Genomic DNA, 115,343 nt, shown 5'->3' with positions numbered 1-115,343 from the left:
CATCCCCACCACCGGGGCGACGTTCTTGATGCCGGTGATGATGAACGCGCTGGTTTGCAGGCCAAAACCCCCGATCAGTGCAGCGATGATCGGTAACGCGATCAGCGCAACCAGGGGCGACAGGCGTTTACTCATCACGCAGATGAGCAGACAGAGAATGGTAATGACACCGAGTATGGCGAGCATGGGTGGGTCCTGTTCGGCATTTCTGTCCGCGGTGGCGATGAAATGCGCTGTTGTTGTTTTCACCGAGTATTGGAATTGCCGGTATTCTTTGTAAATTGAAATGTTCGGCTGTCTATGTTCGGAAAAACAAAATGAAGAACTCGATCCAGCACATCCGCGCCTTCCTGGCCGTGGCGCACACCGGCAACTTTGCCAAGGCCGCTGCGGCGCTGAACCTCTCGCCTTCGGCCCTGACCGTGCAGATCCAGCAATTGGAAGATTGGCTCGGCGTCGCGCTGCTCGAACGCAGCCCACGTCACGTGACCCTGACCAGTGCCGGACAGAACAACCTGCTGCCAATGGAAAAGCTGTTGCTGGACCTGGACAACATCGTCAGCGCCTCCCGGGACCTGGCGGCGTTGCGTCGGGGCGTCGTCACCATCGCCGCCCTGCCCTCGCTCTGCGCCGGTGCGCTACCGCCGCTGTTGAAACAATTTCGTGAGCAGTTCCCAGGGATAGAGGTGCGCCTGCGGGACGTGGTGGCGCGTCGAATCGATACACTGGTGCGCGACGGCGAGGTGGACTTCGGCCTCGGCGTTCGAGCACGGACGAGCCATGGGTTGGAATTTCAGTCGGTGTTGGAAGATCGGCTATGTCTGTTCATTCCAGCCGATCACCGCCTGGCCAGTCGACGCAAGGTCAAGCTAAGCGAGCTGACGACACAGCCGATCATTCTCACTGGGCGCGACAGCAGCGTTCGAGAGCTGGTGGAGCAACTGTTCGCCGACGCCAACCTTGCCTTGTCGCCTGGCCTCGAAGCCAATTACATGTCGACGGTCCTGGCGCTGGTACGCCAGGGCCTTGGTGTCAGTCTGCTGCCGGAGTCGGCGGACGAAGGTCGGGAGGGACTGGTCAAAATCCCCGTGAATCATCCGGGCGTAACCCGCCAGATCGGCTTGATCTTCCGCCAGGGCCAGACGATGGCACCGGCAGCCGAACAGTTCATCAAGATGTCCAAAGTTTTTTTTGAGGCGATGTCAAGAGCCTGAGCGGCATGGCTTCAGGTCCGGAACTGGGCAACAGCCTCCTGCAGCTCGTGTTCCAGCCCGGCCAAGTCTTCACAGGCCAGGACCACCTGCTGATTCACCCCGACACAATGCTCGGCCTCATTGCGCACCTGCATGACGTTGCGGCTGACCTCCTCGGCGACGATGCTCTGCTGCTCGGCGCTGGCGGCGTTCTGCTGGTTCATCTGCTCGATCAGTGACACCGCTCCGGTGATGCCAACCAAGGCTGTGCTCACCTGATCGGCCAGCGACACAGTGTCGATCATCAGGCGGCCACAACCCTGGATCTGCCCGACGCTCTGCTGCGAAAGACGTTGCAGTCCGACGATCAGCGTCTCGATCTCGCTGGTCGAGGCCTGGGTTCGCCGCGCCAATACCCGCACCTCATCGGCGACCACGGCAAAGCCACGGCCCTGCTCTCCCGCCCGAGCGGCTTCGATGGCTGCATTGAGTGCCAGCAGGTTGGTTTGCTCGGCAATGGACGCGATTACGTCGGCCACCGTGCCGATGGTTTCGACCTGCCGCTGCAAGGACTCGATGGCCTGTTCGGAAAGAGTCATTTCCGCTGCCAGACGATGAATCTGTTGGCTTGCCATCTGCACCACTTGCTCGCCATTGCGTGCCTGGTGGTCGGCCTCGCCGGCGGCCTGGGAGGCCTGTTCGGCATTTTGCGCTACTTGCGCGACTGTGCTGCTCATTTGCTGCATGGCCGTGGCCGCGTGTTCGGTCTCGACCCTTTGGCGTTGCGCCGCCCCGCTACTTTGCGCGCTCGCGGTGTTCAGGGTCCGGGTCGTTTGCCCCAGTCCCTCGACGCTCAGCCCGATACGCGCCACCAGTCGTCGCAGATTGGTCGTCATCTCTGCAACTGCCACCATCAACTGACCCAGCTCGTCCCGGCGCATCGTCATGCCTTCGGCAGCCTCACTCAGATCGCCCTGGGCGATGCGCCGCGCAATCTGCAGCGCCTGGCGCAGAGGCGCGACGATCAGATGGCGGATAACCAGCGATGCCAACAACGCCAGGACCACGATAATCACTGCTCCCACTGCTTGCAGACGCATCATCGAACGGCCCCGCTCGCTCATCTGCAATTGCCGGTCGGCGGCGGCTTGTTCGACCTGGGTCAGCACAGCCTGGGCCTGAGCGTCCATCTGCGTGGCCGTCTGCTTGCTCAGCGCTCGACTGTCTCGATAGCGCTGGAATGCCTTGCGATATTCGACCAGCGCCGTCCGAGCCGCTGCCAGGGATTCTTCGGAGTTCTCGTCCACCCGGCCTTGAAGCAGTTCCAGCGCGTCACTCATTTCCTCCACTGACTCGGTCCAGCCTTGGAGCGCCTGCGCTGCGCCCTCCTCTACATAGAGAAACTCCCGGTTGCGGGTGACCAGCAGTTTTCGCTGCAACGCCGAGGCCTGTTCCGCGAGGCTCAGTGGATCGCCTTCCAGGGCCTGGCCGCTGTTCAATACGCCACGAACCTGGTCGTACATATCCAGTTCGACAGCCTCGAACTGCAGGCGGGCCTGTTCCGCCTGTTCCTGCATATGGCCCAATGCATCCGCCGCCAGGCGCCGATGATCGATGAAGTGTGCGAATTGGCCTTCATAGCCATCGACGGATTGCTGCATAGCGGTCAGTACCGGCACATCCTTGTTCGATGCGCCCGTCTCCACTTTCTGCAGTTGAGCATCCAGCGCCTGGATCAGCTCCCGCACCTGGCGCATTGCCGAAGGGGTGGGATCGAGCGCGTAGGCTTTTTCCGCATTGCGCATCTGCAGCGTTAGACGATTGATCTCCACCATGTCACCGACCTGCCGGCCGTGTTCAAGGAGGCTGGCGGTGGCATACAAGCCCTGGGCGATGGCGGCCACCGCGAGCAAGGAAACCAGGCCGAAGCCGAGCAGCAGCTTCTGCCCCACCGAACAGTCGGCGAGCAGCCGGGCCGTTTTCTTCAGCATGCTTCTACCGCTCCTCGACCGCCTGCAACACGCCGCACGCCTCAGGCTTTTTTGCAAACAACCTCTGCGGCAACAGGAAGTAAGCCAGCGCCGGCAACAGGATCAAGGCGCCGAGCATGTTCACCAGGAACATGAACGCCAGCAGGATGCCCATGTCGGCCTGGAACTTGATCGGTGACCAGGCCCAGGTCGCTACGGCGATGGCCAGGGTAATGCCGGTCAGCAGCACCACCTTGCCGGTGAACAGCAAGGCGCGGTAATACGCCTCGGACAGCGAGGCACCGGCACGCATGTGCGCCAGGATGATGCTCAACACGTAGAGCGCGTAATCGACGCCGATGCCCACACCGAGGGCGATCACCGGCAAGGTGGCCACCTTGACGCCCATGCCGAGGCCGACCATCAGCGCTTCGCACAGAATCGAAGTGAGTACCAGCGGCAGCACCGCCGCCAGTACCGCGCGCCAGGAACGAAAGGTCACCCAGCACAGCAGGATCACCGCGCCGTAGACCCAGAACAGCATCTCGTGCATGGCCTTCTTCACCACGATGTTGGTCGCCGCCTCGATCCCGGCGCTGCCGGCAGCCAGCATGAACTTCACTTCTGGCAGTTTCTGTTGGGCGATGAACGCTTCGCTGGTCTGCACGACCCGTTCCAGCGTGTCGGCCTTGTGGTCGGCCAGGTACACGTAGAGCGAAAGCAGCGAACAACCCTGGTTGAACAGTTCACGCGGTGCCCGAGTCTGCACGGCGCCCAGGGCACCGTCGTTGGGGATCAACTCGTACCACTTGAAGTTACCCTCGTTGTAACCGGCGGCGGCAACTTTACTCATGGCGGCCATGGAGTTGGTGGATTCCACGCCTGGCAGCTGCTCCAGCTGCCAGGCCAGCGAGTCGACTGCGGCCAGGGTCGGATAGCGGGTGCACTGGTCCTCCGGGGTTTTCACCATGACCACAAAGATGTCCGAACTGGCCGCGTAGTTTTGCGTCATGAACGCCGCATCACGGTTGTAGCGCGAGTCTGGACGCAGCTCCGGGGCGCCGGGATCCAGATCGCCGATCTTCAGGTGCAGGCTGACGGCGAATCCACCAGCCGCCAGGGCCAGGCCGAACAGGCAGGCGGCAATGGCCCAGGAGCGCCGGGTAAACAGGTCGAGAAAGCTCCACAACGGATGCTTGGTGTTCGCGCTCAACTCGGCGGTTTCCGCGCGCAAGCTGCGGGCAGCGGCCTTGGCACCAACGCCGATGTAGCTGAGCAGGATCGGTAGCAGGATCAGGTTGGTGAAGATCAGCACCGCCACGCCAATACTCGCGGTGATCGCCAGGTCCTGGATCACCTGGATCTTGATTACGATCAGCACGGCGAAACCCACCGCATCGCAGAGCAGCGCGGTCATGCCAGCGGCGAACAGACGGCGGAAGGTGTAGCGTGCGGCGACCACCCGGTGGGTACCACGGCCGATGTCCTGCATGATGCCGTTCATTTTCTGTGCGCCGTGGCTCATGCCGATGGCGAACACCAGGAACGGAACCAGCGCCGAGTACGGGTCCAGGTCGTAGCCAAGGGTGGCGAGCAGGCCGATCTGCCAGAGCACCGCCACCAGGGAACAGAGCACCACCAACGCCGTGCTGCGGGCACAGCGGGTGTACCAGTAGAGCACTGCCACGGTCACCAGCACGGCGACGGCGAAGAACAGCATGACTTGGCCCAGACCGGCGATCAGGTCACCGATGATCTTGGTGAAGCCGGTGATATGAATCTGGATGTGCTCGTTCTGGTATTTGTCGCGCAAGGCTTCCAGTTGCCGGGAAAACTCACCGGCGTCCAGCGCCTTGCCGGTGGCTGGGTTGATTTCCAGCAGCGGCACGAAGATCACGCTGGACTGGAAGTTGCCGGCCACCAATTGGCCGATCTCGCCGGAACGGGCGACGTTGGTCCGCACCTCCTCCAGGCTGGCCGGCGAGCCGTCGTAACTGTCCGGAATCACCGTGCCGCCATCCAGGCCGTCTTCGGTCACGGCAGTCCAGCGCGTAGTCGGCGTCCACAAGGACTTCATGTAGGGTTTGTCGACACCTGGCAGCAGGTAGATCTCGTCGTTGAGCCTGGCAAGGGTATCGAGGTAATCCTTGTCGAAAATAGTGCCCTCCTTGACCGCAACGGCGACGCGGATTGAGTTGCCGAGGCCGCTCAGTTCGCTGCGCTGTTCAAGGAAGTTGGCCACGTAGGGATGGGACGTCGGGATGGTTTTCTCGAAACTGGCGTTGAGGCCGATCTTGCTGGCCTGGTAGCCCAGCACCAGGGTCACCAGCAGGCAGAGCACCATGACCCAGGGCCGATGGTTGAAAATCGCCCGTTCGCCGAGGTTGCCGGAGCGCGGATCGAAATCCTCCAGGCGGGCCATCACCACTTGCTGTTCGAGGGAGGAATTATGGTCGTTCACATCGGACTCCAAATACGGCCGCATGGGCTGTGCAAATAGTGCTCTGGCCAGTAGGTTCAGCGTTGCGCCGAGACAAGGGCTTGATCGAGGCGGGTCAACCCGCCCAGGCCGACGCAGATCACGCTGCCATCCGGGGCGGCCACCAGACCTGCGATCGAGGTGCCGGCCGGGCCGGAAAGATGCCGCAGGCGGCTTCCTCGACCGGAACTGAGCAACAGGTCACCGGCCTGGCTGGCCAGGACCAGCGCCCCATCCTTCAGTTGAGTGCCGGCGGACAAGGCCACTTCCAGGCCGGTTTCGATGCGTCGCCAGCTAGTCCCCTGGTCACCCGACCAGAAGGCATTGCCGCGCAGGCCGAAGGCAATGAGTTCGCCGCTGGCACTGCCTTGCAGACCGAAGAAACTGCCGTCATAGGGCGATTCGAGTGCCTGGAAGCTGCTGCCGTTGTCTTTGGAGCGCAATAACAGGCCCCGCTCGCCGACGATGAACAGTTCGCCCCCCATTGCACGAATGCCGTACAGGTTGAGGCCCTCGGGGTTGTCCACCTGCTGCATCCAGGGTTTCCAGGTCCCACCACCGTCCACGGTATGCAGGATCAGGCCATAGGCACCGATCACATAGCCGTTGCGACGGTCGCTGAAGTACAGATCGAGAAACGGCTTGTCCGGCCCGTCCGCGACCAGACGCTCGGCGTCTTCCACATGCTTGGCATCGCCGCCCTGTTGCGCGGCAACCAGCGCCAACTGTGCCGCAGCGACGCCATCGAGTTGCTTGACCCAGGTTTCGCCACCGTCAGTGCTGTGCAGCACCACGCCCATGTGGCCGACGGCCCAACCCTGCTCGTCATCGACGAACTGCACCGCCGTCAGGCTGACACTGACCGGCACCCTTGCCTGGCGCCAGCTCTGGCCGGAGTCATCGGAAAGCAGGACGATGCCGCGCTCGCCGACCGCCACCAACCGATCGCCTGCGCGAGTCACCGCCAGCAACGCGGCGTGGATGGCCTTGGCACTCTGCAATGCCGCCTGATCGAGCAAGACAATCTGGGGGCTGGCCGTTGTCCAGCCCGACATCAGCAAGACCGTCAGCGCCAGGATCACCGACAACGCCCGCCCGAGTGAAAAGTTACCGTTCATATCCCGCTCCAACCACCACTCAAGAGTTATCCAAACGCAACGCGCCGATGCCAGGGCCCCGGCGCGTTGGGCAACGACTCAACGCGAACTGTCGTTGGCCATGGCGTCAGGCGTGAAGAACGAAGATGGCGGACGCGGGTAGCTCTGGTACTGCACATCCAGGTCGTTGGCCGCTGAGTTCAGGAAGTAGGCGCCGGTCTCCAGGTTGTAGCTGCCCCACGACATCTGTGCGGTGAGCGCCGGCATTTCCGGGGCCAGCAGGGTCAGCGAGTAGTTGGTGCGACCCAGTTTGCCCTGGGCGTCATAGCCGTCCACCAGCAGCACTTGCCAGGAGTCCTCGTCGACGTAATAGGTGCGTTTTGGCACTACGTGACGCTTACCTTCCTTGAGTGTGGCGTTTACCACCCAGACCCGGTGTTTCTCCCAACGCACCAGATCCGGGTTGAGGAAGTTCGGCTTGACCAGGTCGTCACTCTTAGCCGCGGCCGCACGGTTGTTGTTGTAGGGCACCAGCAGTTCTTTCTTGCCCACCAGCTTGAGGTCGTGACGGTCGGTCGGGCCGAAGACCATGAAGGCCTCATCGAAGAAACCCACCCCCGAGGTAACAAAATCCGGTGTGTCGTAGGCAATGTTCGGCGCACGCCTCACCCGGCGCTGGCCGACCAGGTACTGCCAGGCGGCGCGCTTGCCGGGATCCATGTCCCAGTGGGTCATCAGACCCTCGCCGGCCTTGGACGATGGCAGCTCCGTGGCCAACTTGCCGATGAGGAACTTGCCCCCGAACGTTTCGAGGCTGCCTTCCTTGAAGTAGTAAGGGTTCTGATACCAAAAGCGTGCCCGGGTGGCCTGGATCTTCTTGCCGCCGGCGGTCATCAGCCAGGTGTCGAACGGTGAGTAAAAGGTGTCAGCGCCTTGCCAGGACAACCGGTAGTTCCACAGCACCTCGGCACCGTTCTGTGGCAGTGGGAACGGAATCCCGCCATAGGCGCCGCTGACTTTTTCCGAGTCCACTTCCAGGGTGGCACGGGTCGCGTTTTTCAACGTGTTGTCATACACCCATTGCGGCGCGGCGGCGCTGCGGTGAGTCGGATAGACGTCCAGGCGATACCCCGGGTACTTCTGCAGCAAGGCTTTGGCGCCGTCGGACAGCTGGTCGGCGTACTGCGCCATGTTGGTCGCGCTGACCGAGTACAGCGGCTTGTCGGCGGCAAAGGGGTCGGCGCGTTTGTCGCCGTTCTTGTAGCCCGCGGGCGCTGTCGTATAGCCCCCGGTCCACGCCGGAATGCTGCCGTCCTTGTTGCCCGCGCGTTCGGCGCCCATGGGGGTCAGATCGGTATTGAGCCGTGCGGCCTGATCGGGGGAAACCGCCGCCTGCACCATTCCGGCACTCAGCAAGGCAATGGCCAGGGCCGACATACGCAAGGAAAATTGGCTTTGCATAGGGGATGAAACCTCTTATTAGAATGTGGTTTTCACGTACATGGAGACGAAGTCACGGTCGGCCAGCGATTGCGCATAGCTGAAGTTGCCCGCCTCGTTCAGCCCTGCCGCAGCCTTGCCGAAGAAGTTCACGTAGTTGATGCCGAAGTCCCAGCGCTGCAGGTAAGTGGCCTTGAGCCCTACGCTCCAGTCACCGGCGTGGGAGTTGCCGAAACCGCCCTTGCTGACGGCCGAGGAGCGACCATCCAGACCCACGCCGAAACCGACCGGTACGCTCAGGTCGAGACCGTCGGCCACCTGGAAGTAAGCCGGTTCGGCCAATACCCGTAGCGCGGTGGCATCGCGGGTGGTGTTGGGGTCCAGTGCCCCCGGGTTGTCAGTTACGCTGAGGGTGCGGTTCCAGGCCAGTTCGGCAAGCACCGAGCCGCCGTCCCACAACGCGCCGGGCGACAGCAGGTAGATCGTCGACAGGTTGACGTGGGCGGTCTTGCCCTTGGCGTAGAGTGCGTCGCCGCTGTTGTCTGCCGCGGTCCCCGGTGTCACCACCTGCAGGTTGCTCACCAAGGGCGCATTCCAGCGCACCGAAGTCTCGCCAGCGAAGTTGAACGGGCCATAAGCCGTGGAGAAGCTGGCGCCGACGGTCTTGATGTCTTCGGCGTAGACCTGGCGATAGGAACTCAGGATCGGCAGCCCGGTAGCGGCCGCCGCCGCACCGTCCAGGTAGGCATACAGCGCACTCGGGGTCTTGTCGTGGTATTGGGCGGCATAGAAGCCCAGCTCCAGTTCGGTGCCTTCGGGCTTGAAACGCAGTTGCAGGCCGCCCTGCCCCGAGTTCTTGGCCTCGATATCGGAAGCATGGACGGTGGTGTTGCCAAACACCTCGGTCCAGTCCCCTGCCCCTTTGCCGATGCCATCGTTGTCGCTCAGGTAGCTGCCCGCCCCCGGCACGTTGGAACGCTCCCACTCGAACTGGTAATAGGCTCCGACGGACAGCTGCGGGTTGATCTGCAACTGGCCGGACACTTGATTGACCGGGCGCAGAATTTCCTTGAACTGGGTTCCCGGTACGCTGAGCAGCTTGACGACATCGGTGGGTCCTTGGGCGGCAGCGATGCCGTTGCTGCCGTAGAACAGGCTTTCGCCATAGATCAGGCTATGCCGGCCCAGGCGCAGGGTGCCCTGGCTTGCGTCGCCGACATCACCGCGCAGAAACACGAAGGCATCCAGCAGTTCGGCGTCGCGCCCGTGCAGTTCGCGGGTGTCGCTGAGGAAGTGCGGATTCGCGCTGTCGTCGGTGTCCTTGTTATAGATATCGTCATACCAGGCTGCCCCGCTGAGCCGCAGCCCGTAGTTCTCCCTGCTCAGGTCCATTTCACTGAACAGGTCCAGCCGGTTGGAGACCAGGCCGCGACTGAAATTCCTGTCACCCTGCCCCTGGATCGAAGGGTACAAACCACCCGCCGTGGAGGCGTTGGTCAAGTGGTCATCGGCACCTTGCAGGCGCCAGGCCTGGCTGTATTTGATGGTGTTGTCCCAGCGCAGGCGCCAGTCACTGTCGCCCAGATCGATCTGTGCGGCCTGGGCCTGGGAGGCCAGCCCGGCGAGGCACACCGAGAGTGCGAGGGTGGAACGCTTGAAGCCCGGATAGCATCGAGTGTTGTGCATGGTGTTCCTCATTGTTCTTGTTGTTTGGAAACGTGTTGTCTGAAAAGCGACCGGCAATGAGTGGCCCGCAAATACGCAGGTGGTGGTTCCTCGTTCAGATGTAGGTGGACGCCAGGCCGCCATCGACAGGCAGGTTGACGCCATTGATCCACCGGGACTCGTCTGCACTCAGGAAGGCGATGGCAGCCGCCACCTCATCGGCATAGGCCGGACGTTTCATGCGGTGCGCATCGGCCTCGACGCGCTCCTGGCCGAGCATGCTGACGAAATCACCCAAAATGGGCGTGAACACCGGGCCCGGCGCCACGCTGTTCATGCGCACCGAGGTCTGCAGGAACCAGGGCTGGGCCTGCACGTAGTTCCAGACGATCAGGGCTTCTTTGAAATACTGATAGCAACTCTCCTGGGGCACCGGGTGCTGGGCCAGCCAGGCTTGTCCCTGGAAATAACTTTCGGTACGGGCCAGGGCCTTGTGCAGTTCCAACCGCTGCGGCCATTGCGCGCCGAGGATCGAGGCCACGTTGACGATGCTGCCCCCGGCGCGGATCCGCGGCAGCGCCGCCGCGCAAAGGTGGCGCAGGCCGAGATAATTGACTTGGGCCACCAGTTGCGGATCGGCAGTCCCTGGCACCCCGGCGATATTGCACAAGCCGTCGATCTGTTCCGGCAAGCGGCGCACGGCCGCATCGATGGCTTCGGGATGACTGAGATCGGCCTGGACGAACTCATCCAGGCTCAGGTTGGGCTCGTTGCGATCCATGCCGATCACGATCGCTCCATGGGCACGCAGGGTTCGGGCGGTCTCGGCGCCGATGCCCGAGGAGACCCCGGTCACGACAATCCTTTTGCTGGTCAGCTTCATACGGATTTCCCGGTTCGTGCTTGTACTGCCTCCTGCGAGGACGGCAGCCAAGCCATGTTGTTATTGCTGAACTAGTTAAGATCGGTAACTAGTTGTAGCAAGCGATATGCCATCTCCCGGCAATGACCAGGCGACCGCTCAAACTCGCGGCATACAGAGGTTCTTGATGAAAAACGGCGTGATGCGGGGGAAAACGAGAACCAAAAAAAGTGATGATTTCAGCAAATTCATGCTGCACTATGCGGATTATGATTACTCATATTAAGGATTTCCGATGGCAGACAAGCTGATCTCCCTGGCCGAACTCTCCGGCGGAGTCCGAAAGAAACATGTGCGTGGCGCCAGCGAACAACTGCCTCCCGGCACGGCCCCTACCCTGCAGGATCTGACCGAATGCCTGATGTTCAGCCCGGGCGACGGGCGTATCTGGCTCAACGGCGCACGCATGTTGTTGATGCACAGCAGCGGTGTCGGCGCGCTTCGTCGAGAGATGATCGAAAGCATGGGACTGGCCCGCGCCCGAGGCATCCTGCTGCGTACCGGCTACCACTGCGGTGCGCGGGATGCGGCACTGATCAAGGAACGCTTCCCAGAGGCTGACTTCCTGGCGCTGTTCGCCGCCGGCCCGATCATCCACGCCATCGAAGGCGCGGTTAAAGTCGAGCCGGTGCATTTCGAATTCGATATGAACCTGGGCACCTATTACGGCGAGTTCCTCTGGCATCATTCCAGCGAGGATGACGAGCACATCGCCCAGTTCGGCATCGGCACCGAACCGGCGTGCTGGATGCAGACCGGCTACGCCACCGGATACACCTCGGCGATGGTCGGTCGCTTGATCCTCTACCGGGAAGTCGAATGCCGTTCCACCGGCTCCAGCATCTGCCGGCTGATCGGTAAACCTGCTGAAGAGTGGGATGATGCGGAAGAAGACCTGGCCGCGCTGAAAGCCGAACCTTTCGTCAGCAGCAGCGGGCGTAGTACGGTACCGCCCAGCTCTGGCGGCAAGGGCGTATTGCCGCCCGGTCCGCTAGCCGATCCGCAACAGACCCAGGACGGCGACATGGTTGGCATCTCCTCGGCCTTCAACGCTGCCTGTCACATGCTGCGCCGAGTCGCTCCGACCCAGGCAACGGTGTTGTTCACCGGTGAATCCGGCGTAGGCAAGGAAATGTTCGCACGTATGCTGCACCGCATCAGTCCGCGGCACGATGCGCCATTTGTCGCGATCAACTGCGCCGCCATTCCGGAAAACCTGATGGAGTCGGAGTTGTTTGGCGTCGAGCGCGGAGCCTTCACCGGGGCCACCCAATCCCGCGCCGGGCGTTTCGAGCGCGCCGATGGCGGCACCCTGTTCCTCGACGAAATCGCCACCCTCAGCCTGGTCGCCCAAGGCAAGCTGCTGCGGGCCTTACAGGAAGGTGAGATCGAGCGGGTCGGCGGCAGCCGTACCTTGAAGGTCGATGTGCGGGTAGTCGCCGCGACCAACGTCGATCTGCGCGCCGCCGCCCAGCGCGGTGAGTTCCGCGAAGACTTGTTCTTCCGCCTGAATGTTTTCCCGATCCATCTGCCACCCCTGCGCGAGCGCAAGGAAGACATCCCGCTACTGATGACCCACTTCCTGCATCGCTTCACCCGCCATCACGGTCGGCAGATCAGCGGCTTCACCCCGCGCACGGCTGACACCCTGCTCGCCTACGACTTTCCGGGCAACATCCGCGAGCTGCAGAACCTGGTGGAGCGCGGCGTGATCAGCGCGCCGGATGGCGGGGCCATCGACCTGGCCCATCTGTTCACCAGCGGCGAACGCCTGGCCCAACCGATGTTTTCCATTGGCACCCGCGGTCAACTGGCGGCCGCCCCGAATGACCCCGCCACCTCTGCGCCTGTCGCGCCGGCCCATGCCAGCAATGACGCGATCCAGGCCCTGTTCGGTGGCAAGGACCTGAGCCGGTTGTCGCTGCAGGAGATCGAGGAAACGATGATCGACCATTGCCTGGCCGAGGTGAAAGGCAATGTTTCCGAGGCGGCGCGCCGTCTTGGGCTGACCCGTGCTCAATTGTCGTATCGGCTGTCGCGGCGGGAATAACGCAAGCTCAAGGCCACAGCAAGTTTCTTCGTCACAGATTATTGGACTGGCCACGCTGGATGAAACAACGCCCAAACATGCCGAGGGCCACGTCGACCCGTTGGCCGATCTGTTCGTCGGACCAGCTCTGCTGCACGCCAAGGGTGAACAACTTGAGCGGTTGCGAGATCAGCAACGCATCGATCAGTTCGACCGCCGGCTCGACATCCTCCTGAACCAGAAGCCCCTTGCCCGCTGCCTTGTCCAACCAACTGCGCAACAGGCCCAGGCATCGCTCGGCGCCTTCCTGGTACCAGATCCTGGCGATGTCGGGTGCGGTCTCACGTCCTTGCACGGCCATCAAGTAGAGCCCCAGCGCCAACGGCGACAAGGTCAGGCGCGCCCAAAGGGTCAGGTACATGCGTAGTTCGCTGAGCAGATTCTCGGCGCAGTCGATACCGCTTTCCAACAACAACTCAAGGGTCGACAGGTCCCGGGCCACCAATTGCGACAGCAGCGCTTCCTTGCTCGTCACCAGTTGATACAAGGTTTTCTTCGAGATGCCGGCGGCGCGGGCGATGGTGTCCATGGTGACGTTGGCGAAGTTGCCGCTGCCGAGTATCTGCGCCGCCGCGTCGAGCAACAGACTCATCTGCTCCTCGCGACTGCGCAGCGGCGGACGACCGCGCCTGACGGCCTGTGGGGTGGTTTCAGGCATGACGGACATGATGCAAGATCCTGGCTAGCGTTAATCAAACAAGCAACATAGTAACCTGTGGCGAGGGGATTTATCCCCTCGCCACAAGAGTGTTAGCGACTCCTAACCATTGCACCATCGACCTCTTCCACCACCCCCTCAAAAGCCCTGCGCAACGCATCCTCGATGAACTGCCACGCCTCATCCGCGGACGCATCCGGTCCCAGGTGAGTGAACATATGATCGCAGCCTGGGAAGACTCTCTCGTTCACCGCAACGCCGGCCTGACGGAGTTTTTCTCCATAGGCCTGGCCTTCGGCGCGCAGGATATCGTACTCGGCAGTGATCAACGTGGCGGCAGGCAGGCCCCGCAGTGCCTCGACCGGCGCCAGCAATGGCGAAACCAGAGGGTCGCGGGCCTGGGCCGGATCGCTCAGGTAACAGCTGTTGAAGAAATGCATCAGGCCGGGACGAAGTAACGGTTTGTCGAGGCTCGAAAGCTTCAGCTCAGGAGCCTGGGACAGGTCCAACGCCGCATAGTCGATCACTTGATGCACCACCCTTAACCGCTTATGTCCTCGCGCCAGACTAGCCAACCCCGCGGCCAGATTGCCGCCGGCGCTATGCCCGCCGACAGCGATGCGCTGCGGATCGATACCCAGCGCCGCGCCCTGCCCGGCCAGCCACTCCAGCACCTCGAAACTCTGGCGCAAACCCGCCGGAAAGGGATGCTCGGGCGCCAGGACATAATCCAGGTTGACCACCAGGCAACCCAGGTTATGGGCCAGGCGTCGGCAATAGCTGTCGTCGTGTTCCGGCACCCCGGCCACGAATCCTCCGCCATGCAGGTTCAGATACACCGGCAGTGGTTCGCCGGATGCCACATCGGGCCAGTAGAACAACGCCCGCGCCGCCCCCCAGGTCGTCGGGATGTACTGTTCGTTCACCGAGCGCAACGGATAACGTGCGGCGTCGTAGATAAACTTGGCTTTCATGCGCTTGGCAAGGGCACGCAGCAGCTTGGCCTTGAGCGTTTGCAACAGGTTCATGATAAGGCTCCCAGATGGCTCAGTTGGCCGTCAGCAAGTGGTCGAGCAGACCATGGATCATCGGGCCGTAAGGCGCGCGCATCGCCAGGTTGGACTCACCGATAGCGCTCTGCACCACCACCGCCTTGGCGTGACTGAAGGTACGGAAACCATAGACGCCATGATAGGCACCCATGCCGGAGTGACCGACCCCGCCAAAGGGCAGTGCCTCGAACAGCACATGGCTCATTACGTCGTTGATCACCACGCCGCCTGACGTCGTGCGCTCCAGCATCTGTTCGCGCTCATGCGCATCCTCGCCGAAATAATAGGCCGCCAACGGCCGGGGCTGCCCGTTGACGTAGTCGATGGCCGTGGCGAAGTCGCGATAGGTCTTGATCGGTAGCAACGGACCGAAGATTTCCTCGCGCAGTACCTGCATCTGCTCAGCGGCATCGAGCACCAGGGTCGGAGCAATTTTGCGAATCTCGCGGTCGCTCAGGTCTTCTTGTGCGGGGTTGATTTCCACCAGTCGCGCGCCCTTGGCCTCGGCATCGACGAGGTAACCCCGCAGACGATCGAAGTTGCGTGGGTTGATGATCGACGTGTAGTCAGCGTTGCTGCGCAGGGTCGGGTACATGGCGCTGACGAAACGAATGGCCTCGTCGACAAAGTCTTCCAGCAACTCTTCCGGCAGCAATACATAGTCCGGGGCCAGGCAGATCTGCCCGGCGTTGAAGGTCTTCACCGTCAGGACCCGCTGCACCACGGTAGCCAGGTCGGCGCTACGGGAAACCAGCACTGGAGACTTGCCCCCCAGCTCCAACGTCACTGGCACCAGGTTGTCCGAGGCAGCACGCATGATGTGCCGGGCCACCGACGTGCCACCGGTAAAGATCAAGTGGTCGAAGGGTTGCGCACTGAACAACGCCCCGACTTCGGCATCGCCCAATACCGTACAGAGTTCGCGCTCGTCGAAATAGCGGGCAATCAGCTCATCCAGCAGAGCCGAGGTCCGCGGGGTCAGTTCCGAAGGCTTGAGTATGGCCCGGTTGCCCGCAGCGAGAATGCTCGCCAGCGGCCCGAAGGCCAGCACGATGGGAAAATTCCACGGGCTGATCACCCCCACGACACCCAACGGCTGATAGTCGACCCGCGCTTCGCAACCGGGGAACGGAGCCGGATGCGTCTCTGACCGCATCCACTCGGCCAGGTGTTCGCGACAATGCTTGAGGCTCGCCACCGAACCGGCGATATCCGACAGCAGGGTCTGTTCGCGGCTGCGGTTGCCGAAGTCCGCAGACACCGCCGCGACGATGGCTTCACGGTTGTCTAGCAACAGGGCAATCGCCCGATCCAGACGGTCACGGCGCAACTCCAGGCTTGCGGGCCCTTCGTCCAGGTGCGCCTGCTTCATACGTGCGAGCGTGGTAGCGAGTTGTTCGGCGGGGGCCGCTGTAGCGTGGTGAGCGAGAATACTCATGGCGTGGGTACCTGCTGGTGGAATTGTTATTAGCCAGTACTAATACCGGGCAAGCAGGCACCTCTGCCGACTCGCAGGGTGGAGTATGACAAAAAACGAAACAAAGGAAACCCGTAGGTTTCCTTATTTTTCGCAGGCGGATGAATGACCACTTAAGCCAGCAAATACTGGATCACAACATCCAAGGACGGATTGTGTCGCGCAAGTGAACAACCGGACCGTGTCGTCATCTGAAAACCTGGGGCCTCGGTTGAAAGTCACGACATCTGAAAAATTGATTACATTTAATAACTTATCTCTGCGCTGCCCTCGCCTACCAGAGCGCCATCGTGTAACTGACAATCAACCGGTTTTCATCCAGGTCATTGCCAAAGTTCGAGCGCACCGAGGCGTTGCGCCATTTCAACCCGAGCCCTTTCAGCGTGCCGTCCTGCACCACATAGGCAATGTCGGTATTGCGCTCCCACTCCTTGCCCTCCCCCGGCGCCGTGCGCTGCACGTTGTCACCGGAAATGTAGCGGGTCATGAACGTCAACCCGGGGACACCAAGGGCGGCAAAGTTGTAGTCATAGCGGGCTTGCCAGGAGCGCTCGTCGATGTTGGCGAAGTCGCCGATCTGGACGAAGTTGACCAGGTACGGGTCGCTGCGGCTGATGTAAGGGAAAGGATCGTCGCCACTCATGCGCTGGTAACCCAGCCCCACGGCATGCCCCCCCAGACTATACGTAAACAGTGCACCAAAGGCCTGGTTGTCAATGTTGCGGAAGTTGCCGTCCTCGGTGCTGCGCGAATAGCGCACGTCGCTCTTGAGCGATTGACCGGCTCCCAGGTCCAGGGTATGGACAAATCCGAGGTAGTTTTGCTGATAGATGTCCTGCAGTTTCCCGTAACGGTACTGTGCCGTGAGGTTCGGCAGGAACTGGTAGTCCGCTCCGGCGAACTGGAACTTGTCGCTGGTGCCGCCGATGCGGTTGGCGGTCATGTCCTGATAATCGGTGGAATCGACCACGTTGATCTGAGTGAACTGCCCACCGGTCAGCTTCAATCGATCGATTTCCTGTACATTCAGCAGTCCGCCCTTGAACGTCGCCGGCAACAGCCGCGTATCGTTGGAACTCACTACCGGGTCCTTGATCTGCAATGTTCCCGCCTTGAGGGTGCTGTTGGACACGCGCACCTTGGCGGTCAGGCCCAGTTCGCCGTAGCGGTCTTGCGAGCCTCCGGACAAGTCCGCTGGCAACAGGTTGGTGCCCGCCGTACCGCCACCGGAATCCAGCTTGAAACCGGCCATGCCCAAGACATCCATGCCGAAACCGACAGTGCCGGCGGTATAGCCCGACTCCATTCGCAGCAAAAAGCCCTGAGCCCATTCCTCGGCCTTGTCCCGCGAACCCTGCTGGCGGAAGTCGCGGTTGAAGTAGAAGTTGCGTGCCTCCAGGCTGCCTTTGCTGTCGGCGATGAAATCCGCCCGGGCAGCAGGCAATCCGATCAGGCTCAAGCCAAGCACCGTGCCGATTGGGGCGTATATCCGTGGGAAGGATCTGAAGTGTTGCATGCGTGCTCCTTTTATCGGCGCGAGCGAACCCTCTCGGGGGGCTTTGCGGGCGCCTCGTTATTCTTGTGTGAAGACGTTGTCGTTGGGACTCCGCGCAGTGAGCTGCGTCGTCGGGGTGGATTCTTCGCGCCACGCTTTGAAAGGGTCAAACGGGAAAAAAGGCAGATCGGACATAAAAAAAATTGATGCATCCAATGGCCCGACCTGGAGTAACAATTGCAATCATAAGAACGACAAGCGCCAAGAGAACCGTCATGAACCTCAAGTTCCTCGAAACCTTCGTCTGGGTGGCCCGCCTGCAAAGCTTCAGCCTGACCGCCGAAAAGATGTTCAGCACCCAGGCCGCGATTTCCGCTCGGATCGCATCGCTGGAGGACGAGTTGGGTCTGCGCCTGTTCGTGCGTGATTCCCGGGGGGTATCGCTGACGCCCGAAGGCTTCAAGGTGCTCAACTACGCCGAGCAGATGCTCGAAGTCCAGCGTGCGCTGAAACAGTCGCTGGACACCGGCAACGAACAGCAAGGCCTGGTGCGCATCGGCGTGATGGATACGGTGATCCACACGTGGCTGAGCCCGTTGATGTCGATGCTGATGCAGGCGTTTCCGGCGGTGGAAATCGAAATCACCGCCGACGCTGCACGCAATCTATGCGACCAGTTGCAGAAGGGTTACCTGGACATCGCCTTCCAGACCGACCTGGTCCGCCACGAAAGTGTGCGCAACCTCGAACTGGGGCACTACCCCATGCATTGGATCGCCGCCAGTCATTCGATCTATGCCCGGCCTTATGCTTCGCTGGCCGAGATGGCGAGTGAACGCATCATCACGTTCGTCAAGCAGTCACGCCCCCATCAGGATGTACTCAACCTGCTGTATGCCCAGGGGGTCAACGCGCCACGGGTCAGTTGCGTCAACTCGGTGTCGGCCATGACGCGGTTGATTCGCGACGGTTTCGGCATCGGCGCCCTGCCCGCAGCGTTGGTGGCCAAGCCCCTGGCGAGCGGTGATCTGATCCAGTTGGAACCGGGAACTTCTCTGCCTCAGTTGAACGTCGTCGCGTCCTGGCGCGCGGGCGTGGGGCTGGAACTGATCGAGAGCATCGTCCAGATGAGCCGCCAGGTGGTTGGACAATATGCCCTGGATGTGGGTCCGCAACGCATGGTGGCGGCTCCAGGCCTGAACGGTCCGCTCTCGCTTGAATAACTTTTATTTGTCACGGGGTACCAACATTCCTTGTTGGACGTCATCGCCTGGGTTTTCTAAAAAGGACCGACAACCACAAGGAGAAACCCTGATGTCCCTTCCCGCCCTGTCGTTTGAACAACTGCAACAGTACGCCCCCCTCGCCCTGCGCCAGAGCATTGCGGCCGGCCAGTATCAGGGGCACACCAGCGGCCTGGGCAAGGGACGGGTACAAGCCAATATCGTGATCCTGCCCGGCGATTGGGCCAACGAGTTCCTGCGCTACTGCACCCTCAATCGCCAGGCCTGCCCGATATTGGACGTGACCGAACCCGGGGATCCGTACTTGCGCAACCTGGGCAACGCCATCGATATCCGCCACGAAGTGCCCCGCTATCGGGTCTTTCGCGACGGCGAGTTGAGCGAAGAGCCGCTGGACATCGAGCATCTGTGGCAGGACGACATGGTGGCCTTCGCCCTGGGCTGTTCGTTCTCTTTCGAACAACCGCTGCTGGAAGCCGGCATTCGGCTGCGGCACATTGATCTGGGCCGCAACATCGCCATGTTCCGGACCAACATCGACACTCGCCCCACCGCCCGTCTCTCCGGCAAGATGGTGGTGACCATGCGGCCGATGAAAGCCGCCGCCGCGATCCAGGCGATCCAGATCACCGGCCGCATGCCCAATGTCCATGGCGCCCCGGTACACATCGGCGACCCGTCGCTGATCGGCATTCAATCCCTGGACACACCGGACTACGGCGACGCCGTGCCGATCGAAGCGGACGAGATCCCGGTGTTCTGGGCCTGTGGCGTGACCCCGCAATCGGTGGTCCAGGCCTCGCGTCCGCCGCTGTGCATCACCCACGCGCCGGGCTGCATGCTGGTGACGGATTTGTGGAATAGTGCTTTGTAGGCCCCACACAACTTGTGGGAGCGGGCTTGCTCGCGAAAGCGGTGTGTCAGGCAGCCTATATGGCGACCATGCCGCCGCTTTCGCGAGCAAGCCCGCTCCCACAGGGTTTTGCATCGCCCTTCTCAACCCGACATGGCCCCCCGATGAGCACAGCCCAACGATCGATCCAACAGTACATCAACGCCAAGGACGGTAACCGCCCTCATCTGCTGGACCAGGCTTTCACGGCCGATGCCACCCTGGACATGATCGTGCGCACCGGTTCGATCTCTTTTCCGAGGCATGTGGAAGGCCGGGAGGCCATCGGCGGTGTCCTGGTCAGGCGCTTTGGCCAGACCTTCGAAAACGTCTATACGTTCTGCCTGGGCGTCCCGCCTTCCGAGAATGCCAAGACATTCCAATGCAAATGGCTGGTGGCGATGTCGGACAAGCACAGCGGCGAGGTCCGGGTCGGTTGTGGGGTATATGACTGGCAGTTCGAGCCTGCATCGCATCGGGCTGAACGATTGACGATCACCATCGAGCACATGGCTACGTTGCCGGCAGCCGACCTGGCGTCGGTCATGGCGTGGGTCTCGGCGCTGGACTATCCATGGTGTGATGTCCGCGCGGTTATGGACAACGTGCCGGATGCAGCCGGGCTTCAAGCGGTGCTCCAGTATGTGGCGGCCGAAACGCTGTAAACGACTCATTGCAACCTCAGCTCCAAGGAGCCGCCGACGTGAATATCAAGTTTCTGGAAACCTTCGTCTGGGTCGCTCGCCTGAAGAGCTTCCGGCTCACGGCAGAGAAACTCTTCACCACCCAGGCGTCCATTTCCAGTCGGATCGCAGCCCTGGAAGACGAAATGGGCGTGCGATTGTTCGTGCGTGACTCCAAAGGTGTGTCGTTGACTTCCGAAGGACAACGGGTGCTGGAATATGCCGAGCGCATCATGGACACCATGCAGAGCATGAAGGCCGTGATCAAGGATCCGCGCCAGGTCCGCGGCCGGATCCGCATCGGCGCCATGGATACGGTCATCCATACCTGGCTCAGCCCGTTGGTCACGCGCCTGATGGAATGTTATCCGGCGCTGGAAATAGAACTGTCGGCCGACACGGCGAGCAATCTGTGTTCCCAACTGGAGAAAGGCTACCAGGACATCATTTTCCAGACCGATATCCTGCGTCTGGACAGCGTGCGCAACACTCTCCTGACCCGCTATCCAATGCATTGGGTGGTGCGCACCGGCTCTGTCTACGACCGCCGATACGCTTCGCTGGAGGATCTGTCCCAGGAACGCATCGTGACGTTCTCGCGCAACTCGCGGCCCCACCAGGACATCCTCAACCTCTTGCACTCGGCGAACATCGTGTCACCGCGCATCAACTGCGTGAACTCAGCCTCGGCCATCACCCGCCTGGTTCGCGATGGCTTCGGCATCGGCGCCATGCCGGCGGCGCTGGTACAGGGCGAACTGGCTCAAGGCACATTGACCCTGGTGACCGGCATACCGCTGCCCTCGGTGATGGACATCGTTGCCAGCTGGCGCACTGGCGCAGGCATGGAGCGGGTCGAGGACATCGTGAGCCTGACCCGCGAGGTGGTGGCCGAATTCGTGACGCAATTGCCTGCCGCATATCGCTTGGATGCAAGTTGAGTTTCAATTTCAACGGCGCAGCCCCTCCATGACGGCAGCCAATTGCCCTACGGCTTCGGATGCTTCCAGAAAATCAGGACGATCATCGCTGTTGTTATAGCTCCCTGCCCGGTCGATGTACTGGACCACCAGGCCGTCGCGTCTGGGAAGAAAGAGGAAGTCTTCAGCCCTGATTGCATACTTGACGTCTGGCTGCTGGATGAGCCTGGCCGTTTGTCCGCGTATGGCGACCATGTCCGTATCGTTGAACAAGGCCCTTGCGCCATACCCCGTAGCGTTGATGATGGCTTTCTCGGGCAGGCTCAACAGCTCATCCACGCGTTCAAAATTGCGTATATGAATCTTTCCTCCCGCCGTCAGGAAGTCGGACAACAACAGGCGCGCATAGCTATTGATATTGAACAAAAGATTTTGCCAGCGCCGAACGTAAGGGTACGAAAAAGGGTGCTCATCTGGCGAAAGGTCTACCTGTATCGGCTGATAGCGGCGATTGGAATTATTGAATTTGGCAAAGTCCGGCTCCTCGCGGGAGGGTGTTGAGTCAAACGGCGAATTGGAGAGCTTATAGCCGTGATACCACTCCACCGGATCGCCGGGAAGCCCCAACAGTCCTTGGTACATGCCGTAAGAAAAATCGGCCATTTCAATCCAGCGACTACCCCATTGGGAAGCATATTGTGCGGCGCAGAACTGGGAGTCCGGCGACCAATGCCCCGTCGCTCCCATGGATGAAACCTGAGGCGGAATCTCCTTTGCATAAAGCGCCACCGACAACCCGGCACGCTGAGCAAGGATGGCTGAGGTGAGCCCCATCGGACCACAGCCGATGACGGCCACGTGGCTGATCGTTTCGGCCGTTTTCTGCAGAAGTTGCAGAGCGAGCTTGCTCGCCCCCCAGGATAGCGACCAACCGCTACCGCCATGCCCATAGTTGTGCACTAAAAGCTTATTGCCCAACCGCTGTGTTTCAATCCGTGGCCCGCTCAAGCGAAACGGTCTGAGGCAAGCATAAATTTCGGTAATCCGGTCTACGCGAGCATCTACCGGAACACAGGAAACACCCGCTCGACCGGTAACACGATTGCTCATGGACTCATCCTGTCGGGCCGCTACGCCGATCACCTGAGGGGTGGTTGATGTCAGGGCCAACGTGGCACCTGCTCCTTGAATGAAAGAACGTCTTTTCATGGTTTTGGATATCTCTGATCGTGCGTTCCAGAGTCACGTTGTCAGCGCGCTCTTTCCGAGGCTGTCAGCGAGTCTGTTCAACAAGAAGACACAGAAGAAATGAGCAACTTCCGAAGTGTGCGTGAGAAGTTTCTCTAAAAATCAGAAACAGCCGATTTCACTCGGTGCCATAACCAGGCGAAGCTGGGTCAGGTCTATTTTCCGCTGAAACGCTGAGGAGCTCCGGGCTGTCAGTGAACTGCAACATTCCCGACTTATTCTGAGACGAGCGCACTGCGGCGAACTGCTGGTTGTGCATGTCCGCGCTCGGAAGGGGCCAGGGAGTTCCATGAAAATCAGCGTATTCGGAAGTGGCTATGTAGGGTTGGTGCAAGCCGCTGTCTTGGCGGAGGTGGGCCACGACGTGGTGTGCATGGACGTCGACGAGCGCAAGGTCGACCATCTGCGCCAGGGACAGGTGAGCATCTTCGAACCCGGGTTAGCGGCGCTGGTGCGCGAAGGGCTGGACGCCGGGCGCCTGCATTTCACTTGCGATGAACAGCTCGCGGTTCAGCACGGCCAGGTACTGTTCATCGCCGTGGGCACGCCATCGCGGGACGATGGTGCAGCGGATTTGTGCCAGGTCCTGGCGGTGGGTGAAGCCGTCGCCCGTCACCGCGAACAACCGCTCATTCTTGTGGAGAAATCCACTGTGCCGGTGGGCACCGGTGACGTGCTGCGGGCCCACATCGATAAATGCCTGATCAAGGCCGGCCGCCTGTTGCAGTTCGATATCGTGTCCAACCCCGAGTTTCTCAAGGAGGGCTCGGCGGTCGCCGATTGCCGCCGGCCGGATCGCATCGTGATCGGTTGCGAGCGCGATGAAGTGCGCGAAACCATGCGCGACCTGTATGCCCCCTTCAACCGTAATCACGACCGGGTCTTGTTCATGGACCTGCGCAGTGCCGAGCTGACCAAGTACGCGGCCAACGCCATGCTGGCCACGAAAATCAGCTTCATCAACCAGATCGCGGAACTGGCCGAGCACCTCGGGGCCGATATTGAAAACGTGCGCCTGGGCATCGGTGCCGATTCACGCATCGGCTACCACTTCATCTACCCAGGCTGCGGCTACGGCGGCTCGTGCTTTCCCAAGGACATGCGCGCCCTGATCCATAGCGCCAGGCAGGCCCATTGCGCCAGTGATCTGCTGCAAGCGGTGGAAGCCATCAACGCAAGGCAGAAACACAAGCTGTTCGAGCGGATCAAGGCGTTCTACAACGGCGATCTGCGCGGCAAAACCTTTGCGCTGTGGGGGCTGGCCTTCAAGCCCAATACCGACGATATGCGCGACGCACCGAGCCGCGTGCTCCTGGAGTCGCTGTGGGCCGCCGGTGCCTCTGTACGGGCGTACGATCCGGAGGCGATGCATCAGACTCAGCAGCTCTACCCCAACGAGTCGAAACTCATGCTGATGGGCACCCCGGAATCGGTCTTGCCAGGGGCGGACGCGCTGATCATCTGCACCGAGTGGCAGCCTTTCAAGGCGCCGGACTTCGCGCTGATCCGGCAACGGCTCAAGGCCCCCGTGGTCTTCGATGGTCGCAACCTGTACGACCCGGAGCGCATGGCCGACAAGGGCTTTACCTACTTCCCGATGGGGCGCGGGCGGTCATGCGAGTTGCCCATCGCACCGCAAGCCCGCCACCCGATCCCGCGAAGCGCTTGAGCACACTCTTACTTCAAAATAAATGATCTCAAACAGCATTAATATGAATTTGTAAGCGGGGATGACGAACGTCACACTGTGCAGCGTTCCTTCCCCAATTGTTGGAACACTTAAAGGGCTTTCAGGGATTCTCCCGTAAGCCCCTTTTTTTGTTCGCTTTTCGGATTTTTGCTCGATGCTTTCTCGCTGGTTCCCCGCTGCTATCAATACCCGTCCCACCGAATGGAGCCGCGCCGCCATCGGCATGGCCCTGGGGGTCATGTTCAGTGTCTGGCTCTGCGGCCAGGTGTATGGCCTCGAAGTGGCGCAACACCTGATCGGCCCTCTCGGGGCTTCTGCGGTGCTGCTGTTCGCGGTGTCTTCGGGCGCCCTTGCCCAGCCCTGGTCGATTTTCGGCGGTTACCTGTGTGCCTCGGTCGTGGGCCTGCTGGTGGCCCACGTGCTGGGGCGCACGTTGGGCAGCGCCTGCCTGGCAGGCGGCATGGCACTGGTATTGATGTGCTGGCTGCGCTGTATTCATCCCCCGGCTGGTGCCCTGGCGGCGACCTTGGTGCTGGCGGATTCGTCCATTGCCGCCCTGGACTGGCAGGCACTCGGCGCGGCCATGCTGGCAGGTTCCGCACTGCTGGTCAGTGCGCTGGCCTACAACAACCTGACCCGGGTGCGCTATCCGAAGCGAGCCAGCGAACCGGTGGCGGTCATCCCCGCCGACCATCCTCCCGTCGACCGTCAGGCCATTACCGCCGAGGACTTGAAGCTGGCTCTTGCGGAAATGGAAGCATTCTTCGACGTAACCCCTGAAGATCTCGAACAATTGATCCATGCCAGCGAGCGAAATGCCAAGCGCCGCAGCATCACGGAGGTGCTGTCGGGTCGCGACTGAACCTGTGGCTGCTATAAATATGCAGACAGGACCTGCACGTATACCGGTTGTGCGAGGCAATTTTGCACTGTTACGATCCCGACCGGATACGCGCGACACAATTGACAAAAAACAATAAAAGCAGGGAGTTAGCGATGACTGCTCAGGTTTCATCCCAAGCCACAGGGAGCGTCGAAGTCGTGGCCTGTGAGGTGTTGGTCGAGGTTCGCAACCACATCGGCCATTTGACCCTGAACCGCCCCGCCGGCCTCAATGCCCTGACCCTGGGCATGGTGCGCAGCTTGCAGCAACAACTCGATGCCTGGCTTGCCGATCCTCAGATCCACGCGGTGGTGTTGCGCGGCGCCGGCGACAAGGCGTTCTGCGCCGGTGGCGATATCCGTTCGCTATACGACAGCCACAAACAGGGCGACACGCTGCACGAAGACTTTTTCGTCGAGGAGTATGCCCTCGACCTGACGATCCACCATTACCGCAAACCGATTCTCGCCCTGATGGATGGCTTCGTCCTGGGTGGCGGCATGGGCCTGGCCCAAGGCGCAGACCTGCGGGTGGTGACCGAACGCAGCCGCCTGGGCATGCCCGAGGTCGGCATCGGTTATTTCCCGGACGTCGGCGGCAGTTATTTCCTGCCGCGTATCCCTGGCGAACTGGGCATCTACCTGGGGGTCAGCGGCGTCCAGATAAAGGCCGCCGACGCGTTGTACTGCGGGCTGGCCGACTGGTACCTGGAAAGCCGCAAACTCACCCAACTCGACGAGCGTCTCGACCGCCTGGAATGGAGCGACATGCCGCTCAAGGACCTGCAGAGCCTGCTGGCGAAACTCGCCGTGCAGCAACTGCCGGCCCCACCGCTGGACGACCTGCGCCCGGCCATCGATCACTTCTTCGCCCTGCCCGATGTGCCGAGCATGGTCGAGCAACTGCGCCAGGTCACTGTCGCCAACAGCCATGAATGGGCGCTGCAAACCGCCGATCTGCTGGAAACCCGCTCGCCCCTGGCCATGGCGGTCACCCTGGAGATGCTGCGACGTGGCCGCCACCTGAGCCTGGAAGACTGTTTCGCCCTGGAGCTGCACCTGGACCGGCAATGGTTCGAGCGCGGCGACCTGATCGAAGGCGTGCGCGCCCTGCTGATCGACAAAGACAAGACGCCACGCTGGAACCCGCCGACCCTGGATGCGCTGGACGCGAACCAGGTGGCGAGTTTCTTCGTCGGCCTCGACGACCTCGGGAACTGAGCCCATGCATGACCTCGAATTGACCGAAGAACAAGTGATGATCCGCGACATGGCCCGGGACTTCGCCCGTGGCGAAATCGCGCCCCATGCCCAGGCGTGGGAAAAGGCCGGGTGGATCGACGATGGCCTGGTGGCGAAGATGGGTGAGCTGGGCCTGCTGGGCATGGTGGTACCCGAGGAGTGGGGCGGCACCTACGTCGACTACGTCGCCTACGCCCTGGCGGTGGAGGAAATTTCCGCGGGTGATGGCGCCACCGGGGCCCTGATGAGCATCCACAACTCGGTAGGCTGCGGGCCGGTCCTGAATTTCGGCACCGATGAACAGAAACAGACCTGGCTGGCCGACCTGGCGAGCGGACAGGCCATTGGCTGCTTCTGCCTGACCGAACCCCAGGCCGGCTCCGAGGCGCACAACCTGCGCACCCGCGCCGAACTGCGGGACGGCCACTGGGTCATCAATGGCGCCAAGCAGTTCGTCAGCAATGGCAAACGGGCGAAGCTGGCGATCGTGTTCGCAATGACAGACCCGGATCTGGGCAAAAAAGGCATCTCGGCCTTCCTGGTGCCCACCGATACACCGGGCTTCATCGTCGATCGCACCGAACACAAGATGGGCATCCGCGCTTCGGACACCTGTGCCGTCACCCTGAACAACTGCAGCGTGCCCGAGGCCAACCTGCTGGGTGCCCGTGGCAAAGGCCTGGCGATCGCCCTCTCCAACCTGGAAGGCGGACGCATCGGCATCGCCGCTCAGGCCCTCGGCATCGCCCGGGCAGCTTTCGAGGCTGCCCTGGCCTATTCCCGGGATCGGGTGCAGTTCGACAAACCGATCATCGAGCACCAGAGCATCGCCAACCTGCTGGCCGACATGCACACCCGCCTGAATGCCGCCCGCCTGCTCATCCTCCACGCCGCTCGCCTGCGCAGCGCCGGCAAACCCTGCCTCTCGGAAGCCTCCCAGGCGAAGCTGTTCGCCTCGGAAATGGCCGAAAAGGTCTGTTCCTCGGCGATGCAGATTCATGGCGGCTACGGCTACCTGGAAGACTATCCGGTGGAGCGCTACTACCGCGATGCACGGATTACCCAGATCTATGAAGGGTCGAGCGAAATACAGCGGATGGTCATCGCCCGGGAATTGAAGAACTACCTGGTATAAAAGCATCGCGAGCAGGCTCGCTCCCACAGATCCCATGTGGGAGCGGGCTTGCTCGCGAAAGCGGTCTGTCTGTAACTGAAATGCTGAATGTGCCGCCCCCTTCGCGGGCAAGCCCGCTCCCACAGGATCAGGCGGCGGACACAAATGCTGCGTACCCTATGGGTCCCATGTAGCGGTATGTCTGTTGCTCCGGCGATCAATCGTAGAACGGTTCAACCAACGTCCGGCTGCCGACAAAAAAGCTATCCGCCACCAGCCGCAACGGTTGCAGATCCAGGTCGCAGGCCTTGTCGGTGATCAGCTGTTGGAAGTGCCGATACACCGCCGCGTATTCACCCTCCTCCGAAACCGCCTGGCGAACTCCATCGATGCTCAACAGGGCGCCGCCGTTGTCCAGGCGCAAGGTGCCTTCGGCGCAGCGGATCTCGATGCTCCAGAGTTCATCCTGACCGTGGTCGAAATCGAATTCCGCGCGGATATCGAGGTGGCGGGTGTCGGACATTTGGATGCTTGCGGCGATAGGCGACTGGCAATTATCGGGAACCCGCAGCTGCGCCGATTTGACAAACAGCGGCCGTGGCAACAGATGGGTCGCGATGGACAAGGCATTGATGCCGGGATCGAACACGCCGAGGCCGCCCGGTTGCCAGATCCACGCCTGGCCGGGATGCCATTTGCGCACATCCTCCTTCCAGTCGATCTGTACGCTTTGCAGAGTGCGGCTGGCCAACCAGTCCCTGGCCGCTTCGATGCCGGGCGCGTAGCGTGAGTGCCAGGCAAACAAGGCACTGACGCCCTGCTCTTCAGCCTGGCCGACCAACGCCATCGCTTCACCGAGGGTAGCGCACGGCGGTTTCTCCACCAGCACGTGTTTGCCAGCGGCCAAGGCTTGCTCCACCAGCGCGAATCGACCCTGCGGCGGCGTGCAGAACGCTATTGCATCAACCTGGGGACCGCTGGCAAGCAGCTCGCCCAGGGACTTGAAATTCTCTACCCCGGCACAGGGCTGCCCTTGCGTGGCGACCGCCACCAGTTGAAACGCGGGATTGGCGTGGATGGCAGGAACATGTTGATCCTGGGCAATCTTGCCGTAGCCCACCAGACCGAGACGAATCGGTTGCATCAAAGACTCCTGGTTTTTTTACTTGTAATCGGCCAGCAAACTAGACGTAAAACGCTTGGCAGACAATAGTGATGCGCATCACAGATCAAACGGGCGCCTGAGCCGTCGAAGGGCTTTTTTCTCAATAAACGCTTATAAAGCGCTCAGGAATTCGCGGAAGAAAAGCTTTACCCCTACATGGACCATCAGGAGCCGTAACAATGAGCACCACCGAACAAGTACAAGGTACTGGCAAATACAGCGCCAAATGGCAGGAGCGCTTTAATTTCTTTGATACCTATGGTGCGCCGAACGACCCGCGACACAAAGAAGCCTTCAAGGCCCTGCCAGGCTTCAAGAAAAAGATCCTGATCAATGCCAACGTCATTGCCTTCTTCTTCGGCCCGATCTACCTGTTCGTCCTGGGGCTCTGGAAGAAGAACCTGGCCATGATCGGCATCATGATCGGGCTCAGTATCGCAGTGAGCGTGATTTTCGGACTGATGGGCATGGAATCCCCGAGGGCGCTGGATTCTGGCATGAGCGCCGCCTTCTCGGTGATGTACGCGATCATGACCAACTACGCGTATTACCTGAAAGAAGTCAAAGGCGAACAAAGCTGGAACCCGTTCGAAGGCATGCGCTTCTGACCGCAGCCTCCGGCCGTCCAAGAGCCCGCACCTCATCATGAGCATGCGGGCTTTTTGTTTCCGAGGCCGAAGAATCCCCGATGAATCCATGCAGTCGTTCGTGCTGCGAATATGCGTGTCGAACTTCCCGGGCGATCGTTTGTTCAAAAAGGAAAGGCCGCCGAAGCTCTGGCGCGTCCATAACCCTGACGATTAGGTGGTCTTTGTCAGCCTATGGCATGATGCCCTAGTACTTTCCCTGATGAGAGGCAGGTTGTGTCAGAGATTCCCCTAGTGGTATGTGATGACTCCAACATGGCTCGTAAGCAAGTTTTACGAGCATTGCCGGCGGACTGGTCGGTCTCCATTACCGAAGCCAGTAACGGCCGCCAGGCCATGGAGGCCATACGCAAGGGGCTGGGCCAAGTGGTTCTGCTCGACCTGACCATGCCGGAGATGGATGGTTATCAGGTATTGAGCGCGCTGCGCACCGAAGGATTGAAGGCACAAGTCATCGTGATCTCCGGTGACGTCCAGGAGGAAGCGGTACGTCGCGTCAGTGAGTTGGGCGCACTGGCCTTCCTGAAAAAGCCTTTCGATGAAACCGAACTGCGCCAGACCCTAAGCCGCCTGGGCCTGCTGAACAAGTCCGCTCAGGCACCTCAACAGCATCGCCCCACAACCAATACCGCCATCCATTTCCATGATGCATTCCGCGAAACGGTCAACGTTGCCATCGGCCGGGCCGCCGCCCTGATCGCCAAGGTCCTGGGGGTCTTCGTGCAGTTGCCGGTGCCGAATGTGAACGTCCTCGAAGTCGGTGAACTGCACATGGCGCTCGCCGATGCCGGCAGCTCCCAGCAGCTCACAGCCATCTGCCAGGGCTTTATCGGCAGTGGCATCGCCGGTGAGGCCCTGCTGATGTTCCATGACTCGGAAGTCGCCGATATCGCGCAACTGATGCAGCGCCAGAGCGCCGATTATTCGGACCTGGAAATGGTCCTCGATCTTTCCAGCGTGCTGATCGGCGCGTGCCTGAGCAGCATTGCCGAACAGATCGACGTGGTGTTTTCCCAAGGTCACCCGCAGGTGCTCGGCCAGCATGCGGCGATCGACGAGCTGATCCGGGTCAACCAGACCCGCTGGAAAAAGACTCTCGCCGTGGAAATCAGCTACAGCCTGGAAGGCCACGACATTCGCTTCGACCTGTTATTGCTGTTCACGGAAGACTCAATCGAGCGGTTGACCCACAAACTCGCCTACTTGATGAGCTGAGCCATGAACAATCCTGTTGATCTGAACGAATTCCACTGGCTGCTGGCGATTGTCCAGAGCATCGACGTCGGGGTGGTGGTGCTTGACCGCAAGTATCGGGTGCAGGTCTGGAACACGTTTATGGAGAACCGTTCCGGGGTTCAACCGAAGGATGCCCATAACCAGCATTTCTTCAGCCTGTTTCCCGAAGTCGACCAACAGTGGTTCAGCCGCAAGGTGGAAAGCGTCGCCGCCCTGGGCACACCCGCCTTCACGGTCTGGGAGCAGCGTCCCTATCTGGTGCGGTTCAAGAACTACCAGCCGATCACCGGCCACGAAGCGTTCATGTACCAGAACACCACCCTGCTGCCCCTGCGTTCCCCCGACAGCAATATCAACCATATCTGCCTGGTGATCTATGACGTCACCGACGTCGCCACCAACCGGCATCAGCTCCAGGCCGCCAACGCCCAGTTGCAGCTACTGTCCAGCACCGATCGACTGACCGGCCTGTACAACCGTGGCCATTGGGAAGAGAGCCTCAAGGCCGCCTATGCCCGGCATCAGCGCTATGGCAATAACTCCAGCCTGGTGATGTTCGACATCGACCACTTCAAGCGGGTCAATGACACCTACGGTCACCAGGCAGGCGACAAGGTCATCGAACAGGTCGCTCGCCTGGTCCGCGAGCATGTGCGCGACTCCGACGTCGCCGGGCGTTATGGCGGTGAAGAGTTCGGCGTGGTGCTTTCGGATACCGACAAGGCCGGTGCACGGATGTTTGCCGAGCGCCTGCGCAAGGCCGTCGAAGAAATGGACGTGCCGTACGGCGACGTGGTCATCCGTTTCACCATCAGCCTGGGGGTGGCCGACTTGAGCCGGCCGTCCAGCAGCCACGCCGAGCTGATCGCCTGGGCGGACGAAGCGTTGTACACCTCCAAGAAAACCGGGCGCAATCGGGTAACAGTGCACGAATAGACTCGTGGAAGCGACGGCGGACGCTACGGGCTGGAATTCGCAGGATCGGGCAATCATCAGCCTGAATTGTGCAATGTTGCCCTGCAGATTCCTTCCTATAGTTGATCGGAGCCAAACCTCGCGGAGCAGGTCCCACCATGAGCGCCCTCAACATCAATGGCCGTGAATACACGGTCGACGTCGATCCTGGCACCCCGATTCTCTGGACATTGCGTGATACGTTGGGCATGACCGGCACCAAGTTCGGCTGCGGCGCAGCCCTGTGTGGCGCATGCACGGTCCATCTGGACGGCCAGGCCATCCGATCCTGCGTGACGCCGATCGCCGCTGCCGAAGGCAAGAAAATCACCACCATCGAAGCCGCCACCGACGGCAGCGATCCGGTCGGCACGGCAGTGCATGAAGCCTGGGTCAAGCATGACGTCGCGCAGTGCGGCTACTGCCAGAGCGGTCAGATCATGAGCGCGACCGCGTTCCTCAAGGCCCAACCCAGGGGCAAGCAACCCACCGCCGCCGAAATCGACTCGGCCATGGCCGGCAACCTCTGCCGCTGCGGTACCTACGCCCGTATCCGTGCTGCCGTGGCCGATGCCGCCAAAGCCCTCGCCTGACCGGAGTGCGCCATGCTCAACGACATTTTCCCTGACGAACTCCCTCGCACCCTGCAATCGATCTTCACCGATGACGACACCGGCAGCGTCACCACCCTCCCCCGGCGCAGTTTCCTCAAGATTGTCGGCATCGGCGGGCTGGCCCTGGGCGCATTCCCGCACCTGGCCCTGGCACAACAAACCGGTGACAACGCGCAAGCGCTCAAGCCTACCCAGCAACCGTCGGCGTTCGTACAGATCGCGCCCAGCGGCGAAGTAACGGTCACGATCAACCGCCTGGAGTTCGGTCAGGGTGTGCAGACCGGGCTGCCCATGATTCTCGCTGAAGAACTCGACGCCGACTGGAGCCTGGTGCGCACGCGCAACGGCAGTAATGACGCCGCTTATCAGGACCCGAATTTCGGCATGCACATCACCGGCGGCTCCAACTCGATCAAGAACAGCTACACCCAGTACCGCGAACTGGGTGCCCGCGCTCGCGCCATGTTGCTCGCGGCGGCGGCCGCACGCTGGAGCGTGGATGCGGCGAGCCTGAGCACCCAGGCGGGTATGGTGCTCGGCCCTGGAGGCCGAAAAGCGAGCTACGGGGAACTCGCCGAAGCGGCGATGGCGTTGCCCGTGCCCGAAACCATCACCCTCAAGGATCCCAAGGATTTCCGCATCATCGGCCAGGCAACCACACGCATCGATGCTAAGGCCAAGAGCAGCGGCCGGCAGGATTTCGGCATCGACATGCACCTGCCCGGACAGCTCACCGCCGTGGTGGCGCGCCCGCCTGTATTCGGTGCCCGCATCGCCTCGCTGGATGACAGTGCGGCGCGTGCCACCCAAGGGGTAAAAGCCGTCCTGCGGGTGCCGGTGGACGGAGGGGCCGAAGGTGTAGCGGTGGTCGCGGACGGCTACTGGCAGGCGAAAACAGGCCGTGATGCGCTCAAGCTGCAATGGGATACCTCAACGGTCGAAAAGGTGGACAGCGAAAAACAACTGGCCCAGTACCGGGATCTGGCCAAGCAACCCGGCCCCCTTCATTTCGATGCCGACATGACACCGCTTGCCACGGCCCCGCATCAACTGGAAGCCGAGTTCCTGTTTCCCTACCTCGCCCATGCACCCATGGAGCCGCTCAATTGCACCGTCCAGGTTTCCGGGGACCGCGCCCAGCTATGGGTCGGTACGCAGTTCCCCGGTGGCGACGGCGTCGCGGCGGCGCGGGTGTTGAATCTCAAGCCGGAGCAAGTTCAGGTCAATGTGCAGACGGCAGGCGGTGGCTTTGGCCGGCGTGGCGTCCCCTCCGGCGACTTCGTTGTGCTCGCCTGCGAAGTCGCCAAGGCCGCGCGCACCGCCGGGCTCGATGCGCCCATTCGCACCCTGTGGAGCCGTGAAGACGACATCAAGGGCGGCTACTACCGCCCGATGCACCTGCATCGCGCGCATATCGGCTTCGATGACAACGGCAACGTACTGGCCTGGGATCACGTCCTGGTAGGGCAATCGATCCTCGCCGACACGATGTTCGGTGCCCGCTTGAAGAACGGCATCGACCCCACGGCTACGGAAGGTTTGCGCAATCCTTATCCGTTGCCGATGCGTCTGACGGTGCATCATCCCAAGCTCAACGTACCCGTGTTGTGGTGGCGCAGCGTGGGCTCCACGCATACGGCCTTTGTGATGGAAACGTTGATCGATGAAATAGCCCGGGCAACCCGGCAGGACCCAGTGGCCTATCGGATGAAACTGTTTGCCGATCAAAACCCACGTCATCGCGCCGCATTGCAACTGGCGGTGGACAAGAGTGGCTACGGCAAGGATCAACTGCCCGAAGGGCGAGCCTGGGGCGTGGCGGTGCACGAGTCGTTCAGCTCGGTGGTGGCCTACGTGGTCCAGGCCTCGGTACAGAACGGCCGTCCGGTGCTGCATCAAGTGACTGCGGGCGTGCACTGCAACCTGGCCGTCAACCCCCGCAGCGTCGAGGCGCAGGTACAGGGTGCGGCCCTGATGGGCTTGTCCATGTGTCTGCCGGGCGGTGCCGTCACGTTGAAAGACGGCGTCGTGCAGCAAAGCAACTTCGCCGACTTCAACGTGCCGCGCATTACCGATACGCCGGAGTTTTCGATTCACATCGTGCCCAGCGCCGAGCCCCCCACCGGCATGGGTGAACCCGGCCTGCCGGCATTGGCGCCGGCCTTTGCGAATGCGCTGGCGAGCCTGACGGGCAAGCCGTTGCGTCAGTTGCCGTTCCAACTGACGTGACTGGGTTATCATGACCATCATTTCAAATCCCTGACCTGATGGAACGACCATGACTTTCGATTTCGACCCCGTGTTCGAGCGCCACGGTACCGGCAGCACCAAATGGAGCCGCTACCCGGCCGATGTGTTGCCGATGTGGGTAGCCGATATGGACTTCGCTGCTCCACCCGTGGTCATCGATGCGCTGCGCAAGCGTCTCGAGCATCCGATGCTTGGCTACAGCGTGGCCCAGGACAGCCTGCGGGCGGCCATTGTGGCTGATCTCTGGAACAAATACGCCTGGCGCGTCGAGCCCCAGCAGATCGTGTTCCTGCCGGGTGTGGAACCGGGTTTCAACATGGCCCTGCACGGGCTGGTGGAAGCGCAGCAGAATGTCGTGGTGCAGGTGCCCAACTACCCGCCGCTGCGCAATGCGCCGGGCCACTGGCAGTTGAACAAGGTGGAGCTGCCTTTCAACCTGGCCGACGGTGAATTCCATACGCCCCTGGCGGCGTTGCGTGAGGCCCTGCACGGCGGTGGCGCCCTGTTGCTGAGCAATCCCCACAACCCGCTGGGCAAGGTGTTCGGACGGGAGGAACTCAAGGCCGTGGCAGACATCTGCCTGGAGCAGGCTGCCTGGATCATCTCCGACGAGATCCATGCCGAGCTGTGCTTCGACGGCCGGGTGCACATCCCCACCGCGACCCTGAGCCCGGAAATCGCTGAGCGCACTATCACCCTGATGTCCGCCAGCAAGGCCTACAACATCGCCGGGCTGAAAACTTCGTTCGCCATCATCCAGAACGCCAAGGTGCGCGAACGCGTCAACAATGCCCGTGCCGGTATGGTTGACAGCGTCAATGCCCTGGGCCTCGAGGCGACCCGGGCGGCCTATAGCGAGGCTGGTCCGTGGCTTGAAGCGTTGAAGGTGTATCTGCAAGCCAATCGCGATTATCTGATCAATGCGGTGCAGACACGTCTGCCCGGCATCAGCATGACCGTGCCCCAGGGCACCTACCTGGCGTGGCTGGATTGCTCGGGGTTGGGTTTGGACGACCCGCACGCCTTCTTCCTCCATGAAGCCAAGGTCGGTCTCAGCGCCGGGCTGGACTTTGGCGACGACGCCCAACAGTTCGTGCGCCTGAACTTCGGCTGCCCGCGGGCCTTGCTGGAGGAAGGGATCGCGCGGATGGAGAGAAGCCTGAAGGCTCGGCGCTGATCACAAGAAGTGATCATCAACTGTGGCAAGGGAGCTTGCTCCCTCACCACATTGGATTCAGAGCGGGGCGTTATGCTCATGCAAATCCGGCGCATACACAAAACACAGTTTGTTCCCCTCCGGATCCCTGCAATAGGCTCCAAAGTAACCTTCCGAGTACTGCGGCCTCGGGCCCGGCGGGCCTTCGTCATACCCCCCCATGGCAATGGCCAGGTCCCAGGCGGCGCGCACGGTCTGCGGTGAGTCGGCGGCGAAGCTCACCTGCATGCCGTTGCCCCACGTGGCGGGCAAGCCGTTAAAGGGCTGTTGCACGAATACCTGGGGCCAGCGCTTACCGGGTTGATGCCAACCTTCCCCGGGCGGTCCGGAATCGTTTTCACTGTCCATGCGCACCAGCCCCAGGCACCCCAGGACTGCGTCATAGAAAGCGATCATCCTCGGCAAGTCTCGCGCGCCGATCTGTATATGACTGAACAATTTCCATCTCCTTGTTGAATACGTATGGCCATTGGAGAACTCCTGTGCTCCGACGTTCGCTTGCCGATGACTATTGTTCGACGAAACGCCCTGCGCAACGCTCATCGACTGACCGAATGATCCAACCGAACTCTGCCAAAAAAACCGCGGTCCACCCTGCATCGCATCCACACCTTGCCTGGAGAATGCCATGGTCGACTACCCTACCCCACCTTTCCCGAAGCAAAGCCAACCGGTGCCCGGCACCCAGCGAAAAATGGACCCGTATCCCGATTGCGGCGAACAGAGTTACACCGGTTCCGGGCGTCTGGCGAGCAAGATCGCCCTGATCACCGGTGCCGACAGTGGCATTGGTCGCGCCGTGGCGATTGCGTTTGCCCGTGAAGGCGCGGACGTGGCCATTTCTTATCTGGACGAACACGAAGACGCCCGGGAAACCGCGCGCTGGGTCGAGCAGGCCGGCCGTCAGTGCCTGTTGTTGCCAGGCGATCTGGCAGACAAGACCCAGTGCCGCAAGGTTGTCGATGAGACCGTCGCTCGCTTCGGACGTATCGATGTCCTGGTCAACAATGCCGCGTTCCAGATGACCCACGAGCATCTGGAGGACATTCCGGATGAGGAATGGGTGCGCACGTTCGATATCAACATCACGTCGATGTTCAGGATCTGCCAGGCCGCCGTACCGCACATGAAGGCCGGCGGTTCGATCATCAACACCAGTTCGGTCAACTCCGACATGCCCAAGCCGACCCTGCTGGCCTATGCCACCACCAAGGGCGCCATCGCCAACTTCACCGGCGGCCTGGCGCAGATGCTCGGGCCCAAGGGTATCCGGGTCAACAGCGTGGCGCCGGGGCCGATCTGGACCCCCCTGATTGTTGCGACCATGCCTGAGGAAGAGGTGCAGAACTTCGGTTCCCAGACACCCCTGGGGCGCCCGGGCCAACCGGTGGAAGTGGCGCCGATCTATGTGCTGTTGGCGTCGGACGAGGCCAGCTACATCTCCGGGGCACGGTATGGGATAACGGGGGGTAAGCCGATCCTCTGAATCCTGGTGTGTTCTTTTGTGGCGAAGGGATTTATCCCCTCGCCACAGAGGCAACACTCAAATCACCAGAATCAGGACTCCTTGGCAATCACAGAAATCTTCCCATTGCGCTCGATAATCGCAAACTTGATCTGCTCCAGGGTCTCGATTCCCTGGCTCGAACGCGCCGCTTCCATGATGTCGGCTTCCACCAGCCGGGCAAGGCGCATGCGACCCTGGAGGATCCGGCCGTCCTCGACAATGATCATCAGCAGCACGAAGTCGAAGGTGGTGAGGTCGGCCAGTGAGCGGCGGCCGGCGATCTTGAACAGCACCATTAATGCCAGGTACATCGCGCCGGCGCGCAGTACGGAATCCATAGGTCACCTAAGGGAAAATGAATTGATCGAAACTGACCGCGCTGCCGGGCATGGCGATACGGCTGTGGTAGATCCCCAGCCCGGTACTGACCAATGAGAGGTACAGGCTTGCCTTACCCTCGGCGTCGGCCTGAACCCAAACCTTCATCCCCTGCCCCGCGCTCGCCGAACGCACGGGATGGGGATGCAACGCCTCTACGTCGAAGCCTTCCAGCCAGTCGCCGCCCAACTCCACCTCCAATACCGCGCCGGGCGTCCCCTTGAGATGAAGGATCATGGCGTTGTTGGAGCCGTTGCGATGAAAAAACTCGTACCTGGCCCCCAAACGGCCATCGCTGCTCTGCACGTCGCGGGAGCTCAACGGGCCCCGTGAAAACTGCCCCAGTAAAGTGAGAATCACCAGCAGCACCAGCCCATACCAGCCGACCCGCTCGAACCGCCAGACCTTGAGCTGATACGCCATGTCTTCACGCACTGGAAACTCGCGACTGCGCCAGTCTTCCGGCTCGGTGTGATGGCTCATGCGGCTGTCCTATCGGTACTCACCCGCCAGGGCACGCTGATGAAAGTACCGCAGTTGCACGAGCGCATGCTCGGCGGCCCGCAACTGCACTTGTCCGCGCGTGCCGAAAAAGCGCTCCTGGCGACTGAACAGTGCCCGCTTGCCATTGATCTGGAAGGCCCAGGCAAAACACACGGTGCCAGCGGGAATGCCATCCATGTCGTCCGGCCCGAGGATCCCGGTGGTGGCCACCGCCACGTTGGCATTGGCATCATGCAAGGCGCCGAGGACCATTTCCTGCGCGACTTCACGACTGGTGAGGTTGAAGGTAGCGATGGTGCGCGGGCTCACTCCCAGCAACCGCTGTTTCGCCTCGGGGGAGTACACCACGTAACCGCTTTCGATCAGCGAGCCGCTGCCCGGCACTTCGGCCAGCAGCGTGACGATCTGGCCGGCGGTGCAGGATTCGGCCGTGGTCAGGCGCAAGTCATGGTCTCGCAGGTAATCAACCAGGGTCTGGGCAACAGTCATGGTGCGAAAGTCCTTCTGAGGTGCTGATGGGTTGACCCCTGCCGCTTGGATTCATTCCCTCCGATCGCTTCCCGACGCGCCGCGACAAATAAATGAAACCGTCCTCCGATCCTGCGCCTCAAACCCATAAGGGTCTCACGCTGAGGCTGACTCGATCAGGAGGTCGTCATGTCCGCACCTTTCGTCAAACTGTTCACGCATCCCGAATTCGCCTGGCAGGACATCCGCGAAGAAGAACAGGCCCATCCACGTCATTACCTCGGTCACCTGCTGTTGCTGGCACTGATTCCGGCGGTGTGCCTGTTCATCGGCACCACCTGGACCGGTTGGAGCCTGGCCGAGAACGAAACGGTACGGCTCACTGCCGCCAGCGCACTGCAACTGTGCGTGCTGCTGTACCTGACCATTGTCGCCGGCGTGGCGCTCATGGGGCTGTTCATTCGCTGGATGTCCCGCACCTTCGAAGCGCGCCCGAGCGTCAACCAGTGCATCGGCTTTGCCGCCTATACCGCCACCCCGTACTTCCTGGCCGGACTTTCCGGGCTTTACCCCAGCCGCTGGCTGGCGGTGGCGGTGTTGCTGGTCGCCTCGGCCTATTCGACTTACCTGTTATTCATCGGCCTGCCCAAGTTCATGGGCGTCAAAAAGGAACAGGGACTGTTGTACTCGGCAAGTGTCTGGGGTGTCGGGTTGCTGGTACTGGTGACTATGCTGGTGGAGATGATCCTGCTGTGGTTCAACGTGTTGCAGCCGGAATATCTGCGGTTTCCGGTGGGTTGATCACAACGTTGGACGCTTTGGCTTCATGCTTCTGTGGCGAGGGGATTTAGCGAAACTCGCCACAGAAGTCCCTGCAAATCCCTACTATTTATCCGTTTTCTTCATCCCAACCCGCCGACGCATATCCGCCGTGATGCTCTGGCGGGTTTTCTTCAGGTCGGCCCAAGGCTCGTGACCCACTTCCGCCAGGCGCTCGTGGACGTTATGCACATTCCACAGATTCGCCCCCTTGAGCTCCGCCACCTCCTCCCGAAAGATCGGTACCGACACCGGCAACCCTTCGCGGGTGCGGACCGCGTAGGCGCAGATGGTGGTAGCGCCGAGGCCGTTGCGCAGGTAGTCGATGAAGATCCGCCCGACGCGGTTCTTCGGCCCGGACACCGCGGAGAAGCGATCCGGCAGCAGCTTCGCCATGTGGCTGACAATGGCGTGACTGAATCCCTTGACCTCGTCCCAACCGAGTTTGCGCGTCAGTGGCACCACCACATGGATGCCCTTGCCGCCGCTGGTCTTGAGAAATGCCTTGAGGCCCAGTTCATCAAGCACCGATAACGTCAGTTGGGTGGCTTCCACCATGCTTTTCCAAGGCAACGCCGGGTCCGGGTCAAGGTCGAGGACGAAACGGTCCGGCTTGTCCAGATCGACGGCGGTGGCGTTCCAGGTGTGCAACTCCACCGTGCTCATCTGCACCGCGCCGATCAGCGCCTCAGCATTATTGATGATCATCACCGGCTGCCCGGTCAAGGCCTTATCCAGGCTGGTAATCCCGGGAATCGCCAGGCGCTCGGGGTTTTTCTGAAAGAACAGCTCGCCGGCGATCCCGTCCGGCGCCCGTACCAGCGCCACCGGGCGTTCGGCCAGTTCCGGCAGAATGAACTCGGCGACGCTGGCGTAATATTCGGCCAGTTGCAGTTTGGTGGTGCCGCTGGTGGCGTCGATGACCCGCTCTGGGTGGGTGATCCGTACCCTGCCGTCCATCGCCGGGGCCTGTGTAGCCTTGCCCTTGGTTTTCGTCGTGGACTTGGCCGGCTTTTTTTCGACTTCCGCAGGTTTGTCCACGGCTTTCGGGCGCTCCTGGGTAATTTCCCTGGCCGGTTTGTCGTTGCGCAAACCATGGAACACCGCATGCCGCACCGACCCTTCCTTGGTCATCTCGGCATACGCCACCTCGGCCAGTAACGTCGGCTTGAGCCAGTGCACGCCCTTGGCTTCGTAGCCGGTGGGCGGATTGACCACCGCGGCTTTTTTCGTCTCCAGAGGCAGTAACTGCTGGTGGATGCTCTTGAGGGTAGTTTCGTTGAACCCGGTGCCAACCTTGCCGGCATAGCGCAGCTCACCGCTATCGGCGTCATGCAACCCCAACAGCAACGCGCCGAAGGCACTGCGGGCACCGTTGGGTTCGCTGAAGCCGACCACCACGAACTCCTGGCGGTTCTTGCATTTGAGCTTGATCCAGTCACTGCTGCGCCGGGACACATAGGCACTGCCGGCGCGCTTGCCGATCAGCCCTTCCATCTTCATCTGGCAAGCGCTGTTGAGCAACGCATCCGGGGTCTCCTCGAAGGCATCGGAGAAACGCAGCAACGGATCCTCGTTGCCCTTCAGCACCGCCGCCAGCGCAGCCCGGCGCTGTTCCACCGGCACTTTGCGCAGGTCCATACCATTGAGATAAGGCAGGTCGAACAGATAGTAGGCGATCTTGCCGCTGCTGCCGACGTCGAAGGCATTCTGCAAGGCCTGGAAATCCGGCACGCCCTCTTCGTTGGCCACAACCATTTCCCCATCCAGCCAGGCCGACTCAAGCCCGAGCCCGGCGAGGGCCTCGGCCTGGCTGGGCAACTTGTGGGTCCAGTCGTGGCCGTTGCGGGTGATCAGACGCACATCCCCGTTTTCGATACGGGCCATGACCCGATAACCGTCGAATTTGATTTCATAGAGCCATTCGCCGTCGGGGGCGCTTTCCACCAGGGTCGCCAGCTCCGGCTTGAGGGTTTCGGGCATTGGCCCGGCCACCGCGCCGCTGAGGATGTTTTTCGAAGATTGTTTCGATGACGTGGGCTTGGCGGCTTTATCCGGCTGTTTCACCACTGCGGCAGCGGCAGCTTTGCCACGGCGCTTGGGGATGATGGTGCGGTCGCTGAGCACGCTGTCCGGCTCGGCCTGCACCACATCGTATTCACTTTCGGGCCGGGCGGCGTCGTCCTGATGCTTGATCAGGAACCACTGTTCCTGCTTGCCCGGCATGTGGGTGCGGACCAGATTCCACAAGCCGGCCAGCTTCTCGCCTTGCAGCTCGAACTTGAGCCGGCCCTTTTCGTAGGCCTCATGGGGATCGCCCTGGGGGATCCAGACGCCCCGATCCCAGACGATGACATCGCCGGCGCCGTAATGGCCTTCGGGAATGCTGCCTTCGAACGTTGCGTAGTCCAGCGGATGGTCTTCGACATGCACCGCAAGGCGCTTGGACTTGGGGTCCAGGCTCGGCCCCTTGGGTACCGCCCAGCTCTTCAGGGCGCCGTCCAGTTCCAGGCGAAAGTCGTAATGCAGCCGCGAGGCATCGTGTTTCTGGATGCAGAACTGCAAGGCGTGAGCGGTTTTCTTCGACTTGCGCGAGCGCTTCGCCGCCGGCTCCGGGGTGGCGGCGAAATCACGCATGCGGTTGTAGTCATCGAGGTTCTTGCTGGTCATCGGCCACCTGCCGCTTGCTGGAGCGTCGGACCGGCCACGGGCAACCCGGCGGTCTCCGACATCAGTTGATCGACGACCCGGCCCAAAGCCTGCGCAGGCGTATCCCCCAGCAACAACCCCTGTTCGTAGAGAACCACTTGCCGGTCGGCACTGGTGCCTTCCTGCACGATCCGCCGCGCCTGCTTGAACACGTCGCTGACCCCGAGGGCCGCGGCCGTTTCACCAAAGGTCTGTTCGGCCAGGGTCAGCCATTCACCGATGAGCATCGGCTGCTCCTGGCCCTCGATGATGAACTCCGCCAGGATCCCGTGGCGCTTGGCCCGCCAGCGGTTCTCCTTGAGGATCCACTGGGAGGTCTGGCTGTAGTGCGCCCCGGGTTTGGGCTGAGCAATGGCGTGGGCCACCATCAGGCGAAACAGCGAGACCAGGCAAAGGACATCGTCGATCCGTGGACAGGCATCGCAGATGCGCATTTCCAGGGTGGGAAAATGCGAGGAAGGTCGAATCACCCACCAGCAATCGCTGGCCTGGCGAATCGAGCCGGTGCGCATGAGCAAGTCGACGTACTCGGCAAACGCCGACTCGTCTTCGAAGAACTCCGGGACGCCCATGCGCGGCCACTCATCGCAGGCGACCTGGCGGTAGCTGCTGAAACCGCTATACGCGCCGTTCCAGAACGGTGACGAAGCACTCAGCGCGAGAAACATCGGCAGCCAGGGCAAGACCTCGTTCATCACCCGGACCCGATCCCGGTCGGCCGGGACCTCGACGTGTACATGCAGGCCCGACAGCACGCTGCGTCGGGCCACCCGCTGGTAATCATCGAACAGTTGCTGGAAGTGCAATTCATCGGTGGGTTGCAGAACCTGGGCCGCCATGGGGTGGGATCCGGCGCTGAGCAATCCCAGTCCATGGGGCGCCAAACGCCGCGTCAGGCCTGTGCGTACCTCGCTCAGGTAGTCGGCGGCTTCGGGCAGGCTGCGAAAGATGGGCGATGCCACCTCGACCTGGCTCTGGAACATTTCATGGGCGAAGTGCTTGCCCAGCTCGATCCGGCACTCGGCCACCGCAGCCTCGGACGGTTGACCTGGCATGCAGCGGGTTTGCAGATCGGTGATGAAATATTCTTCTTCAATGCCGAACTTCAGACGCCTGTTCATCGATAATCCCTCCGATACCCGCGCCGATGCGGGTTACCACCAACGCCACCACGGCGATCCTTTCCACATTCCGATACCCAGGCGTCAGCAGCTCCTCACCAAAGACGTCCGGGTCCAGTTCCTTGTAGGTCCAGCCAAACTCCGGCGAGTCGCGCCATGTTCCCAGCGCCTCCAGGAACGGATCGCGACCATCGACCATCGCCACCCCGGTGTAGAGCACCAGCGAGCCGCCCGGGGTGAGCCGGGGCAACGCCTGCTCGACAATGCGCAACGACAGCCCGGCGCCGAGGGCTCCACCACCGTCGCGATAGGCACGCTCCGCCGGATCGGCCATGTACGGCGGGTTGGCGACGATCAGGTCGAATTGGCCGTCGACGTTCTGCAGCAGGTCGCTGTGGGCAATCTCGAGGTTGCCCACCTCGGCCAACGCGGCATTGACCGCGCTCAGGCGCAGAGCCAACGGATTGATGTCCAGGGCCAGTACCTGGGCCTCGCGACGGGCCCGGGCAATGACGATCGCCCCGACACCAGCGCCGCAGCCAATATCCACGGCGCGATGCACCGCCGTGAAATTCTGTTGCAGATGGGTATGGATCAGTTGTGCGAAGCGGTAGCTGTCCGGGCCGAAAAACACTGCATCGCTGGACTGGGTAGGGAATGCCGAATGGGCAAACAGCAACCCGTCCAGGCTCGACCAGCGCACCCGGCTGTGAAGCAGGCCCTGGCGCTCTTCCAGCACCTCGGCTTCTTGCAGTTGACGCTGTTCGTCGGCGGAGATCAGTCCCGGCGCAAATGGCCGCGACCAGCCGAACACGTCGCGCAATGTCCTGGAACGCTCGTTTCCTGGCCGCTGGTTGACCCGTTCATGGGTCAGCGGCGTTGGCGTGATGAAGCGATAACCATCGGCTTGTAACCGACGGCCCAGCTGCAACAGCGCCAGGTCGGGTTCAGAGAGGCGTTCTTCCTGATTCATGCAGGGCTCCTAGCGCAGTACGGATTTGAGTTCGATAAACCGACGGGTCGCCAGCAACCCGGCCGGATGGCTGTGGCAGCGGGCCGAGAGCCAGGGCATCAAGGTCTGCATCTGCTCGTCGGGCGTCTGGCCACGCAGCGCCTGCCGCAGACTTTGCACATCGGGATCTTCCACTGACGCGGGGAGCTCGCCGGCGGCACCATGGTTGCGCCGGGGCGTCGAACGAGTGCTTTTCTCCAGCCAATCACCGGCGATCCAATCGTGCAGCAGTTGCTTTTCATAGGGGCTGAACACGCCGAACATTGCCGCGCCGGCCCCTTCGATCAGAGTCCAGAACCGACTGTTCTGCGGGTCCTCGTGACGCCGGATCCAGCCTTTGCCTTGCAGCGCGTCAAGGAAGCCTTCCAGTTGGCCCGGCGCCGCCAGCCACTGGTTGACCGTCTTGCCCTCGAACTTGCAGTAATCGGAGTGCATGTGCTGGCCGAACGGGCGCTTGCGTTCGAGCATGTCCAACACTTCGCGATACAGATCGAACGATTCGATGATCGCCCGGCTGCCCTGCCCCAGGTCATTGAGGCGATACCCCAGGGTCACCCGACGCCAGAAGGCTTCGCGGTCGGCTTCCATCGGCATCAGTTGCAACAGCGATTGCACGGCTTTGTGGGCGTGGCCGGTGCTGGCGTTGTCGATGGTCACGTGGAGGGTGAAGTAATACGGATCGATGTCCAGCTCGCTCAGCTCATAGGCGCTGATCAACAGATGCAGGGGCAGTTGCTCATAGCCCAGGTTGTAGCCGATGACCTCGGGCAGGTATTCATCGCCGGCGTATCCCAGGGCCAGTTGCACTGCGCCTTGCAGGTAACGCTCATCGTCGATGTCCGGCGCATCCGCCAAACCGTGTTCGGCAAGCAGCTTGCGGTAGATCACCACATGGTTCTGCGCCGGGACGCCATCGCCCAGCTCTTCCAGGTAGGTGCACAGTAACCCTTCGAAGCGGTGGTCGTGCCAGTGCTTGAGCACGCCATACAACCAGGCGCCGTCCACCAGTTTGGTCGGTGCGACGGCCTGGAGGAAATACAAGGCGTGGGCCTTGTGGGTGAAGAACTCCCGTGCACCGCCACTCTTGCGCCGTTCCAGGTAATCGCCGTATTGCCGGGCCACGCCGGCACTGTGTTGCTCGACCCAGGCTTGCAGGGCCATCGGATCGTCGGGCATTTCCTGGGGCAGCGCCTCGGCCTTCTCCAGGCATGATTGAAGGAAAGCCTGGGCCACGGCTTGCCTGTCGGCATCATCTGGGCCGTGGAGCAGCCGCTCGTAACATTGGCGAACGTTCCCCGCGGCGGTGAACGGATCTGTGAACGGCCGCTCGGTGGCGGGCCGGTGAAGGGAAGTCAGCGCAGTCATAAGGGCCTCATGGGTGCTTGGCAGGACGCTGAATCAGCACGTCTCTTCCAGAGCAGAGCCTTGGGCGCGGCGAAAAATTCCCTCGGATTGAAAGGCAGCCGGATAAACGGGGCGCGCTGTTGTAATGGGAACCCTCGCTTCATCCATGCCCTCGAATGAAAGACATCAGGTGATGTGGTCCCCCCCTCGCCACAAGGGTTCTGCCAACAGTTTGGCGTTGCGGTTATCCAAGGAGCTCCAATGATGTTCACAGCGTGGGTTGCGGTGCTCGGTGCCGTATTGCTGACCCTGGCCCTGACCTCTTCCTACCTGCGCTGGATGCCGGTAACCACTTCGGCGATGTGTCTGGCGCTGGGTGTCGCCATCGGGCCGGCCGGGCTGGGGTTGTTGAAGCTGGACGTCGGCGACTCCACGATCTGGATGGAGCATCTCACCGAAATCGCCGTGGTATTTTCGCTGTTCGTCAGCGGTCTTAAGCTGCGCCTGCCCTTCAAGGACCGTACATGGCGTGTGGCCTATGGGTTGGCCGGTCCGGTGATGATACTGAGCATCGCCGGCCTGTGTCTGGTTCTGCATTATCTGTTCGGCCTCGGTTGGGGCGTTTCGCTGCTGATCGGCGCGATGTTGGCCCCGACCGACCCGGTGCTGGCGGCGCTGGTGCAGGTCAACGATGCCCGGGATGACGATCGGGTACGTTTCGGGCTGTCCGGTGAGGCCGGGTTGAACGATGGCACGGCGTTTCCGTTCGTGATCCTTGGCCTGTTGATGCTGCGCGACGACGATGGCGGTTTCCTCGCCGAATGGGCCTTGCGCAATGTGCTGTGGGCTGTACCGGCAGGCTTGCTGATCGGTTACACGATGGGCCGCGGCATTGGCCGCCTGACCTTGTCGATGCGCATCAAGAATGCCGACAGCACCCTGTCACCCAACGATTACCTGGCCCTGGCGCTGATCGCGTTGGCTTATGTCGCCGCCGAATCGGTCCAGGGCTATGGCTTCCTCTCGGTGTTCGCCGCTGGCTTGGGGTTGCGTCAGGCCGAGGTCGCTTCCACCGACAAGGACTCGCCGCCGGCCGAACACCTGGTGCAACCGGTGGTGGGACACGAAACGGTTGCCCCTCGGCAAGCCGTGCTGGGCGACACCGAATCCCTGGATGACGGCCAGGTGGCCGCCGGTGTGATGATGGGCGACATGCTCGCCTTCGGCAGCCTGGTGGAGCGCGCCATGGAAGTATTCCTGGTGACGCTGCTCGGGGTAGTGCTGGCCAATCATTGGGACTGGCGGGCCCTGGCCATCGGCGCCCTGTTGTTCGCCGTCATCCGTCCCGTGTGCGTGCTGGCGATGCCCTGGGGGCGTTTGCTGGATCGCCCGCAACGGCTGCTGATCGGTTGGTTCGGCATCCGCGGTATCGGCAGTCTGTTCTACCTGTTCTTTGCCTTGAACCATCACCTGCAACCCGAGCTGGCGAGCCTGTGTATCAACCTCACGCTCTCGGTGGTGTCACTGAGCATTCTGGTCCACGGCTTGAGCACCCAACCGACCCTGGCGTGGTATGAACGCCATAAACAATCAGGCTAGGCCAGCGGGCTTCAAGCCCCGGGGTCGCTGACCTGGATATAAACCGAATACACCCCCAGCAACACCCAGAAGGTCGCAAAGATCCACGGCGTGCGCACCGAAAACAGCAGCGACTTGCGGTAGCCCTTGTGCGTCGATTCCCGCTCGCTGAACAGCGGCGACTCGTCATAGACCAGGCCCATCATCGGCTCGGAGCGCAGCAACTCACTTTGTTTGAAGTGCCAATGATCGATGATCTCGTAGGCGGCACGAATGCCCGGCCAGGCATTGAGGGAGCTCAGAAAACCTAGCAAGGCCAGGAATGGCGGCACGATCAAGGTGAACAACTTGCCCCATTCCGGGTTCAGGTTGGCCATACAGGAGGCGAATGCAATCACCAGGAACGACTGGGCGGCCAGGTACGCATCGGTACGATTGGCCAGGATGCTGGTTTCGTACTGGATCTCCCGACGATAGAAATCCAGTCGCTCCTTGGGGGAGCCGAACAGCTTGGCCTGGTGTTCCGTCAGTTCTTCTTCCTGGGTCTGGCTGGTCAGGATTCGGGGCATTGCGCGGGCTATCCCTCAGTGATGGTTCGAACCTGTTGGATGATCGCGCCGCCAGGCAAGTTCAAGCCGATGGACCGCAGGTCCAACGAAACGCCGTTCCGAGGCCAGGGTCTGTAGATCATCGACGGCATGTGAGGACAGCGGTGTGGATTATCTTGGATGGGTGCAGTGGCCGGCGATGGTGGTGACGGTGCTCGCCGCCTGGCTGATCGGATCGCGCCAGCCGCGACGACGGGTAATGGGTTTCAGTTGCTTCATCGCGAGCAACATTCTGTGGGTGATCTGGGGGCTGCATTCGGATGCGTATGCGTTGATTGTGTTGCAGTTCTGCTTGTGTGCGATGAATTTGCGGGGGTTCAGGAAAAATACCACCGGATAGTCAGAAGACACGCCCTTGTGGCGAGGGGATTTATCCCCTCGCCACAGAAGGGTTACCACAAGTCAGGTTATTTCATCGTCTGCCCAATAGCCTGCACAAGGTCAATCTGTTTGAACGGCTTGGTCAGCCGTGGCAGTTGTGTGGCGAAGCCTTCCAGGCGTTCGGCGTAACCGGTGGCAAGAATCACCGGCAAGGCGGGTTGTCGGTCTCGCAGCAACTTCGCCAGTTGCGCACCGTCCATCTGCGGCATGGCCATGTCGGTGATCACCAGGTCGATGTCCGGATTGCGCTCGTACAGTTCCAGCGCCTGCGCGCCCGACGGGGCGCAGAGCACCCGGTGCCCCAGGTCTTCGATCAACAAGCGGGTGCTGGTCAGCACCAGACTGTCATCGTCGACCACAAGCACCAGCAATTCCTGGGGCGACAACGGCGCCGACGCCTGGACCGGTGGTGTCTCCGATGCCGAGTGATCAGCCACCGGCAACCACAACTCGGCGGTAGTGCCGACACCCTTCTGGCTCTTGAGAATCAACCGACCGCCCAACTGCTCGGCCAGGCCATGCACCATGGACAAGCCCAGGCCCGTACCCTTGCCGACCCCCTTGGTGGTGAAGAACGGGTCCACGGCCGACGCCAGCGTCGCGTCATCCATGCCCTCGCCTTCATCGGTGATCGACAGGCAGACGTACCGCCCGGGCTTCAAGGGCAGTTCCGGTGCCCCGGTTTCCCGTCGCTCATTGGCCGCAATCAGGATGCGCCCGCCATGGGGCATTGCATCCCTGGCGTTGGTCGCCAGGTTGAGGATGGCCAACTCCAGCTGATTGACGTCCGCCAGGACCGGCGACAGCGCATCGGCGAAACGGGTCTGAATGTGGATCGACGGGCCCATGGAGCTTTGCAGCAGACCGCTGATGCCTTGCACCAACGCCGCCAGTTCGACCGATTCGGACGTCAGCTTCTGCCGGCGGGCAAAGGCCAGCATCCGCTGGGTCAGTGAAACACCCCGCAGCGCGCCCTGGGTCGCGTTGTCCAGCAGTTGGCCAAGTTTCGGGTCACTGGGCATGCGTTTGCGCACGATCTCCAGATTGCCGAGGATCACCGTGAGCAGGTTGTTGAAGTCATGGGCGATGCCGCCGGTGAGCTGACCGATGGCTTGCAGCTTCTGCGATTGGAACAACGCCTCACGGGTCTGCTCAAGGGCCAACTGCGCCTGGGTGGCGTCGGTAATGTCGCGGGTGATCTTGGCAAACCCCAGCAGCGTGCCGGTGTCGCTGCGGATCGCATCGATGACCACGTGAGCCATGAACCGTGTACCGTCCTTGCGCATGCGCCAGCCCTTCTTCTCGAAGCGCCCAGCGCTGGCGGCGATGCTCAGCGCCCGCTGTGGCTCACCGTTTTCACGGTCTTCGGGGGTGTAGAACATCGAAAAATGCTGGCCGATGGCCTCCGCTGGCAGATAGCCCTTGATGCGCTGCGCCCCCTGGTTCCAGTTGGTCACCTGGCCGTCAGGATCGAGCATGTAGATGGCGTAGTCGGTGACGCTCTGTACCAATAGTCGAAACTGCTGCTCGCTTTGCTTGAGGGTTTCCTCGGCCATCTTGCGATCGGTCAGGTCGCGGGTGATCTTGGCAAAGCCGAGCAAGGCGCCACTCTGGCTGTCGATGATCGGGTCGATGACCACGTGGGACCAGAACAGCGTACCGTCCTTGCGCACCCGCCAGCCCTCGCCTTCGAAACGGCCCTCGCGCAGAGCCGTGTCCAGCGCCCGTTGCGGCAGGCCGGCGGCGCGGTCTTGCTCGGTATAGAAACGGGAGAAATGCTGGCCGAGGATCTCGGACTCTTCATAGCCCTTGAAGCGCCGGGCACCGGAATTCCAACTGGTGATGATGCCCGTAGGGTCGGTCATGTAGATGGCGTAATCGACCACGGCGTCGATCAACAGGCGAAAACGCTGTTCCTCGTTGATGCGGGCAGTCTTCTGATTGTTCTCAAGCATTTTTGGCCGGGGTGTCCGTGTAGATTCTTTGCGAAGTATGGTGCAAGTCCTGCCTCGGAAAAATTATCAACCGGCGGGAGCAAAAATGGAAATCGACGCAAATCCCTTTGTGGGAGCGGGTTTGCTCGCGAAAGCGGTGGGTCAGTTATGTTGGTGTTGGCTGTACCACCGCTTTCGCGAGCAAGCCCGCTCCCACAGGAGGACTGCTGCGTTCTTGACTGACAGACCACCAAACCGGCAATAAGTGCTGCACCCGGGCTTCGCCGAACCGGTCGTCTATCAACATCACCACCCCCCGGTCCTGTTGGGTGCGGATGACGCGACCGGCGGCCTGGACGACTTTCTGCAAGCCGGGATACAGATAGGTGTAGTCGTATCCGTCGCCAAAGATCGCGGCCATGCGCTGCTTGATCTGTTCGTTGACCGGATTGAACTGCGCCAGCCCCAGGGTGGCGATGAACGCGCCGATCAGCCGCGAGCCAGGCAAGTCGATGCCCTCGCCGAACGCACCGCCCAGCACCGCGAAGCCGATGCCCTGGCTGTGTTCCATGAACCGTTCGAGAAAGGCCTGTCGGGATGCTTCGTCCATGCCCCGGGATTGGCTCCAGATGGCGATGTCCGGATACCGTTCGGCAAACAGCCCGGCCACCTGTTGCAAGTAATCAAAGCTGCTGAAAAAGGCCAGGTAGTTGCCGGGACGCTCGCCGAACTGGCGCGCCATCAAACCGACAATCGGCTCCAGCGAAGCCTGGCGGTGGGCAAAACGGGTGGAGATCCGACTGACGACCTGGACGTCCAGTTGTCCGGCATGGAAAGGCGACTCCACGTCGATCCACACCGTGTCCGCCGGGGTGCCTAACAGGTCGGCGTAGTAGTGGCGCGGGCTCAGGGTGGCGGAGAACAGCACACAGCTGCGGGCCGCCGTGAGCCTTGGCCGCAAGAAACCGGCCGGCACCACGTTGCGCAGGCACAAGGTGGAGAGGCTGTGCTGACGGCCGAGTTCACGCTTATGAATGTCGAACAGGAAATGCTCATTGAACGATTCCGCCACCCGGCCGAACTGCAAGGCTTGGAAGTAGAACGCCTGCAAGTCGCCGCCCAGGCCCTGGGGATGGTCGTTGAGGTAATCGCCGATGGCCGTGGCGCACAGGGACAGCGCCTGGAGCAGTTTCTCCGGCGGTTTCTCATAGGCCTGGTAGGCCGCCACCTGCGGAGCGTGCAAGGTGTTCCACTGGCGATTGACCCGCTGCAAGGACTTCTTCAGGGGTTCGGGAGCGGTTTTGCGCACGGCGGCCAGTGTCGACTGGTCGAGAGTGGCGCTGTACATCTGCCGTCCCCGTTCCACCAGGTTATGGGCCTCGTCCACCAGCGTCGCGACAGCCAAGCCATCGGCCTGGGCCAGGGCGAACAGTAAGGCGCTGAAATCGAAATAATAGTTGTAGTCGGCAACGACCACGTCGGCCCACCGGGCCATTTCCTGGCTGAGGTAGTACGGGCACATCCCATGGGCCAACGCGATCTCGCGCAAAGCGGCCTGATCGAGCAAGGTGACCCTGCTGGCGGCCTCGCGGGCGGCGGGCAGGCGATCGTAGAAGCCACGGGCCAGCGGGCAGGACTCACCGTGGCAGGCCTTGTCCGGGTGCTCACAGGCTTTGTCCCTGGCGACCATTTCCAGGACCCGCAGCGGCATCGACGGCGCGCTATGGGTGATCACTCGCGCCGCATCCAGGGCCAGCCTGCGCCCCGGCGTCTTGGCTGTGAGAAAAAACACCTTGTCCAATCGCTGCGGCGCCAGGGCCTTGAGCATCGGAAACAACGTTCCAACGGTCTTGCCGATGCCGGTAGGCGCCTGGGCCATCAGGCACCGTCCGGTACTGACAGCCTTGAACACCGACTCGGCCAGGTGCCGCTGTCCTGGCCTGAAGCCGGCGTGGGGAAAGGCCAGCGTTTGTGCGCCGGCATTGCGCGCCTGTCGATGGGCCATTTCCTGTTCGGCCCAGGCCAGGAACAAGGCGCACTGCTGTTCGAAGAAGGCTTCGAGCTGCGTCGCTTCGAAGCCTTGCGTCAGGCAGGTTTCCTTCTCACTGACGATGTCGAAATACACCAGAGCCACGTCGATGCGCGACAGCTGCAGCTTCTGGCACATCAACCAGCCGTAGATCTTCGCCTGGGCCCAGTGTAACTGGCGATGATTGGCCGGTTGCCCGGACAGGTCGCCGCGATAGGTTTTCACCTCCTCGACGCAGTTGCGCAGCGGATCGTAGCCGTCGGCCCGTCCCTTGACCCGCATGCTCCGGTAACGGCCTTCGAGAGTGATCTCGGCCTGATACGTCTCGCTGCGCCGGGACGCCACGGTGCGGTGGCCAACGATACCTTCCAGTGCCGTGGGCGACGGGGTAAAGCGCAGGTCCAGGTCACCGGTCTTGGCGGTGAACTCGCATAACGCCCGCACGGCGATGCTGTAGGTCGGCTCCAGGGTCATGCGCCCTGCTCCATCCATTGCACATGGCAGACCGCAACCGGCATCCGATGTTCGTGACAGAACGCCAGCCAGCGCAATTGATTGTCCTGCAGGCGATCGCCGGGGCCTTTGACTTCGATCATGCGATACGTCTTGTGCTGCGGCCAGAACTGGATCAGGTCCGGCATGCCGGCACGGTTGGCCTTGATGTCCAGCAACAAGCGATTGAACCAGTGCTTGAGGTGTTCGGCCGGCAGGCAATCGAGCGCCTGATGCAACAATTCTTCGGACACCGCGCCCCAGAACACGAAAGGCGACTGGATGCCCCATTTCTCCGTATAGCGACGGACAATGGTGTCCCGATAGCGGCCGTCGTCGAGCTCCGCGAAGCAGGCTGAGAACAGCTCGGCGCGGCGGACGGGAAAATCCTCGTTGAGCAGGTCCACCGGACCGCGCTGGAACGGATGGAAAAACGCCCCCGGCAACGGCGCGAAAATCGCCGGCCAGCACAACAGGCCGAACAACGAGTTGATCAGGCTGTTCTCGACGTAATGCACCGGGGCGGTGTCGTCGTGCAAATGGGCCTGGACGTGATACTCCACCGACAGGACCGGATCGACGCGGGGCAGGTGCAGGTCCAGCCGCTCCACCTCCCGGGCCACGGCACGGGGCACCGGCGGCCCGCCCAGTTTGCGTTGCAAACGCGGCAGGACCCTGAGCAATGCCTGGGTTTCAGCGGCGTTTTCCGGCGCGCGGGCAGCCATTTCACCCAGTTCCAGGGCCAGGACGTACTCGCCGATGCGCTCCAGCACGCGGATCATCCGCAGCCGTGCACCGGGGTAGGTGCAATCGCGATAGATGCACAGGGCTTGGGCAAAATCGCCGATGCGTTCGGCGTGCTGGCCGATCTGGAACAGCAACTTGCCCCGCCGCCGCTCCAGCCATGGGTTGTCCAGGGCCAGTGCATTGACTTGGGCGACGATGTCTTGCAATGGCTCGCCGGCTTCGAAACGCTGCTGGCAATCGTGCAGGGACAGACAGGCATCGACATCCTGACGACTGCGCAAGCCACGGGACTCGGCACTGAACGCCACGGTTTCATAGGTAAAGATGCCCAAGTCCGCCAGCACGAACTCCGACCAGTCCTGATAGAGGTTGCCAAAGAACATCAGTCGCAGCCGGTCGCAGGTTTCCATGATCGTCAGGCTGTACAACCGGTCCTGCAGTTGCGGGCACCACTGATTGAATGACTGTGCTTCGTCCAGGCGGTCCCCCAAAGCCTGGAGCCATTCGGTCTTTTTCGCCTTGGGGCGTTCGATCAGGTGGCCCAGGCACAGGATGATTTCCGGCTTGAGCAGCACTTCGAACAGTTCGACAAGATTCAAGGGCTGCTGATCCTGAACCCAGCCCAGGGCCAGCAGCGGCTCGACCGCCGCGCCAATGTCGCCGATTTCCAGGTAATGCAATTTGCTGTGCCGAAAGCGTAACCCCTTGCGCATCACCATGCGCACCAGCAGCCCTTGGGACGAGCGTGGCAAGGACGCGAAGTCGTCGATGAACCGCTGCTCCTCGATGCTGAGCACGTCGGCATAGCGTTGCGTCAGCCAGGCAAGCACCTGCTGGAAATTGTTCAGGTAGTAAAAGGGGTCGTCGAGAGGGTTGGCTGTCACGGGAAAAAGCGCCATGGTGCTGAAATACTGGTTATGCGTACAGATACCAGCAACGGAGGACACGGGCAACAGCAAAGGATGAGTGGTTCCCTCAATTAAAAGGTGAAATCCCGTGGTGGACGATGAACTTTCCTACAGTAAGCAGGACCAATGGCGGTTGATTACAGTGATGGCGCGGCCGGATGAGCTGCGTCCTTTTGATCGAGAGGTATGGATATGAATATCAGATTTCTGGGCCTGCCTTTGGCTGCCGCGGCGTTCCTGGCGCTGGCCGGTTGCTCGACGCCGACCGTCGTGACCTTGCAGAACGGTACCCAGTATTTGACCAAGGACACCCCCAACACCCGCACGTCCGACGGCTTCTACGAGTTCGAAGACATTGCCGGCAAGAAGGTCCGGGTGCGCGCCGATGACGTGGCGACGATTCGCAAGGAAGACTGAACCCTCTGTGGGCGAGTGTCAGCCGACACCATTTTGCGACCGCACGGCCGCCATCGCGAGCAGGCTCGCTCCCACGGGCTTGATCACGGAATCACGGTCACCGCCGGACAATGTGGGAGCGGGCTTGCTCGCGAAAGCGGTGAACCAGTCACTTAAAGGTTGACTGTACTGCCGCCTTCGCGGGCAAGCCCGCTCCCACAGGGGATCTTCGGTGATCACGGAATCACGGTCACCGCCAGATAATGTGGGAGCGAGCCTGCTCGCGATGGCGGCACATTCAACACCGCTGCAAGCAGGTCCACCGCTATCGCGAGCAAGCTCAGCTCCACAGAGGCATCAGGCGAACACAATGTTCTCCCCAACCTGCCCCAACCCTACCCCCACCAAAGTCACCGAACTGTCGCCCACCGTGAGCAACGTGTCGGCGCCCACCTGCGACAGGTGCTGGCTGTAGTCATAACCCGCCCCGGCCCCCTGTACGCCAATGAACACCAACGTGTCCCCTCCGTCATAACCGCTGATCCGGTCCTGGCCGAACACGCCGTTGAAGATGAAGGTATCGTTGCCGCCGCCCGATTGCATCTGGTCATTGCCCGAACCACCGACGAACGTGTCGTTCCCGGCACCGCCCAGCAACCGGTCGTTACCCTCCAGGCCGAACAGCCAGTCACCGGCGCCCCGCGCCACCAGAGTATCGTCAGCCGCGCTGCCGTTGGCCGCTGATGCGTACGCGGTCAGGTTGCCCCCGGTCAACAGGCCGTTGGCGGTGATGCTGTGGCTCACCTCATCCTTGAGCATTCCCCAGAGCGATCCGGGCTCCTGGCTGACCAGCGTACCGATGTCGCGGGTGATGCTGATCGCGCCGTGGGCATCACGCATATACAGTGTTCCGGCCCCGTCATGGGCGAAGCTGAAATTCTTCACCGACTGCTGCAAGTGCAGACTGTTGGTGCCCTGCCCGCCCAGGATCACGTTATAGCCACCGCTGTCGCGGAACGTATCGTTGCCGGCGCGGCCTTCCAGGTAATCGTTGCCTTGGCCACCCTGGATCAGATCGGCCTGGTCGCTGCCAATGATGAAGGTGCTGCCGGTATGGGCATCGGCGTTGCGATTGAGGTCCTGCACCCAGGTATTGTCCCGGGCCGGGTCCGACAGGTTGGCAACGATGATGGTTGAATCTTTTTCGGTCAGGTCGTAAAACGCCGACCCCATGATCCGTCCCATGCCATCGCCATAACCGGTGGGCAGATGGGAAATCCAGGTGGGGATATTGAGGATGGAAAACGGCAACACGTTCCAGGCCGTGGAGGCGTAGTGGTCGTTGAAGCTGACGATGTTGTTGGTGGCCGATTCCTGTGGCGCATCATGCATGCCCACCGACGCCAGATTGAACGTCGAGCCGTCCAGCGCCCGGAAGACCGGGTCGTTTTCATAGCCGATGTTCAGCACTTTGTCGGTGCCGCTCTGGGTCGGTGAGGCATAGGCGATGTAGTTGGCGCTGTTGTAGAACCCCGACCACTTGTCCGCGCTCAAGTCCGCCATGCTGTTGACCGCCAACCCGCCGAGGCTGTGACCGCTGACCAGCACGTCCTTGCCCGTCAAGCCGTGGGCCTGGGCAAACCTGGCGACATCCCCAAGCAGGTTGCCGAAGGCTTCACCGGCGTAGTTTTTCGCATAATCCTTGGGCCCCAGGGCGGCCATCAGGTCGTTGATTACATCGCCGATGGAATCGGTGATCAGGTTTTCCCGGGGGCCGCTGGTACCACGAAACGACACGCCGATCTCCTGTAGATGACCCTGGGCGTCGTACTTGCCAAGGATCTCCACTTGCGCGGTGGTGTAGCCGGCCTTCTCACCAAAGAACGTTCCACGACCATCCACCTTGCCGGCGTAGCCCAGTTGCGAGGCACTGATGGGAGTCCAGCCGGCCTTTTGCAGCGCTTCGAGGGCAAGCTTTTCCGAGTCGGGATTCCACGGCACGCCGGGGATCACTCCCTGGGAATCGGTGCCGCCCAACAGCGCCGTGACCAGGGTCGCCGGCAGACCGGCACCGAAGCCATTGTGCTGGTAGCCGGAAGCGAAGCCGTTGTCGAGGTTATGGTAGGAATACAGCATGATCGCCATCGCATCACTGACCAATGCCTTGGACTCGGTGGTGCCGAGGTTCTTGTAGTCGTAGATACCCATGTGTTGCTGCCTCTCTTTTTGTTGTTGGAATAGGTGCAAAGTGAAGGGGCCAGCCGGCCGTTTCTCCTCGGCTCAGAACTGCCAATCCAGGGTCAGCCCGACGCCATGGCTTTTATCCCGGGCACCGAGCACGCCGTTGTAGTCCAGGTTGACGCGCACATCCCTGGCCACCGCGAGCCCTGCCCGAGCGCCGATCACCGCGGCGTTGCGGTCCATGGACACGCTCTGCACCGCGAAGGTGTCTGTGCTGCCGGCAAACGCCAGGTCCTGTTCGGAACGGGTGTTGCTCAAGTTGTGCTGCCAGCCCAGGGAGCCGGAGAGTTGCAGTTGCTGGGTCCGCGACAGCGCCAGGCTGTGGCTGGCCCGCACGCCCAGCGTCGACAGCAGCGCATCGCGACGGTCATCGCCACCGTGCAGGGCTGCGCTGTCGCCTTTCTCATGGAAGCTGTCGCTGTCCAGGTGCACATAGGCCAGGTTGGCGAACGGCTCCAGGACCATGGGTTGCAAGTCGAGGCGATAGGCCGCTTCAGTGAAGACCTGGCCGGTGCGGGCATCACGCTTGGTTTTCTCCCGGCCACTGACCTCGGCCCACTGCAACTCACGTTTGACGTCGATGCGATGCCAGCTGTAGGCGCCACCGACGCTCAGGCGCAGCGCGTCGATCTCATGCCCCAGGTAGGCCCCCAGGTGATAACTGTCGACCTCGGCCGACGAATGCGTGCCATCGCCCATGCTCAATGAACTGTCGCTGTATCCAGTGACGAAGCCCAGCCGTGTCCCTTCGCTGATCAAGCCGTCGCCACCGATCAGCAGCCCGCCGATGGAGCTGTTGGAGTTGGCATTGTCATGCCCACCGTCGCTTTTGCCCCAGGCGCCGAGCGCCTTGACCCAGAGGTTGCTGTCAGCGTCGGTTGGCGTATTGGCATCGTACAGCGCGTCCTGGCGCAGGCGGTCACCCACGGCATCTCGCAGGTAACGGCTGTGGTTGATCAACAAGGTGCCGACGGCTGGATGGATCTCGCCGGACAATTGCTGGAATGCCTGTTGCGCCACGGCGGTGCTGGACGACAGCAATAAGGTTTCGTAGAGGGCGTTGCCGGCGCCTAATTGCTCGGCCGCGGACGCTACGGAACGCTGGTTGGGGGTCAGGCCGAGGCTGCTGAACGATGCCGCGTTGCGCGCCACCGTGAGTTGAACGCCGCTGGCGGAGTACGCCAGGTTACCGCCGAGGAACGCATAGTTGGGCAGCACCTCGCTAAAACGCCCTTCGATACCGCCGGCGGCCTGCAGGATGTCGAGCTGGCGCCCCAGCAGGTTGTTCACCCCGCTGGCGGCCAGCAGCGTCGGGCTGTTTTCCAGGGATAAGGCCACTGTCGCGCCGTCGACCGTGGCCTTGCCGCCGGCAATGATCAGGTCGCTGGCGGTCGGCGATACTTCCACCGCGTAGGCCGAACCCGGTTGAAAGGTCACGTCCCCGGCCACCTGCAACGTACCGATGGAGTTGCCCGGCGCCACGTTGCCGCCCTGGTTGGCGATCAGGCTGGCGATGCGTCCGTTCCCGCCCACTACCCCGCCGTCATTGACGGTCACGGCCGACGCCAGTGAACCGTTGATTGCCAGGCGCCCCTCGTTGACCAGGGTCGGCCCGCTGTAGGTATTGTCACCGGTGAGTACCAAGGTGCCGATGCCTTCCTTGGTCAGACCACCGTGACCGGCTATGTCGTTGCGCCACACATCCAGCCCGCACTGGAGTCCGCTGCACACCCGTTGCGTGGGTTTACCGGCATCGACGATCGCACCGACGCCCGGCAGGTCCGCCACGAACTGCCCGGAACCGTAGGCGCCGTCGACGCGCAATTCCACGGGAATGTCCTGCTCGGTCACCAGCATCGACGGACCGTCGATGGCCTTGCCCAGGTTGATCATGCCCCAGCCGTACAGCGAATCGACGCCAGGGGTGCCCATGTCGGTGGCCGTGGTGCGCAGCACGCTGGCGACCTGGGCGCCGGTCATGTAGGGGAAGCGCTCCATCAACACCGCCACACTGCCGGCGACATGGGGCGCCGCCATGGAGGTACCACTCTTGTTGCCATAACCCACCGTCAGGTCATCGGCGCCGGTACCGCCGATCACGGCGCTGTAAACCCGGGTGCCCGGCGCCGATACGCAGAAACTGGCGGTATAGCCACAGCGCGACGAGAACGTGCTGATGGTGTAGGGATCGGGGCTACTGGTGTCGGGGTTCACCTGCAAGGCGGCGACCGTGAGCCAGTTCGGCGCGATGTCCGGCACGAAGTACGCCAGGCCTGCGATGGCATCGGGGTTGTTGAGGTTGTAGTCGTTGCCGGCGGCGAATATGGTCACGATTCCACTGCGGGCGGCGGCGATGGCGCCTTCGTAGGCGCCGCCCGGCCGGGTGCCCAGCAACGGCTGGATCTGGTCGAACTGCAACTGCGCATCCTGCACGGTGAAGTGCGGGAAGGCCGGATCCCGGCCGCCCTGATCGAAGCGGTCGGTGATGCCGATGCCCCAACTGTTGTTGATGATCCGCGCGCCGCTGGCGATCAGTGCGTCCCAACCGGCCTTGTACACCGCGCCATCGTTACCGAGGATGATGCCGTCCTCCGGGCCGGGGTCGCCGTTGTCGGCGCTGATGATCTGCGCGTCGAACGCCACGCCGTGCATCGGACTACCGTCACGGCTGCCGGCGGCAATCCCGCCGACGTGGGTGCCATGGGAGCCCAGCTTGCCGTCGGAGCCCACCGTGGGTGAGCCGTCGTAACGAAACGGGTCACCGGCCTTCACCGGAATGTATGGGTCGGTGTATTCGCGGATGCCGCTGGTGACCAGGGTCACGACTTTATTGGTGCCGGAAAACTCCGGATGCGCGGCATAGACCGGTTGGTCGAAGATCCCCAGTTTGACGCCCTTGCCGGTGTAACCGGCGGCGTAAGCCTGCTGTGCATTGATCGCGCCCAGTCCCCATTCGGCGTTGAATTCGGCGCTGCGCCAGCTATTCGGGTCCCCAGCCCTGCCGCCCTCGACATAAGGCGCCGCCTGGGCCGTGCCCAGGGTTGCCACTGCGCAGAGCACGGCGTGATTCAAGGTCTTTAGGAGAAACAGGCTGCGCGTTTTTCCGGGTTGCTTGTTGTTATCGATTTTCATGAACCATCCTTAGTTGTTGCAAAAGTCCTGTAGCTTTCCCGTCCCTTGGGGCTTGCACTGGCCTCCTGTGGCGAGGGGATCAGCGGGTTACAAAGGCCTCATCTACCTTCGCCAGGTCCTGCTCCCCCAACGTGCCGGCGTAGTAATGCAATTTGACCCAGGCCATGAGGTAGTCGTAGCGGGCCTGGGCGAGGTCGCGGCGGGTGGTGTAGAGCTGTTGCTCGGCGTTGAGTGCGTCGAGGTTGACCCGCTCACCACCCAGAATGCTTTGCCGGGTCGACACCACTAGCGCTTCGGCGGAGACCAGGGCTTTCTGGTAGGCCCGCAGCTTGTTCACCCCCGACACGCAGGCGCTGAACTGCCGGCGCAGTTCGATCAGGGTTTCCCGGGTCTTGGCGTCCAGCTCGTATTCGGCCTGTTCCATGGTGCGGCTGGCCTGGCGGGTCGAGGCCGAGACGCCACCACCGGCATACAAGGGCACGCTGACTTCAAGGCCAATGGTGTTGGTGTCGTAGCGCTGGTTGTAGGTGTTGCCGCTTTCCGACTCGTTCTGGCGCATCGTCGCGTAGGCGCTGACCTTGGGCAGGTGCCCGGCGCGGTTGCGCTCCACCTCGTAGCGCGCAACGTCCACGGCCTGACGCTGGGAGGCCAGGTTGGGGTTGTTGCTCACGGCCAGTTCATGCCAGGTATCGAAACCGGCGGGCTGCAAGGCGAAGGTCTGGAAGCCTTCGTTCAACGGGGCCAGGTCGCCGATGGCCAGGGTGGGCACGCCGATCAGCGAACCCAGTTCCCGCAGGGAAGCGTCCTGTTCGTTGTGCGCTTCGATCTCTTCGGCGGTGGCCAGTTCGTAGCGTGACTCGGCCTCGAGGATATCGGTTCGGGTACCTTCGCCCTGGCGGAACAGGTGCTCGTTCTGGTGGAACTGCTGTTCGAAGGCCTTCTTCTTCGCCTGGGCAATGTTTATCTGTTCCTGGGCGAACAGCGCCTGGGTGTAGTGGCTCAGTACCCGCACCAGCAACTCCTGGCTCTTGCCGCGGAAGTTTTCATCGGCGAACAGCGCCTGCGCCACGCCTTTGCGATAGGCCGCGTATGCCTCGTAATCCAGCAGCGGCTGTTGCAGGGTCAGGCTGGAGCCGTAACTGCTGTAGTTGCGGTCGTCGTGCTGGCTGGCACCACGGTCATTGAGGTAGGTGACCTTGGACTGGTTGCGGCCCTTGTTGTAGCTGTAACCCAGGTGCGGCAGCAACCCGGCGCGGCCGATGGCGCGGTTTTCCAGGCCCGCGTCGCGCTCCTTGATTGCCCCGAGATAGACCGGGTCGTTGCGCAGGGCCTGTTCGTAGAATTCGAACGGCCCCATGGCCCAGGCACTGTTGCAAATAGAAGCGGCCAGCAGTGCCAACCCATAGAAACACTTCATACACCGGACATCCTTATTCCTCGGTCAACGCAGAGCCGGCCCGGTCGAGCAGCGGTTTGAACAGGTAGTTGAGCAGTGAACGCTCGCCGGTGCGCACGAACATTTCCGCTGGCATCCCGGGCTTGATCACCAGGCCATTGAGTTTTTCCAGCGCTGCCTCGCCCACGCTGCTGCGCAGCACGTAGTACGGCGTGCCGGTTTTTTCATCGATCATCTGGTCGGCGGACACCAGGCTGACCTCACCCGCCACCCTCGGCGTGCGGCTCTGGTTGAAGGCGGTAAACAGGATGTCCACGGGCAGATGGATACCGACCTTGTCGATCAGGTTCACCGGCAGGTGCCCTTCCACCTCCAGCCGGGTGCCTTGGGGCACGATCTCCAGCAAGGTGTCGCCCTGGCGCACCACCGCACCTTCGGTGTGCACCCCGAGGTTGACGGCGATGCCATCGGCGGTGGCGAGGATCTCGCTGTGTTGCAACTCGAAGCCGGCCGACGTGAGCTGCTGTTGCAGGGTTTCGCTCTTGAGCTGGGCCTCGGCCAATTGGCTGCGGACTTCCTTCTGATATTCCTCGCTGTGTTGCTGCAGCTTCAGTCGGGATTCGATGATCCCCTGCTCCACCCGGCCGCTTTCGCCACTGTTCTGCGCCAGTTCCTGCTGCACCTGGGACAGTTGCCGTTGATAATCCAGCAGGCGGTTGCGCGGGATATAGCCGTTATCCGCCAAGGGCTGCAGATTGCCCAGTTGCAGGCGCAGGGACTCGGCCTGGGCGGTCAGGTCGCTACGGGCCCGGCGCATCCCCGCCAGTTGCGCGGTGGCGCCGTCGATGCTGGCACGCAATGCGGCCTGTTCCCGGGCGAAGGCTTCGCGGCGGCTGCTGAACAGTTGTCGCTGGCCTTCAAGCACCAATGCCAGGCGAGGGTCCGGGTCCTGGCTCAACACGCTCGGAAAACTCACTTGTGCCAGGTTGTCCCGCTCGCTTTGCCAGCGCGCCAGGCTGGCCCAGGCCATCCGATACTGGGCTTGCAGCGATTGCACATCCGCCGCGGCCTGGGTCTGATCCAGGCGAAACAACGGTTGGCCTTGCTTGACCGCTTCACCTTCGCGCACCAGGATCCGACTGACCATGCCGCTGCTCATCGATTGCACCGCCTTGCGCTTGCCGGAAACCACCACCGTGCCCTGCACGGGAATGCCCTGGTCCAACGGGGCCAGGCTGGCCCAGGTGAAGAAACTGCCGGCGCCAAGGATCGCCAGGGCCCAGCCCAGGCGCATGAAGAAACCGGCGTCACGTTCGGGACGCTCGGGGAGTCGAGTGTGTTCCAGGTTCATGTCGCGATCCTTGCTCATGCGTTGCCGGGCTTGCCGGCGGCCTGGTACTGACGGCTCATGCTCAAACCGCTGGGCGTCGGCTGGGGTTTGTCCCGCGGGGTTTCCGACTGGCCGGATAGCGCACGCAGCACTTGCTGGCTCGGTCCGAACGCTTGCAGCCGACCTTCGTTGAGCACCAGCAACTTGTCGGCCTGGGCCAGTGCCGAGGAGCGGTGTGTCACCAGCACGACGCTGGTGCCCTGGGCTTTCATCTGCGCGATGGCGCTGGCCAGCGCCGCCTCGCCGACAGTGTCCAGGTTGGAGTTGGGCTCATCGAGCACCACCAGGCTCGGCCGGTCATACAGGGCCCGGGCCAGGGCGACCCGTTGTTTCTGCCCGCCGGACAAGCCGCAACCGTCCTCCCCCAGTACCGTGTCGTAGCCTTGAGGCATGCGCAGGATCAGCTCATGCACCCCGGCCTGCTGCGCGGCAGCGACGACCTTCTGCGGGTCGGCCTCGCGAAAGCGGGCGATGTTCTCGGCGATGCTGCCGCTGAACAGCTCGATGTCCTGGGGCAGGTAGCCGATAAACGGGCCGAGTAGATCACGGTTCCAACGATGGATATCGGCCCCGTCCAGCCGTACCGCACCTCCGAGGATCGGCCACACACCTACCAGCACACGGGCCAGGGTGGACTTGCCGGAGCCCGAGGCCCCCAGGACGCCAAGCACCTCGCCGGCAGCGAGACTGAAACTTACTTGATGCAATGTCGCCTGGCGCTGCCCCGGCGGTCCGGCGCTGACCTGCTCGAAGCTCACCTGGCCCTTGGGCGGTGGCAACGGCATCGCATCGTCCTGGGGTGGATAGGCCTGCAACAAGGCATCGAGACGGCGGTAGGCCAGCTTCGCGCCGCTCCACTGCTTCCACACGGCAATCAATTGGTCGATGGGACTCAATACCCGGCCCATCAGGATCGAACCGGCAATCATCATCCCGGCGGTCATGTCGCCCTTGATCACCAGCAGCGCCCCCAGACCCAGCACGAGCGATTGCAGGCACAGGCGCAGGGCCTTGCTGAAGGCGCTGATGACCGCGCCGGTGTCACTGGCCTGGTTCTGCAGGCCGAGAAAACGCGAGTGCACGGTAAACCAACGGTTGCGCAACGCATCGAGCATGCCCATGGCCTGGATCGATTCGGCGTTGTGCAGGTGGCTGGTGGCCAACTGACTGGACTGTTGCGAGTAGCCGCTGGCCTGTGCCAACGGTTTGCGGGTCATGGCCTCGTTCAGGCATGCCAGGCCGATAAGCAGCAGCGTGCCGACGCTGGCGAACACGCCCAGCCAGACATTGAACAGATAGATCACCAGCAGATAGATCGGGAACCAGGGGGCATCGAAGAAGGCGAACAACGCCGGGCCGGTGACGAACTGGCGCAGATGGGTCAAGTCGCCCAGGGACTGCCCGGCGTTACCTTCGCCCTGGAGCAGGTTGCGCTCTAACGCGGCCTTGTAGACCTGAAGGTTGAAACGCCTTTCCAGTTGGCTGCCGATGCGGATGACGATGAAGCTGCGCACCATTTCCAACAGCCCGATGAAGACAAAGAATCCCACCACCATCAACGACAGCATCACCAGGGTGGTTTCGTTCTGCGATGACAAGCCCCGGTCATATACCTGGAGCATGTAGATGGAAGGCGCCAGCATCAGGACATTAATCAGCGCGGTAAAACAACCGACACTGAGCAGGATATTTTTATAATCGCCCAGTGCCTTGAACAGCGGTACAGTGGCGACCGTCTTTGCCCTCTTCATTATTCTTCCCTGCTCTTGGCTTCGTCACAGAGTTGGCAAACTCTCTAACTTGCCAATCTATTATTAAGTTGAACCAGAACACACCAAAGTGCGCGCTTGACTGAACAAGCGCGCTTGGATTCGGATAAACAGGTCCAGGCGGTACGAATACGTTAACGCGCGTTCTCTCGGATATCGCGCTCGAGCGTAACGCTCAACCCTGACTTCAAATTGACTTGATAATGCTGGCCCTGGCGCAACCCCAGATGAACTCTGGCATCTTGCTTGCCAAGCAGCGAAAGACCATCGGGCTCCGGAAACCAGTGCAGCGGCTCATCCCCAAGCCAGTGACCCAGGCAATCGGTTTGCCCTCCCACCGTCTGGTCCGCCTTGAGCTCGATGACGCAGGTATTCGACGGCTTGTCTTGCAGGGCCTGGGCTTGTGCATCGTCCTGGGGGCCTGCCAGAACGGCACGCCACTGACCGGCCAACTGCGAGGGTTCTGCTAACAACAGGCTGCGCGCCATGGCGACTTCTCCAGAAAACGACATCAGCATAACGAGTAACCAAGCGGCTGCCGGAAGACTGCGGGGCATGGGTTTCTACTCGCTCATGAAAGTTGGAAATGCATCGTGGCGAGGGAGCTTGCTCCCGCTGGGCTGCAACGCAGCCCCATTACTGGGGCAAGCCTGCCCTCACCACCCTGCGTCATGCGGACATCAAGCCACGATGTCCGAAACCGCAGCCTGGCCGACGGTACTGACCAGGAAATCGGCCACGCCATGCCCGGAGAAGTCCACCGACAACAGGCTGTTGCCACCCGATGTCGACAACACCGCATCGCCCGCCGCACCGGTGAACGCATTCACGAAGTGCAGGCCTGCGCCGTTGGTGATACCGGTCAGGTCGATCTTGTCCAGGCCACTGACGAAATCGAGGATCTGGTCCGTGGCACCCGGCCGCGAGTCGGAGCTCGCAGCGAACACGAACGTGTCGGCCCCGGAACCGCCCGACAGTTTGTCCGCACCGCCGCCGCCCCAGAGAATGTCATTGCCGGCGCCGCCCTTGAGCTCGTTGGCCACTTCGTTGCCGATCAGCAAATCGCTGCCTGACCCGCCGATGGCATTTTCGATGGTAGCGCCCTGGGCGATGGACACGTTGCCCACCATGCCGCCAACGTCTGAGAACGAGGCGTCATTGAGGTTTATCTTCTGGTTCTGGGTGAAGCCGGAGAAGTCCAGGGTATCGCGACCGCCCGCGTCCCACACCGAGAACACCACCTTGTCCGACGAGGAAGACGCACTGAGGAAGTCGCGACCGGTGTTGGAATTGAAACCGTAGGTGGTGTCGCCGGTACGGGTGCTCATGTTGGCACCGTATAGCTTCTGGATCGCCGCGATGTCATCCATCAAGGGACCTGAGGAATAGGCTTCCACCCCGCCCTTGCTGAAGTTCTGGTCGGTATTGCTTTCGCTCCAGTAGCTCATGACGCTGTAGCCACGGGTGTCCTGGCCGTACGTGGCGTCATCGTAGGTCGGGCTGCCTTCGCCGGCGTTGTAGTCGCCAGGGTGCGCCAGGCCCAGGGTGTGGCCGATTTCGTGGGTCAGGGTCTGCCGGCCATAGTTATTCAGGTCCGGGTTCTTGTTCTGGGTGTAGCTGCTGTTGATAAGGTACCAGGACGTCCCGTCATAGCCGGCGCCAGTGCCCGGCAGGTAGGCGAACGCCGCTGCGCCGTCCTGGCCGCCGCTGTAGTTGCCGAAGGTCATGTGCCCATCGCCACCGCTGCTCTTCTCGGTGAAGGTGACATTGGCCACGTCCGCCCAGGATTGCATGGCCAACGCAGCCTGGCCCTTCTGCTGGGCACTGAACTGGCTGAAACCGCTGATTCCGTGCTTGTTCATGGTGCTGGAGGACGCGGAGGTGAGAAAGGTATAGGTCAGCTCGATCTTGCCGCTACCGTCCCTGTCCTGATACGCCGCGCCGTCGCGCAGCAATTGAGTAGCCGCCTCGTCCACCGAGTACGAGGGTTTACCATTGACGGTGAGATTGCCGCCACGGTCATATTGATGGCTGAAACTATTGATCTGGTTGAATGCGTTACTGGGCGCGGCCAGTGATTGCGCTGCCCAGAGGAGTTGTTCGGCTGAATCGATAGTGCTGGTTTTGACTTTCGACATAAACACACTTCCTTGTTTGCAATGGAACAGTTTTTGTCAGACAGACAATCTCTGGCGAGATCGTCCTATCACTCGCCCAATTGAGGACGCAAGAAAACTGACACAATTCGAAATCATACGTCTAGCAATTTTTTCGACGCATATGAACAACAACTCTGACGACACGCGAAGCACTAGGCGCTCGTCCCGTTAATACAGGCAGCACAGCCCAGCAACCAAGAATTGTCGGACAAAACTCTATTTAAATATTAAATATCGCTCTATCTCGATCAGGATACTTTCAGCAACTAAGTGCCAGTGAAATGCTATTAATTAATATGAACTAGTAGCCTATATGCTCTGCCCGGTTTTACGCCCGCAGACCTCCCGTAGACAACCACGCAACCAGCGGTGTACCGGATCGGCGTCCATTCTTGGATGCCAGAGCATGGCAATCGTGAACTCCGGCACCGGGAACGGCAGCGCAAAGCTGTGCAAGCCGGCCCGCAAGCGAGTGGTATAACGTTCGGGCACGCTGGCGATCAGGTCACTGGACCGCGCCAGCCCCAGTGCCGTGGAAAAACCCGGGACGGTGATGAGGATCTCGCGTGTCAGGCCCAATGACCTCAATACCCGGTCGATGGGACCGTGGTCGAGGTCGCGCAAGGCGACGTCGATGTGCCCGCCCGCCGCATAGGCAGCGGCAGTCATGCCGGCCTGGGCCAGAGGGTGCCCCTGGCGTACCACCCCAATGAAACGGTCGACGAACAATGCCTGGGTGCGCAGCTCTGGACGAGTGTCCTTGTCCACGACGGCGGTTTCCAGGTCCACTGTCCCCTCGCGCAGTGCCGTACTGCTCTTGTCAGCCTTGTCCACGAAGCGCATTCGGATACCGGGGGCCTCTTCGCCGATGCGGGCAATCAGGTCGATCCCGAAGTTCTCAACGAACCCATCCCGGGTACGCAGCGTGAAGGTCCGGCTCAAGCGCCGTAGGTCCGGGGCCTGGACCGGACGCAGCACCGTCTGGGCGTCCTGCACCAGTTGACTGACCTGTTCGCGTAGTTCCAGGGCCCGGGGAGTGGCTACCAGCCCCCGGCCGGCCCGCACCAACAGCGGGTCACCGGTGGTTTCCCGCAACCGCGCCAACGCCCGGCTCATGGCCGAAGGACTGAGGCGTAGCCGCTGAGCCGCCCGAGCGACACTGCCTTCCGCCAGCAACACGTCAAGGGTGGTCAACAGATTGAGGTCGGGAGTGGACATGGACAGAACTCGGCTGATAGGTGGCGTTATATGCAGCTATAAAGTGCAAATGCTGCGTCTTCCGCCATGTTATGCCCGAGCGTACTGTTCTGACAGTCCGTTTTTGTGAACCGCTCCGGAGATCAGCATGAAACCAGCCCATACACCGCCGGATATTACCGGCGCTCCCCAGGCCCCCTCGTCGCACTGGGCGCTGACCAGCCTTGCCCTGGCAACCCTGCTCGCCTCGCTGGGCACCAGCGTTGCCACCGTCGGCCTGCCTGCCCTGGCCGAGGCGTTCGACGCCTCCTTCCAGGCGGTCCAGTGGGTGGTGCTGGCTTATCTGCTGGCGATCTCCACGCTGATTGTCAGCGTCGGACGCCTGGGGGATCTGGTTGGACGCCGGCAACTGCTGCTGACCGGGATTCTGCTGTTCACCCTGGCGTCCGTCCTCTGTGGGTTCGCCCCTTCTCTTGGGCTATTGATCGCAGGCCGGACGCTTCAAGGTTTGGGAGCGGCCGTCATGATGGCCCTGACACTGGCCCTGGTCGGTGAAACGGTCGACAAGGACCGAACCGGTCGCGCCATGGGCTTGCTGGCCACGCTATCAGCGGTGGGCACCGCCCTTGGGCCCTCGCTCGGCGGTACGCTGGTCAGCGTCTTCGGCTGGCATGCCATCTTCCTGGTCAACGTCCCCCTCGGACTGCTGACGTGGCTGTTGGCCTGGCACTCCCTGCCCATCCGTCGTCCGCAGACAAATGCCGAAACATCCAGCTTCGATATCACCGGCACGGTACTGCTGGCGACGGCACTGGGCGCCTATGCACTGGCCATGACCCTAGGCCGCGGCAATTTTGGCGGAATCAATATCGCCCTGTTGCTGATGGCGATCCTTGGCGGCGCGCTGTTTGTCCTGAGCCAGCGCCGGGTGACGTCGCCGCTGATCCCTCTGGCGTTGTTCCGCGACCGGCTGCTGGTTTCGGGGTTGGCGACAAGTGCATTGGTCGCCACTGTCATGATGGCGACGCTGCTGGTAGCGCCTTTCTACTTGTCCATAAGCCTTGGCCTGCCGACCACACTGGTGGGGTTGGTACTGGCCGTCGGCCCCTGCGTTGCCGCACTGGCCGGTGTGCCTGCCGGGCGCCTTGTGGACTGGTTCGGCGTGCGCCCCATGCGGCTTGCCGGGTTGGCGACCATGGTACTGGGCTGCTCAGCGCTGGCGCTGGTGTCACCGGCGTTGGGCATGGGTGGTTATATCATGGCCATCGTGGTCACTACGCTGGGCTACGCACTGTTCCAGACCGCCAACAACACCGCCGTGATGGCGGATATCGCTGCACAAAAGCGCGGCGTCATTGCCGGATTGCTCAATCTTTCGCGCAACTTGGGGTTCTTTACCGGTGCATCGGTGCTCGGTGCGATATTCGCGTCGGCATTACCGACGAGCGGCGTCTCCGCAGCCAGCCCTGGGGAGGTCACAAACGGCCTGCATTTCACCTTCGCCGCCGCTTTGTCGATGGTAGTCGTAGCCCTGTTCATCGCCCTGCAATACCGCGCGCCAGAGCCGTTGGAGGAGCAGCAGCCTTCGTCGGAAAAAGGGTGACGGCATTCTGAGCCTTGGCCTTTAAGTCGTGATCCAGATCAAAAAAAGTGAACCAATCGCAAAACAGACTGAAAAAAGCTACATGACTTTCATTATCAGGTGCTATTTTTAGTTTTCACTGGTAGGGCCATGAGGGCTCTTCCTTCCTGATAAAAGCAAACGGAAGCGCTTGATGAAGAAGGTGGGCAACAGATGAATAAAGGATCGTTCAGCAAGGTTACGTTTCCCAACGCTTGCCAGCTGATGCGCTGGCATTTCCATCCAATGGGCTTCGAGGCCAGTATGGATGCACCGGGCAGCATGGTCGCCCGGCTGTTCGACCGTGCCAGCGGTGAAACCATGATCGCGATTGCAGGCATCCCCTGCGCGACCGTGATGAACGCTCCTGACGTTGAACGAATAATCGAAGCGGTGGAAGCCGAGCTGGAGGCCTTCGTACCACCGGTTGGTTTGAGGCGATTCGCCTCCTGAGTAAAAAAGCCCACGGTCGTGGGCTTTTTTGTGGGTGCTGTTTCGAAATATGTGGCTAGCGGTCCCGCCGCCATCGCGAGCAGGCTCGCTCTCACAGGGGAGTGGGTGAACAAAAGCTACCCCGGACCCTGTGGGAGCGAGCCTGCTCGCGATGGCGATCTTCCAGGCAACTACCAGACCAACCCACTCAACCGCGGGCGCGGCGATGGTCAACGAAGAACGGCTTGCCCTTATCGATACGGTCCGAGGCCCTGGGCCCATTGGCCGCCTGGCCATCCGGCTCATCGACATACCAGTAGCAATACTGCGCCGCACGGGTGATGCCTACGTAGGCGAGGCGCAGGCTCTCATCCCTTTGCGCCGTGTCGTATGGCTCGGCGTCGCCGTCCTGGCCCAATCCGGCCATTTGATAGACCTGATTTTTGTAGGGTGAACGGGTCAGATGCTGGCAGTCGCCCAACAAGAACACAGCATCAGCCTGAAGCCCCTTGGCGCTGTGATAGGTCATCTGCCTCAGCCGTCTCGCTTCATAAGGCAATCTAGAATCCACATTAACTATTGGACTAATATGCTTTTCCATCAATGATTTATCACTGATTCTTCGATAAAGCATCAATATCGAATCCCCCTTGCGGTAATGCTCATCCAGCCGTCGGGCCAGGCCCTCATCGTCCCGATCCAGCACGTTGACCGGACTCAGCGACGAGGATTTGCCGCTGGCCTTGGCTTTTTTACCGGGTATGGCAGCCGCCGAACGGACAATATGCTCGGCCGCATCGATGATGTACTGATGACTGCGGTAGTTGTCCGTGAGCATCACCCGAGTCGTTGTCGGCGACGGAAATTGCTGGTTGAACGCCATGAAATAGCTCGGCGAACTGCCACGCCAGCCATAGATCGATTGCCAATCGTCGCCCACACACAACAAGGAAGAATGTTGGGCTGCGCGCCCCACATGCATGGCGGGACCTCGGCGGCGAACTTCTCGAAGGCTTGCGCGAAGCCAGGAGACGATCTGCGGAGAAACGTCCTGGAACTCGTCGATCATCAGGTGTGACATAGGCCTGAGCAGCGAATCGCCCAATAACTTGAAGTTTTCCGCAGAGTGCTCGCTGAACAGCGCAAACATGCGGTTGTAGGTCATGACAGGAGGCGACTGATCGAGCAGATGGTCTTCAAACGCCCGCCAATAGCGGCTCAACGCCTCGAAGAAATACCGATCGGGATCATCCTGCGCGAAGCACATCCGCCCCACGGCATCCGGGACATCCAGGCCCAGGTTCTCGATAAAACCGGCAGCGGCGACGAAACAATCCAGCAATGGCGCCGACCCCAGCTCTCCCTTGACCTTGTAATCAAAGCCGGGCCCCGCACTGGCGTCTCCAGCCAGTGAGCCAAGAAGACGCTTCGAAGACTCATAGTTTTCAAGCCATATCAAAGGCTTGCGACAGAAAGCTTGAAACAGGGTGCGCTTGACCGCCCATTCTGCGCGCAGACTCAACCGCGCGCCTGGGCGACTGAGCCGGGCATCTTCCCTGGAATCGAACCCCAGCATCACCCAGGCGTCCAGGGATGGAATGTAACCATGACAATGGAATTTCGAACCGTTGATCTCGAATGTCTGACGCTTGGGCTCGACACCCTTGATGGGCCACGCGCCGGCGCGAAACCACAAATCCTCGATGGCATCGCACAATTCTTCGTCGCGCTGGGCGGCCAATTCGGTCACAGCCACGCGCTTTTGCACATCAGGGTGGTCACGCTCCAGCTCCTTGAGCTGAAAAGCGTGTCGGGACAACGGCTTGATCAGTTCCCGGAAGCGCTCGTCGCGTTGATAGAGACGGTGATAACAGGCATTGAGCTGCTGGCGCTGAGCGTCGTTGATGCGCAAGTCGAAGGGGTTGCCTTCGGCATCATCATCACCCGCCCCGGTGCGATGGCTCAGGGTTTCGAAAGCCTGGAGCCTTTCGAATCCCGGCAGGCTGCGCACCATGGGCAAGATGCGCGAATGGAAGGTTCGCACCAGATCGCGCGCTTCCTTGAGGCTGACCGCTCGGCTCCACAAGGCAAACACCTCGACCAGCTTCTGGATGAAGTCCTTGCGTGACTCCCGGGTGAACGTCACCACAGTCATCGAGTCCAGCTCGAAGCCCAGGTAATGGGACAACAGCACAATGCGCAACACCAGGGTGGTGGACTTGCCTGCCCCCGCTCCCGCCACCACCGAGGTAGACGGTGTATCGCTGAAAATCATCTTCCACTGCGCGGCACTGGGCTGCGCATGGGCTGGCAGCAATCGGCCGACATCGGCCTTTACGCGCTTCTTGAGTTCTGGGGTCAGGGGCAGGCGCCAGTCATCGAGCAACAAGTCATCCACTTTGGGCGCCGGGTGTTCCGTACTGCGGAAGTCGCGGATCAACAAGACCTGACGTCCCTCTTCCAAGCCCTCGGCCTTACCCTCTCTAAACCCGTAGTCGAAACCGGCGGTATGGCCACTGCGAAAACCATCGGCCTGGCCATGCAGCCAGGAAGCCCGATGCTGGGCGCGCAGACGTGTCAGGCCATGGCCAAAGAAACGGGCAGCCAGGCGCTTGAGCAGCGGCATCTGCGCCAGGGGCAGCAATTCGGGAGGCAGATCGGGAGAGTGTTGCGGCACGCTTTGGGACTCCGCTGTTCAGAACCATGGCCTATGGTGTCTGTATTTACCGGAGAGCGCCACCCAAAAGCTTGTAAGTCATAGGGTTAGGCGATGAAGTGAAAGTGGTGTCGCATCGATATGACTGGTCCGAACCGCCGCTATCGCGAGCAGGCTCGCTCCCACATGGGATTGGGGCAGGCCGACCTCTATATGTATGCCGCAGAACTTGTGGGAGCGAGCCTGCTCGCAATGACGTCAGCACATCCACCATCGAGGTAACTGACCCAGCACGCTCACTCCCACACACGCATCAGTTGCCGCTGATAGCACCATCCACCAGCGTCTGCGCCTCGCTCACCAATTGCTTGAGGTGCTCGTCGCCAATGAAGCTTTCGGCGTAGATCTTGTAGATGTCCTCGGTACCCGATGGACGCGCCGCGAACCAGCCGTTCTCGGTCATTACCTTCAGGCCGCCGATGGCCTGGTCATTCCCTGGCGCGTGGCTGAGGATGCTTTGGATCGCCTCACCGGCCAACTGGGTAGACGCGACCTGATCCGGTGAGAGCTTGCTCAGCAGCGCCTTCTGCTGCGGAGTCGCCTTCGCATCGACGCGTATCGAGAACGGCTCACCCAATTCCTCCGTCAAGGCGCGGTAGGCCTGGCTTGGGTCGCGACCGTTGCGGGCGGTCATTTCAGCCGCCAGCAACGCCGGGATCAGGCCGTCCTTGTCGGTACTCCATACGCCGCCGTCCTTGCGCAGGAACGAAGCACCGGCGCTTTCCTCACCGCCAAAACCCAGGGAACCGTCGAACAACCCATCGGCGAACCACTTGAAGCCGACCGGCACTTCATAAAGACGACGCCCCAGGCGCTTGGCCACGCGGTCGATCAGCCCGCTGCTCACCACCGTCTTGCCGACACCGGCATCGGCGCGCCATTGCGGACGGTTCTGGAACAGATAATCGATGGACACCGCCAGGTAGTTGTTCGGTGCCAGCAAGCCGCCAGACGGTGTCACGATGCCGTGGCGGTCATGATCCGGGTCGCAGGCGAAAGCCACGTCGAAACGTTCCTTCAGGCCGATCAGCCCCTGCATGGCATGGCTGGAGGAAGGGTCCATGCGGATCTGCCCGTCCCAGTCGACCGTCATGAAGCGGAACGTCGAATCCACCTGGGTATTCACCACGTCCAGGTCGAGGCGGTAATGTTCGGCGATGGCCGGCCAGTAACGCACCCCTGCACCGCCCAGCGGATCGACGCCCAGACGCAACCCGGCGGCGCGGATGGCATCGAAATCGATGACATTGACCAGGTCCGCCACGTAGGTGTTGAGGTAGTCGTGACGGTGAGTGGTCTCGGCCTTCAGGGCCTGCTCGTAGCTGATGCGCTTGACGCCGGCCAGCTGGTTGGCCAACAGCTCGTTGGCCTTGGCTTCGATCCACTTGGTGATATGGGTGTCGGCCGGACCACCGTTGGTAGGGTTGTACTTATAGCCGCCACTTTGCGGCGGGTTATGGGACGGCGTGATGACGATACCATCCGCCAGGCCCGTGGTGCGTCCGCGGTTATAGCAGATGATCGCGTGGGAAACCGCCGGCGTCGGGGTGTACTCGTCACCTTCGGCGATCATCACGGTCACGCCATTGGCGGCCAGCACTTCCAACGCACTGGCCCCTGCCGGGGTGGAGAGCGCATGGGTGTCGATACCCACGAACAAAGGTCCATCGATTCCGTGGGCTTCACGGTACAGGCAGATAGCCTGACTGATAGCCAGTACGTGCCATTCGTTGAACCCAAGATCGAAGGAGCTGCCACGGTGGCCGGAGGTGCCGAAAGCCACACGCTGAGTCGCAACCGAGGCATCGGGCCGGCCGGTGTAATAGGCCGTCACCAGTCGCGGGATATCGATCAACAACTCTGCCGGTGCCGGCTTGCCCGCAAATGGACTGACTGTCATGCAAAACCTCTGGGTGGAGTGGCTTGGGAAATGGGATGCAGTTTACTGACAGTTCGACCGTGGCGCGATGGGTTCGATCCATTGCCCTCTTACGATTGCTCAAGCCTCAACGCATCAGCCAGCGCCCAGAGCGCCATGTCCAGGTCGGATGCACCGCTCAAGGCATGCGTCAGGCGCAGATGCTGGGTATACAGCCCCTGGATACTGAACAGTTCGCCAGGCGCGATGACGATGCGCTGGGCCAGCAAGCGCTGGAAGACCTGTCGCAGGTCCACCCGGCGTGACGATCGAATCCAGATCGTCGCGCCGCCCTGGGCTTCCACCCATTGCAGGCTTTCCCCGAGCCGCTCCCGCAGCAATTGCGTCGTCGAAGTCGCGCTTTCCCGCAGCAACCGCCGCAACACCAGCAGATGCTGGTCGATCCGACCGTTGCTGTACAAGCGGGCAATGGCCTTCTGTCGAATGGGCGACAGGCGAAACGCCCGTAGCAGGAAATGCCGCTGCAGCTGCAGGGTCAACTGACGCGATAGCACATAACCATAGGGCGCTTCCGGGCCGATGGTTTTCTCGAAAGTGGAATAGACGATCAGGCGGTCCGGGTCGAGCAGGTCGCGAAAAGGCACGACTCCAGCTTCGAATACCAGGTCCGTGTAGCTGTCGTTCTCCAGCACCCAGGTGCCGTGCGCCCCCAGCAGATCCGCCACGGCGCGGCGGTTGCCCTCGGGAATGAGCGTCCCTCTCGGCATGCTCAACACCGACGACAGCACCACCAGGCGCACGGATTCGTGTTGCAGAAGTTGCTCCAGTTGCTCGAGGCTGATGCCGCCGTCCGCCAGCAACGGTAGCTCGACCACCTTGACATCGGCCGCTTGCAGCAAGCGCAGGATCGTCCAGTCGCAAGGCGATTCGATCAATATCGTGGCTCCCCTGAGCGCCAGCACGGCGATCAGGATCTCCAGCACGCCACGCAGATCGGCACCGATGTACACGTCATCGGCCTTCCAGCAGCGCGCCGGTGAGGAGGTGTAACGGGCCGCCAGGGCCGCGCGCAGTTCCAGCTCGCCCCAGGGCTGCGAAGGCATCTGGGAAACCCGTGGATACTGGCGCAGCAGCTCGCGTTCGAGCAGCAACAGCGGGCTGTCCAGAGGCTGCATCGACGCCGGCTCATCCGCGCTGAGCACCAGCATTCCCGGACGCCGGGCATTGACGTAGAGCGTCTCGAGCAGGTCGTCACCACCGCCCAGGGCAACCACGCTGGGTACTGGCAGCGCGTAATAGCCGGACTTGGCAATCGAGTAGACCCGCCCTTCCTTTTCCAGCAGCGAATAGGCGTACTGAATAGTAGAAATCGACACGTTCAACCGGTCGGCCAGTTGCCGTAACGACGGTAGTCGAACCCGGGCCTCGCTACCCAACTCGCTGATCAGGGCCGTCAGGTAGCGATAGACAGCCTGATAGGCGAAATCCGTTTCCCGTGGGCCCTTCATGGCTTCAGCCCCGTTGCACAGGCCGCGACCGGCCGCAGCGGAACGGCCGGATACAGGGTGGGTGAAACCGTCAAACCGCCCCCCTCAATATCGGCTCGAGCCTTCGCGCAGGTTATTGCTACCGTGCCCGGACGCTTCTGCGTCGGTGCTGTCGACGGCCTGCTGCAAGTCGACTCCCGGGGTATTTTCGTATTCCGGCTGCGCAACGCTCGCCCCATAGAGCCTACCGAGCATATCGATCGACAGGCCGCTGACGTCGACCATCCATTGTGCCACCTGATCGGCGACAGCCGCACCCTGCATGGCCTTGTGCAGGTCCGGCATCGCCACCAGCATGCCGGGGTGGCAACAACGCAGGAAATGCTCCAGCCCCGCGCCCCTCTCGACAAAGGGCGCAAACAGCATGCACACCAGTTGCGCCTCGTTGAGCCCCAGGCTCGTTTGCGCCTCGGCGGCGGCCTGGGCACGGCGCTCCGCGATGGCCGAAGGCGGGCCGAACAGCTCACGGGCCCGCTCGCAAACGTGTTCCGGCAGTTGTTTGCGGTGCATGATCATGATGGCACGCTGCACATAGTCCCCGTAGCCCGCCTCGTAGCTGCGCCCTTGCAGGCAAGCCGCCTGCAGGCCATGCAAATGAGCCGACAGCAGCGGACTGAGGTATTCGTTTTCCGGCGCCGAGGCAATAAGGTCGTCGGTCCGTACGCGCAGGAACTCACTGAACAGCAACCAGTTCATTTCTTCGCAGCGATCGACGATCAGGTCATCGATGCCGATGTGCCCTACTCGCCGGCATGCCTGGAAATGCCCCTCGGGCTTCCATGTGCCGAGGCGTTGCGGCCCATAGAAGTGCCGATAGAGATCGTCACCCAGGGTATCGAGCTGCGCAAAGAGATTGTCGAAGGTGGTGGTCGTTTCGATACCCAGGCCGATCTTGCGGGTCGCACGCCGCAGGCCCGCCATGAACTGCCTCTGCTGGCGCGGCGTATCACTGCTGACCAGGGAATCCACTCCCGACTCCCAACGCGCCATGTGACGATAGAACTCCGCCATGGCCAGGTAGCCGTCATCGCCGACCTCCAAAGGGCTGTCGACCGAGCGAAGATGGCCCAGCACCAGCATGTCCATGCGGTTGGACTCATGCCCGGCCGCTGACAATGGCTGCCGGTGGTTGAACGGCACCACTTCGCGGTCATCCGCCATCAGCAGCTCCACCCGGGGGTCGTCGTAGACGAACAGCGCGCTGTAGCAACGATGGATGTTTTCCAGGGTCGCCTGGGTTGTCTCACTCAGTCGCGGCGTGGCGACGCGCAGGTCGAATGTCACGGGATTCCTGCCGGCGATGCTCAGTTGCGCGGCCCTCAGGGCCGTCAGCACGTAGAAACTGTCCCGACTCCCGTTCATGACCGTCAGTACGCGGTAATCACCGATCCGCTCAATGCCACCAGCGGCGACGATCAAACGCTGGATCAAAAGCTGCAACGCCGTACGCTCCGCGCGGGAATAAAAACCCAACAGCCGTTGCAGTATCTGTTGATACACGTGAATCATTGCCTGCTCATGAATTGCGCTCATAACCATTTACCTGAAAGTTCAAATATCAGTGTCGCGCTCACCCACGTGATCGCGCGACGTGTTCGGCTGGAATTCTTATTTCACTACTGCGAAGAGTATTAGCAATACGCTCGAGCTTTGCTCGTTGTAATTATTTGACACATGCACAGGGAATCGACCCACACCCCTTTCGTCGATGCCTGGAAGCCGCAAAATCATTGGGCTCTACGCATTCCACGATGCGTCCTAGGAGAATTCCGACAGCGTCCCACAGACAATGAGTACGCAAAATAAAGAACTTGCCGAACTTTAATTGACCGCTTGTCTCATACAGCCTTTCCGATAACCGATAGAAGATCCTGCCTCCATTAACGCCTGAAGCGTCTGGAACAGACATTGACGGATCAAGCTTTTCTGGAAACATGTATTGAGTCATGACTTCTTCCTTGAGCTGAAAACCAGCATTCAATTATCAGGACTTCAATAATGATTAGAAGATACAGATTGAGGGCAAAAACCAGTTCAGTTGCCGACAGGGTAAACGGAGTCGTCGTGAACGGACTGCCGGACACGCACATATGCTGAAGCAGGGGGAAAGAAAGGCCCGGTCAGACCGAGGGCAGCGCAAGAGCCAAGGACAATGACTCTTGCGCAAGACAGGCGTCAGGCGGGATCGACAACCTGAAGGGCAACGCGCTCACGGCAAGGACATTCGTCCATGTAACGGTGAGCCTCGACAAACTCATTGAACGGAAAGACCCGGGTCTTGAGTGGCAGCAAGACGCGGTCGGCAGTCAGTTGGTTGATATCACGCAGCGCCCGCTGCAGCGCCACCTGGTCCTGGATGATGCCCAACTCCGGCTTACCGGTGAAATTGCCGATGCAATGCACGAAGAACTGAATGTTCTTCTGGAACGCCGCACAGGCCGGGAACGGTGTCTGGTTCCCCCCTTGCAGGCCATACAGTACCAGGCTGCCTCGTGGAGCCAGGACATCGCCGAGCAGCGACATCTGTGGCCCGCCCAGGCCGTCGAACACCATGTCGACGCCACGATTGTCGGTGAGCTTGTTGATTTGCATCAGCAAGTCCTGCTCTTCCGTGACGATGACTTTCTCGGCCCCGAGGGACAACAGGTACTCGCGCTCGTCAGCGGTCTTGGTGGCCGCGATCACCCGTACACCCAGCGCCTTGCCGAGCTGTACGAAGGAAGGGCCGGCGCAATGGCTGGCATCGGTAACCAGGGCGAACTGCCCGGGCTTGACCCGTGCCAGGTCAACGTAGGCGAAATAAGCGACCAGCAGCGGCGTGTAGTGAACCGCGGCTTCGATAGGGCTCAAGACATCCGGGTAACGGGTCAGCGCGGTGCGCGGCAGCACAATGATCTCACCGTACACCGGATAATCGTTCGCGCTTTGCGCGGGGAAGCTGGCGACCTTGTCGCCCACGACCAGATCGTCGACACCGTCGCCGACCGCCGTCACCACACCGGCCATTTCATGGCCCAGGCCGGAAGGCAGACGGGCCTGGGACGGCGCCAGGTTCTGGCGCCACAGGGTGTCATGCCAACTGATGCCGATCGCTTCGACACGGACCTGCACTTCTCCTGGCGCAGGAAGAGCCGCCGGCTGCTCTTCGCATTTGAGCACCTCGGCACCACCAAACTTGTGAAAACGGATCGTGCGGGACATCGCAAACCTCGTCAAAGTAACCTCTAATGCCATGAACTCTATCCGGGCTTTGTAGCCAAGACCATCAGTGGCTATTAATAGTCGACATGCCTGTCATTGATTCCGCAGCAAGAAAATCAATCAGCCCAGTAGGGCAAATCCTACAAAAATTCATTTAGCCAGTGCAGAGTACCAGCCTTTCCCCGTAAGATTCATGCCGGTCATTGTTCGCATATGGCCGCTCACGTCAAGCTCGCCGAATCTGCCAGGACCCCAGATGAATCGCAATGACCTGCGTCGTGTCGACCTGAACCTGTTGATCGTATTCGAAACACTGATGCATGAACGCAGCGTGACCCGCGCCGCCGAGAAGCTGTTCCTCGGCCAGCCGGCCATCAGCGCCGCATTGTCGCGCCTGCGCAGCCTGTTCGATGACCCGCTGTTCGTGCGCACCGGTCGCAGCATGGAACCCTCGGCCCGGGCGATCGAAATCTTCGCCCTGCTCTCCCCGGCCCTGGATTCGATTTCCACGGCAGTCAGCCGCGCGGCGGAATTCGACCCGGCCACCAGCACCTCGGTGTTTCGCATCGGCCTGTCGGACGACGCCGAATTCGCCCTGCTGCCGATGCTGCTCAAGCGCCTGCGTGCCGAAGCCCCCGGCATCGTGCTGGTGGTTCGCCGGGTCAATTACATCCTGATGCCGAGCCTGCTGGCGTCCGGCGAAATCTCCATCGGTGTCAGCTACACCGACGACCTGCCGGCCAACGCCAAGCGCAAGGTCCTGCGCCGCAGCATGCCCAAGGTGCTACGGGCCGACACCGCACCGGGGCAACTGACCCTGGACGAATTCTGCGCTCGCCCCCACGCCCTGGTGTCCTTCGCCGGCGACCTGAGCGGTTTCATCGATGAAGAGCTGGAAAAACTCGGTCGCAAGCGCCATGTGGTACTGGCGGTGCCGCAGTTCAATGGCCTGAGCACCCTGCTGGCCGGCACCGACATCGTCGCCACCGTCCCCGACTACACCGCCGATGCACTGACCGCCGCCGGCGGCGTGCGCGCGGAAGATCCGCCGATCCCGGTGCGCAGCTTTGAATTGCACATGGCCTGGCGTGGGTCCCAGGACAATGACCCGGGGGAACGCTGGTTGCGGTCTCGGATTCAGATGTTTTTCGGCGACCCTGAGAGTCTTTAGACGTCGCCGGATAGGCTGTTTATCTGATCATTTTTGCCTTTTCATAGACCATCCTCACCCAGCCTGGATGAAATCTTGCGTTTGGTCGCTGCCGGATATGGCATTGGCCGCCTGCCCGAGCATATTGTCGCCGCTGATGTGCAAACCGATGAAATCTGGCGCCTGCCGCCCTGGGAGGGCGTCAGCGATGTGAACGTCTATTTGCTCTGGAATCGGGAACAAAGGATGACCCGCGCCGAGTCGGTCTTTCTGGAACGCTTCCAGCAGATGCTTATGACGACAGACGTGGCGGGAAGGTTTTAGCGCCTTGTTCAGCCCAGAACGTCCGATCTTCAATCCTTGCTCAATTTGGGTATGGCCATACGGCTACCCGCTTTGACTTCGCGCAGAGCCAGACTCGACTGAATAGACGCGATACCGACCTGGCGCCTCAGCACTTGCTCGATAAAGTCGCTATAGCTATCAAGATCCTCGGCCAACACTTGAAGTACGTAGTCGGCATCTCCGGTGATCTTGTGGCAGGCCAATACCTCTGGCAATTGCGCAATCACTGCCTCGAAGGCGTCCGGAGCGTGATCGGCATGGGTGGAAAAGCGAATGTGAACGAATGCCATGATATCCAGCCCGAGCATTCGCCGATCAAGGTTGGCTTGATAGCCCTTGATGACACCCGCCTCCTCCATTCGCTTGCGCCGCCGCCAGCACGGAGTAAGGCTCAACGACAGCCGCTCACTGAGTTCGGCATTGGAAATGTTCGCGTCCTCCTGCAACAACTCGAGAATGGCCAGATCGGTTTCATCGAGACTGATGCGTTTGGATATTTTTTTCTGCATGACATCACTCCTGAGTAAAAACACCCGAATAATCCACCAAATCACGAAAACAAAGCAAAGAAAGTGCAGCCCGGCCGGAACAGAATATTTGCACTGGCTCACATTAACGGATGCGCAGAATGTTTACAGTTTTCAGTGATTCCCACCGGTTGCACCACGGCACCGAATTGAAAGACGGCGTGCTCAAACCGTCTTTCGAACAGCCGAGTCGGGCCGACACGGTGCACAACCGCGTCAAACAGGTTGGCCTTGGTCAGATCATCGAACCGCGCGCTTTTGACCGCTCGTGTTACGTCAACGCGCACAGCGAGCGCTACGTCAGTTTTCTGGAAAATGCCTGGAGCGAATGGTGCGCAACCGGTCGCACTCACGACGCCTTGCCGCTGGTATGGCCGGTGCGCGATCTGGCCGGCGAAGAGGTGCCAACGTTCATCGACGGCAAGCTGGGCTTCTATGCCATGGACGCCGGCTCACCCATTACCGCGACGACCTGGCAAGCCGTGAAAACCAGCGCCGATATCGCCCTCACCGGCCTGGCCCTGCTCGATGAAGGCCACGACAGTACCTTCGCCCTGTGCCGCCCGCCTGGCCATCATGCCGCGCGCGAATACATGGGCGGTTATTGTTACCTCAACAACGCCGCCATTGCCGCGCAACAGGCCATCACCCAGGGCGCCAAACGTGTCGCGGTGCTGGACGTCGACTTCCATCACGGCAACGGCACGCAGAACATTTTTTATCAGCGCAGCGACGTCATGTTCGTGTCGCTGCACGGTGAACCGGCGGTGTCCTACCCGTATTTCTCGGGTTACAGCCACGAAATCGGCGCGGGTGTCGGCGAGGGTTACAACCTCAACTATCCCCTGCCGAAAAACACCACCTGGGAGGGCTACCGCAACGCCCTGCTCCACGCCTGCAAAAAACTCCAGCAGTTCTCGCCGCAAGTGCTGGTGATTTCCTTGGGAGTCGACACGTTCAAGGACGACCCCATCAGTCACTTCCTGCTGGAAAGTGATGACTTCATCGGCATCGGTGAACTGATCGCGAGCGTCGGCTGCCCGACGCTGTTCGTGATGGAGGGCGGCTACATGGTCGATGAAATCGGCATCAATGCCGTCAACGTACTGCACGGTTTCGAGAGCAAACGCAGCTGAGCCACCCCACGCTCTACAGCCTTTCAATGTCTGGATCGGAGAATAAGAACATGACGCTTTTTATAGATGTCGATGATGCTGCACGCCTGTTCACCCAAGTCGGTATCCGCCGCGCCATCTGCGAAATGGCGGGCTACATCGAAGCCGACTACCCACGCTGGGCGCAGTTTGATAAATCACCGCGCACGGCCAACCACTCAACAGACGGCGTGATCGAGTTGATGCCGACCGACGATGGCCAGCAGTACTCGTTCAAATACGTCAACGGCCACCCCAACAACGGCCAGCAGAATTTACTGACGGTCATGGCCTTCGGGCTTCTGGCGGATGTGCAGAGTGGCTATCCCACCCTGCTCAGCGAACTCACCCAGACCACCGCCGTGCGCACCGCAGCCACCTCCGCGTTGGTCGCGCAATCGCTGGTTCGCCCCGGTGCGACCTCGATGGCCCTGATCGGCAACGGTGCCTAAAGCGAATTCCAGGCGCTGGCCTTTCATGAAATGTTGGGCATCAACGAAATCCGCATTTTCGATATCGATCAAGAGGCGTCCCTCAAACTGAAACACAACCTCGCGGCGTTCCCGGACATCGAAGTGATTCTGGCCAGCTCGGTGAAGGACGCGGTCAAGGGCGCGGACATCGTCACCACAGTCACCGCCGACAAAGCCTACGCAACCATTCTGACGCCCGAGATGATCGAGCCCGGCATGCACATCAATGCGGTCGGTGGTGATTGCCCGGGTAAAACCGAACTGCACGCCGACATCCTGCGCAACGCCCGAGTCATCGTCGAGTTCGAGCCGCAGACCCGCATTGAAGGCGACATTCAGCAACTGGAAGCCGATTCTCCGGTGATCGAGTTTTTCCGGATTGTGCAGGGCGAAGTGGCCGGACGCGAAAACGATGTGCAGGTGACGGTGTTTGATTCGGTGGGCTTCGCCTTGGAAGACTTTTCTTCATTGCGCTATCTCAACGACCTGGCTCAGGCACAGCAAATCGGCCAGCGCGTCCATCTGGTCCCGACGCCGGCCAACATCAAAAACCTCTTCCAACTGCTCGATCCGCCACCGGCCAAAGCCTCGCGTCTACGCACCGTCAGTTGATCCGTAATGGCCGCCCTCGCCACTTGGCGAGGGGCCATTCACCCTCCAGGCATCGTTTTGATTAGCCGTTGCCTCTCTAACAAGAACGCTCGACACCTGCTTTCTGCCAAAACTCAAAAACATAAAATCAAGAGGTTTTGTAATGAAATCGATCCCTTCCGGGCTGCTCGAACAGCCCGCGCTGCAGCGCACGCTGAGCAATCGTCACATCCAGTTAATGGCCATGGGCGGAGCCATCGGGACCGGCCTGTTCATGGGCTCCGGGAAGATTATCGCCCTCTCCGGGACGTCGATCATCCTCATCTACATGATCATTGGTCTGTTCGTGTTTTTCGTCATGCGTGCCATGGGCGAAATGCTCCTGTCCAACCTCAACTTCAAAACCTTTGCCGACTTCGCCGGCGCCTACCTCGGCCCGCGCGCGGCGTTCTTTCTCGGTTGGTCGTACTGGCTGAGCTGGAGCGTCGCGGTGATCGGCGACGCTGTCGTGGTCGGCGGATTCTTCCAGTACTGGTTCCCCGATGTGCCGGCGTGGATACCCGCCGTCGGCATGCTGGCGACACTGTTCGCCTTGAACGTGCTCACGGTCAGGCTGTTCGGTGAGGTGGAGTTCTGGTTCGCGATCATCAAGATCATTGCCGTCGTGACCCTGATCGGCGTCAGCACCGTGCTGATTGCCAGCTCCTTCGTTTCCCCCAGTGGCGTCACCGCGTCCCTGAGTCACCTGATGGACAAACAGGCGGCTTTCCCTAACGGCTTGCTTGGCTTCTTCGCCGGATTTCAAATGGCGATCTTTTCCTTCGCCGGCACCGAGCTGATCGGCACCGCCGCCGCCGAAACCCGCTCGCCGGAGAAGACCCTGCCCAAAGCCATCAACTCCATTCCGCTGCGGATCATCCTGTTCTACGTCCTCGCGCTGACCTGCATTATTGCCGTGACATCGTGGCAACAGGTTTCCCCCGTCAAAAGCCCTTTTGTCGAACTGTTCCTCGTCGCCGGGTTCCCCGCAGCGGCCGGTATCGTCAACTTCGTGGTCCTGACCTCGGCGGCCTCATCGGCCAACAGCGGTGTATTTTCATCGAGCCGCATGCTGTTCGGGTTGGCGAATCAGGACAACGCTCCGGGTATTTTTCGGCGTCTATCGGGCAACAGCGTGCCTCTGCTGAGCCTGGCCTTCACTACACTATTGATGCTGCTGGGTGTGCTCTTGCTGTTCATCGTTCCGGAAGTCATGACGGCATTCACCATTGTGTCCACCGTGTCTGCGATTCTGGTGATCTTCACTTGGTCGACCATTCTCGCGTCTTACATTGCCTACCGCAAAAAGCGTCCTGAGCTTCATGCCAAATCTGCCTACAAGATGCCAGGCGGCGTCCCAATGGCATGGTTCTCAATGGCTTTTCTGGGCTTCGTTCTCTGCCTGCTGGCATTAAGACCTGACACCCGCGTTGCCCTGTTGGTCATGCCAGGGTGGTTCATATGGCTGGCAATTGCCTATCAGTTAACACGTAGGAGGAAGCCTGAAAGCGCAGTTGAATCGGCAAGTCAATTCGGTTGAGCGGCTCTAACGAAGCCTCTGCGCTGGACGGCATAAAGAGACAGACCTCTATTTGAATCGCTGAGCAGAGGGCTGTAGTGGCCCCGACGGCCAATTGAAGAGGGAGGTTCCAGTGGCAGATCACTATTCAAGAGCCTGACGCCACGAAGGGGGCAACACCTGCCCCCGTTGTGACTCCCTATGCCCCGGCAAGCGCCTCGCGCACGAAGTCTTCATAAGTACGCAGCGGATGCCCGATGAGGGTCTGGAGCCGCTCCACGCTTCCTTCAGCCGCCTGCATGCCAAACATCTGGATACCCTCCATCATCAGGCGCATGTCATACGCCAACCAGCTGGGGCCGTATGCAGCCAGTTGCCCTTCGAAGGCTGCTACATCATCACCGCCGTAGGCGATCTCGCGCCCCAGGGCCGAGCTCCAGATCTTCGCCACGGAGGCACCGGTGAGTGCCTGAGGCCCGACCAACTCCAGCGTTACCCGATCCAGGGGAGAAGGTGCCTTGTCGCGTCGCAGCAACTCCGCAACGGCCACGTCGGCGATGTCACGGGCGTCGATCATCGAAACGCCCGCCGAGCCGATCGGCATCGGGTAGACCGAGTAGTTCTGGAGCGTCTGCAGGACCATGTGTTCGTTTTGCATGAAGTAAGCCGGACGCAGGATGGTCGCGGGGATGTCGAGGCTTTCGATCATTCGTTCAACCGTATGCTTGCCGGTGAAGTGCGGAACGTTGGTGAACCTGTCGGCGTGAATCACCGACAGGTAGACGATGCGTTCGATGCCCGCCTCCCGAGCGAGGTTCAGCGTGATGAGGGCTTGGGTCACCTCATCGGGTGTCACCGCATTGAGCAGAAACAGCGTGCGTACCGAGGACAGCGCGACACGCATCGACGCGACGTCGGAGAGGTCGGCGACGACTTCAGTGACACCGACGGGGAAATCGCGCTTGCCTGCCTGGCGCACCAGCGCCTTGACTTCGGCGCCCGCGCCGGCAAGGCCTTGGGTAACGAGTGAACCAACCGTGCCGGTGGCACCAATAACGAGAATGCTCATGTTTGAATCTCCTGCAGTAGGTATCTGGATGGGTCATTGAGATGACGACGAGGAGAAAGTATTCCGTTGCACTCGGGAAACAAAGATCACAGAATCCAGACACCTCGTTTCATATATGGAACACCATGAACCTGAACTCACTGTCCGACTTCATCCTTGTCGCAACCCATGGGGGACTGGGGAAGGCAAGCCGCGCGAGCGGCGTTTCCAAGGCCACCTTGTCGCGGCGTATCAGCGAGCTTGAAGAACAACTGGGCGTCAGGCTGATCGAGCGCAGTGCCCGCGGCCTGAAGCTGACCGAAGCCGGCGAGGGGCTGATGTCGCGAACGGAAGGCCTGCTGAGTGAAGTCTGCGAAGCGATGACGGCGGCACGCGAGGGCGTTTCGACACCCCGCGGGTACTTGCGGGTGGCGGCCCCGGTGTTGTTTTCCCAACTCGCGATGGGCCGCATTGGTGCCGAGTTCTGTGCGGCCTACCCGGAAGTCCAGCTTGAAGTCACGGCGGAGGATCGCGCGGTGGATCTCGTGGAAGAACAATTCGACGTCGCGATCCGGATCAACCCGAGCCCGGACAGCAATCTGGTCGGGCGATGTTTCGCCAGGGACCGACTGGTGGTCGTGGCCGCACCTGGAATCCCCAAGCCGGCGCCCGGCGCGGTCAGATCCGTCCCTGGCATCGTCACGACGACTTTCCAGCCCACCCGGTGGAGTCTCGACGAAGGGCAGTTGATCCTGGAACCGATCCCGACGCTGCGTTTCTCTTCGTTCCTGATGGTCCGCGATGCTGCTATTGCCGGTGGCGGCGCTGCACTGATCCCACAATCCATTGCCTGGAATCAACTGGCGCGTGGCGAGTTGGTTCAGTGGGGCACGGTATCGGGGGCGGAGCCGGCGCTGTGGGTTTTGCACACCTCCCGGCGCCTGGCTGCGCCCAAGGTTCGCGCCTTTGTCGATTTCATGTGCGACAGATACCCGGACATGGCGCTGGTTCTGAATGGATAGAACAGCCTTCGCTCTGACTCCTGCGCATCCTGATGAAAAGCTTTGAACTAAGGTCTCAAGGTAGAATCTTCTCAATTCATCCCTTTCGGAGAGCACAATGCTTCGTGTGTTTGAACGAAGACTCGACCCCTTCCCGCCCGATGAAGCACCACCGCCGCCGGTTGGCCTGACGCGGTTCCTGTGGGCCTGCACGCGGGGCGCCCGGGGCTATATCCTGCTGTTTGCGCTGCTCAGTGCCAGTGTGTCGATCTACGAGGCCTGGCTGTTTTCTTTTCTTGGGCAGGTGGTGGACTTGCTCTCGACCTGGCAGGCCGGCGGTGATGCACAGGGCCAGGAAAGCCGGGTGCTGTGGGGTATCGGCATCGTCCTGGTGACCAGCATCGGGCTGGTGGCGCTGCGAACCATGGTCCAGCATCAGGTCCTGGCGATCAATTTGCCGTTGCGGCTACGCTGGGATTTCCATCGGCTGATGCTGCGGCAAAGCCTCTCTTTCTTTTCCGATGAGTTCTCCGGCCGGGTCACGACCAAGGTCATGCAGACGGCGTTGGCCGTGCGCGAAGTCTTGTTCACCGTGATCGAAATCGCACCCGGAATCGGCGTGTACTTCATCGCGATCATCGCGCTGGCTGGCGGCTTCGCCTTGAAACTGATGCTGCCTTTTATTGCCTGGATCGTGCTGTTCGGGCTGGCCATGCTGTATTTCGTGCCGCGCCTGGGGCAAGTCGGCCAGGAACAGGCCCATGCCCGGTCGTCGATGACCGGACGCATTTCCGATGCCTACACCAATATCACCACCGTGAAGCTGTTCTCGCACTCCAAGCGCGAAGCACACTTCGCCCGCGCGGCGATGGAGGACTTCAAGCAGACCGGCTTTCGCCAGATGCGCCTGGTCAGCCAGTTCGAGATCGTCAATCAGGCGCTGGTGGTGGCGCTGATCCTTGGCTCCGGCGGCTATGCCTTGTGGCTTTGGCACCAGGGCGAAGTCGGCACGGGGGCGGTGGCGGCGATCACGGCCATGGCGTTGCGTATCAACGGCATGTCCCATTGGATCATGTGGCAGATGACCTCGTTGTTCGAAAGCATCGGCACCGTGCAGGATGGCATGGGCACCTTGACCCGAGGCCCCAAGGTGCAGGACGCGCCGGACGCCGGCGTGCTGGTGCCCTCCGGTGGCGCGGTGACGTTCGACAACGTGAGCTTCAACTACAGCGGCGAACGCCAGGTACTCGATGGACTGAGCCTGAATATTCGCCCGGGCGAAAAGATCGGCCTGGTGGGCCGTTCCGGTGCCGGTAAATCCACGCTGATCAACCTGCTGCTGCGTTTTTACGACGTGGACAGCGGTGAAATCCGCATCGACGGGCAAAACATCGCCCGCGTTACCCAGGACAGCCTGCGCAGCGCCATCGGTATGGTCACCCAGGATACGTCCCTGCTCCACCGCTCCATTCGCGACAACATCGCCTATGGTCGTCCGGATGCGACCGAAGCACAGATCCGCAGGGCCGCAGCCAATGCCCAGGCCGACGGGTTCATCAGCCAATTGAGCGACCGCCAGGGCCACACCGGCTATGACACCCTGGTGGGTGAGCGCGGCATCAAGCTATCCGGCGGCCAGCGCCAACGCATCGCCATCGCCCGGGTGATGCTCAAGAACGCGCCGATCCTGTTGCTGGACGAGGCCACCAGCGCCCTGGATTCGGAAGTCGAAATCGCCATCCAGGAAAGCCTCGATGAAATGATGCAGGGCAAGACAGTCATCGCCATTGCCCATCGCCTGTCCACGATCGCCGCGATGGATCGGCTGATTGTCATGGATGACGGGCGCATCATCGAACAAGGCACCCACGCCGAACTGCTGGCGAAAAACGGTACCTATGCGCGGCTGTGGCAGCATCAGAGCGGTGGGTTCCTGGGTGAAGATCAGGGGGTTGCCGAGGCGATGGTATAGGAATGGCGCAGCCCCCAAGGCAACACACCATTCCCTGTGGCGAGGGAGCTTGCTCCCGCCGGGCCGCATAGCGGCCCCATACCCCATGGTTCGCTCAGACTGGCACAACGAACCGCCGGGTTTCGGGCCTGCTGCGCAGGCCAGCGGGAGCAAGCTCCCTCGCCACGAGATCGCCGCTCGGCGACTTTTCGTACAAAACCCTAAAACCATGTTTCCATCTGAATCCCGTACTGCCAGACACCACCGGCATTGAAATCCGTCTTGCCGAACGAATCCGAAGTGCTGTAGCGGTCGAGATCCGAAGACCAGTTCATGACGCTCGCGAACACCCGCAATTCAGGACGGGTGAGCAGGTCGCCCAAGTCCGGCTTGAAGGTCGGCGCAACGGTGAATTTCCAGAAGTTGCCGTCCACCGCGTTACGTTGCATGTAGCCCTTGGGATCAAGGTCCATGGTCTGCCAGCTCATCTCATAGGCCATCTCGAAATTGCTGTTGATCTCGTTGGCCAGTCGCACGTTCAGAGTCATCCACCGATAGTCGTCGCCCTTGACGTAACGGTCCTTGCTCTGTTCGGCCAACAGGCTCGGGCCGATGCGCCAGCCGGGCGCAATCGGGGTTTCACCGTAGAGCGCCAGGCGCAGGGCCTGGGCTTCGTCGATCAGTTCGCCGTCCGCACCAATATTCTTGACCTCAGCCCCCAGGCCTTGCCCATAGAGCAGCGCCGTCTTGAAGAAGCCTTCACGGCCAAAAAAGGAGCGCTGGTGATTAGCGATCATGCTGTGCAAGCCGGAATCCGCCGGAGCCAGGCCGGCTTGATTGGTGCGGGTGCTGAAATCGTTTTTCTTCGAGCCGATGCCGTTGAACATCCATTGCCATTGTCCGTTGGCAAAAAACTGGTTGGAGGTCAGGACATAGCTCTCCACGTCGGCATTGACCCCGCCTTCACTGAAGTCCCCGTAGTTGCGCCCGATCAGCGAGTAGTTCGAGCGCCAGTCCTTGTTCATCTGCACGTCGTAGATGCCACCGCCGGTACCGGCCAGGTAGACGACGTCCGAATCGAGCCAGTGGATATCGAAGTTGTCCCGGTCGAAGCGCTTGCCAGCCCACAGGGTGGTGTTTTCGAACATCGGGTTGCCCTTGAACGCGGCAAGATGGTCGAGCTCGGTAAACACCTGGCGCACGTTCAGGTTGCTTTCTTCGGCGGTCCAGTCATTGGAGCTTTCCACGCCATCGGCAATGGACACGGTGAATTTGGAACGGGTGCCATTCTGCGCATATAGCTCTTTCGACAGGTCGATGCGCATGTAGGTGTCGTCCTCGTTGCCGAGTCGCCCCACCGCGCCCCCCACGGAGCCGGCCGGAGTCGTATAAGGGCCGCCGCGCCCTCCCCCCAGCCCATCGTTGATCAGCAATCCGGAACGGGCGTAGCCCTTGAAGCTGAACCCGTCAGAGAGGTGCCCGCCGCTACCGGCCTTTTCCAGGTTTTGCTGACTGGCTTCGAGTTTTGCCAACCGCGCGTCCAGGGTGGGCGCCACGGGAGTGCTCGCAACGGCGGCCGTCGGTTGCAAGCCAGGGTGAGTGAGCTTGAGTTGCTGCAGTTCCCTGGCGAGTGTCTGGGCCTGTTGTTCGGCGGCGGCTGCGCGCTTTTCCGCTGCGCTGGTGCGGGCTTCGAAGGCAGCCATGCGCTCTTCCAGCGTCGCGGCCTGGACCGTGGCCGCCGAAGTACCGAGCACGCCTGCAATGAGCCAGCTTGATGCTTTCTGCATGTGGATTTCCCTGTTTTGTTTTTATTGTTCTGTCTCGCGACCGACTCTTTTTCATGGAGAAACCAATTGTCACATTCCACGAAAAAAAGGATGCCTCATCGCAAATACGCTGCTACATTTGGCGATGTTAACGTTAACTTTTATAAAAACAAAAATAAAGAGGGCTTTATGAAACGACTCAAATCGCTCCTTCCAGCAGCGCTGTTCAGCGCTTTTGCCGGGCTTCCCTGCCTTTCCAGCGCGGCCGATCTGACGATCTCCTGCGGCGCGGTGGGCGCGGAATTACAACTGTGCAAGGAGGCCGTCGAGGCCTGGTCGAAACAGACCGGTCACAGCGTCGACGTGGTGTCCACGCCTAACTCGGCAACCGAGCGGTTGTCGTTCTACCAGCAGATCCTCAGTGCGCAGTCCGGCGACATCGACATCATCCAGATCGATATGGTCTGGCCTGGGATGCTGGCCAATCATCTGCTGGACCTGCGCGAGGTACTCCCCGCCGATGCGACCCAAGGCTACTTCCAGGCCCAGGTGGATAACGCCACGGTAAATGGGCGGTTGGTCACGATGCCGTGGTTCACCGATTCGGGACTGTTGTATTACCGCAAGGACTTGCTCGATAAGTACAACAAGCCGGTCCCTCAGACCTGGGAGGAAATGACGGTTATCGCCAGGGATGTGCAGCAGGCAGAGCGCCACGCCGGGAACGCCAACGCATGGGGTTATGTCTTCCAGGGCCGCGCCTATGAGGGCCTGACCTGCAACGCGCTGGAATGGATCAGCAGTCAACCGGACGGCGGCCTGGTCAACCCGCAAGGCGATATCGTGGTCAACAACCAGGCTGCAAGGGCTGCATTGACCCTGGCGAAAAGCTGGGTGGGCGATATATCCCCCCGTGGCGTGCTCAATTACACCGAAGAGGAAGGTCGTGGAGTATTCCAATCGGGTAATGCGCTGTTCATGCGCAACTGGCCGTATGCCTGGGCCCTGGTGCAAAGTCCGGACAGTGCGGTGAAGGACAAGGTCGGGGTCGCCCCCCTGCCCCGTGGCGGCGCGACCGGCAGCCACGCCTCCACCCTCGGCGGCTGGGGCCTGGCGGTATCGCGCTACAGTGCCAGGCCCAAGCTGGCCGCGGAGCTGGTGAGCTACCTGACCAGCGCCCAGCAACAGAAGCATCGTGCGCTGGTGGGCGCCTACAACCCGGTTATCGAGTCGCTCTACCAAGACCCTGAACTGCTCGCGGCCATGCCCTATTACAACCAGTTGCACAGCATCCTGAACGATGGGGTCATGCGTCCCGCCGCCATCACTGCCGCCCGCTATCCACGAGTCTCCAATGCATTCTTCGACCAGGTCCACGGAGTATTGGCTGGAGAGTTGCCGGTCGATCAGGCGCTGGCCGACCTGGAAAGCGAACTTACGCGTATCAAACGCCGGAACTGGTAAGCCACAAGGAAGGAAAACACCATGTCTGTCTCTTCTGCCCACGCGCCCTGCGTCGAGCACTTGCCCGCCCGGGAAACGCCGGTACAACGTCGTCGAGTGCGCGCCGCCTGGCTGTTCCTGGCGCCGATGCTGCTGTGCCTGACCCTGGTGGCCGCCTGGCCGCTGTTGCGTACATTCTGGTTCAGCCTGACCGATGCCAGCCTCGCGGACACCAGCGGTGGCACCTTTGTCGGCTTGAGCAACTATCTGTTCTACAGCGGCTCCGGCTGGTCCGGCGTGCTGGTGGATCCGCAATGGTGGAACGCGGTGCGCAACACCCTGCACTTCACCGTGGTGTCGGTGGGGTTGGAAATGGTCCTGGGGCTGCTGGTGGCGCTGTTGCTGAACATCAACTTCACTGGGCGTGCCCTGGTGCGGGCGTTGATTCTGATTCCCTGGGCGATTCCGACCATTGTCTCGGCGAAGATCTGGTCATGGATGCTCAACGACCAGTTCGGCATCATCAATCACCTGATGCTGGGTCTTGGGTTGATCGATGCGCCTCTGGCCTGGACCGCAGACGCGCAGCTGTCGATGTGGGCGGTGATCATCGTCGACGTCTGGAAGACAGTCCCTTTCGTCACGCTATTGATGCTGGCGGCCTTGCAGATGTTGCCGGGCGATTGCTACGAAGCCGCCCGAGTCGACGGCATCCACCCCCTGAAAGTGTTCTGGCGGGTCACCCTGCCATTGCTGCTGCCGGCGCTGCTGGTGGCAGCGATCTTCCGCATTCTCGACGCCTTGCGGGTATTCGATGTCATCTATGTGCTGACCTCGAATTCTTCGAGCACCATGAGCATGTCGGTCTACGCCCGTCAGCACCTGGTGGAATTCCAGGACGTCGGTTACGGCAGTGCCGCCTCAAGCCTGCTGTTCCTGGTGGTCGCGGTGATCGCTATCGTCTATCTGTACCTCGGACGTCGCCAGATGGAGGTTCGCTCATGAACCGGCGACTGCTGAAGAAAGCCCTGTTGCGCCTGGGGTTCTGGTGCCTGATCGCAATCCTGCTGCTGTATGCGGTCTTCCCTTTCTACTACGCCATCGTCACGTCGCTGAAGTCGTCTACGGCCTTGTTCCAGGTGAGCTACTGGATCGACAACCCCGACTTCTCCAACTATGCCGCCGTGCTCCAGCAAGCCTCATTTCTGCGGGCGATCGGGAACTCGCTGGTGGTTTCGCTGTGCGTGGTCGCGCTGGCGCTGTTCCTCAGCCTGACAGCTGCCTACGCATTGGGCAGGGTGAAGTTTCGTGGTCGCGGCACGGTGCTGATGCTGGTCCTCGGCGTGTCGATGTTTCCTCAGGTCGCCGTATTGTCCGGGCTGTTCGAGGTGATACGGGCCCTAGGCCTCTACAACACCTCCTGGGCGCTGATCCTGAGCTACACGATTTTCACCTTGCCCTTCACCGTCTGGATACTGACGACGTTCATGGGACAGCTACCCCACGAATTGGAAGAAGCGGCAATCATGGACGGCGCTTCGCCGTGGGTCACACTGACCCGCGTGCTGCTGCCGCTGCTCTGGCCGGCGCTGGTCACCACCGGCCTGCTGGCCTTCATTGCGGCCTGGAACGAATTCCTGTTCGCCCTGACGTTCACCCTGACCGACACCCAACGCACGGTCCCGGTCGCCATCGCGCTGATTTCCGGCGGCAGCTCCCATGAACTGCCCTGGGGGTTGTTGATGGCGGCGTCGGTGCTGGTCACTGTCCCGTTGGTCATCCTGGTGCTGATCTTCCAACGCCGGATCGTTTCCGGCCTCACTGCCGGCGCGTTGAAGGGATGAAGCCCCATAAAGACAAGGAACCCCATCGTGAGCAAATTGAAACTGCATAACGTGAACAAACAATTGGGCGGCGCGCGCATTCTGCGCGACGTCAGCCTGGACATCGCGGCAGGTGAGTTCGTGGTGTTCGTCGGCCCTTCCGGCTGCGGAAAATCGACCTTGCTGCGCCTGATCGCCGGGTTGGACTCAATCTGTGACGGCGATCTGCTGATCGACGGCCGCCGGGTCAACGACCTGGAGCCACGGGAGCGTGGCGTCGGCATGGTGTTCCAATCGTATGCGCTGTACCCGCACATGACCGTCTACGACAACATCAGTTTCGGGCTCAAACTGGCCAAGACCGACAAGACCAGCCTGCGTGAGCGAGTGTTGAAAACCGCGCAGATCCTGCAATTGGACAAGCTCCTGCAACGCAAGCCAAAGGAGTTGTCGGGCGGGCAGCGTCAGCGGGTGGCCATGGGCAGGGCCATGGCGAGGGAACCGGACATCCTGTTGTTCGATGAACCGCTGTCCAACCTGGATGCCTCCCTGCGGGTACAGATGCGCAACGAAATCGCCCGATTGCACGCCCGGCTGGGTTCGACCGTAATCTACGTCACCCACGATCAGGTCGAAGCGATGACCCTGGCCGACAAGATTGTCGTGCTCAACGCTGGGCGTATCGAACAGGTCGGTTCGCCCCGTGAACTCTACGAGCGCCCGGCCAGCCGCTTTGTCGCCGGTTTCCTGGGCTCGCCCAGGATGAATTTTCTTGCGGCGTTTCTGCATGAGCCAGGGGAAACCAGCCTGGTGGAAAGCTTCGTGTTGGGCAAGGCATCCCTGCCCTTCGACAGCGCAGGCCTCGCGGCCGACACCCAACTGAGCCTGGGGATCCGCCCGGAACACGTGACGCTGGAAGCCGCGCCAGGATCCGCTGGCGTGGTCGTGACCGGGGTCGAATACCTCGGTAGCGAAACCTATGTGCACGTCGATACCGGCCAGGACGAGCCGCTGATCTGTCGTTGCGAGGTGAACGCAGGCTGGCAGGTCGGCGACCGGGTCAAACTGCGCCTGGAAACCGACAATCTGCACCTGTTCGATACCGACGGGGTGGCCTTGAAGCGCCACGCCTTTGAAACCCTGCCCGATGGCGTGCCACGGCGCCCGGTCTCCGCAGGCGCCCTATGACCTTGCCTTTGAATACCATGAACGCACCTATGCCCCCTGCAACCCTGTCCCCGGCCCTCGAACATGCACAGCAGGCGCTGAGCGATGGCATGTCCCGCGTCATCCAGGATTATCGACCCGCCTATCATCTTGCCCCTGTGGCGGGCTGGATGAATGACCCTAACGGCGTGGTGTACTTCCGGGGCGAATACCATGTGTTCTATCAACACCACCCCTTCGAAGCAAAATGGGGTCCCATGCATTGGGGCCATGCCAAGAGCGCTGACCTGGTCCATTGGCAGCACTTGCCCATTGCCCTGGCACCGGGCGACGACTTCGACCGCGACGGGTGCTTTTCCGGCAGTGCGGTGGTGTGCGGGGATACCCTGGCGCTGGTGTACACCGGGCATACCTGGCTGGGAGCTGTGGGGGACGAACGCTTGATCCGACAGGTCCAGTGCCTGGCCACCAGCACCGACGGCATTCACTTCGTCAAGCACGGCGCGGTGATCGAACGCCCACCCGAGGCCACGATCATGCACTTTCGCGATCCCAAGGTCTGGAAGCAGGATGACCATTGGTACCTGATTGCCGGCGCACGCCAGGGCGACCGGCCGCTGCTGCCGCTGTACCGTTCAGCTGATCTGCACACCTGGGAGTTCCTCGATTATGTCGACGGGGGCGAGGAAGGCGATGGCTATATGTGGGAGTGCCCGGATCTATTTCGACTGGGCGGGCGCGATGTGCTGCTGTATTCCCCCCAAGGCATGCATCCGCAGGGTTACGAACGGCTCAACAAGTATCAGACCGGTTACCGGGTAGGCCGGCTCGACAGCGACTGGCACTTCACCGGCGGGCCCTTTATCGAACTGGATAATGGTCATGACTTCTACGCCGCGCAGACGCTGGAGGCCGCCGACGGACGACGCCTGGTGTGGGCGTGGCTCGACATGTGGGAGAGCCCGATGCCGAGCCAGGCGCATCACTGGTGTGGCATGCTCGGCCTGCCCCGCGAGCTTGAGTTGCATGCCGACCGCCTGCGTGTGTTCCCGGCGCGAGAGCTGACAGCCTTGCGCCTGGCGCCGCTTCCCGGCACGCCACCATGGGCCGGTTCGGGCACTCAATGGCTGTCACACATCAGCGGCGACCGGCTCGAAATCCTCGTTCACCTGGACCTGCTCGGCTGTACCAACGGCCGCCTGGGCGTCGCCTTGCGCTGCAGCACCGATGACGAAAACGCCGAGCAAACCCTGCTCTACTACGATGGGGCATTGCAGCGCCTGGTGCTGGATCGCAGCCGCTCCGGGGCGCAAGTCGGCGGTCTGCGCAGCGTGTCGATAGACCCGACGCTCGAGCAGCTGGAATTGCGCGTGTTTCTTGATCGCTCGTCCATCGAGGTGTTTGACCAGAGCGGACGCTTCAGCCTCAGCAGCCGAATCTATCCCCGATCCGACAGCCTGGGGGTCAAACTGCTGACCAGCGGGACCGGCGGGCACGTCTCCATTCCCAGGGCATGGCCCCTGGGATCAGGCTGGCTATGAACGGTCGCGGGAAGCCCGGCCCCTGTGTCATGATTGCCCGTCAACCTGACGGGCCCCACCTCGCATGACTTCAGTGAAAGACGTTGCACAGCTGGCCGGCGTGTCCCTGATGACGGTTTCCAGAGCGCTCAACAATCCGGAAAAACTGAGCGCGGAAACTCTCCAGCGGGTGCGTCGCGCCATTGATGAGCTGCAATTCGTACCGAGCCTGTCGGCGCGCAGAATGCGCGGCGACAATCTACAGGCAAGGACCATCGGCGTGTTCGCCCTGGACACTGCGACCACTCCGTTCGCAGTGGAGCTGCTGCTGTCCATCGAACAGACCGCGCAGCAAGCAGGCTGGAACGTCTTCATCCTCAACCTGTTGAACAACCCGCCCACCGACCAGGACATCGACCTGATGCTCTCGCACCGGCCCGACGGGTTGATCTTCAGTGCCATGGGGTTGCGCCAGGTGAGCATTCCCGAGCGCCTGAAAAGCAAACCGTTGGTGCTCGCCAACTGCCTGGAGGATGACAGTCGCCTGGTCAGTTATGTACCGGATGACGAGAGCGGCCAGCACCGCGCCATGCATCACGCCTTGAGCCAGGGCTATCGGCGCCCCCTGTGCATCAACCTGCCAAAGCGCAGCGTTGCCTGGGGCCTGCGACAGGCCGGCCTGCAGCGTGCCTGCCAGGCATTCGGGCTGCCCCCGCAAGCACTGTTGCAATACGATCTGTCCGATCACGATGCCTATGATGAAACGGCCGCCATCCTTGACCGGCATATCCTCGACGGTCGCCCCGAATTCGACATCCTGATCTGTGGCAACGACCGCATTGCCTTTTGTGCCTATCAGTTGCTGTTGGGCCGTGGCCTGAAGATTCCCGACGATGTAGCCGTGCTCGGCTATGACAACATGATCGGTATCGCCGAGCTGTTCATCCCCCCCCTGACCACGGTGCAGCTACCGTACTACGAGATTGGTCGTCAGGCCGCCCGGCACCTGATCGAAACGCTGGAGGTCACGGGCACCCAGCCAGTGGATTGCCCGCTGGTGATCAGGGCGTCGATATAGATCGACACCCCGTTCGCCCCGCCCTACTTCGCACCTTCGCAGTTGACCATCCAGGCAATCCCGAAACGGTCTTCGAACATGGCGAAGCGTTCCGCCCAGAAAGTCTTTGCCAATGGCATGTGCACGCTGCCACCGGCGCTCAACCCATTGAACAGCCGCTCGGCCTCGGCCACGCTGTCGACATTGAGGGACACCGATACACCTTGCGGCTTACGGTATGGCTGGCCCGGCGGGCAATCGGAGGCCATCAGGCTGAAATCGCCCACAGGTCAGACAGGTATGCAGGATCAGGTTGTTGTCCTTGGGCATGCCCGTTTCTTCAGGCGCTTCGGCAAAGGTCATGGAAAACTGCTCGCCGCCCAGCACGTCCTTGTACAGCGCGAAGGCTTCCTTGCAGTTACCGTTGAAGGTCAGGTAGGGAATGATTCTCATGGTCGGATCTCCTGTCGTCAGGTTTCACGATTGATTGGGCATTTGCGCCCGGATACGGTCTTCCTGCTCGCGTAGATCGGAGGTAAAGGTTTCGCCGAAATCCTCCATTTCGAAGATCTGGCGGATTTCGATCTCGCTGTCGCTGATCATCGGGTTCGGACAACGCTTGACCCAGTCGATGGCCTCTTGCAGCGACTGGACCTGGAAGATCCAGAAGCCGGCGATCAACTCCTTGGTTTCAGCGAAGGGGCCGTCGACGACGGTGCGGTTCTTGCCGGAAAACTGTACGCGCACGCCCTTGGAACTGGGGTGCAAACCTTCAGCCGCGAGCATCACCCCGGCCTTGGCCAATTCTTCATTGTAGGCGCCCATGGCCGCCAGCAACGCTTCACTGGGCATTTCCCCGGCTTCGGATTCCGGGCTGGCTTTGACGATCACCAAAAATCGCATGGTCTTATCTCCTGATGCTGAGTTAAGCCGCCATTGCAGCGGTTCCATGGATAATCGAATGACAATGGGAGAAATCGACAGGCTGGCTGGAATTATTTTTGTGGAGAAGGGATCTCTCCCCTCGCCACAATGACTCATAGGCCGATCGGTCAGGCGACCAGATCGCTGGCACTGAAGGTGTTGACACCCACCAGTTGGATTTCGAAGTCCGCTGCCGTATTGCCGTCGATATTGCCGGAAAGCACATGATCGACGAAGCGCAATTGCCCCACACCGCTGAAATCAGCCGAATCGATGAAAGTGAATTTGTTGATCCCCGCCACGAGGATATTGGCATCCAGCTTCGACAGATCGAGCTTATCGCCCTGGAGTCTGCTGAAGTCCAGAATGACATCGCGAGCGCCGCCGATACCCAGCTCATTCAGCGCGCTGAACACAAATCGGTCGGCTCCGGCACCACCGGTCAGGGTGTCGATACCAATGCCACCGATCAGCAGGTCATTGCCCGCGCCGCCGTCAAGTTGATCGTTGCCTGCTCCACCGTTCAGCGTATTGTTGGCGGCATTGCCGGTCAGCACGTTGTCCAGGGTGTTACCGGTACCGTTGATGAGGGCGGTGCCAGTCAAGGTGAGGTTTTCCAGATTGGCGCCCAGCGTCCAGCTCACCGACGAACGCACGGTATCGATTTCGCTGTCCAGGGTACTGGTTTCGCTGATAATGTCCTTCAGGTTATCGACGATATATGTGTCGTTGCCGGTACCACCGATCAAGGTATCGGCACCCGCACCACCGTCCAGGATGTCCGCACCGTCCAGGCCATTCAACACGTTGGCGGCGCTGTTGCCGAACAGCGTGTTGTCCGCGGCGTTACCGACCAGGTTGATGGCGGCAACGCCGAGCAGCTGACCATCCTCGACGTTGGTCGACAGGGTATGACTGACCGACGTGCGGACCAGATCACGGCCTTCGTCGGCGAGTTCGGTGATCGTGTCACCGAGGTTGTCGATCAGGTAGGTGTCATCCCCCGCCCCACCGATCAGCGTGTCCCGCCCGGCGCCGCCATTCAGCACGTTGTTGCCGGCGTTACCGGAGAGCACGTTAGCCAGGGCGTTGCCGGTGCCGTTGATTGCGGCAACACCGGTCAGCGTGAGGTTTTCCAGGTTGGCACCCAGGGTCCAACTGACCGAGGAGCGCACGGTATCGATTTCACTTGCCAGGGTGCTGGTTTCGCTGACCACATCCTTGAGGTTATCGACCAGGTAGGTATCGTTGCCGGCCCCGCCGATCAGGGTGTCGATACCGAGGCCGCCGTCCAGGACGTTGGCGCCGGCGTTACCGGTGAGGCGATTGTTCAGGGCATTGCCGGTACCGTCGATACTGCCTGTTCCGCTGAGCGTGAGGATTTCGAGATTGCTGCCCAGGGTGTAGCTGATGGACGACAGGACGCTGTCGATTTCCGTGAGCGACGCACCTGCCTCGGTGATCGTGTCCCCGACGTTGTCGACCACATAGGTATCGTTGCCGGCCCCGCCCATCATGCTATCCGCACCGCCCAGGCCGTTGAGGATGTTGGCGGAGGCATTGCCGATCAGCACGTTGTCCAGGGCGTTGCCGGTACCGTTGATCGCGGCAACACCGGTCAGCGTGAGGTTCTCCAGGTTGGCGCCCAGGGCCCAACTCACCGAAGAACGCACGGTGTCGATTTCGCTGTCCAGGGTACTGGTTTCGCTGACGACGTCCTTCAGGTTATCGACGATATATGTGTCGTTGCCGGTACCACCGATCAAGGTATCGGCACCCGCACCACCGTCCAGGATGTCCGCACCGTCCAGGCCATTCAACACGTTGGCGGCGCTGTTGCCGAACAGTGTGTTGTCCGCGGCGTTACCGACCAGGTTGATGGCAGCGATGCCGAGCAACTGACCGTCCTCGACGTTGGTCGACAGGGTATGACTGACCGACGTGCGGACCAGATCGCGGCCTTCGTCGGCGAGTTCGGTGATCGTGTCACCGAGGTTGTCGATCAGGTAGGTGTCATCCCCCGCACCACCGATCAGCGTGTCCCGCCCGGCGCCGCCATTCAGCACGTTGTTGCCGGCGTTACCGGTGAGCACGTTAGCCAGGGCGTTGCCGGTGCCGTTGATTGCGGCAACACCGGTCAGCGTGAGGTTTTCCAGGTTGGCACCCAGGGTCCAACTGACCGAGGAGCGCACGGTATCGATTTCACTTGCCAGGGTGCTGGTTTCGCTGACCACATCCTTGAGGTTGTCGACCACGTAGGTATCGTTACCGGTTCCGCCGCTGAGGGTGTCGATACCGAGGCCGCCGTCCAGGACGTTGGCGCCGGCGTTACCGGTGAGGCGATTGTTCAGGGCATTGCCGGTACCGTCGATACTGCCTGTTCCGCTGAGCGTGAGGATTTCGAGATTGCTGCCCAGGGTGTAGCTGATGGACGACAGGACGCTGTCGATTTCCGTGAGCGACGCACCTGCCTCGGTGATCGTGTCCCCGACGTTGTCGACCACATAGGTATCGTTGCCGGCCCCGCCCATCATGGTATCCGCACCGCCCTGGCCGTTGAGCACGTTGGCGGCGGCGTTGCCAGTCAAGCTGTTGTCCAGGGCATTGCCAACAAGGATGAGCGCTGCAGTGCCAAGCAACTGACCGTCCTCGACATTGGCGGACAAGGTATAACTTACTGAAGTACGAACCAGGTCTCGACCTGCGTCGGCAAGCTCGGTGACCTTATCGCCAAGGTTGTCGACGACATAGGTATCATTCCCCTCACCACCGACCAGCGTATCCAGCCCGACTCCACCGTTCAGAACGTTGTTACCGTCATTGCCGGTCAACACATTGTTCAGGACATTGCCAGTACCATTGAGGTGGTCAGTTCCGGTCAGGACAAGATTTTCCAGATTGGCGCCTAAGGTCCAGCTCACCGAAGAGCGCACCGTGTCGATCTCGCTGGCCAGGGTACTGGTTTCGCTGACTATATCCCCGAGGTTATCGACCACGTAGACGTCGTTACCTGCCCCGCCAACCATGGTGTCCTTGCCGGCAAGTCCGCTCAGGACGTTGCCCAGTGAATTACCGATCAACGTATCGTCAAAGGCTGAACCGACTGCGTTTTCGATTTTTGCACCGTAGGCTATTGCCAAGCCTTCGTTGAAGTCGCGGAAGTTGGAATCAAGGAACGTCTTGCCGATCTTGCTGAACTGACCTTCGTTCAGGTTGATGCGCACCGCTGCCGCCTGATTGCTGGCATCGATTGTGTCGGTGCCACCTGCATCCCAGATAGTTTCAAAGACCTTTTGATCCGCCGCCCAACTATAGGTGTTATTACCGGTTTGCCACTGGGTGTTGGCACCATAGAGTCGCTGGATGGCGGCAATGTCCAGCAACATGGGCGTGGTCGGCTCGTAGGAGTACGCGTTGTCGTAACTCATGATCGTGTAACGAACATCATCGTACTGGGCAGCAAGCACCGTCTTGTTTGTCAGCCCCTGGGAGAACGGATGCTTCAAACCCAGTGCATGACCAATCTCATGCATGAAAGTCAGGTAGTCGTAGCTCCCTTGATCGGGAGTCGGATCATTGGTCGCCCGCCCGATCCAGACATCGCCGGCGACGGGGCTTCGCCCGGGGAAGTACCCCCAGGCTGCGGTGTCGGAATCCATCCAGAAATAGCCGCCAAATCGCAAGTCACCGACATTTGCGGAGGTCTCGCTGACCTCCGTGAACTTGATGTTGGCGACTGAGCTCCATTGATCGAGTGCACTGGCAATGGCGGTTTTCTGCGTCGAGCTCAGGACATACTTGCCGATGTACTCCCTTTCGTAACTATAGGACGAAGCGAACACAGAGTCGCTGGTTATGAAACTGTATGTCAGGGACGTACCGTTGCTGGTACCTGTCCAGTAAGTGCCATAGATCAAGCTGTCGATTTGCGCGTTGCCCGTCAGCGTTGCCGATGAAACAGATGAATAACTAAATGGACTAGGCATGCAAAGCTTCCTGTGTGCAAATCGACGGCCCTTCCTGGGTTCGGCCGCTGCAAGGGGGCATGGTGTCTGGAAATGGCAGCATTGATATCACCTTGCCACCAAATTTGCAATTTCTGACGCTATTTTTTTGGCGCAACCAGCCATTCGTTGGCCTTGCGAATATCCCCGTCCCCCAACCTTCCGCTCCAGCGATGCAGTACAAGCAAACTGGTGACGAAGCGGTACTGGGCTTGATAGAAATCACGCCGTGCTCGAAACTCTTCCTTGATGCTGTCCAGGACATCCACAGCATTCTTTACGCCATACCCGAAAGCCTTTTCCGTAGCCATCCGCGATTTTTCAGCCGATTCCAGTGCATGGCGTGTGGCCTTGATCCGACTGAGTTCGGCCGACATCCCGAGATAGGCGGTGCGGGTTTCCTTGACCACCTGGCGCCGCAAGGCTTCAAGCTCTTGCAGGGCGACTTCCTTGTCGCTTTCGGATGTCGATACCCGGGCGCTGGTGGATCCACCACTGTAGAGAGGCACCTGCAAATCAAGTGAGGCGACGAGGTTGTCCGAACGCGGCGTCACCGCCCCTTCATAACCGATATCGCTACGTTGCGCCGTCAGGTTCAAGCCCACACGGGGCAGATGACCGGCCTTGGCTTCACCGATAGCCGCCTCGGCGGCGCGGATACCGTGCTCGCGAGCATGCAGTGCCGGGTTGCTGTCGAGGGCCGCCTGCACCCAATAGTCCGGAGCTTGTGCCGGCAGACTGAATGCCGGGTTGTCGCCGATACGCTTGAAGGGCTCCTGGACATCACGCCCCACCAATTCGGAAATGGCTTCCCGGCTGATCTGGACCTTGTTGCCGGCCTCGATCTCATCCGCCTTGAGCGCATCCACTCGCGCCTCCAGGCCAAGGGTATCGGTCACCATCGCCATTTGTCGCGCATACAGCGCATTGACGCGCTTGAGGTTGCGCTCGGTGGCGTCCAGCTCGCTGCGCACCAGGGACAGTTCGTCCTCCGCCGCGAGCACAGCGAAGTAGCGCTCGGACAGGTCGATGCTGGACTGCACCTGGGTGTCGTCGGATTCGTATTCGGTCTGCCGGGCCAGTTCCACGTACTTCTGGTAACTGCGCCAGACCTGCGGGTCGTAGATCACCTGACTGAGTGCCACGGCCATGCGCTTGCCGTTGTATTGGATACGGCTCAGGTCGTCGTCACGCCGACCGCGATTGACGCTGCCGCTGGCGTTGAGCTGCGGCAGCAGCTGACCAAGGGCCGCGCGCTCGTTACCCTCCCCGCTATGGATCCGGGCTTGCGCCCGCAGAATACGCGGATCGGCACCCTGGGCTTCCTGATGGAGCTGCCACAGGTCCATGTAAGTGTCTTCGGCAACGGCGCCAAGCGGCACGACGAGCAGATAGAGCGCGATCAGGGACTTCATATCAGTCCTCGATCAACGAACGGGCGAACGCATTGCTCGCTGGCTGTATCAAGTATTGCAACAGCGTCCGCTCACCGGTATTGATCAGCACTTCGACCGGCATCCCCGGCACAAGGACCAGCCCCCCCAGCGCCTGGCGTCCCTTGTCGGTCAAGGCCAGCCGTGCCAGGTAGTACGGCGCGCCCGTATCCTTGTTGATCAGGCGATCAGCGGATACCTGCACCAGTTGCCCTTCGACCACCGGCGTAGTGCTGTTCTTGAACGCACTGAAACGAATGTTCGCCAACTTGCCCACTGCGATGCGATCGATGTCCATCGGTGAAACCTGGGCTTCCACGATCAGCTCTTCGTTGGCCGGGACGATGTCCAGCAGCGCCGTGCCAGGGCTGACAACCGCTCCCAGGGTATGGACGGTCATGCCCATGATCATGCCCGATTCGGGTGCGAGGATGTCAGTGCGCTGGTCACGATCCTGCAGGGTCGCCAGCCGCTCGCGCAGTTCATACACCTTGGTCCGGGCATCCCCCAACAAGCCGGCGACTTCGCTGGCGAAGGTCTTTTTCAACTGCAGTATCTTCAGTGTCGCCTCGTCGGCATTGATCCGCGCCTGGGCGATCTGGGACCGGGTTTCGGCTATTTCGGTCTGCAGCCGGGAGAGGCTGCGCTCCTGTTCACGCAAACGCTGCTTGTCCACGTAACCTTCGGCAAGCAGCGCTCGTAAATCGACAATTTCAGCCTCGTAGGAGGCCGCCAGCATCTGCTTGCTGGCGACGATGGTCTTGAACCCGCGAATCTGCTCTTCGATTTGTCCGATGGTCTTTTCCTGCAGGCCGACTTCGCCTTGCAGCGAATTCCGTCGAGCCTGAAAGATCCGGGCCTCGCTGTCGCGGGCCTCGCGTACTCGCGGATCAGCAGGATCCAGGGTCGGCACGGCTGCCGGCGCGGGCAGTGCGTCCCGCTCAGCCTCCAGTCGGGCCTGCAACTCGAGCGCGGCGATCAACTGGCTGCGCATGGCTTCCATTTCCGAGCGCGCCTGGGTGTTGTCGAGCACCAGCAATAGATCGCCGGCGCTCACCCGGTCGCCGTCATGAACGCGCAGCTCGCGGACGATGCCCCCCTCAAGATGTTGTACCGTCTTGCGGTAGGTTTTGACCGTGACCACGCCCGGCGCCAGCGCGGCACTGTCGAGCGGTGCCAGGCTAGCCCAGCCGCCGAACAGGCCGAAAGTCACCAACAGCAGGAGGTAGCCGATACGCCGTGCCGGTCCATCATCGATCGGCAGCGCGGGCATGTGGGCGAATGAAGGCTGACTGTTCTGCATGAAAAGAGGTAATCCGCTACTTACGATTGAATCGCGGTGGCCGGCTGGACTGCAGGCGCAACGCCCTGCAATCGCGCCAGGACGTTGTCCCGCGGGCCGAACAGGCTCAGCTCGCCTTGATTGAGCACCAACAGTTTGTCTACCTGCGCCAGCACCCCGGAGCGATGAGTGATGACAAACACCGTGGCCCGACTCTGCCTGAGTTTGCGCAGGGCCTCGGCGAGCATTTTTTCTCCGGCGTCATCCAGGTTGGAGTTGGGTTCGTCAAGGACCACCAGGCGCGGTTCGCCGTACAAGGCACGGGCCAGGCCAATACGTTGACGCTGGCCGCCGGATAAGCCTGCGCCATTGGCACCGATCACGGTGTCGTAGCCCTCGGGTAATTGCAGCACCAGCTCATGCACGCCGGCCATGCGCGCGGCGGCAACCACCGCAGGCGCGTCCGCAGGGCCGAAACGCGAGATATTCTGGCTGATGGTGCCCTCGAACAACTCGATGTCCTGGGGCAGGTAACCGATGTACTGGCCCAGCGCTTCACGGCGCCATTGGCTGATGTCCGCAGCATCCAGGCGCACGGTACCAGCCTGGCGTGGCCAGATTCCCAGCAATGCCCGGGCCAGGGTTGATTTCCCGGCCCCGCTGGGGCCGATGATGCCCACCACCTCCCCCGCGGAGACCTGGAAGTCCAGGCCACGGATGATCGGTTTGTGCGTATCGGGGGCGCCGACCGACAACCCTTCGACATGAATCGCCCCCTCTGGCGCCGGCAACTGCATGCGTTCAGGCTCCGCGGCAACCTTGATCAGCAACTCATGGAGCCGGGCATATTGAGCGCGCGCGCCGAGAAAACCTTTCCACACGCCGATCAACTGGTCGATAGGCGCCAACGCGCGCCCCAGCAAAATGGAGCCGGCGATCATCTGCCCGGGCGAAATCCGGTGGGTTATCGTCAGATAGGCACCCAGGCCCAACACCAGGGATTGGACGATCTGGCGGAATGTCCTGGATAGCGCCGCGATGGTTGCACCGCGGTCGCTGGCCAGGCTTTGCAGGATCAGCACCTCATGGACCCGACGGCTCCAATGCTCACGCAGGCTTGCAAGCATGCCCATGGACTCGACCACTTCGGCATTGCGCAGGCTCTTGCTTACGAAAGCGGTGGCCATCATCTGTTGCCGGTTGGCGGCCTGCAGCGGCGAGCGCGTGAGTTTTTCGTTGACGAAGGCCAACGTCCCCAGCAACAACGCGCTCAACACTCCCATCCAACCGTACCAGGGATGGAACATGAACATGATGCCCAGGTAGATCGGAATCCAGGGCGTATCGAAAAAGGCGAACAGGCCATTGCCGGTCAGGAACTGACGCAAGGCGCTCAGATCGCTCAACGGCTGGCCCGAGGCGTTCATGCCGCCGGTATTGAGTGCCTGCCTGAAACTGGCATCGAACAGACGCCGCCCCAACAACGAGTCCAGGCGCGTACTGACTCGCACCATTATCCGCGAACGCACCCACTCCAGGCCGCCCATCGTGGTCATCAACAGCAACATGATCAGCGTCAGCATCAACAACGTCGACAGGCTGGCGCTGCCTACCGCGCGGTCATACACCTGCAGCATGTAGAACGACGGCACCAACATCAGCAAATTGACGAAGAAACTGAAAAAACCAACGGATAGAAAACTACCCTTGCAAAGGGCAAGAGCACTTTCCAGCTCGGTCCTGGGGTGGGCTGACATGGTTCATACCTGAGGTCGATCTGGAGGCCGACCTGCAAAAATCGTAGTAGACGCTGGCGCATGAACGCCTTGAGGAACGTCGGCAGACACCTCTTGAGCGCCCGCACGGTTTGAGCTGCCTGCGCTGTATCGGCAGGTGGGCGTGGTTCTGAAGGGGAAGTTGCAACCGTGCAGTTGATCCGCCAAGGCAACGGCATCCGTCCGCCAATCCGGATTCAAAACGCAAGGCCTTCGGCGCTCAGATGATCTATACCTTCAAGAAAACCCTTAAGGTCAAGGCAACAGCAACAGAACCTTCCGGCGAAACGATCATGGCGGGTCTGCTTTTCGGGAACGCCGCATCGAATGATTCGTATAACCTGCGAGGCGCTGTTTCACGCCGCCGGCCACAGTAGAATGCAGCACTTTTTTCAATGCCTGAAGTATCGATCATGAGCCGGATCACCTGCGTGTTGAATGTCCGTTCCGAAGTGCTTTCACGGCTTTGTCTATTGCTATCGCTGCTGTTCGTCCAGAGCGCGCACGGCGAGCCCAGGCCAATTGAACTGCACATCCTGGACGCCCCGCCGTTGACCTTCGTCAACGACCCCAGGGGCAATGGCATCGTCGGCGATATCGCCGTGCAGGCCATGGTCAAGGCGGGTTACGCGGTGAAAATCCATGTATTGCCCTGGGCCAGGGCGCAAAAACATGTCAGCGAGGAGCGAGACCATCTTATCGCCCCCCTGTCGCGCATCCCCAGTCGTGAGGATCACTTCACCTGGATCGCCTCCATCATGCCGATGGAGCGGGCTTTCTTCAGCCTCGACCGGCAAGTGCGCAATTTTGCCGAAGCCAGGGATACCTACCACAAGATCGGCGTTGGCCTGGGCAGTGCCCAGGAAGATATCCTCCGGGCCGAGGGTTTCAGGGATGACCAGATCTATCGTCTGACCATTGGCGACAACCCTGCCCAGATGCTGCTGATGGGACGCATCGATGCCTGGTTCAACGGTGTTCCGGAAAGTCGCTACATCTGGCCGAAAGTGTCCCAGCGCAAATTGCTCATGAGCCCGGTCAACAGCCATGCCGACCTTTACCTGGCTTGCTCGAAGCAATGTTCTCCCAAAATGGCGGAGGATTTGCGCGAGGCCGTTGAAATGCTGCGCAAGGACGGCACCATCGACCGTGTGCATGACCGCTACCTGCCGCAATAAACCCTGCTCCAAGGGCTGCTCGCGATGGCGCTGGTTCAGCTTGCATCAATATTGAATGCACCGCCGTCATCGCGAGGCCTGTGGTATACGCGAAGGCGCATATACCCCGATCCAGTGTGGGAGCGGGCTTGCTCGCGAAAGCGGTGGTTCAGCTTGCATCGATGTTGAATCTACCGCTGCCTTCGCGGGCAAGCCCGGCTCCCACCGGGCCTCCCCCTCGCCGCCTTTGATCCGCAGGCGGGCTGCGCTTATATCATTCCGAATGATAGTTACCTTTGCTTCATTCGATTCGTTCCCCTGCATTGCGCCACGCATTATCCGCCCATCTCAATACACTTGGCGGATGCTATCCATGGACCATTCACTTTCAAAACTACGTTTTCCCCTCGCACTGTTGGCGGTGCTGGTGATAAGCGCCTGTGGCAAGACACCTGACACGGCAGCGTCCATGCCGGCCGCCAAAGTCAGCGTGGCCAAGGTACTGGAACAGCCAGTCAACGAATGGGACGAATTCACCGGACGCCTCGAGGCGCCGGAAACCGTCGAGATTCGTCCACGGGTTTCCGGGCAGATCGATGAAGTGGCCTTCACTGAAGGTGCGCTGGTCAAGAAAGGCGACCTGCTGTTCCAGATCGACCCACGTCCCTTCCAGGCTGAAGTGCGTCGTCTCGAAGCCCAGTTGGCCCAGGCCCGCGCCACGGCCACCCGCAGCGAGAACGAAGCCCAACGTGGCGAGCGCCTGCGCCAGAGCAATGCGATTTCCGCCGAACTGGCAGACTCGCGTACCAGCGCCGCCCAGGAGGCCCGTGCCGCGGCGGCGGCGATCCAGGCGCAACTGGACCTGGCCAAACTGAACCTGAGCTTCACCCGCGTCACTTCGCCTATCAATGGTCGCGTCAGCCGCGCGGAAATCACCGCCGGCAACCTCGTGACCGCCGACGTGACCGCGCTCACCAGCGTGGTTTCCACCGACAAGGTCTACGCCTACTTCGACGCCGACGAGCGTGTTTTCCTCAAATACACCCAGCTCGCCCGCCAGGGCCAGCGCGGCCAGGCCACGCCGGTCTACATGGGCCTGTCCAACGAGGACGGCAACCCGCACCAGGGCCAGATGAACTTCATCGACAACCAGGTCAACCCGCAGACCGGCACCATCCGCGGCCGCGCCGTGTTCGACAACAAGGACGGCGCCTACACCCCCGGCCTGTATGCCCGGCTGAAGCTGGTGGGCAGCGGCACCTACTCCGCCGTACTGATCAACGATGAAGCCGTAGGCACCGACCTGGGCAAGAAGTTCGTGCTGGTGATGGACGCCGACAACAAGCCTGCATATCGCCCCGTCGAGCTGGGGCCGAAGATCGAAGGCCTGCGCATCGTGCGTAGCGGCCTGAGCAAGGACGACACCATCATCGTCAAGGGGCTGCAACGGGCTCGCCCAGGGGCACCGGTCACGCCTGAAGTCGTGCCGATGGCCAGCGAACAAACCCTCGCGGCCCTGGCTCAACAACGCAAAGCGCTCGAAGCCAGCAACCTGCCCCAGGTCGCGCCGTCCAAGGCGACGTCCACGGCGGCGGGCAAACTGGCCGCTGCGACCCCACGCGGTTAAGGAACTGAACTCAAGATGAAATTTTCCCAGTTCTTCATTTCCCGGCCGATCTTCGCAGCGGTGCTCTCGCTGCTGATCCTGATCGCCGGCGCCATCTCGCTGTTCCAGTTGCCGATCAGCGAATACCCCGAAGTCGTGCCGCCGACGGTAGTCGTGCGGGCCAACTTCCCGGGCGCCAACCCCAAGGTCATCGGTGAAACCGTGGCCGCGCCCCTGGAACAGGCCATCACCGGCATCGAGAACATGCTGTACATGTCCTCGCAGTCCACCGCTGACGGCAAGATCACCCTGACCATCACCTTTGCCCTGGGCACCGACCTGGACAACGCCCAGGTACAGGTGCAGAACCGCGTCACCCGGACCGAGCCCAAGCTCCCGGAAGAAGTGACCCGGATCGGCATCACGGTGGACAAGGCGTCGCCCGACCTGACCATGGTCGTGCACCTGACCTCGCCGGACAAACGCTACGACATGCTCTACCTGTCCAACTACGCCCTGCTCAACATCAAGGATGAGCTGGCGCGCCTGGGTGGCGTGGGTGATGTGCAACTGTTCGGCATGGGCGATTACTCCCTGCGGGTCTGGCTCGATCCGAACAAGACCGCTTCGCGCAACCTGACCGCCACCGACGTGGTCACCGCCATCCGCGAGCAGAACCGTCAGGTCGCGGCCGGTGCCCTGGGTGCGCCGCCGGCGCCGAATGCCCAGGCTTTCCAGCTCTCGATCAATACCCAGGGTCGCCTGGTGAATGAGGAAGAGTTCGAGAACATCATCATCCGTTCCGGCGCCAATGGTGAAATCACCCGCCTGAAGGACATTGCCCGGGTTGAGCTGGGCTCCAGCCAGTACGCGCTGCGCTCGTTGCTCGACAACCAGCCGGCGGTGGCGATCCCGATCTTCCAGCGCCCAGGTTCCAACGCCATCCAGATCTCCAACGACGTCCATGCCAAGATGGACGAACTGAAGAAGAACTTCCCGGCGGGCATGGACTACAGCATCGTCTATGACCCGACGATCTTCGTGCGCGGTTCCATCGAGGCGGTGGTCCACACCCTGTTCGAAGCGCTGATCCTCGTGGTGCTGGTGGTGATCCTGTTCCTGCAGACCTGGCGTGCCTCGATCATCCCACTGGTGGCCGTGCCGGTATCGTTGATCGGTACGTTCGCGGTGATGCACCTGTTCGGCTTCTCACTGAACGCGCTTTCGCTCTTCGGGTTGGTGTTAGCCATCGGTATCGTGGTGGACGACGCCATCGTCGTGGTGGAAAACGTCGAACGGAACATCGGCCTCGGCCTCACCCCGGTGGAAGCGACCAAGCGTGCCATGGGTGAAGTGACGGGCCCGATCATCGCGACCGCCCTGGTGCTGTGCGCGGTCTTCGTTCCGGCAGCCTTCATCAGCGGCTTGACCGGACAGTTCTATAAGCAGTTCGCGTTGACCATTGCCATATCCACCGTGATCTCGGCATTCAACTCCCTGACCCTGTCGCCGGCCCTGGCCGCGGTGTTGCTCAAGAGCCATGACGCGCCCAAGGACCGTTTCTCCAAGTTCCTCGACGCACTGCTGGGCAGTTGGCTGTTCCGTCCGTTCAACCGCTTCTTCGACCGCGCCAGCCATAGCTACGTGGGCGCCGTAGGCCGCGTGATCCGCAGCAGCGGCATCGCCCTGTTCGTCTACGCGGGCCTGATGGTGTTGACGTTCTTCGGCTTCTCCAACACCCCGACCGGCTTCGTGCCCGGCCAGGACAAGCAATACCTGGTGGCCTTCGCCCAACTGCCGGATGCCGCAAGCCTGGACCGCACCGAAGACGTGATCAAGCGCATGTCCGACGTGGCGCTCAAGCAACCAGGCGTTCAGAGCGCGGTGGCGTTCCCGGGCCTGTCGATCAACGGTTTCACCAACAGCCCGAACGCCGGCATCGTGTTCGTGACCCTCAAACCGTTTGACGAACGCAAGGACCCGAGCCAGTCGGCCGGCGCCATCGCCGGTGCCTTGAACGGCCAGTTCGCGGGCATCCAGGAAGCCTACATGGCGATCTTCCCGCCGCCGCCGGTACAGGGCCTGGGCACGATCGGTGGTTTCCGCCTGCAAATCGAAGACCGGGGTAACCTGGGCTACGACGAGCTGTACAAGGAAACCATGAACATCATCACCAAGAGCCGCAGCGTGCCGGAACTGGCCGGGCTGTTCACCAGCTATACCGTGAACGTGCCCCAGGTCGATGCCGCCATCGACCGGGAAAAAGCCAAGACCCACGGCGTGGCCGTCAGTGACATCTTCGACACCCTGCAGATCTACCTGGGTTCGCTGTATGCCAACGACTTCAACCGCTTCGGCCGTACCTACCAGGTCAACGTCCAGGCCGAGCAGCAATTCCGTCTCGAATCGGACCAGATCGGCCAGCTCAAGGTGCGCAACAACCGTGGCGAGATGATTCCGCTGGCGACCTTCATCAAGGTCAGCGACTCCTCGGGACCGGACCGCGTGATGCACTACAACGGCTTCATCACCGCTGAAATCAACGGTGCCGCCGCGCCAGGCTACAGCTCCGGCCAGGCCGAGAAAGCCATTGAGAAACTGCTCAAGGACGAATTGCCCAACGGCATGACCTACGAGTGGACCGACCTGACGTACCAGCAGATCCTGTCGGGCAACACCGCGCTGTTCGTGTTCCCGCTCTGCGTTCTGCTGGCGTTCCTGGTGCTCGCGGCGCAGTACGAAAGCTGGAGCCTGCCGCTGGCGGTGATCCTGATCGTACCGATGACCCTGCTGTCCGCCATTACCGGGGTGATCCTGTCCGGTGGCGACAACAACATCTTCACCCAGATCGGCCTGATCGTACTGGTGGGGCTCGCCTGTAAGAACGCGATTCTGATCGTCGAGTTCGCCAAGGATAAACAGCTTGAGGGCATGAACCCGCTGGCTGCGGTCCTGGAAGCCTGCCGCCTGCGTCTGCGGCCGATCCTGATGACCTCCGTGGCCTTCATCATGGGCGTGGTGCCCCTGGTGTTCTCCAGCGGTGCCGGCGCCGAAATGCGCCACGCCATGGGTGTCGCGGTGTTCTCGGGGATGTTGGGCGTGACCTTCTTCGGCCTGCTGCTCACCCCTGTGTTCTATGTACTGATCCGTAACTTCGTCGAGCGCAGCGAGGCCCGCAAGGCGGCCCGGGCTTTGAAACTGGAGACGCAACAATGAGCCTGGCAACAATGAGCTTGAAACTGTTCGCGCCGAGCTTGCTGGTCCTGGCGCTGAGTGCCTGCGCCGTGGGGCCGGACTACAAGGCTCCGCAAACCGAGGCGGCGAATATCACTACCGCCACCGACGGCGCCGCCGGCCAGAAGAACTTCGACCGGGCCCGTTTCGAAGGTGTCTGGTGGCAGCAGTTCGATGATCCGACCCTCAACGCGTTGGTGACCCGCTCCCTGGAAGGCAACCGTGAGTTGCGCGTCGCCTTCGCCCGTCTGCGGGCGGCCCGGGCCATTCGTGACGACGCCAGCAATGATGCGATGCCGACCATCACCAGTCGCGCCAGCAGCAACCTGGGCAAAGGCCAGATTCCGGGGCAGACCACCGACCGGGTCAATACCGAGCGCTACGATCTGGGCTTGGACATGGCCTGGGAAGTGGATCTGTTCGGGCGCATCCAGCGCAACCTGGAAGCCACCGACGCCGATCAGCAGGCGGCCGAAGCCGATCTCTACCAACTGCAGGTGACCATGATCGCCGAGCTGGTGGATGCCTACGGTCAACTGCGCGGCGCCCAACTGCGGGAAAAAATCGCCCTGGCGAACCTCCAGAACCAGCAGGCGTCACGCAAGATCACCGAAAGCCTGCGCGATGCCGGCGTAGGCGATCAGTTGGACGTGGTCCGTGCCGACGCACGCCTGGCCTCGGTAGAAGCCAGCGTGCCGCAGTTGCAGGCCGAACAGGTGCGTCAGCGCAACCGCATCGCCACCCTGCTGGGTGAACGTCCGGACAGATTGAGCGTGGATCTGAGTCCCAAGGACCTGCCGGCCATTGCCAAGGCCTTGCCAATCGGTGATCCGGGACAACTGTTGCAACGTCGACCGGACATTCTCAGCGCCGAACGTCAATTGGCCGCGGCCACAGCACGCATTGGCGTGGCCAAGGCCGACCTGTTTCCACGGGTCAGCCTCAGTGGCTTCCTTGGGTTTACCGCAGGACGTGGTTCGCAGATCGGTTCCTCGGCAGCCAACGCCTGGGCACTGGGCCCGAGCATTACCTGGGCAGCGTTCGATCTGGGCAGCGTGCGGGCTCGCCTGCGCGGTGCCAATGCCGAGGCCGATGGCGCCCTGGCGACTTATGAGCAACAGGTGCTACTGGCCCTGGAAGAATCGGAAAACGCCTTCAGCGATTATGGCAAACGCCAGCAACGCCTGATCTCGTTGATCCGCCAGAGCGAATCCAGCCGTGCCGCTGCCGACCTGGCGGAAATTCGCTACCGCGAAGGCACCGTGGACTTCCTCGTGCTGCTCGACGCCCAGCGCGAACGCCTCGCCGCTGAAGACACCCAGGCCCAGGCCGAAGTCGATCTATACCGCGGCATCGTCGCGATCTACAAGGCCCTGGGCGGTGGCTGGCAGCCGGAAACCGTCGCCAGCAACTGACCGGCCTTTGCACAGAGCCCCTTTGGTTGACCGCAATCAACCAGATCCTTGCCCCGTCTCCGCCTTGGACGCGGGGCTTTTTTATTTCTTAGCCCGGAGCAGGCTCGCTCCCACAAGGGCTTCGCTAGATCCCCGCGAGAGCAACCTGTCCTCCCAGGCCCTGCATAGCTGTCACAAGGTTTGACTCAGCCCCCCACCTGACCGAAGCTTGCGACACTTCAAGTTTCCCGGTTATGGATTACCTGCATGCCTTCGTCTCGCCGCTATCTTCTGTTCAGCCTTGGGATCGTCCTGATGATCGGTCTGGTTGCGTTGTGGCGGCACAGCAGCACCCCTCAAATCCCCGAGGCCGTCAAGCGCGGCTACAGTGAGGCCCTGGCGCAGGCGCGCAACGGGCTCCCGGGCGCGGCGAGAATGCTCTATCAGCAACTCGGGCGTCCGGACCTCTCGCCCAAGCGTCGCGTATGGCTGCACGCCGAACTGCCCAACTACCCAAGCCCCCAGGCCCTGAAACTGGCGGATGCGGACCTGCACAACGAATCGCCGGATGTACGCCGGGCAGCCATCGGCAGCATTGCCGGACTGGTGCCGACGGGGCAGCGCAGCCTGCTGCTCGGGCCGTTGCTCGACGATGACGACTCCGGCGTGCGATTTGCCGCCGTGAACGCCCTGCTGGGCCTGTCGCCGGATGACCTTGGCTTGTACTTCGGGGCCATGCAATTGGCCATCGACACCTGGGAACAGCAGCTTGAAGACGGCCCGCAAACCACCGAGTCCCTCTATCAACTCG

85 protein-coding genes and 4 pseudogenes (2 of these 89 running past the window's edge) are annotated in these 115,343 nt (G+C 61.3%); 41 read left to right on the top strand and 48 right to left on the bottom strand.

Annotated features, from left to right (window positions below):
* On the bottom strand, positions 1-186 hold the 5' end (the start) of the coding sequence (locus FBY02_RS01180; RefSeq protein ID WP_144922273.1) for a CitMHS family transporter. The gene continues 1,107 nt to the left of window position 1, outside the view; 186 of the gene's 1,293 nt are visible here — the first part of the coding sequence; its start codon is at positions 184-186; the stop codon falls past the left edge of the window.
* A gap of 131 nt (positions 187-317) precedes the next feature.
* Between FBY02_RS01180 and FBY02_RS01175 the strand changes: the two genes are divergently transcribed.
* Positions 318-1,214 carry a LysR family transcriptional regulator gene (locus tag FBY02_RS01175; protein ID WP_178111853.1) on the top strand — a complete coding sequence of 299 codons (897 nt, stop codon included), beginning with the start codon at positions 318-320 and terminating at the stop codon, positions 1,212-1,214.
* 11 nt (positions 1,215-1,225) lie between these two features.
* On the opposite strand, the gene FBY02_RS28635 is transcribed toward FBY02_RS01175, so the two are convergent.
* The 7 genes and pseudogenes from FBY02_RS28635 to FBY02_RS01145 all read right to left on the bottom strand — a co-directional run bounded on the left by FBY02_RS28635 (position 1,226) and on the right by FBY02_RS01145 (position 10,727).
* Positions 1,226-2,089 carry a methyl-accepting chemotaxis protein gene (locus FBY02_RS28635; RefSeq protein WP_371921388.1) on the bottom strand — a complete coding sequence of 288 codons (864 nt, stop codon included), beginning with the start codon at positions 2,087-2,089 and terminating at the stop codon, positions 1,226-1,228.
* Positions 2,084-3,184: pseudogene (locus FBY02_RS28630) on the bottom strand (methyl-accepting chemotaxis protein); the annotation flags it as partial. The pseudogene FBY02_RS28630 and the gene FBY02_RS28635, both read right to left, overlap by 6 nt.
* 4 nt (positions 3,185-3,188) lie before the next feature.
* Positions 3,189-5,585, bottom strand: a complete 2,397-nt coding sequence (locus FBY02_RS01165; protein WP_256662459.1) for an RND family transporter — start codon at positions 5,583-5,585, stop codon at positions 3,189-3,191.
* A gap of 95 nt (positions 5,586-5,680) precedes the next feature.
* On the bottom strand, positions 5,681-6,760 hold the full coding sequence (locus FBY02_RS01160; protein WP_144922264.1) for a YCF48-related protein: 1,080 nt from the start codon (positions 6,758-6,760) through the stop codon (positions 5,681-5,683).
* 78 nt (positions 6,761-6,838) lie between these two features.
* The gene (locus FBY02_RS01155; protein WP_371921387.1) at positions 6,839-8,176 is read right to left on the bottom strand and encodes a DUF1329 domain-containing protein; all 1,338 of its coding nucleotides are present in this window, start codon (positions 8,174-8,176) and stop codon (positions 6,839-6,841) included.
* 42 nt (positions 8,177-8,218) lie between these two features.
* On the bottom strand, positions 8,219-9,865 hold the full coding sequence (locus FBY02_RS01150; protein WP_144922258.1) for a DUF1302 domain-containing protein: 1,647 nt from the start codon (positions 9,863-9,865) through the stop codon (positions 8,219-8,221).
* Between the two features lie 94 nt (positions 9,866-9,959).
* The gene (locus tag FBY02_RS01145) at positions 9,960-10,727 is read right to left on the bottom strand and encodes a coniferyl-alcohol dehydrogenase (protein WP_144922255.1); all 768 of its coding nucleotides are present in this window, start codon (positions 10,725-10,727) and stop codon (positions 9,960-9,962) included.
* Between the two features lie 274 nt (positions 10,728-11,001).
* Here FBY02_RS01145 and FBY02_RS01140 point away from each other — a divergent pair, with 274 nt between their 5' ends.
* Positions 11,002-12,816, top strand: coding sequence for a sigma-54-dependent Fis family transcriptional regulator (locus tag FBY02_RS01140; protein WP_144922252.1), 1,815 nt, complete (start codon positions 11,002-11,004; stop codon positions 12,814-12,816).
* Between the two features lie 31 nt (positions 12,817-12,847).
* Here FBY02_RS01140 and FBY02_RS01135 read toward each other — a convergent pair whose 3' ends face one another.
* The 4 genes from FBY02_RS01135 to FBY02_RS01120 all read right to left on the bottom strand — a co-directional run bounded on the left by FBY02_RS01135 (position 12,848) and on the right by FBY02_RS01120 (position 17,558).
* Positions 12,848-13,522 (bottom strand): TetR/AcrR family transcriptional regulator, encoded by a 675-nt coding sequence (locus FBY02_RS01135; protein WP_144922248.1) that lies wholly within the window; start codon positions 13,520-13,522, stop codon positions 12,848-12,850.
* An 83-nt stretch (positions 13,523-13,605) separates the two neighbouring features.
* The gene (locus FBY02_RS01130; protein WP_144922245.1) at positions 13,606-14,541 is read right to left on the bottom strand and encodes an alpha/beta hydrolase; all 936 of its coding nucleotides are present in this window, start codon (positions 14,539-14,541) and stop codon (positions 13,606-13,608) included.
* A 19-nt stretch (positions 14,542-14,560) separates the two neighbouring features.
* A complete protein-coding gene (locus FBY02_RS01125; protein ID WP_144922242.1) occupies positions 14,561-16,003 on the bottom strand; it encodes a coniferyl aldehyde dehydrogenase in 1,443 nt (480 codons plus the stop codon).
* Positions 16,004-16,316: 313 nt separating this feature from the next.
* Positions 16,317-17,558, bottom strand: a complete 1,242-nt coding sequence (locus tag FBY02_RS01120; RefSeq protein WP_144922240.1) for an OprD family porin — start codon at positions 17,556-17,558, stop codon at positions 16,317-16,319.
* 254 nt (positions 17,559-17,812) lie between these two features.
* Here FBY02_RS01120 and FBY02_RS01115 point away from each other — a divergent pair, with 254 nt between their 5' ends.
* The 4 genes from FBY02_RS01115 to FBY02_RS01100 all read left to right on the top strand — a co-directional run bounded on the left by FBY02_RS01115 (position 17,813) and on the right by FBY02_RS01100 (position 21,297).
* Positions 17,813-18,760, top strand: coding sequence for a LysR family transcriptional regulator (locus FBY02_RS01115; protein WP_144922236.1), 948 nt, complete (start codon positions 17,813-17,815; stop codon positions 18,758-18,760).
* Between the two features lie 91 nt (positions 18,761-18,851).
* On the top strand, positions 18,852-19,655 hold the full coding sequence (locus FBY02_RS01110) for a putative hydro-lyase (protein WP_144922233.1): 804 nt from the start codon (positions 18,852-18,854) through the stop codon (positions 19,653-19,655).
* Positions 19,656-19,798: 143 nt separating this feature from the next.
* Complete coding sequence (locus FBY02_RS01105) at positions 19,799-20,338, top strand: hypothetical protein (protein ID WP_144922230.1); 540 nt, start codon at positions 19,799-19,801, stop codon at positions 20,336-20,338.
* A gap of 38 nt (positions 20,339-20,376) precedes the next feature.
* Positions 20,377-21,297: a LysR family transcriptional regulator gene (locus tag FBY02_RS01100; RefSeq protein WP_144922227.1), complete on the top strand. Its 921-nt coding sequence runs from the start codon at positions 20,377-20,379 to the stop codon at positions 21,295-21,297.
* A 9-nt stretch (positions 21,298-21,306) separates the two neighbouring features.
* On the opposite strand, the gene FBY02_RS01095 is transcribed toward FBY02_RS01100, so the two are convergent.
* Positions 21,307-22,386 (bottom strand): FAD-dependent oxidoreductase, encoded by a 1,080-nt coding sequence (locus tag FBY02_RS01095; RefSeq protein ID WP_218570557.1) that lies wholly within the window; start codon positions 22,384-22,386, stop codon positions 21,307-21,309.
* Between the two features lie 427 nt (positions 22,387-22,813).
* Here FBY02_RS01095 and FBY02_RS01090 point away from each other — a divergent pair, with 427 nt between their 5' ends.
* The 4 genes from FBY02_RS01090 (at position 22,814) to FBY02_RS01075 (ending at position 27,473) form a co-directional block, all read left to right on the top strand.
* Positions 22,814-24,193, top strand: a complete 1,380-nt coding sequence (locus tag FBY02_RS01090) for a UDP-glucose/GDP-mannose dehydrogenase family protein (protein WP_144922221.1) — start codon at positions 22,814-22,816, stop codon at positions 24,191-24,193.
* 175 nt (positions 24,194-24,368) lie between these two features.
* Positions 24,369-25,076 carry an HPP family protein gene (locus FBY02_RS01085; RefSeq protein ID WP_144922217.1) on the top strand — a complete coding sequence of 236 codons (708 nt, stop codon included), beginning with the start codon at positions 24,369-24,371 and terminating at the stop codon, positions 25,074-25,076.
* 134 nt (positions 25,077-25,210) lie between these two features.
* On the top strand, positions 25,211-26,317 hold the full coding sequence (locus FBY02_RS01080; protein ID WP_144922214.1) for an enoyl-CoA hydratase/isomerase family protein: 1,107 nt from the start codon (positions 25,211-25,213) through the stop codon (positions 26,315-26,317).
* A 4-nt stretch (positions 26,318-26,321) separates the two neighbouring features.
* Complete coding sequence (locus FBY02_RS01075) at positions 26,322-27,473, top strand: acyl-CoA dehydrogenase family protein (RefSeq protein WP_144922211.1); 1,152 nt, start codon at positions 26,322-26,324, stop codon at positions 27,471-27,473.
* Between the two features lie 196 nt (positions 27,474-27,669).
* On the opposite strand, the gene FBY02_RS01070 is transcribed toward FBY02_RS01075, so the two are convergent.
* The gene (locus tag FBY02_RS01070) at positions 27,670-28,596 is read right to left on the bottom strand and encodes a Gfo/Idh/MocA family protein (RefSeq protein WP_144922208.1); all 927 of its coding nucleotides are present in this window, start codon (positions 28,594-28,596) and stop codon (positions 27,670-27,672) included.
* A gap of 200 nt (positions 28,597-28,796) precedes the next feature.
* On the opposite strand from FBY02_RS01070, the gene FBY02_RS01065 reads away from it, so the two are divergent.
* From FBY02_RS01065 to FBY02_RS01040, 6 genes are all read left to right on the top strand, one after another.
* On the top strand, positions 28,797-29,225 hold the full coding sequence (locus tag FBY02_RS01065) for a DUF2628 domain-containing protein (protein WP_144922204.1): 429 nt from the start codon (positions 28,797-28,799) through the stop codon (positions 29,223-29,225).
* Positions 29,226-29,480: 255 nt separating this feature from the next.
* Entirely contained in the window at positions 29,481-30,479 is a 999-nt protein-coding gene (locus FBY02_RS01060) for a response regulator (RefSeq protein ID WP_144922201.1), read from the top strand.
* 3 nt (positions 30,480-30,482) lie between these two features.
* A complete protein-coding gene (locus tag FBY02_RS01055; protein ID WP_144922198.1) occupies positions 30,483-31,436 on the top strand; it encodes a GGDEF domain-containing protein in 954 nt (317 codons plus the stop codon).
* Positions 31,437-31,573: 137 nt separating this feature from the next.
* Positions 31,574-32,047, top strand: a complete 474-nt coding sequence (locus FBY02_RS01050; RefSeq protein ID WP_144922195.1) for a (2Fe-2S)-binding protein — start codon at positions 31,574-31,576, stop codon at positions 32,045-32,047.
* 12 nt (positions 32,048-32,059) lie between these two features.
* On the top strand, positions 32,060-34,297 hold the full coding sequence (locus FBY02_RS01045; protein ID WP_144922192.1) for a xanthine dehydrogenase family protein molybdopterin-binding subunit: 2,238 nt from the start codon (positions 32,060-32,062) through the stop codon (positions 34,295-34,297).
* A 49-nt stretch (positions 34,298-34,346) separates the two neighbouring features.
* The gene (locus FBY02_RS01040; RefSeq protein WP_144922189.1) at positions 34,347-35,495 is read left to right on the top strand and encodes a MalY/PatB family protein; all 1,149 of its coding nucleotides are present in this window, start codon (positions 34,347-34,349) and stop codon (positions 35,493-35,495) included.
* A gap of 57 nt (positions 35,496-35,552) precedes the next feature.
* Here the strand turns inward: FBY02_RS01040 and FBY02_RS01035 are convergent, their stop codons facing one another.
* A complete protein-coding gene (locus tag FBY02_RS01035) occupies positions 35,553-35,972 on the bottom strand; it encodes a VOC family protein (RefSeq protein ID WP_144922186.1) in 420 nt (139 codons plus the stop codon).
* Positions 35,973-36,162: 190 nt separating this feature from the next.
* Here FBY02_RS01035 and FBY02_RS01030 point away from each other — a divergent pair, with 190 nt between their 5' ends.
* A complete protein-coding gene (locus tag FBY02_RS01030) occupies positions 36,163-37,020 on the top strand; it encodes an SDR family oxidoreductase (protein ID WP_144922183.1) in 858 nt (285 codons plus the stop codon).
* 71 nt (positions 37,021-37,091) lie between these two features.
* Here the strand turns inward: FBY02_RS01030 and FBY02_RS01025 are convergent, their stop codons facing one another.
* From FBY02_RS01025 to FBY02_RS01015, 3 genes are read right to left on the bottom strand one after another with little or no spacing between them, the layout of a single operon-like run.
* Positions 37,092-37,379, bottom strand: coding sequence for a YetF domain-containing protein (locus FBY02_RS01025; RefSeq protein ID WP_144922180.1), 288 nt, complete (start codon positions 37,377-37,379; stop codon positions 37,092-37,094).
* A gap of 7 nt (positions 37,380-37,386) precedes the next feature.
* On the bottom strand, positions 37,387-37,902 hold the full coding sequence (locus tag FBY02_RS01020) for a hypothetical protein (RefSeq protein ID WP_144922177.1): 516 nt from the start codon (positions 37,900-37,902) through the stop codon (positions 37,387-37,389).
* 9 nt (positions 37,903-37,911) lie between these two features.
* Positions 37,912-38,412, bottom strand: a complete 501-nt coding sequence (locus FBY02_RS01015; RefSeq protein ID WP_144922174.1) for a CinA family protein — start codon at positions 38,410-38,412, stop codon at positions 37,912-37,914.
* A 168-nt stretch (positions 38,413-38,580) separates the two neighbouring features.
* On the opposite strand from FBY02_RS01015, the gene FBY02_RS01010 reads away from it, so the two are divergent.
* Positions 38,581-39,192, top strand: a complete 612-nt coding sequence (locus FBY02_RS01010; RefSeq protein ID WP_144922172.1) for a Yip1 family protein — start codon at positions 38,581-38,583, stop codon at positions 39,190-39,192.
* A gap of 84 nt (positions 39,193-39,276) precedes the next feature.
* Here FBY02_RS01010 and ligD read toward each other — a convergent pair whose 3' ends face one another.
* Genes ligD through FBY02_RS00990 form a run of 4 tightly spaced genes read right to left on the bottom strand, consistent with a single transcriptional unit; the run spans position 39,277 to position 45,417 of the window.
* The gene (gene ligD / locus FBY02_RS01005) at positions 39,277-41,880 is read right to left on the bottom strand and encodes a DNA ligase D (protein ID WP_144922169.1); all 2,604 of its coding nucleotides are present in this window, start codon (positions 41,878-41,880) and stop codon (positions 39,277-39,279) included.
* Positions 41,877-43,040, bottom strand: coding sequence for a carboxylate-amine ligase (locus FBY02_RS01000; RefSeq protein ID WP_144922166.1), 1,164 nt, complete (start codon positions 43,038-43,040; stop codon positions 41,877-41,879). Before FBY02_RS01000 ends, ligD begins: the two co-directional genes overlap by 4 nt.
* Complete coding sequence (locus FBY02_RS00995) at positions 43,012-44,013, bottom strand: class I SAM-dependent methyltransferase (protein ID WP_144922163.1); 1,002 nt, start codon at positions 44,011-44,013, stop codon at positions 43,012-43,014. The genes FBY02_RS01000 and FBY02_RS00995 overlap by 29 nt, the downstream gene beginning before the upstream one ends.
* 9 nt (positions 44,014-44,022) lie before the next feature.
* Positions 44,023-45,417, bottom strand: coding sequence for an iron-containing redox enzyme family protein (locus tag FBY02_RS00990; RefSeq protein ID WP_144922158.1), 1,395 nt, complete (start codon positions 45,415-45,417; stop codon positions 44,023-44,025).
* 240 nt (positions 45,418-45,657) lie between these two features.
* On the opposite strand from FBY02_RS00990, the gene FBY02_RS00985 reads away from it, so the two are divergent.
* Positions 45,658-46,995: a sodium:proton antiporter gene (locus tag FBY02_RS00985; protein ID WP_144922152.1), complete on the top strand. Its 1,338-nt coding sequence runs from the start codon at positions 45,658-45,660 to the stop codon at positions 46,993-46,995.
* An 11-nt stretch (positions 46,996-47,006) separates the two neighbouring features.
* On the opposite strand, the gene FBY02_RS00980 is transcribed toward FBY02_RS00985, so the two are convergent.
* Positions 47,007-47,543, bottom strand: coding sequence for a hypothetical protein (locus FBY02_RS00980; RefSeq protein WP_144922146.1), 537 nt, complete (start codon positions 47,541-47,543; stop codon positions 47,007-47,009).
* A gap of 145 nt (positions 47,544-47,688) precedes the next feature.
* Here FBY02_RS00980 and FBY02_RS00975 point away from each other — a divergent pair, with 145 nt between their 5' ends.
* The gene (locus tag FBY02_RS00975) at positions 47,689-47,922 is read left to right on the top strand and encodes a hypothetical protein (protein ID WP_144922141.1); all 234 of its coding nucleotides are present in this window, start codon (positions 47,689-47,691) and stop codon (positions 47,920-47,922) included.
* Between the two features lie 67 nt (positions 47,923-47,989).
* Here the strand turns inward: FBY02_RS00975 and FBY02_RS00970 are convergent, their stop codons facing one another.
* The 3 genes from FBY02_RS00970 to FBY02_RS00960 all read right to left on the bottom strand — a co-directional run bounded on the left by FBY02_RS00970 (position 47,990) and on the right by FBY02_RS00960 (position 54,049).
* Positions 47,990-49,918 carry a PAS domain-containing sensor histidine kinase gene (locus FBY02_RS00970; RefSeq protein ID WP_144922136.1) on the bottom strand — a complete coding sequence of 643 codons (1,929 nt, stop codon included), beginning with the start codon at positions 49,916-49,918 and terminating at the stop codon, positions 47,990-47,992.
* A 145-nt stretch (positions 49,919-50,063) separates the two neighbouring features.
* Positions 50,064-52,400: an ATP-dependent DNA helicase gene (locus FBY02_RS00965; protein ID WP_144922131.1), complete on the bottom strand. Its 2,337-nt coding sequence runs from the start codon at positions 52,398-52,400 to the stop codon at positions 50,064-50,066.
* The gene (locus FBY02_RS00960; RefSeq protein ID WP_144922128.1) at positions 52,397-54,049 is read right to left on the bottom strand and encodes a VRR-NUC domain-containing protein; all 1,653 of its coding nucleotides are present in this window, start codon (positions 54,047-54,049) and stop codon (positions 52,397-52,399) included. Before FBY02_RS00960 ends, FBY02_RS00965 begins: the two co-directional genes overlap by 4 nt.
* A 216-nt stretch (positions 54,050-54,265) precedes the next feature.
* Here FBY02_RS00960 and FBY02_RS00955 point away from each other — a divergent pair, with 216 nt between their 5' ends.
* The gene (locus tag FBY02_RS00955; protein ID WP_024776392.1) at positions 54,266-54,490 is read left to right on the top strand and encodes a YgdI/YgdR family lipoprotein; all 225 of its coding nucleotides are present in this window, start codon (positions 54,266-54,268) and stop codon (positions 54,488-54,490) included.
* A 336-nt stretch (positions 54,491-54,826) separates the two neighbouring features.
* Here the strand turns inward: FBY02_RS00955 and FBY02_RS00950 are convergent, their stop codons facing one another.
* The 8 genes from FBY02_RS00950 to FBY02_RS00915 form a co-directional block, all read right to left on the bottom strand.
* Positions 54,827-56,677, bottom strand: coding sequence for a polyurethanase (locus FBY02_RS00950; protein ID WP_144922125.1), 1,851 nt, complete (start codon positions 56,675-56,677; stop codon positions 54,827-54,829).
* A gap of 72 nt (positions 56,678-56,749) precedes the next feature.
* The gene (locus FBY02_RS00945) at positions 56,750-59,842 is read right to left on the bottom strand and encodes an autotransporter serine protease (protein WP_144922122.1); all 3,093 of its coding nucleotides are present in this window, start codon (positions 59,840-59,842) and stop codon (positions 56,750-56,752) included.
* Positions 59,843-59,921: 79 nt separating this feature from the next.
* A complete protein-coding gene (locus FBY02_RS00940; protein ID WP_144922120.1) occupies positions 59,922-61,259 on the bottom strand; it encodes a TolC family outer membrane protein in 1,338 nt (445 codons plus the stop codon).
* 13 nt (positions 61,260-61,272) lie between these two features.
* On the bottom strand, positions 61,273-62,607 hold the full coding sequence (locus FBY02_RS00935) for an HlyD family type I secretion periplasmic adaptor subunit (protein ID WP_144922117.1): 1,335 nt from the start codon (positions 62,605-62,607) through the stop codon (positions 61,273-61,275).
* Positions 62,604-64,379 carry a type I secretion system permease/ATPase gene (locus FBY02_RS00930; protein WP_144922113.1) on the bottom strand — a complete coding sequence of 592 codons (1,776 nt, stop codon included), beginning with the start codon at positions 64,377-64,379 and terminating at the stop codon, positions 62,604-62,606. Before FBY02_RS00930 ends, FBY02_RS00935 begins: the two co-directional genes overlap by 4 nt.
* A gap of 152 nt (positions 64,380-64,531) precedes the next feature.
* Complete coding sequence (locus FBY02_RS00925; protein WP_144922110.1) at positions 64,532-64,954, bottom strand: AprI/Inh family metalloprotease inhibitor; 423 nt, start codon at positions 64,952-64,954, stop codon at positions 64,532-64,534.
* A 123-nt stretch (positions 64,955-65,077) separates the two neighbouring features.
* Positions 65,078-66,535 carry a serralysin family metalloprotease gene (locus FBY02_RS00920; RefSeq protein WP_144922107.1) on the bottom strand — a complete coding sequence of 486 codons (1,458 nt, stop codon included), beginning with the start codon at positions 66,533-66,535 and terminating at the stop codon, positions 65,078-65,080.
* Positions 66,536-66,865: 330 nt separating this feature from the next.
* A complete protein-coding gene (locus FBY02_RS00915) occupies positions 66,866-67,774 on the bottom strand; it encodes a LysR family transcriptional regulator (RefSeq protein ID WP_144922102.1) in 909 nt (302 codons plus the stop codon).
* 127 nt (positions 67,775-67,901) lie between these two features.
* On the opposite strand from FBY02_RS00915, the gene FBY02_RS00910 reads away from it, so the two are divergent.
* Both FBY02_RS00910 and FBY02_RS00905 read left to right on the top strand, forming a co-directional pair.
* Positions 67,902-69,356 (top strand): MFS transporter, encoded by a 1,455-nt coding sequence (locus tag FBY02_RS00910; protein ID WP_144922097.1) that lies wholly within the window; start codon positions 67,902-67,904, stop codon positions 69,354-69,356.
* Between the two features lie 192 nt (positions 69,357-69,548).
* Positions 69,549-69,827, top strand: a complete 279-nt coding sequence (locus FBY02_RS00905; protein WP_003201764.1) for a DUF1652 domain-containing protein — start codon at positions 69,549-69,551, stop codon at positions 69,825-69,827.
* Between the two features lie 187 nt (positions 69,828-70,014).
* On the opposite strand, the gene FBY02_RS00900 is transcribed toward FBY02_RS00905, so the two are convergent.
* From FBY02_RS00900 to FBY02_RS00880, 5 genes are all read right to left on the bottom strand, one after another.
* On the bottom strand, positions 70,015-72,483 hold the full coding sequence (locus FBY02_RS00900; protein ID WP_144922092.1) for a UvrD-helicase domain-containing protein: 2,469 nt from the start codon (positions 72,481-72,483) through the stop codon (positions 70,015-70,017).
* Positions 72,484-72,775: 292 nt separating this feature from the next.
* The gene (gene pgm, locus FBY02_RS00895) at positions 72,776-74,422 is read right to left on the bottom strand and encodes a phosphoglucomutase (alpha-D-glucose-1,6-bisphosphate-dependent) (protein WP_144922089.1); all 1,647 of its coding nucleotides are present in this window, start codon (positions 74,420-74,422) and stop codon (positions 72,776-72,778) included.
* Between the two features lie 89 nt (positions 74,423-74,511).
* Positions 74,512-75,909 carry a PLP-dependent aminotransferase family protein gene (locus FBY02_RS00890; protein ID WP_144922086.1) on the bottom strand — a complete coding sequence of 466 codons (1,398 nt, stop codon included), beginning with the start codon at positions 75,907-75,909 and terminating at the stop codon, positions 74,512-74,514.
* Positions 75,910-75,993: 84 nt separating this feature from the next.
* Complete coding sequence (locus FBY02_RS00885; protein WP_144922082.1) at positions 75,994-77,481, bottom strand: hypothetical protein; 1,488 nt, start codon at positions 77,479-77,481, stop codon at positions 75,994-75,996.
* Positions 77,482-78,123: 642 nt separating this feature from the next.
* Positions 78,124-79,149: a zinc-dependent alcohol dehydrogenase family protein gene (locus tag FBY02_RS00880; protein ID WP_144922077.1), complete on the bottom strand. Its 1,026-nt coding sequence runs from the start codon at positions 79,147-79,149 to the stop codon at positions 78,124-78,126.
* Positions 79,150-79,405: 256 nt separating this feature from the next.
* On the opposite strand from FBY02_RS00880, the gene FBY02_RS00875 reads away from it, so the two are divergent.
* Together FBY02_RS00875 and FBY02_RS00870 are read left to right on the top strand one after the other, a co-directional pair.
* Entirely contained in the window at positions 79,406-80,320 is a 915-nt protein-coding gene (locus tag FBY02_RS00875; RefSeq protein WP_144922071.1) for a LysR family transcriptional regulator, read from the top strand.
* A 51-nt stretch (positions 80,321-80,371) separates the two neighbouring features.
* A pseudogene (locus tag FBY02_RS00870) lies at positions 80,372-80,623 on the top strand (LysR substrate-binding domain-containing protein); the annotation flags it as partial.
* 29 nt (positions 80,624-80,652) lie between these two features.
* On the opposite strand, the gene FBY02_RS00865 reads toward FBY02_RS00870, so the two are convergent.
* Positions 80,653-81,153 (bottom strand): Lrp/AsnC family transcriptional regulator, encoded by a 501-nt coding sequence (locus tag FBY02_RS00865; protein WP_144922066.1) that lies wholly within the window; start codon positions 81,151-81,153, stop codon positions 80,653-80,655.
* Positions 81,154-81,272: 119 nt separating this feature from the next.
* Between FBY02_RS00865 and FBY02_RS00860 the strand changes: the two genes are divergently transcribed.
* From FBY02_RS00860 to FBY02_RS00850, 3 genes and pseudogenes are all read left to right on the top strand, one after another.
* Positions 81,273-82,307 carry a histone deacetylase family protein gene (locus tag FBY02_RS00860; protein ID WP_144922061.1) on the top strand — a complete coding sequence of 345 codons (1,035 nt, stop codon included), beginning with the start codon at positions 81,273-81,275 and terminating at the stop codon, positions 82,305-82,307.
* 50 nt (positions 82,308-82,357) lie between these two features.
* A pseudogene (locus FBY02_RS00855) lies at positions 82,358-83,410 on the top strand (ornithine cyclodeaminase).
* A gap of 142 nt (positions 83,411-83,552) precedes the next feature.
* Complete coding sequence (locus FBY02_RS00850) at positions 83,553-84,968, top strand: amino acid permease (RefSeq protein WP_144922056.1); 1,416 nt, start codon at positions 83,553-83,555, stop codon at positions 84,966-84,968.
* 178 nt (positions 84,969-85,146) lie between these two features.
* On the opposite strand, the gene FBY02_RS00845 is transcribed toward FBY02_RS00850, so the two are convergent.
* Positions 85,147-86,016, bottom strand: coding sequence for an NmrA family NAD(P)-binding protein (locus tag FBY02_RS00845; protein WP_144922051.1), 870 nt, complete (start codon positions 86,014-86,016; stop codon positions 85,147-85,149).
* Between the two features lie 125 nt (positions 86,017-86,141).
* Here FBY02_RS00845 and FBY02_RS00840 point away from each other — a divergent pair, with 125 nt between their 5' ends.
* Positions 86,142-87,017 (top strand): LysR family transcriptional regulator, encoded by an 876-nt coding sequence (locus FBY02_RS00840; protein WP_144922048.1) that lies wholly within the window; start codon positions 86,142-86,144, stop codon positions 87,015-87,017.
* Positions 87,018-87,114: 97 nt separating this feature from the next.
* Positions 87,115-88,968: an ABC transporter ATP-binding protein gene (locus FBY02_RS00835; RefSeq protein ID WP_144922044.1), complete on the top strand. Its 1,854-nt coding sequence runs from the start codon at positions 87,115-87,117 to the stop codon at positions 88,966-88,968.
* A gap of 200 nt (positions 88,969-89,168) precedes the next feature.
* Here the strand turns inward: FBY02_RS00835 and FBY02_RS00830 are convergent, their stop codons facing one another.
* On the bottom strand, positions 89,169-90,734 hold the full coding sequence (locus FBY02_RS00830; protein ID WP_144922041.1) for a carbohydrate porin: 1,566 nt from the start codon (positions 90,732-90,734) through the stop codon (positions 89,169-89,171).
* A gap of 168 nt (positions 90,735-90,902) precedes the next feature.
* Here FBY02_RS00830 and FBY02_RS00825 point away from each other — a divergent pair, with 168 nt between their 5' ends.
* From FBY02_RS00825 to FBY02_RS00800, 6 genes are all read left to right on the top strand, one after another.
* Positions 90,903-92,177 (top strand): ABC transporter substrate-binding protein, encoded by a 1,275-nt coding sequence (locus FBY02_RS00825; RefSeq protein ID WP_144922036.1) that lies wholly within the window; start codon positions 90,903-90,905, stop codon positions 92,175-92,177.
* Between the two features lie 21 nt (positions 92,178-92,198).
* On the top strand, positions 92,199-93,161 hold the full coding sequence (locus FBY02_RS00820) for a carbohydrate ABC transporter permease (RefSeq protein ID WP_144922031.1): 963 nt from the start codon (positions 92,199-92,201) through the stop codon (positions 93,159-93,161).
* Complete coding sequence (locus FBY02_RS00815) at positions 93,158-94,000, top strand: carbohydrate ABC transporter permease (RefSeq protein ID WP_144922025.1); 843 nt, start codon at positions 93,158-93,160, stop codon at positions 93,998-94,000. Before FBY02_RS00820 ends, FBY02_RS00815 begins: the two co-directional genes overlap by 4 nt.
* Positions 94,001-94,027: 27 nt before the next feature.
* Complete coding sequence (locus tag FBY02_RS00810) at positions 94,028-95,167, top strand: ABC transporter ATP-binding protein (protein WP_144922018.1); 1,140 nt, start codon at positions 94,028-94,030, stop codon at positions 95,165-95,167.
* A complete protein-coding gene (locus FBY02_RS00805) occupies positions 95,164-96,687 on the top strand; it encodes a glycoside hydrolase family 32 protein (RefSeq protein WP_144922012.1) in 1,524 nt (507 codons plus the stop codon). Before FBY02_RS00810 ends, FBY02_RS00805 begins: the two co-directional genes overlap by 4 nt.
* Positions 96,688-96,751: 64 nt before the next feature.
* Positions 96,752-97,744, top strand: a complete 993-nt coding sequence (locus FBY02_RS00800; protein WP_144922005.1) for a LacI family DNA-binding transcriptional regulator — start codon at positions 96,752-96,754, stop codon at positions 97,742-97,744.
* 23 nt (positions 97,745-97,767) lie between these two features.
* Here the strand turns inward: FBY02_RS00800 and FBY02_RS00795 are convergent.
* From FBY02_RS00795 to FBY02_RS00770, 6 genes and pseudogenes are all read right to left on the bottom strand, one after another.
* A pseudogene (locus tag FBY02_RS00795) lies at positions 97,768-98,176 on the bottom strand (VOC family protein).
* 24 nt (positions 98,177-98,200) lie between these two features.
* A complete protein-coding gene (locus FBY02_RS00790; RefSeq protein ID WP_144921998.1) occupies positions 98,201-98,626 on the bottom strand; it encodes a YciI family protein in 426 nt (141 codons plus the stop codon).
* 149 nt (positions 98,627-98,775) lie between these two features.
* Complete coding sequence (locus FBY02_RS00785; RefSeq protein WP_144921990.1) at positions 98,776-102,633, bottom strand: M10 family metallopeptidase; 3,858 nt, start codon at positions 102,631-102,633, stop codon at positions 98,776-98,778.
* Between the two features lie 119 nt (positions 102,634-102,752).
* Positions 102,753-104,066 carry a TolC family protein gene (locus FBY02_RS00780; protein WP_144921981.1) on the bottom strand — a complete coding sequence of 438 codons (1,314 nt, stop codon included), beginning with the start codon at positions 104,064-104,066 and terminating at the stop codon, positions 102,753-102,755.
* A gap of 1 nt (position 104,067) precedes the next feature.
* Positions 104,068-105,387, bottom strand: coding sequence for an HlyD family type I secretion periplasmic adaptor subunit (locus tag FBY02_RS00775; protein WP_144921978.1), 1,320 nt, complete (start codon positions 105,385-105,387; stop codon positions 104,068-104,070).
* A 20-nt stretch (positions 105,388-105,407) separates the two neighbouring features.
* Positions 105,408-107,123, bottom strand: a complete 1,716-nt coding sequence (locus FBY02_RS00770; protein WP_144921975.1) for a type I secretion system permease/ATPase — start codon at positions 107,121-107,123, stop codon at positions 105,408-105,410.
* Between the two features lie 431 nt (positions 107,124-107,554).
* On the opposite strand from FBY02_RS00770, the gene FBY02_RS00765 reads away from it, so the two are divergent.
* The 5 genes from FBY02_RS00765 to FBY02_RS00740 all read left to right on the top strand — a co-directional run.
* Positions 107,555-108,319 (top strand): ABC transporter substrate-binding protein, encoded by a 765-nt coding sequence (locus tag FBY02_RS00765; RefSeq protein WP_256662444.1) that lies wholly within the window; start codon positions 107,555-107,557, stop codon positions 108,317-108,319.
* 352 nt (positions 108,320-108,671) lie between these two features.
* On the top strand, positions 108,672-109,925 hold the full coding sequence (gene mexE / locus FBY02_RS00755; protein ID WP_047703215.1) for a multidrug efflux RND transporter periplasmic adaptor subunit MexE: 1,254 nt from the start codon (positions 108,672-108,674) through the stop codon (positions 109,923-109,925).
* Positions 109,926-109,940: 15 nt separating this feature from the next.
* Positions 109,941-113,120, top strand: a complete 3,180-nt coding sequence (locus FBY02_RS00750; protein ID WP_144921967.1) for an efflux RND transporter permease subunit — start codon at positions 109,941-109,943, stop codon at positions 113,118-113,120.
* An 11-nt stretch (positions 113,121-113,131) separates the two neighbouring features.
* Complete coding sequence (locus FBY02_RS00745; RefSeq protein ID WP_144922605.1) at positions 113,132-114,553, top strand: efflux transporter outer membrane subunit; 1,422 nt, start codon at positions 113,132-113,134, stop codon at positions 114,551-114,553.
* A gap of 246 nt (positions 114,554-114,799) precedes the next feature.
* Positions 114,800-115,343, top strand: the 5' portion of a protein-coding gene (locus FBY02_RS00740; RefSeq protein ID WP_144921964.1) for a lipopolysaccharide assembly protein LapB. Its footprint extends 512 nt past the window's final position; only the first 544 of its 1,056 coding nucleotides appear in the window; the start codon lies at positions 114,800-114,802; its stop codon lies beyond the right edge, outside the window.

The organism is Pseudomonas sp. SJZ078 (assembly GCF_007828255.1).
In the GTDB taxonomy this organism is placed as follows: domain Bacteria; phylum Pseudomonadota; class Gammaproteobacteria; order Pseudomonadales; family Pseudomonadaceae; genus Aquipseudomonas.
This window is presented reverse-complemented; position numbering and strand designations above follow the sequence as displayed.

What these genes read in the sequence shown, in the direction of transcription:
- FBY02_RS00790 (WP_144921998.1), bottom strand. Translation starts at nt 98,626, where the DNA reads ATGCGATTTTTGGTGATCGTCAAAGCCAGCCCGGAATCCGAAGCCGGG.
- FBY02_RS01040 (WP_144922189.1), top strand. Translation starts at nt 34,347, where the DNA reads ATGACTTTCGATTTCGACCCCGTGTTCGAGCGCCACGGTACCGGCAGC.
- FBY02_RS00890 (WP_144922086.1), bottom strand. Translation starts at nt 75,909, where the DNA reads ATGAAGGGCCCACGGGAAACGGATTTCGCCTATCAGGCTGTCTATCGC.
- FBY02_RS01160 (WP_144922264.1), bottom strand. Translation starts at nt 6,760, where the DNA reads ATGAACGGTAACTTTTCACTCGGGCGGGCGTTGTCGGTGATCCTGGCG.
- FBY02_RS00785 (WP_144921990.1), bottom strand. Translation starts at nt 102,633, where the DNA reads ATGCCTAGTCCATTTAGTTATTCATCTGTTTCATCGGCAACGCTGACG.
- FBY02_RS00750 (WP_144921967.1), top strand. Translation starts at nt 109,941, where the DNA reads ATGAAATTTTCCCAGTTCTTCATTTCCCGGCCGATCTTCGCAGCGGTG.
- FBY02_RS00880 (WP_144922077.1), bottom strand. Translation starts at nt 79,149, where the DNA reads ATGTCCCGCACGATCCGTTTTCACAAGTTTGGTGGTGCCGAGGTGCTC.
- FBY02_RS00850 (WP_144922056.1), top strand. Translation starts at nt 83,553, where the DNA reads ATGAAATCGATCCCTTCCGGGCTGCTCGAACAGCCCGCGCTGCAGCGC.
- FBY02_RS00925 (WP_144922110.1), bottom strand. Translation starts at nt 64,954, where the DNA reads ATGCCCCGCAGTCTTCCGGCAGCCGCTTGGTTACTCGTTATGCTGATG.
- FBY02_RS01095 (WP_218570557.1), bottom strand. Translation starts at nt 22,386, where the DNA reads ATGAGCAATCGTGTTACCGGTCGAGCGGGTGTTTCCTGTGTTCCGGTA.
- FBY02_RS00885 (WP_144922082.1), bottom strand. Translation starts at nt 77,481, where the DNA reads ATGAGCGCAATTCATGAGCAGGCAATGATTCACGTGTATCAACAGATA.
- FBY02_RS00955 (WP_024776392.1), top strand. Translation starts at nt 54,266, where the DNA reads ATGAATATCAGATTTCTGGGCCTGCCTTTGGCTGCCGCGGCGTTCCTG.
- FBY02_RS00930 (WP_144922113.1), bottom strand. Translation starts at nt 64,379, where the DNA reads ATGAAGAGGGCAAAGACGGTCGCCACTGTACCGCTGTTCAAGGCACTG.
- FBY02_RS01145 (WP_144922255.1), bottom strand. Translation starts at nt 10,727, where the DNA reads ATGAAGCTGACCAGCAAAAGGATTGTCGTGACCGGGGTCTCCTCGGGC.
- FBY02_RS00985 (WP_144922152.1), top strand. Translation starts at nt 45,658, where the DNA reads ATGATGTTCACAGCGTGGGTTGCGGTGCTCGGTGCCGTATTGCTGACC.
- FBY02_RS01150 (WP_144922258.1), bottom strand. Translation starts at nt 9,865, where the DNA reads ATGCACAACACTCGATGCTATCCGGGCTTCAAGCGTTCCACCCTCGCA.
- FBY02_RS00915 (WP_144922102.1), bottom strand. Translation starts at nt 67,774, where the DNA reads ATGTCCACTCCCGACCTCAATCTGTTGACCACCCTTGACGTGTTGCTG.
- FBY02_RS01155 (WP_371921387.1), bottom strand. Translation starts at nt 8,176, where the DNA reads ATGTCGGCCCTGGCCATTGCCTTGCTGAGTGCCGGAATGGTGCAGGCG.
- FBY02_RS01000 (WP_144922166.1), bottom strand. Translation starts at nt 43,040, where the DNA reads ATGAACAGGCGTCTGAAGTTCGGCATTGAAGAAGAATATTTCATCACC.
- FBY02_RS01075 (WP_144922211.1), top strand. Translation starts at nt 26,322, where the DNA reads ATGCATGACCTCGAATTGACCGAAGAACAAGTGATGATCCGCGACATG.
- FBY02_RS01110 (WP_144922233.1), top strand. Translation starts at nt 18,852, where the DNA reads ATGTCCCTTCCCGCCCTGTCGTTTGAACAACTGCAACAGTACGCCCCC.
- FBY02_RS00770 (WP_144921975.1), bottom strand. Translation starts at nt 107,123, where the DNA reads ATGTCAGCCCACCCCAGGACCGAGCTGGAAAGTGCTCTTGCCCTTTGC.
- FBY02_RS01080 (WP_144922214.1), top strand. Translation starts at nt 25,211, where the DNA reads ATGACTGCTCAGGTTTCATCCCAAGCCACAGGGAGCGTCGAAGTCGTG.
- FBY02_RS00800 (WP_144922005.1), top strand. Translation starts at nt 96,752, where the DNA reads ATGACTTCAGTGAAAGACGTTGCACAGCTGGCCGGCGTGTCCCTGATG.
- FBY02_RS01030 (WP_144922183.1), top strand. Translation starts at nt 36,163, where the DNA reads ATGGTCGACTACCCTACCCCACCTTTCCCGAAGCAAAGCCAACCGGTG.
- FBY02_RS00970 (WP_144922136.1), bottom strand. Translation starts at nt 49,918, where the DNA reads ATGCTTGAGAACAATCAGAAGACTGCCCGCATCAACGAGGAACAGCGT.
- FBY02_RS01010 (WP_144922172.1), top strand. Translation starts at nt 38,581, where the DNA reads ATGTCCGCACCTTTCGTCAAACTGTTCACGCATCCCGAATTCGCCTGG.
- FBY02_RS01125 (WP_144922242.1), bottom strand. Translation starts at nt 16,003, where the DNA reads ATGAGTATTCTCGCTCACCACGCTACAGCGGCCCCCGCCGAACAACTC.
- ligD (WP_144922169.1), bottom strand. Translation starts at nt 41,880, where the DNA reads ATGACCAGCAAGAACCTCGATGACTACAACCGCATGCGTGATTTCGCC.
- FBY02_RS00830 (WP_144922041.1), bottom strand. Translation starts at nt 90,734, where the DNA reads ATGCAGAAAGCATCAAGCTGGCTCATTGCAGGCGTGCTCGGTACTTCG.
- FBY02_RS01090 (WP_144922221.1), top strand. Translation starts at nt 22,814, where the DNA reads ATGAAAATCAGCGTATTCGGAAGTGGCTATGTAGGGTTGGTGCAAGCC.
- FBY02_RS00995 (WP_144922163.1), bottom strand. Translation starts at nt 44,013, where the DNA reads ATGAATCAGGAAGAACGCCTCTCTGAACCCGACCTGGCGCTGTTGCAG.
- FBY02_RS00910 (WP_144922097.1), top strand. Translation starts at nt 67,902, where the DNA reads ATGAAACCAGCCCATACACCGCCGGATATTACCGGCGCTCCCCAGGCC.
- FBY02_RS01025 (WP_144922180.1), bottom strand. Translation starts at nt 37,379, where the DNA reads ATGGATTCCGTACTGCGCGCCGGCGCGATGTACCTGGCATTAATGGTG.
- FBY02_RS01120 (WP_144922240.1), bottom strand. Translation starts at nt 17,558, where the DNA reads ATGCAACACTTCAGATCCTTCCCACGGATATACGCCCCAATCGGCACG.
- FBY02_RS00780 (WP_144921981.1), bottom strand. Translation starts at nt 104,066, where the DNA reads ATGAAGTCCCTGATCGCGCTCTATCTGCTCGTCGTGCCGCTTGGCGCC.
- FBY02_RS00805 (WP_144922012.1), top strand. Translation starts at nt 95,164, where the DNA reads ATGACCTTGCCTTTGAATACCATGAACGCACCTATGCCCCCTGCAACC.
- FBY02_RS01020 (WP_144922177.1), bottom strand. Translation starts at nt 37,902, where the DNA reads ATGAGCCATCACACCGAGCCGGAAGACTGGCGCAGTCGCGAGTTTCCA.
- FBY02_RS00990 (WP_144922158.1), bottom strand. Translation starts at nt 45,417, where the DNA reads ATGACTGCGCTGACTTCCCTTCACCGGCCCGCCACCGAGCGGCCGTTC.
- FBY02_RS00845 (WP_144922051.1), bottom strand. Translation starts at nt 86,016, where the DNA reads ATGAGCATTCTCGTTATTGGTGCCACCGGCACGGTTGGTTCACTCGTT.
- FBY02_RS01015 (WP_144922174.1), bottom strand. Translation starts at nt 38,412, where the DNA reads ATGACTGTTGCCCAGACCCTGGTTGATTACCTGCGAGACCATGACTTG.
- FBY02_RS00865 (WP_144922066.1), bottom strand. Translation starts at nt 81,153, where the DNA reads ATGCAGAAAAAAATATCCAAACGCATCAGTCTCGATGAAACCGATCTG.
- FBY02_RS01055 (WP_144922198.1), top strand. Translation starts at nt 30,483, where the DNA reads ATGAACAATCCTGTTGATCTGAACGAATTCCACTGGCTGCTGGCGATT.
- FBY02_RS00940 (WP_144922120.1), bottom strand. Translation starts at nt 61,259, where the DNA reads ATGAAGTGTTTCTATGGGTTGGCACTGCTGGCCGCTTCTATTTGCAAC.
- FBY02_RS01070 (WP_144922208.1), bottom strand. Translation starts at nt 28,596, where the DNA reads ATGCAACCGATTCGTCTCGGTCTGGTGGGCTACGGCAAGATTGCCCAG.
- FBY02_RS01045 (WP_144922192.1), top strand. Translation starts at nt 32,060, where the DNA reads ATGCTCAACGACATTTTCCCTGACGAACTCCCTCGCACCCTGCAATCG.
- FBY02_RS00935 (WP_144922117.1), bottom strand. Translation starts at nt 62,607, where the DNA reads ATGAGCAAGGATCGCGACATGAACCTGGAACACACTCGACTCCCCGAG.
- FBY02_RS01115 (WP_144922236.1), top strand. Translation starts at nt 17,813, where the DNA reads ATGAACCTCAAGTTCCTCGAAACCTTCGTCTGGGTGGCCCGCCTGCAA.
- FBY02_RS01135 (WP_144922248.1), bottom strand. Translation starts at nt 13,522, where the DNA reads ATGTCCGTCATGCCTGAAACCACCCCACAGGCCGTCAGGCGCGGTCGT.
- FBY02_RS00980 (WP_144922146.1), bottom strand. Translation starts at nt 47,543, where the DNA reads ATGCCCCGAATCCTGACCAGCCAGACCCAGGAAGAAGAACTGACGGAA.
- FBY02_RS01175 (WP_178111853.1), top strand. Translation starts at nt 318, where the DNA reads ATGAAGAACTCGATCCAGCACATCCGCGCCTTCCTGGCCGTGGCGCAC.
- FBY02_RS00835 (WP_144922044.1), top strand. Translation starts at nt 87,115, where the DNA reads ATGCTTCGTGTGTTTGAACGAAGACTCGACCCCTTCCCGCCCGATGAA.
- FBY02_RS00840 (WP_144922048.1), top strand. Translation starts at nt 86,142, where the DNA reads ATGAACCTGAACTCACTGTCCGACTTCATCCTTGTCGCAACCCATGGG.
- FBY02_RS01085 (WP_144922217.1), top strand. Translation starts at nt 24,369, where the DNA reads ATGCTTTCTCGCTGGTTCCCCGCTGCTATCAATACCCGTCCCACCGAA.
- FBY02_RS00945 (WP_144922122.1), bottom strand. Translation starts at nt 59,842, where the DNA reads ATGAAAATCGATAACAACAAGCAACCCGGAAAAACGCGCAGCCTGTTT.
- FBY02_RS00775 (WP_144921978.1), bottom strand. Translation starts at nt 105,387, where the DNA reads ATGCAGAACAGTCAGCCTTCATTCGCCCACATGCCCGCGCTGCCGATC.
- FBY02_RS01140 (WP_144922252.1), top strand. Translation starts at nt 11,002, where the DNA reads ATGGCAGACAAGCTGATCTCCCTGGCCGAACTCTCCGGCGGAGTCCGA.
- FBY02_RS00860 (WP_144922061.1), top strand. Translation starts at nt 81,273, where the DNA reads ATGTTTACAGTTTTCAGTGATTCCCACCGGTTGCACCACGGCACCGAA.
- FBY02_RS00825 (WP_144922036.1), top strand. Translation starts at nt 90,903, where the DNA reads ATGAAACGACTCAAATCGCTCCTTCCAGCAGCGCTGTTCAGCGCTTTT.
- FBY02_RS00820 (WP_144922031.1), top strand. Translation starts at nt 92,199, where the DNA reads ATGTCTGTCTCTTCTGCCCACGCGCCCTGCGTCGAGCACTTGCCCGCC.
- FBY02_RS00950 (WP_144922125.1), bottom strand. Translation starts at nt 56,677, where the DNA reads ATGGGTATCTACGACTACAAGAACCTCGGCACCACCGAGTCCAAGGCA.
- mexE (WP_047703215.1), top strand. Translation starts at nt 108,672, where the DNA reads ATGGACCATTCACTTTCAAAACTACGTTTTCCCCTCGCACTGTTGGCG.
- FBY02_RS01065 (WP_144922204.1), top strand. Translation starts at nt 28,797, where the DNA reads ATGAGCACCACCGAACAAGTACAAGGTACTGGCAAATACAGCGCCAAA.
- FBY02_RS00875 (WP_144922071.1), top strand. Translation starts at nt 79,406, where the DNA reads ATGAATCGCAATGACCTGCGTCGTGTCGACCTGAACCTGTTGATCGTA.
- FBY02_RS00965 (WP_144922131.1), bottom strand. Translation starts at nt 52,400, where the DNA reads ATGACCCTGGAGCCGACCTACAGCATCGCCGTGCGGGCGTTATGCGAG.
- FBY02_RS00905 (WP_003201764.1), top strand. Translation starts at nt 69,549, where the DNA reads ATGAATAAAGGATCGTTCAGCAAGGTTACGTTTCCCAACGCTTGCCAG.
- FBY02_RS00920 (WP_144922107.1), bottom strand. Translation starts at nt 66,535, where the DNA reads ATGTCGAAAGTCAAAACCAGCACTATCGATTCAGCCGAACAACTCCTC.
- FBY02_RS00815 (WP_144922025.1), top strand. Translation starts at nt 93,158, where the DNA reads ATGAACCGGCGACTGCTGAAGAAAGCCCTGTTGCGCCTGGGGTTCTGG.
- FBY02_RS01050 (WP_144922195.1), top strand. Translation starts at nt 31,574, where the DNA reads ATGAGCGCCCTCAACATCAATGGCCGTGAATACACGGTCGACGTCGAT.
- pgm (WP_144922089.1), bottom strand. Translation starts at nt 74,422, where the DNA reads ATGACAGTCAGTCCATTTGCGGGCAAGCCGGCACCGGCAGAGTTGTTG.
- FBY02_RS01165 (WP_256662459.1), bottom strand. Translation starts at nt 5,585, where the DNA reads ATGGCCCGCCTGGAGGATTTCGATCCGCGCTCCGGCAACCTCGGCGAA.
- FBY02_RS00765 (WP_256662444.1), top strand. Translation starts at nt 107,555, where the DNA reads ATGAGCCGGATCACCTGCGTGTTGAATGTCCGTTCCGAAGTGCTTTCA.
- FBY02_RS00745 (WP_144922605.1), top strand. Translation starts at nt 113,132, where the DNA reads ATGAGCTTGAAACTGTTCGCGCCGAGCTTGCTGGTCCTGGCGCTGAGT.
- FBY02_RS28635 (WP_371921388.1), bottom strand. Translation starts at nt 2,089, where the DNA reads ATGACGACCAATCTGCGACGACTGGTGGCGCGTATCGGGCTGAGCGTC.
- FBY02_RS01105 (WP_144922230.1), top strand. Translation starts at nt 19,799, where the DNA reads ATGAGCACAGCCCAACGATCGATCCAACAGTACATCAACGCCAAGGAC.
- FBY02_RS01130 (WP_144922245.1), bottom strand. Translation starts at nt 14,541, where the DNA reads ATGAACCTGTTGCAAACGCTCAAGGCCAAGCTGCTGCGTGCCCTTGCC.